Genomic DNA, 115,343 nt, shown 5'->3' on the forward strand with positions numbered 1-115,343 from the left:
TATTTAATATACTTCCGAGTTTTATTTTCACTCATAAGATTATAGCGTATTTTTCTGAAAATTTTAATCATTCAATATTGGCGTCTATAAGTGTTAACGTGTTTTCTAAATAGTTCATTATTTGATCTTCATTTATAGTTACAAAAGATTGATTCATATAATAATCAAAAAACATATTGTCTACTTCCATTTTGTTTAGAAATTCAATATAATTTGATTTTGGTACCTGTATCGGTTTAATTAATATATCTCGTTTATAATCTTCTCGATCCATTGATGCATCTGCATTTCTAATTGGAATGTATTTGTTAATTATTGAGGGAACATTGTTAATCCAATATTCTCTGCGTATAATTACATCCTCTGCATAATCGCCTAGTTCTCCGGTCCATTGATTTAAAGCATAGCGTAGCTTTGAGTCTCTAATTAATTGTAGATTCCCAGATGAAATAACATCATTCATTACGCCAAGTCTAGCATCAAAAGTTGCAAAATTGAATATTTGTCCAATCAGGCTATCAATAGTTTTTGTTTCAAAATCTTGACTGGTATCAAAATTTAAGAGTGTCACAATAGCATTAATGCAACTCAAGTTTATGTTATGGTCAAATTCAAGTTCATTTATGTTTTGCTGAAATTCTTCCTTTAAACTCAAAAGTATTTGTTGTTCTTTTTCCAGTTCTTTTTTATGTTGGTTCCAATTGTTTATTTGAAGGGCAATTAAAATACCAATAACCACAAGTACAACTTCGCCTATAGCGTATTTAAAGTATTTAGATGTTTTGTTTTCCATAAGAAGGGATTTGCGAATATGCCTAAAGAATTTAATCATTGAGTGTTGTTTCTGTAGTTTCAATTAATTTAATTAGGCGATCATTTAATATGTTTAGCGCTTCAATTGCTCGCTCATTTCTACGATAATCTATTTTTAAAATGTTTCGTGCTGTTGGAGATTGTAATAGAATAATTAGATTTTTTTTAGAGTCTTCTTTTTTTTGCCTAGACTCCAATTCATTATTGTAAGTAAATTCATAAGAATTCTGATTGTACCTCCAATAATTATCCTCTTGATCCACAGCGCGATTATGAGTTTCTGATGATTCAATAAAATCTGGAATGATATAATTATAGTAGATTTTTAAATCTTCAATCAAAGATTCGTACTCACCATAATTTGTAATCCCAGAACTCTCTAATTTTTTAAATGCGGAACTATTAAATGGTACTTTAGAGTAAAACGTTTCTAAATTTTTTTCTAAACTATCTATAGTTAATGTGCTGTAGTCTTTTAATGCCAAGAATGATTTAGTGGTTTGTATGCGTTTTTTTGTAAAATCTAGTTCGATATGTATGGTTGTGGTATCATTTTTTAAATCTTTAATAATCTCGGTTATATAGTCTCTTAATTTGCTGTTATTTATTCGGTTCTGGTTCCAATTATTAATCTGCAGTGCAATCAGAATACCAATTACAACGAGTATTATTTCACCAATAGCGTATTTAAAATATTTGTTTGTTTGGCTATTCATGATAAGGTTTTGGCGAATTTTACGAAAGAATTTAATCATTCAGCATATTATTAATACAGAATGTTGTCCAATATTCTGTCTAGATTGCGTTCCATCATTTTAAAGTCACAATCGCTGAAGAAGATTTCATATATTTCTCTCCGAAGTTGAGCCAATTCCATGTTTGTGAATTCGTGAAGATGAATATTGTCATCAATTTTTTCGATACGTTCATCCTCATCATCATTTTTAAATTCCGTGTAAATACGCTCAAAGGTAACTTTGTCAACTTTAGACTTAATTAAATTTAATTCTTCTTCAGTTTCCATAGAATCTGCATTGGCACAGCATAGTAAAATGTAAATTTGTAATTCAATTTTACTTAATTTGTTGGTTTTTGAATTCATTTGTAATTATTTATTTTGGTTGCTTATATTAAAATTTGATTATGACCTAAAATGTACCAGTTATCAAGCTTCTATTTGGGTATAGTATCTCCAAGTAAAGTACAATAGAAATCCTGCAGTAATAAGCCCTAAAACTTTATTGACGGTTAAAATAGTCTTTCGAGAAGCTTTATAAACTAGAAAAATAGATATTAGTAAGGCGAAAAATGCACTTATTACACCATATCCAAATACAATGGCACCACCTGCTAATCCTTGACCTTTTGCTGCATCTGTAATACCAGCATAAAACATTCCCAAGAAAAAGAATGTAATACTTGCCAAAAGGTATAACAGGAAACTGTAGGGTCTGATAAAACGTTTCATGTACTTTTTTAATTAAGCAAAGAAAGTTCACTAAGTAGTTTTGGTTGGTGCTTTTAAAGTTAAACAATTTTTAATTCTGTTGTAGTCAATTTATTTAATATTATTTTTGCAGTATGAAGAAAGCACTTACAGAACAAGAATTACATAATCTAGCTATGAATCACGTAGGAAAAGAGTTAGAAAAGCGCGGGTTTGAGTTTGTTGCAATAAACAGTAAACTGAAAAAGCATCCGCAATTTGTTTGTATTGATAAAAACAATCAGTATTTTTTTGTTTTAGTAAGAGCTGTTTTGTTACCTGAAAATCCAAACAATTATGATGTGATTTGGATGGAGACTTTTAAAAAGCATGCTCGTGAAAAAGATGCTAAAGTGCTTTACGCAGGAGTTGGATTGGGTAATCCACAAGGTGAGGATTTACCAATTTATTTAAATGAAAATTACTTAATTGAATACAATGGTATTCAGGTTATTGAAACACATCTGAACTAGAGCAAATTATTTTAATATAATAAACTCACAACGTCTGTTGATGGCATGCTCATCTTCTGTGCAATTATCACTACAGTTTACTAACGGTTGACTTTCACCAAATCCTTTTGATAGTAGCCTTTTGGAATCAATACCATTTGAAACTAAATATTCTAGAGTAGCACGAGCTCTATTGTTTGAAAGTTTTAAGTTATAAGCTTCGCTGCTTCTTGAATCTGTATGAGCGCCTAATTGAATTTCCATTCGCGGGTATTTTTTTAGTAAGTCAACTAGAACATCTAAAGTTTTGGCTGCTTGCGGTTTAATATCCCATTTGTCTAAATCAAAATAGATATTTTCCAGTTCAATGTAAATATAACCATCAACTTTTGTGACTACAATTTCTTCAGCATCGTCATATGATTCAATTTCCAATTCAATATTAAGTTCAATTTTCCCTTCATCAGAAGTGTTAAATGCTTCTGTGGTAGGGATGTAAAAATCTCGGTATCCTTCAATCTTATATTTTTTATTGGGTTCAGTTTCAAAAACATACTTTCCATCTTCACCAACATAAGTTTCACCTGCTATACTACCATCTTCATTCAAGAGCGTGATTTTAGTTCCAGGCAAAATGGCTTTGGTGTTTTTATCTCTAACCTCACCTTCAACTAAATAAGTTCTTTTGTTTTCCTCACGCTGAAAGGCGTAAATTTTATCAATTCCATCTCTGTTTGAAGAGAAATACCCTTTTTCAAATGAGCCTTTAAGAACAAAACTAAAATCGTCCATACCTGAATTTATGGTGCTTCCTAAATTCATGGGTGTAGAGTGACCTTCTTCTTTTAAATGAGTCATATAGATATCCAAGCCACCAAGGCCTTGATGTCCATTAGAAGCAAAATATAATACATTGTCTTTTGAAACGAATGGGAATTGCTCTCTATGCTTTGTGTTTATTGTTTCACCTAAATTTACTGGTTCTCCATAGGAATCACCATTAACGTCTACATAAAAGATGTCAAATGAGCCAAAAGAGCCAGGCATATCGCTCGCAAAGTAAAGCCTATTGTTTTTTTCATCGAGAAAAGGGTGTTGCGTAGAGTAGGAGTCATCTGTAAACGGTAAGACTTCAATATTAGTCCAAATATCATCAACTAATTCGGCACGATAAATTTTGACTACAGCATATTTTGATTCACCAATTTTAACTTGCTTATTATGTGTTCTTGAGAAATACATGGTCTTTCCATCGGTTGTAAATGTAGCATTGCTTTCATGGGTGTCAGTATTTATTTCTTCTGAAAAAGGAATAACATTGTCAAAACTTATATCATTTGATACAGAGGCTTTATATAAATCTAGGTAAGGTTTCTCATTCCATTTATAGCTTGGACTTTTAGAGTTTCTCAAAGATGCAAAAACAACCTCATTTCCTAAATATGAAACACCAAAATCACCAGCTGATGATCCTGAATTAACAGATTTAATGGTATAATCATAAGGGACGGTTCGGGAAAGCTTTTCAATAAACGCTTTGGTATTAACCTCATAATTCAGATATTCCGACAAAATTTTGTCTGCCTCTTCATATTGATTTAAGCCTTTTAGAGTATGGGCATATCTAAAATAAATTTCCTTGTTAAGGCTGTCTTTGTAGGAGTTAAATAATTCGTTATAAGCTACTTTGGCTTCTTTTAATTGAAAATTATAATAATAAGAGTCGCCTAAATTGCTTAAAACTTCTTGGTTTGGTTCTAATTCTTGGTATAGAGAAGCGGCTTCTACAAAGGCCTTATTTTCAAAAAGTCTATTGGCTTGTTTGAGTTTTTTTGCTTGACCAAAATGAGATTGGGCTATACATAAAAGAATAATAATGATGATACCTCTTTTCATAAGTCTAAAAGAATCTTGGTGATTTATCATAACCGTTACCTAGTTTTCCAATATCAAATAATATGATGATTTCATGTGAACCTGAATTGAATCTTCCTAAATTTGATAGCGTGTAATCATAAGCGTATCCAATACGTAATGGCTCAATAATTCTAAAATTTGCTAAAGCACTTACAGAATCATCAAACCTGTAGCCTACACCAAACTCTAATTTATTATTAATTAGAACATTTGTTGTTAAATCTAATGAGATAGGTGCTCCTGAAACAGCTTTTGTCATAAAGGCAGGTTTTAATTTTAGATTAGAATTTAAATCAAAGACGTAGCCACCTGTTAGAAAAAAATGCATCTCTTCTGTTCCAGAAGTAACTACACCATTGTTATTATCTAAATGTTCAGATTTTAATAAATTTGGAACCGAAAATCCAACATAATAGTTTTCAGCGAAATAGAAAGCACCTACGCCTATATTTGGAAATGTTTTATTTAAGTTATTTGCAAAAGCTTGATCAGGTAATGGATCTGAATAAACAAATCCATTAAAATTGGTGCTAAAAAAGGTCGCACCAGCTTTTACACCGAATGATAATTTTGAATTTTCATTTATAGGGATGGCATAGGCAAAATCAGCAAAAACATTAGTTTCCTTAACAACATCACCAATTTGGTCATGTACTATAGAAATCCCGCCTTCCATTCGTTTTCCTAAAACGCCGTGAGCAAAAAAAGTTCCTGTAGTAGGACCTCCAACAGAACCAACCCACTGGGCTCTATAAAGAACTCCTAGATTTATCAAATCAGGATTGTCTGTTGCATAACCTGGGTTTATAACACTCATGTTATACATGTACTGCGTGTATTGAGAATCTTGTTGAGAATAAGATTGTGTACCCCAAAAAAAGATAAGTAATGTAGTATATTTTATAAAGTATTTTGTTTTCATATTTTCTTAAGCTATCGGCTTAAATAAACCCTGCCTTGTATTGGTTTTCTGTTTCCATCGTTAAACTTTAGAATATAGAAATAAACACCCACTGGTAATTCAGAATTGCCTAATGTTATACCTTTTTCAGAATTCCCATTCCAGTTTGGAGTGTCAATATTTCCTTTGTATAAAATATTCCCATAGCGATTATAGACTTCTAAAGTAAAATTTGGATATAAGTCTCTTAAGTTTACGATATTAAAATCATCGTTAATATTATCTCCATTTGGAGAAAAACCATCTGGAATAATAATATCATTAGGGCAATCATCAAGCTGAACTGTAACCTCTAATCTTGGAATGCTTTCACAGCCTTCGGCAGTAAGTGTAGAAGCATAATATGTTTCTCCATCTTCTAATAATGTAGTATCTGAATAAATGGTACCTCCATTTGGGTCATCATACCATGTAATGGGAGCATTACCAACTATACTTGCTGTTAAATCAGAAATTGTTGGTTCGTCTTGTTCGCAAAAAATGTTTCCTTCTTCAATAATTTCAGGAGTTACATTGTCAAACACTATGAAATCTGCGGATGTAATTAATGTTACATCGGCACTACACATGGAATTCATTGGGATTAGTGAAATGATAGCTATAGTTGTGGTACCAATATTGGTCAAAAAACTATCAGGAATACTAAAATCTGAATTACCACCTGTGAAAGTAACAGTTACTGAATTCTGAAAATTATTAGCATTGGTTAAACTATAAACAATTGTATAGTCTCCATCTGGCAATGAAGTTGCTCCAATTATTTCAACTAAATTAGGAAGTCCCAAACATATATTACCTACTTGGAGCTCAAGTCCAGTTACATCTGGGTTGGTTTCAATTGTAACAGTAATTTCAGATAAGTCACGTTGATTACATTGATTTGGACCCACAGAATAGCTGTAAACACCTGGCGTATCTAGATTGGGATCAAAAAAACCTGTGCCAGAGGCTAGAGGAGGACTCCAGATACCTCCAGTGTCTGGATTACCAGTTATAAAATCGAATAAATTTTGGATACCATCCTCTGAACATATTACAACTGAAACATCATTACCAGCATTAGGTTCAGGAACTACTGCTACAGTTACAGTAGCCGAAGCATCCGGACAAGGAGCTGTTCCGGTTACGGTATAAGTATAAGTTCCAGGTGCATCCACATTAGGATCAAAAAGGCCAGTTCCAGAAGCTAGGGTAGGACTCCAAGTTCCACCTGTATCAGGCGAACCACCAAGGACATCAAAAAGATCTTGAGTAGCATCATTGTTACAGATATCAATAGAGCCACTTGTACCAGCATTAGGTTCAGGAACTACTGCTACAGTTACAGTAGCCGAAGCATCTGGACAAGGAGCTGTTCCGGTTACGGTATAAGTATAAGTTCCAGGTGCATCCACATTAGGATCAAAAAGGCCAGTTCCAGAATCTAAGGCAGGACTCCAAGTTCCACCTGTATCAGGCGAACCACCAAGGACATCAAAAAGATCTTGAGTAGCATCATTATTACAGATATCAATAGAGCCACTTGTACCAGCATTAGGTTCAGGTGAGATAGTTATGGTAACTGTTGAACTTGTTGGTGAACAACTATTTCCAGGATCAATAGTGTAAGTAAACGTATAGGGACTACCTGACACAGTCATAGAGGTTATATCTAAAGTTCCAGTACTACCATTTGTAGTTGGTAATGGACCGCTCCATGAGCCATTTGTATCTGGTGTTCCTGACAGTTCGTCAAATAAATCAATTGAAATGATAGTTGAAATTTCCGATTCGCAAATATCTAGTGACCCGCTAGTTCCAGGGTCTGCTGGGTCATCAATAATCACTGTTACCTCAAATCTATCATTACTCTCACAAGGCGGATCAACCGAGGTGGCAAAGTAGTTTTCTCCATCAATGAGCAACGTTGAAGGATCTAAAGGGATTACTGAAGTGTTTGTGGCATACCAGCTATCTGCATTTGTTGCTGTTAAATCGCCAACCGTTGGTGGTGTTTCTGAACAAAAAATTTGAACTGGGTTTCCGGTTGGGACAGGAACGACGCCTATAACGACTAAAACGGATAGTCTAGAGGTTCTGCAGCCTGTATCAGGGTTTTCCTGATCAGCATAATAAATAGTGTTGTCGTTTAAAACCGTGGAAGACAAAAGCGGTATTCCACCCGAAGCAACATTATACCATTGAACATTATTTCCAATAGCTGTTAAATCAGCAATGGTAGCATCATTTGGGTCATCAACACATACTCCCTGAAAATTTAACCCAAAAGGTGCTCCATAAATAGTAACATCAACGCGTTCTCTCACACCACAACTTCCAGAATTGTCATCGGCATAGTAATCTTCTCCGTCAAGTAGCCCAATTGTACTAGAAATTGGCGTTGTTGAACTTGGTGTATCATACCACTGAATACCATTTCCACTATCGGTTGCAATCAAATCTGCAATTGTAGGGTCGTCTAAATCACAAAATGATTGATTAGTATTAGAGATAGTTGGACATTGCGCCGCAATATTAGCTGGAATAATTAGAACTATCAGCATAAAGAATGTTGATAGGTATATATAAAAGTCTTTATTTTTTGCTGTCATAAAGAGTAATGTTCTCAATAATGTTTAATCAGTTTGTATTGTAATGTTATCGTTGTTAAATTCTGTAATTGAAATAATATTATTGACGTATCTGCCAGAAGCATCCTTGGTATAATCAAATTTTAAACATAAATAGGTTGTTATAATACTATCTAAATTATTATTATATCCGCTTTTTTGAGCTATTCTTAAAAGCGTGTCAAAAGTTATATCAAAACCATATAGCACATGTTTAGTTGGTGCAATTCCATAAGCTGAATAGTAGCTTTCATTGAATTGGGTTATTTTCCTGTCTTCGGAAATACAACTGATACTAGGGTAAAGCAATTTTAAAATTTTAAACCTCTTGGATGAAATATCATCTTCATTTGGAATTAATTCAGAATCTAAAACAGCTAATTGAATATTAAAGCTGGACAACTCTCTCAATAATGTGTTGGTAGTATTTAAAAACACGCCATTACGATCGCTATCAATAATGACAAAATTCTTCACTGAACTGTCTAAAAGAGACGTGAGTTCTCTAGTTGAAAAGTTACCATTTCTTTTTGTTTCAATAATTGAAATTTCCGGATTATTGTTTACAACAAATTGCCTAGTATTTTCTCTTTCATAATCACTAATCATGATGATGTTTCCATTTTGACTTTTAAGATAGTCTAGCATTTTCAATTGTTGCTGTTCGAGTGCTGGATAGGCTTCAATAATATTAGAAAGGTTTTTATTATTTGATGAATTATAAGCACTTACAATTGGGATGTCATTGTTTTTAGCTTGTGAGGCTATCCAATCGATGTTATTTGAATAAGATGGTGAAATAATGACTTGGTAGTTATCCAAAGAGCTATTCTTTAATTTTATATTTGATGGTGTAATACTTGTTTCTGTATCGATTTTGATAATATCAGATTTGATTAGTAAACCTAATTTTCTCAAAGAGTCCATAGCCATTTTTGCACCACTATAAAATTCTAAATTACGCTTAACGATATCATCAGACGTGTTCTTGAAACCTGCTGATGTGTTTTTGTGTTCATTGAATTCATCATCATTAAAAGGCATTATGAAAAGGACTTCTTTATATGATGTTTTGTCAATAGTTTCAATCAGACTTATGTATTCTTGTTTGTCAACATTAGTTTCTGAAATAGCGGTTGGAGGGTCATTATCAAGTTTAGGCATTTTAATAACAGTGCCTACTTGCACTGATTTTTCTAATTGTGGATTTAGTTTCAAAAAATCCGTAGTACTCATATTCGCTTTTTTAGATAAACCGTAAAGTGTTTCTTTAGGTCTTATGGTATAATTTTCAAATTGATTAGTATTATTATTCACTTCAGGCTCATCCTCAAATGGCGTGCCTTTATCTTCTGTTCGAGCTTCATCTGTAACTTCATTTGTTATTTTAGCAACATCAATTACGTCTTCGGTTTCTGCTTTATTTGGATAGGTTTCTTCACTATATTCAGTCAAATTATCGTTTGAAGGAATGGAAATGGTTGTGCCATATTTTAAAATCCCCATTTGTGGATTAGCAGACTGAATTGCTTGAATGGTCACAGCATATTTTTTAGAAAGGCCATATAGGGTTTCCCCTTTTTGAACAAAATGAGAGCGGTAAATTATATTTTTATTCGCTTGTGCTTGTTGTGAATAGGATTCTGATGTGCGTATAGATAAATAATGGCCTGCTTGTAAACCATTTTTAATATGTGGATTTTGCTGCTCCAAATTGGCTATGGTAACACCATATTTTTTTGATAGACCATATTTGGTTTCACCCCTTAAAACATGATGTGTAATTGTTTGGGTTTGTATAACTGCGCTATCTTGGTTATTGTTTCTGCTGTTATCACTATTGGAAGGAATGATCAAAACATCGCCAACGTATATAACATCTTTAGCATTGGGATTTAACTTAAGAATTTCTTGAGGAGAAACGTTATATACTCTTGATAATTGATAAACGGTTTCTCCCTTCTTTACCTGATGGTTTTTAGTTGGTAGTTGTGCATTCCCAAACTGGAAACAAAAAATAAAAGCCAATAAAAAAGAATAAATAATCCTCATATATGTTCTGTTCTTTGGCATATTGGTTGATTAATAGATAAAATTAGTAAAAAAAGCTTCTCGATATTAGGAATCATAGGTTGTTGTCAACATTTTATTAACAATTTTAACCCTCACTTTTCTTAAACTTTTGTAGTAGTTTTGTTGTTTGAATAATTATTTAAAAAATGAAAAGTTTTAGGCTTGAAGTCTCCGGATTTGCTACCATTGTCATGTTGCTCTTACTATCTTGTAAGCAGGACACTAGGCAACAGTTTAAAAACACGAAACTATCTGGAGCTGTTTTTGGCACATCGTACTCTATAATTTATGATTCAGATAGTGATTACACCAAACAGTTTGACAGTTTATTTCAGGTTGTTAACCAGTCCTTATCTACATATATTCCGAGTTCAGATATTTCTAAACTCAATAGAAATGAAATGGTTATAGTTGATGAACATTTTATTACTGTATTTCAAGCTTCTAAAGATATTTACAATCAAACGCAAGGTGTTTTCGATCCAACTATTGGCGCAGTAGTTAACGCTTGGGATTTCGGTCCAGAAGGGAAAATAAATAATATAGATAGTTTAAAAATTGATAGTTTAATGCTCGGTGTTGGTCTCAATAAAGTTCGTCTAGAAAATAATCGTGTAATAAAACCAGCAATTACCTTTTTAGACTTTAATGCCATTGCAAAAGGTTATGGCGTAGGTGTTATTGCCAACTTTTTAGAAGAAAAAGGGATACATAATTATTTGGTTGAAATAGGAGGCGAGATTCATGCAGGTGGTAAAAATGCTGAAAAGCAAAAACCATGGAAAGTAGGTGTGGAGATGCCACTTTTTGACGGATCGCAATCTATTTTAAAAACCATAAGCATCACAGATGAAGCAATGGCAACATCTGGAACATACAGGAAATTTAAAGTTGACGAAAACGGCAATCGTTATTCACATATTATTGATACTAAAACGGGTTACCCAAGTAAGACGAATCTATTAAGTATATCTGTTTTAGCCGAAAATTGTATGATTGCAGATGCTTATGCAACTGCTTTCAAATCCATGGGAGTTAATGCTGTAAAAGACTTTTTAAAAACACATCCTGAATTAAAAGCATTTTTAATTTTTGAAAATGAAGAAGGTGAGCTGGAAACGCTTGCCCTAAATGGATTTCCAGAATCCTAAAAAGTGACTTTTTAAAATAATGGTGTCATAATTTATGATGCTATTAATCAAAAGGTGAAAAGCTGGGCTAGACGAAAGTTTAGTTCAGCTTTTTTACTTTCTAACAAACGGAATAATTTCACCTTTGGCTAAACAATAGCGGTCAATGTCTTCAGTAGGTAAATTGTTTGTATAATCTATTTCATCTACCTGAAAACCAATGCTACGAAGTTTGTCAAAATAATCACGACCATAAATACGCACATGGTCATATTGTCCAAATATTTTAGCACGTTCCTTTTTGTCGGTGATGCTATTATCTTCAAATGTTTTTTCGCGATTTAAATCTTGTGGAATTTGGAAAATGCCCCAACCATCAGGCTTCATAACTCTGAACAATTCTTGCATCGCTTTGGTGTCATCTGGAATATGCTCTAAAACATGGTTGCATAAAATCACATCAAAACTCTTATCATTAAAAGGAAGATTACAAATATCGGCTTTTACATCGGCTAATGGTGAATTAAGGTCTGTTGTTGTATAATCTAAATTCTTGAGATTTCTAAAGCGTTTATAAAAAGCCTGTTCAGGTGCAAAGTGAAGCACCTTCAGATTCTTTGTAAAGAAGTTTGTTTCGTTTTTAAGATATAACCATAACAATCTATGACGTTCTAAACTTAATGTGGAAGGCGAAAGCACATTATTACGTTGATTACCATAACCATATGGCAAAAAGGTTTTAAAACTTTTACCGTCAATAGGGTCAGTATAAGTATTTCCTTTTAAAAAAAAAGCCAAAACAGGTCGTACCACATAACTCAATCGAATTAAAATGGGTCTTGGAATGGTATTTAAAATGGTTTTAAAAAGCTTTTTCATTTAGAATTAAAGCACTAATGCGTTCTGACGGAATTCATTCTCCTCATCACTTTCAATCCCTAAAGCCTCATAGATATAGGCAAAAGTAGAAAGTAGTTCCGGTTTTCCGTCAACAATAGCTACATCATGTTCAAAATGTGCAGATGGTTTATTGTCTAAAGTTGTGATAGTCCAACCATCTCTATGTTGTTTTATGCGATGGGTTCCCATATTTATCATGGGTTCAATAGCAACCACCATACCTTCAATGAACTTTTTACCACGACCACGTTTACCATAATTAGGCATTTCAGGGTCTTCATGCATTTTGCGTCCAATACCATGACCAACCAACTCACGAACCACTCCATAGCCATGAGCTTCGCAATACTTTTGAATAGCAAAGCCAACATCACCCACACGATTACCTAGTTTAAATTCGCGAATACCCACGTATAATGATTCTTTGGTGACATCCAATAATTTTTGTGTTTCAGGATCAATTTCACCTACTGAAAACGTGTAGGCATGATCACCATAAAAACCATTTTTTATAGCACCACAATCTATTGAAATAATATCACCTTCCTTTAATGGTTCATTGGTAGGAAAACCATGAACCACTTGCGAGTTAGGACTCATGCAGAGTGTGTTAGGAAAATTATATAATCCCAAAAAACCTGGAATGGCATCTTGCTCTCTTATATATTCTTCGGCCATTTTATCTAGCTGTAATGTTGAAATGCCAGGTTTCACTTCTTTAGCAAGCATGCCCAATGTTTTAGATACCACCAAAGCACTTGTGCGCATCAATTCAATCTCTTCTCTAGTTTTTACAATAATCATGATAAAAAAAATATGGGCAAAGATACTCAAAATTAACAAGGTATTTAAAGAACCAAAAACATGACTTTTGACAGCTTTTGGTTCTTTCTTTTTTGTGACCTTTGTAACCTAAAAAAAAAATATCATGTATCAATCTGTTAGTGCTGAAGAAGCTGTGAAAATTATTAAATCAAATGATAAAGTCTATTTGCAGGCAGCTGCTGCGGCTCCTCAAGTTTTAATACGAGCTCTAACGGCTCGACATGAAGAATTGCGTAATGTTGAAATTTGCCAACTTCATACGGAAGGCGATGCACCTTATGCTAATCCTGAATTACGTGATAGTTTTCATGTAAACTCATTTTTTATTGGTAGAAATGTGAGGCATACATTAAAAGCAGGAAATGGTTCATACACACCTGTATTTTTAAGTGAGTTGCCGTTATTATTTAAACGCAATATTATAGATTTACAAGTAGCCTTAATACATGTTTCTATTCCAGATCATCATGGTTATTGCTCATTAGGTGTATCTGTAGAGGCTACTTTGGCTGCAATTGATAATGCCGATTATGTTATTGCTCAAGTTAATAAGCAAATGCCTAGAACTCATGGTGCAGGTATCATTCATGTGTCAGAAATTAATGCCTTTGTAGAGTGTGATGAACCACTACCTGTTCACAATATGGGCGAACCTTCTGAAATTGAAAATAAAATAGGTGCCCACGTTGCAGGATTGATAGAAGACAGAAGTACTTTGCAAATGGGAATTGGTAACATCCCTAATGCAGTCTTATCAAAGTTGACCAATCACAAAGATATGGGATTACATACCGAAATGTTCTCTGATGGTGTGATAGACCTGATTTTGAGTGATGTTATTAACGGAAATTATAAGGAAATAAATCGTGGACGAGCGCTAACAACTTTTTTAATGGGTTCTAAACGATTGTACGATTATGTTGATGACAACCCGTTTATAGAGATGCGAGCATCTAATTATACAAATGATGTGTCTATTATAAAGCAAAACCCTAGAATGGTCGCAATAAATTCGGCTATAGAAGTAGACGTAACGGGTCAGGTATGCGCAGACTCCATAGGAGCTAATATGTATTCTGGTGTTGGTGGTCAAATGGACTTTATAAGAGGTGCTTCGTTGAGTGAAGGCGGTAAGGCTATTATTGCACTGCCATCAACTACAAAAAAGGGAATTAGTAGAATTGTAGCCACACTAAAACCTGGAGCTGGCGTTGTTACTACAAGATCACATGTGCATTATGTTGTTACGGAGTATGGAATTGCCAATTTATATGGTAAAACTATAAAGGAGCGTGTTAAAGCTTTAGTCAACATTGCGCATCCCGATCATCAGGAAGTTGTTGATAAATCTTATTTCGAATTAACTAAAGGATAAGAGATTATTTAAAGAATGAAAACAATCCTTTCTTTTTAGGGATTTTCAAAGGTTGGTATTTCGGGTTAGTAAGCATTTGATAAACTTCACCCCAACCAATAAAACCTCCTATATTTCTGTCGTCAATAAATAAGTCTGCATGAATTTTACGACTCTTGCTATAGTCAAACTGTTCTTCAGGAAAACTTCTATTGACCGCATAAAATTCGATGCCATTTTCTTTACAAAAAGTAACAGCTTCGTCAAGTCTCAAACCGCTTCGGTAAGTCCATAAAATTAAACGGTGCCCATCTTTTTGCAAACGCTCAAGCGTTTCAAAAGCAAAAAGCATAGGCTTACCAATTTTAGGATAAGCATCCTCAACAATAGTTCCATCAAAATCTACTGCTATAATCAGTTTGTTGTTAAAATTCATATTTTCAAGATTCAATGCAAATTACAAAGAAATATTAAACCAAACTTTCTTGTGTCATACTCGATGGTTTCTCAATGCCCATCAGTTTCAAAATTGTTGGAGCTATGTCTCCTAAAATTCCATCCTTTATGTGTTTTAATTCTTTATCAATTAAAATTATGGGTACAGGATTGGTTGTGTGAGCTGTGTTTGGTGAGCCATCTGGATTGATCATGGTTTCACAATTACCGTGATCAGCTATTAAAAGCGTTGTGTAATTGTTTTTCAGGGCAGTGCTTATGACGTCTTCCACACAGCTATCAACAGCTTCGCAAGCTTTTATGGCAGCATCCATGACACCTGTATGTCCAACCATGTCGCCATTTGCGAAATTCAAACAAACAAAATCAACATCGCCTTTTTCAAGCTCGGGAACTAAAGCATCCTTTAATTCATAGGCACTCATCTCTGGTTTTAGATCGTAAGTTGCAACTTTTGGTGAATTTCTCAAAATACGTGTTTCGCCCTCAAAAGGTAATTCCCGTCCACCTGAAAAGAAAAACGTAACGTGTGGATATTTTTCTGTTTCGGCAATACGAATCTGTTTTTTATGATGTTTAGCTAAAACCTCACCTAAAGTATCTTGTAAGTTGTCTTTTTTGAAAACGACATTAACGTTTTTATAGGACTCATCATAATTAGTCATCGTTACGTAATATAGATTTAGCTTATGCATGTTTTGCTCATGAAAATCTTTTTGTGATAGTGCCTCAGTGAGTTCTCTACCGCGATCAGTCCTAAAATTGAAAAAGATAACTACATCACCATCTTTTATGATTGCAGTGGGAAGGGAATTGTCTTTTGTACAAATAATAGGTTTTAGGAATTCATCTGTAATATGTTCATCATAACTACTTTGAATCGCTTTTAATGGATTTGTCGTTCTATCACCATTACCATTGACCATTGCATTATAGGCTAATTTAATTCGTTCCCATCTGTTATCTCTGTCCATAGCATAATACCTACCAGTAATTGTTGCTAATTCTGTGGGCCTGTCTTTAATGTGTTCAAGTAGCTCTGTAATAAAACCATATCCGGATTTAGGATCTACATCACGCCCATCAGTGAATGCATGAATAAATGATTCTTTCACACCATATTCATTGGCTGCGTCTATTAATCCTAGAAGATGATTAATATGCGAATGAACACCACCATCACTAACCAAACCGAGAAAATGAATAGGCTTGTTATTGCTTTTAGCATATTTAAAGGCATCAATAAGAACAGTTTCATTTTGAAGTGTTTTGTTTTCTACTGCTAAATTTATCTTTACCAGATCTTGATAGACTATGCGACCAGCTCCCAAATTCATGTGCCCAACTTCGCTATTTCCCATTTGGCCTTCAGGTAAGCCCACATGCAAGCCATCTGTTCTTAAACTAGCATTGGGATACATTTCATAAAGCGAATCAATAAATGGTGTTTTGGCATTTTCAATGGCAGATACTTTAGGGTCAGGGGATTTCCCCCAACCATCTAAAATCATCAAAATGACTTTTTTATTCATGTTTTTGGCTTTAAAAACCAAAGATATAGGTTTCTAATTTTTTATTAAAGATTGACAGTTAAAAACTATGAATAAATAGGGATGTGATAAAATATTGTGTGAAGTTGATTGATTTAATATGAAATTAACAGATTTGCACTCATATAGTTAAATAAATGTTATTTATAATTTTTATGTGTAACAGTTTCAATTTTATATCGTCTCTTTAGTATATCAAAAAATTATTTCATTAATCAAAAATCATTCATCATGAAAAAAACAATCGTATTATCAGCAATGGCATTATGCTTTTCAGCAACAGCCATTCATGCAGAAACAAATTTAGAAACAGCTCAAAATAGTATCGCTATTGTTGAGACTAGTCCTTTTCACATGTCAATTGTGAAAGGTGACACCGAAACTGTTCAGAAACTAATTGATTTAGGTGCTGATGTTAACAAAAAATGGAACGGATTAACGCCAGCAATGTATGCGGCTAAATTCAACCGTGCAGAAATTTTAGAGGTGTTAATTGCCAACGGTGCAAATTTAAAATCAAAATGTGATAAAGGACATACAGCTGCTGAATATGCTGAAATGTCTAACGCAGCAGATGCGCAATCCGTTATCAAAGCAGAATTGAAGAAAAAGAAGTAATGTGAATTACTTTTTTATGGTTGGTTAGTAAGGAAAAGTGCTGCATTTGCAGCACTTTTTTTATTGGTTTTTATATTTTTCAATAGACTTTTGAATTTTCTCAATTCGGTTTTCAGGGTCAGGGTGTGTGCTTTGAAATTCAGGAACACGGTTAGGACCAGCCGCCTGTTTTAAAATTTCCATAACCCCTATCATTTCTTCAGGGTTATAACCGGCTTTAATCATAAACTTTACTCCTAAATCATCACTTTCTAATTCATCATCTCTGCCATTTGAGAGTAGAGTAGTTTGACCAATTCCATTTACAAACTCGCCCATATCGGCACCTACAGAAGCTCCCATGGTTACTGTTTTCCAAAAATTAGCTTCGCTAATTCTCTCGTTGGAATGCTTACCTAAAACATGTCCTATTTCATGTCCAAGCACTCCTGCTAGCTGGTCTTCATTTTCCAATTTAGAAAATAAGGCATAGGTTATAAAAACCTGTCCACCAGGTAGAGCAAAAGCGTTAATAGTTTTATCATCAGCTAATAAATGAAAATCATATTTATAGGGTGTTTGTTGGGCGACACTATTATTTACCAGCTTGTTGCCAACTTGATCCACAAAAGCTTGATAATTGTTATTGGGATGCAAACCACCATGCTGTTGTGCCATTTGTGGTGCACTTTGTAGGCCAATAGCTATTTCCTGTTCAGGAGATAATGTTATGGTTTGGGTTCTTCCAGTATAAGGGTTTTCTTCTTGTTGACTACATTTTCTTAAATAAGCAAAAGCAACTATAGCAATTCCTAGAAATATTCTGATTTTAAAATTTCTACTTCTCATAGGATTCAATTTAAAACTTCAATTTACAAAAGTTTCATGCAACATTTAAATAATTTTTTTGGTCATAACGTAATGTACGCCAACATTTGCGATTTCAAAAGGTTCACCTGTTTTCTTATAGCCATTTTTTTCGTAGAAGTTGACAGCAATCTTTCTAGCATTAAACCATATACGATGACATTTGTTTGATAGTAGTTTTTCGGCTTCATCTAAAATGATTTTACCATGACCCTTATTTTGGAATCTTTGTAATATAGCCATGCCACGTAATTGATATTGCACCTTTTCTGAAAAACATGGATTAGATTTTTTTAAAAAGGTTGCAACTCCAATCAATTTTTCTTTAGAGTATAAACCTAAATGTATAGTAGTTGCATCTTCATCACCTTCAAACTCACATTCAGAAAGAGGTCTCCCTTCACGTAAAACAGGATGTCTTACAGGATAAGTTTCTTGCCCCGAAATAGTCTTTAAGCTTAACTCAAGTTGTTTCATTGTTTTACTTTAATTTACTTATACTGGTTTCAGGTTCTAGTTCATAAGGTGCTTTACCATATTCAAAAACACGAGTAAGCTCTTTCCCTTTTAGTATAACCTCGTTACCATTCACCTCAATCCAATTCCCTTCTCTTAAGCCAATCACAGGCTGCGTATTAAAATTGTGAAACTCTTTAATTCGTGTTTCACGAGTTTCACCCATATGTTTGTTATTTGGATTGGGATCTAAATAATGAGGATTTATGTTAAAAGGAACAACTGATAAAGCCTTGAAGCTTGGTGGATAAACAATGGGCATATCATTAGTAGTGTTTATAGTCAGTCCGCAAATATTACTCCCAGCACTTGTGCCTAAATAAGGTGTGCCATTTTCAATGACGTTTCTCAAAGGATCAATTAAATTATTTTTGTAGAGTTGATTGAGTAAAACAAACGTGTTGCCACCTCCAGTAAAAATAGCTTCAGCTTTCTTAATGGCTTCAGCAGGTGAATCATATTCATGCAATCCTATGACTGATTTATTGATTTTTTGAAATACTTGTCTAGCCTTTTCAGTATAATCATTATGTGAAATTCCGCTTGGTCTGGCATAAGGTATAAATGTAATGGTTTTACAGTCTTTAAAAAAACAGGCTAAATGTTCTAAAATATATTCCAAATATCCAGAACCATGAATAGTCGAGGTGCTGGCAATAATTAATTTTTTCATGAATAAACTTTTTCGTAAATTTAAGTAATCATTGGTTTTAACAAAAGTTTATGTTGCTTTTGGAACATTATTAAGAATTGATGTCTTTACTTTAACCTAACAAACTAATCACCTTGAAAAACAAACTCTTTTTTACCGTTTTATTCTTTTCACTCTCAACTGTTTCATTTGCTCAAGAAGTAGAACGGGTTGAGGTTAATGGCAAAATTATAGCCAAAAATGATGTTGAAGGCGTAACAATTTATAATGCATCCGCTAATAAAGGCACAGTAGCTGATGAAAATGGTGATTTTAAATTAGAAGTAGCGTTAAACGATGTTGTTGAGGTTTCAGCATTACAATATGTTTCGGTTGAAGTTAGTGTAACGCAAGATGTTGTGGATTCAAGAATTCTTCGCTTATTTTTGGTTGAAGAACTTAATAGGTTAAGTGAAGTAATTCTGTTGCCATCGCTTTTAACAGGAGAAATACATGTTGATATTGATAACGCAGATTCTCAAAGATATATTGAAATGCATTTTGGTGATTTGAGTGATATGGAATTTGGAGAAGACCAATATTCTGAAGTTCGTAATATTATTACTAGTGAGGGTAAATACTATAATGGCGTTGACTTTGCTCGCATATTTGGGCTTAACAAGTTGTTCAAGCGAAAAGATAAGACACCCACACACAAAGAAATGGATTCTAAATATACTGATGTACTGGCAGCAAAATACTCACAGGCATTCATCAGTGGTAATTTTAATATTCCTAATGACCGCGTTACTGAATTTATAGCTTACGTTAATTCAAAGGATTTTGATCAGAACCTTCTTCAAGATGGAAACGAAATGAAGCTTATAGAATATTTAAATACGCAAAGTAAGCAGTTTCTAAAGTCTAATAATGGGAAAGAATAACCTTCTATTTATTGGATTGTTTTTGTTTGTATGCTTTTATAGTTATACTCAAAATATCGAATTATTAGGAAGAGTTCAAAGTGACTCTGATGTAGAAAATATTCATGTAATTAATAAAAGAGCTCAACGTTTTACCACTACCAACAGTTATGGTGAATTCAGGATTTCAGTTTCTATAAATGATACCTTGATTTTTAGTTCAGTACAGCATAAGTTACTTACTATTTTAATTGATAAGGAGATTTTTGATGATAAAACTTTAGTCGTTTATTTAGAAGAGCAAATTAATGCTTTAGATCAGGTAGTAGTTGGTAAAGTGCTTACAGGCGATATTCTTTCTGATGTAGGAAATGTTGAAGGAGAGCCAATGACATCAAAAAAAGCTGGAATACCAAGCTATCAAGGTAAGCCCAAAACTCAAAGTGAAAGAAGGTTAAACGAAGCAACAACTGGAGGTGGGATTGTGCCATTAAATCCTATTATTAATGCCATAACTGGTAGGACAAAGGAACTGAAAAGGCGTATTTTACTTGAAGAGAAGGAAACCTTAATGTATAGCATAAAAGCACGCTTGTCAGATGATTTATTTACACTTGAACCTTTGGAAGAAGACTATATTATGGAATACTTTTATTTTGTGTCAGAATCCGAAGATTTTTTGGAACGCTGTAAGAACAAAAGCGATATTCTAATACTTGAGTATTTATTGCAGAAAATCAGAGTTTACAAAGGAAATAAATTTCAAAGTAGAGATTAATAGTTGTTTGGAATGCTTTTTGGAATAAGTATAAATATTACTTTTACACAAAATTATGTTTTATGAATTTTTTAAAGAAGTTGTTTATTGTTCTGGTTATTCCGTTGTTCGCGTTTACTGCTGTTCATAAGTATTATGTGAGCGTTACACAGATTGAGTATGTAAAAGAAAAAGCATCAGTCCAAATAATTTCTAGGATATTTATTGATGATTTTGAAAAACTGCTGCGCGAACGTTACAATCCGGATATCACCTTGTCAAAAGATGGAGAGTCAGCTGAAGTTGATTTTTATGTGGAAAAATATTTAGGAGAAAAAATCAAAATTAAAATAAATGGCAAGGATACAGATGTAGTTTTTATTGGCAAGGAATATGAAGCTGATATTATGTACTGTTATTTGGAGATTGAAAATGTGAAGAGCATATCATCTTTTGAAATTACCAATCAAGTTTTATTTGATTTATATGGTGAACAACAAAATATAGTTCGCACAGAGATTAACAACAAAAACAAAAGTTTTATACTTATAAGAGAAAATGATAAAGGTTTGTTAAACTTTTAAGTTTGTATTAATATACCTCAAAAAATCGTTAATTTTCGCTTCAATTTTTTTGTAATTAAATCAACTCATGAAAACATTTAAGTATCTTATCTTATCTGCTTTGTTTATTTCAGTTGGAGCATTTGCCCAAGAAGACGAACAAAAGCCAGAGCGTAAACCAGGTCATACAAACAACAACAAATTTAAACAGTTGTATGATGAATTTTCAACACCAAATATGTTTAGAACAGCATCAGGAGCTCCTGGTCCAGCTTATTATCAGCAACAGGCGGATTATAAAATGGATTTAGAGTTGAACGATGATATTGCCAGAATTACGGGTTATGAAACTATTACATATCACAATAATTCACCAGATGAATTAAAGTATTTATGGGTTCAGTTAGATCAAAACATGCGTGCTCCAGATTCACAAACACCATTAATTCAGAGTGATGGTGTAGCACCAGCTCAAAGAGCTGGGACTTTCGTTAATTCTTATATGAAAGAAAAATTAGAGCGTGGTTTTAATATAGAAGAGGTGACGGATGTGAATGGTAAAGCACTGCCGCATATGATTAACCGTACTATGATGAGAATTGATATGCCAAAGTCATTAAAAACAGGCGAGAAATTTTCGTTTAACATTAGATGGTGGTATAATATTAATGATCATGTTAATGAAGGTGGGCGTTCAGGATATGAGTATTTTGAAGAAAACGATAATAGAATTTATGTGATTTCTCAATTTTATCCAAGAATGGCTGTTTATAATGATGTTGAGGGTTGGCAAAATTCACAGTTTTGGGGACGTGACGAGTTCGCATTGCCATTCGGGAATTTTGAAGTAAATATTACAGTACCGGCTGATCATATTTTAGATGGTACTGGAAGACTTATGAATAGAAAAGAGGTCTTTTCAAAAGAGATGATGAATCGTTATGAGCTTGCCAAAAAAACATATGATAAGCCAGTAATGATTGTTACACAGGCTGAAGCAGAAAAAACTGAAAAAACAAAATCAAAAGATAAAAAAACATGGAAGCTTTATGCTGAAAATGTTCGTGATTTTGGTTTTGCAACTTCAAGAAAATTTATTTGGGATATGATGGCCGTTAAGATTGGAGGCAAAGATGTTATGGCAGTTTCCATGTACTCCAAAGAAGGAAATCCTTTGTGGGAACAATGGTCAACATATGCAGTTGCAGCAACTTTAAAGTCCTATTCACGTATGACATTTGATTATCCATACCACAAAGCCATCTCTGTACATGCACCAATGGGAATGGAATATCCAATGATTTGTTACAACTTTGGTCGTCCAGATAAGGATGGTAATTATAGTGATAGAACCAAATTTGGAATGATCAGTGTTATTATTCACGAAGTTGGTCATAACTTTTTCCCTATGATTGTTAATAGTGATGAACGTCAATGGACGTGGATGGATGAAGGTTTAAATACATTTGTGCAATATGTCGCTGAACAGGATTTTGGTGAATGGCATCCAGATGCGTTATCGGAAGGTCAAGATAAGTATCCATCACGTCGTGGTCCTGCAGCCAATATTGTTCCTTATATGGGTGGTGATCAGGATTTCATCGCACCAATAATGACTAAAGGACTCAACACCTATCAATTTGGTAACAACGCCTACGGTAAGCCAGGTACGGCTTTAAATATTTTACGCGAAACAGTAATGGGACGTGAATTGTTTGATTACGCGTTTAAAGAGTATGCAAATCGTTGGATGTTTAAGCACCCAACACCTGAAGATTTCTTTAGAACTATGGAAGATGCTTCTGCATTTGATTTAGATTGGTTCTGGAGAGGTTGGTTCTATACTACAGATTATGTTGATATGGGAGTGAAAGAAGTGAAAAAATTCTATGTTTCTAGTGAGCCTAATGAGTATGTGAAAAACATTGTTAAAGAACGTGGTATGAAGTTAAGTGATTTGCCACCGTTGGTTTACATGGTTGAAGAGGGTAGTGATGAATATAAAGAAAGTATGAAAAATGGTACTCTTTTAGAAAACTCACCAACGCTTAATGAATATGTAATGGATAACTTTACTGAAGAGGAACGTAAAAATATCAAACAGCCAAAATATTTTTACAATGTTACTTTTGAAAAGCCAGGAGGATTAGTAATGCCGATTATTGTTGAATATACTTATGCTGATGGAACATCCAAAACAGAAAAGTATCCAGCGCAAATATGGCGTTTAAATGATAAAGAAGTTAGTAAAGCTGTTGCATCTGATAAAGAGATCGTTAAAATCACTTTAGATCCAAATCTAGAAACAGCCGATATTGATACTTCTAACAACTCTTGGCCAAAAGAGGTTAAGCAAAGCCAGTTTGACCAATTTAAAAATGAGGTAAAAAATTAAAAAAAATAATTTTATATAAGCCGACTTATTTAAGTCGGCTTTTTTTATTCATATCAAACAACTCACTATATTTGTAGCGTGATACAACAAGCAACTTTTTTATTTATAGGTACTACCGAAATTGTATTTATACTATTTATAGTAATCATGCTATTTGGTGCTGATAAGATTCCTGACATAGCCAAAGGTTTAGGGAAAGGTATGCGTATGCTTCGCGATGCGTCGAATGATATAAAGACTGAAATCACCAAAAGTGCCGAGAAAAACGGTATTGATACTAGTGTGACCAAAGATGTCCAAGATGAGCTGAACAAAGTAAAAGACGACTTGGAAGATTTTACAGGGTCAGTGAGAAGAAAGCTTTAAAATATTAATCTTTACGGTGTATTTCAACTGATTTTTCTGCTTAAGAAATTCTGTTAACGAAAAAAAATTCATTTTCATCCTGTTTTTTGAATAGATTGGAGTATTTCTTAAATATTGCAATACCCAAATAAACCATAACAGAGATGAAAAGTAACCTACTAATCAGCTTTTTATTTGTTATTTCGCTTTCATTCTCACAAAGTGATCGAGAAGTAATTAATTTTATTGATAGTTTAAATACACAAGCAATAAAGCATTATAATAATAATGAAATCATGCTTGCTTTTAATAGTTTTAATGATGCCATTAAACTATCAGACTCCATAAGTGATAACTACGGTAATGCTGTTGCAAACTTTAATTTAGGAAATATTTATGCTTATATGCATGAGTATGTTGATTCTAAAGCATGTTATGAAAGAATGCTGGCTTCTTCGCTAAAAATAGATGATAATTATTTGATAGCAAATTCTTATAAAAGTTTAGCAAAATTATCTGAAATACAACATCCAAATGAAGTTATTCCTAATTTAGAAAAAGCATTAGAATATGCTCAAAAAACTGATGTTAGGGATCTGGACAACATTGACAAACAAAAAAGTGTTTTGTTTGATATTAGAATGTATTTAAGTTCAATCTACTTAAATAAGAATAATTATGATTCTGCATTAATTTATCTATTACGAGCAGAAAACAATTTAAATGACTTGTCATATAACGCCTATAACAGTGCTTTTTTTAATTATTCATATGGACTTTATTTTATTCAAAAAGAGTTATATAACAAGGCTAATGATAAGTTTATTCAAGCCATAGAACACCTTCAGGGAAATACTCATGATCTAAACAGCAACCTGCTTTTTAGTAAAATTTATAAAGATTTATCTTTGTCGTATGCACAACTTGAAGATACTGATATGGCCTATTATGCATTAAAAGAACATAATAGCTTTAGAGATGAATTTATTAATGAAGAAAAGGTAAGACAGGAAAATATATCAAAATCTAAATTTTATTTAGCAGAATATAAACAAATAGCAGAGAGCGCAAATAATGAGCGGTTGATTCAGGAGCAAATCACTCAAAAAGTAAAAAACATCAATATCATTATTATAATAACAAGTATCGTATTAGTTATTTCTTTAATAATGATTTACAGAAATTACAGGTCAAAACGTAAATTAAGTCAGATTCTTGAAGCACAAAATAAACAGTTAGAAATAGCAAAAGATCAAGCTGAAAAATCATCCCAGCTTAAAACTAAATTTATTTCGAATGTTACACATGAATTAAGAACACCTCTTTACGGTGTTGTTGGTCTAACGTCATTACTATTAAAGCGTAATGATTTAAGTGAACGTGATGGTAAATTCTTAAAATCTCTTAAGTATTCTGGCGATTATCTTTTGAATTTAATTAATGATATTTTACAAATTGGTAAAATTGAATCTCAAAAAATGGAATTGAAACCAACTTCTGTTAATATCAGAGAGTTAGTAGATAATATTATAGATTCGTTTGAATATAAATTACAAGAGACAAACAACAAAATTAAAGTTGAAATAGATGGCAAAGTCCCAACATTTTTGAAGTGTGATGGTGTTAGACTTTCTCAAGTACTTATCAATTTAGTGGGAAACAGTGTTAAATTCACCGAAAATGACATAACTTTTGTAGAAATTAAAGTTCTGAATATAAAGCCAGAAAATGTGTGCCTTCACTTTTCAGTGAAAGACAATGGACCTGGTATTCCAAAAGAAAAACAAGACAGTATTTTTGAGAACTTTTTACAGTTAGATGAGAATAATAATATCAATTATAAGGGTACTGGATTAGGTTTGTCGATAACTAAAAATTTGGTTGAACTATTTGGAAGTACAATTAAATTGGAAAGTGAAGTTGGTCAGGGTTCAACTTTTAGTTTTGATGTTACTTTTGAAATTGACAATGAAGCTATGCTGAAAGCCAATAGCAATAAACCAAAAACGCTTACATTAAATAATAATTATAAGATTTTAGTAGCAGAGGATAATAAAATAAACCAAATAGTTACCAAAAACATACTTGAAAAAGGAAACTTTCATTGTGATATTGCAAAGAATGGATTAGAAGCTGTTAAAGCTATGGAAATTGGTAGTTATGATTTAATATTGATGGATATTAATATGCCATTAATGGATGGTAATGAAGCTACAAAAGCTATTAGGCAAACCAATAATCAAATTCCAATAATAGCCTTAACAGCAGCTGATATAGAAGAAGTTAAGAAAGATTACAAGGCTATTGGTTATAATGATATCATTACAAAACCATTTGACAATTCTCATTTTTATCAAACCATTCTAGCTAACATTCACAAGAGTAAAAATGAGTTGAGTGAAAATCCAGTTTTAGTAAAAGTCTCCTAAAAAAATTATTTCTTTCTACTGATGGTCAAACCATCACGAATGGGTAATATAACAGTTTCAACTCTTGAGTCCTGTTTTAAGAGTTTGTTGTATTCAATTAATGCAGGAGTAGAGGTGTCTTCCTTTTTGAATTTAGTGTCTAAAACTTTACCACTCCATAAAACGTTATCAGACAGAATGATTCCTCCTGGCACAAGTTTGTCAATAATTAGCTCAAAATAATTAGCATAATTTTCTTTGTCAGCATCAATAAAAACAATATCAAAATCTTCGTTTATAAGAGGAATAATCTCAATGGCATCTCCCACATATTGATGAATTTGCTTACCATAAGCTGATTTATCAAAGTATTGACGCTGAAAGTCTTGTAATTCTTCGTTAATGTCTATCGTGTGAAGCATACCTTCCTTATGTAGCCCTTCTGCCAAACATAAAGCTGAATAACCTGTATAAGTACCAACTTCTAAAATGCATTTAGGGTTAATTAATTTAGAAATCATACTCAATATTCTGCCTTGGTAATGCCCACTCAACATGCGTGGCTGTAAAATCTTTTGATAGGTTTCACGTGTTAATTGTTGCAATAATTCGGGCTCATTTTCAGAATGGTTTACGATGTAAGTATCTAGGTCTTCGGAAAGGAATTGCATGTTATGTAGTTTGTTTTGTTATTTTTTTTTGATAAACAAGACAATTGAAACTTGTCAGGTCGAGCGCAGTCGAGACCTATTTTATTCATTTGGACTGTAATTTGAATGGGTAGCATTTCTGCATTCCGATAAAATTTGTAACATGTTAAAATCACCATTGGCTAAAGCAAATTTTTTCTTCGCGCTCCAATTTTTTATCTTTTTTTCAAAATAGATTGCCTGTTCAATATTATTAAATTCTTGTTGAAATATTAATTTGAGAGGTCTTCTTTTGTAAGTAAAACAATTTTTATTTAATCCTTGTTGATGTTCGTCTAGTCTTCTTGCAATATTATTTGTAACTCCAGTGTAAGTGAAATTGTCTGAACATTTTAATATGTAAACATGATATGATTTCATTTAAAAAACCTCTCGACTGCGCTCGAGGAGACAACTCTTTGTATTTAACCTAATATTCGATTTACTAATTTTTCTTTTGCTGTTTTATCTTCGCCACAAAGCCATTGTATTACATTATCTTCCCACATGGCATCACGCTCATCTTCATTTATAATATTTCGTTCAATAGCTAAATCTAAAATTTTCCCTGGATAAGAAGACTGCTTGGCACTTTCCATTTCACCTAATGGATAAGGGTCATCCAACCCTACCAATACTTGTTTTGATGTTTGATTTTTAATCAATAATTCCAAACCACCAGTATCATGTACGAGTGTGTCAAAGAAGATGTTTTTATGTCCTACGGCCTTTCTTGGGTGACTTTTGCCCTCAAACAAATCAGGACGACCATCAAAGCCTTGAATGCGTCTTCCTAAATTAATTTGCGCTAACTGACCACCATGAGCAAAGCATGTTCGCATATTAGGATATTTATCCTGATAACCATTAAGGGTTAAAAAGTGATAGGCATCTGCGCATTGCGCTAACATCCAGATCAGATGAAAACGCCAAGATGTATTTTCAAGTTTAATAAACTTTTCTCCATCATATGGATGAATCTCTACTGCCAAATTATATTTGTTGGCTAATTCAAAAATTGGTTCGTTTTCTTCATCAAAAATACAACGCCAGGTTCCAATGGTGTCCATATAATGGGTGGGAAGACATAATAATTGTAGCCCTAACTCTTCAACACAACGCTCAATTTCCCAACAGGCACCTCTTACAAAGCCAGGGTGTACTACAAAACCACAGGTAAATTTACTTGGGTTTTCGTGTTGAATTTTGGCATTAAAATCATTTTGAAAACGTAAGGCTTGTTTCATTTCCTCCACACGCAAACCATTACCATATAGTTGCGAGAGGTTTAGAACAACAGCATGGTCAATATTAAAACGCTGCATCCAAGCCAGTTTTTCGTTTAGGAAAAAGCTGGAATCCGTAATAGGTCTATTCCAATCTTTTTGAAGCATAAATTTCCGATCCTTATCAACCCAAAAAATCCCCTTGTCTTTCATGAATTGTGGGATTTCCTCTGGATAGGGCAGAAGATGTGAATGACCGTTTATTCTTAATTTGCGTTTTTCCATTTTTACTTCCAACAAAAGTGGGAATCATTTAATTTATATTCAATCTTAAACTAATAGCTAATCTTCAATTTTTACTTTTTTAGGAGGCTGCATCACGTTGCCGCAATTTGGGCAGGTACGTTTCATATCATCACCATAATACGCATCAAATATTTTAGGCATGTCGGTTTCAATATTATCTAAAGTAAAATCTTCTTCGTATAATTTTGTCGTACAATTTTCACAAAACCACAATAAAGCATCTTGAACACCCTCTTCTCTGGGATATTCTATAACTAAACCCACTGTGTTTGCTCCACGTTGTGGCGAATGAGGCACTTTTGGTGGTAGTAGAAAAATCTCACCTTCTCGAATGTGAATGTCTTTTGGTGTTCCTTCATCAATAACTTTTAAGACAATGTCCCCTTCTACTTGATAGAAAAATTCAGGTGTTTCGTTATAGTGATAGTCTTTTCGGCTATTAGGACCTCCAACAACCATGACAATAAAATCACCATCCTTCCAAACAACTTTATTGCCTACAGGTGGTTTTAACAGATGTCTGTTTTCTTCTATCCAGGCTTTAAAATTTATAGGTGGAAATAATTTACTCATGATGCTATGCTTTTTTCATTAATCTATGACCTAAAGTTACAAAGTTTGCAATCAATTTTGGTTATATTGACTGGTGTTTATTTTTTTATTCTTTCCAAATTTGATATCCAGAATGCTGTAAGCGCCATTGGAATAATCTACGGTTATATATATCTGATATCTCGGTTTCAGCTTGTTGCCACTTACTTTATAGATATTGCGTTCATACCAAAATATTTCTCGGTCATCTTTTACTTCAATGTGCTCATTGGAATCCACTTTAGCTCGGGAATATTCTTTTGAAAGATAAGAAGATTCAATTTTCAAATAAACCTTATCCACTAATGTCGTTTCTGTAAGAAAAGGATAAATATTTTCTGATTCATCAAACTGAATCCAATCTGCAATTTGTTTAATTGTTGAAATTTGGTCAACAGGCGCATTGGAATAGTTTTTAATTGCAAATTGTGCATTTGCAGTGATGGAAAGTAAAAAGAATATTATTGAAATCTTTGTTTTCATCACTGTTTATAAACTTTTTGTGCGCCCACCATCTACAGGAAGATTAATGCCATTAATATAACTAGCACATTCACTAGCAAGAAAAGTAATGGCATAAGCCAACTCTTCTGGTTTCGCAAATCGTTTTGCAGGTACTGCTTGCTTCATGATATTTGCCGCTTCATCTTCAGAATTGCCAGTTTTAGCCGATTTGTTTTTAATAATTTCAGTAAGTCGTTCGGTTCCTGTGGCACCAGGTAACACATTGTTTACCGTAATACCAAATTGACCTAATTCATTGGCCAGAGTTTTACTCCAATTAGCTACTGCACCTCGAATGGTGTTGCTTACACCTAGTCCATCGAGCGGTTGCTTGACAGATGTTGAAATAACATTTATAATTCTACCATACCCTTCACTTTTCATAAAAGGAACAATAGATTGAGCTAGAACATGATTACATTTTAAATGCTGGGTAAAGGCACTTTCAAATTCAGAAATATCAGCAGAAAAAACGGGTCCACCTTTAGGGCCTCCAGTATTATTGACTAAAATATGAAAGCCGTGATTTTTTGAAATATAAGACAAAACTTTTTGTTTTAATTCAATTGGGTTAGAAAAATCAGCCACGATGTAGTCATGTGCTCGTTGTTGGGGTAACTCTGATAAAGTTGCTTTTAGCTTATCTTCGTTTCTTGCTATTAGAGTCACTTGAACACCTTCTTGTGCCAATGCTATCGCTGTTGCTTTGCCAATTCCAGCTGTACTCCCACAAACAAGAGCGTATTTATTGTTTAAGTTTAAGTTCATTTTATTTTTTAATATTTTATACAAACATTTTTCGGTTCTGTAAAAAAGCGTAAAGCTTCAAACCCGCCCTCACGACCAATACCAGAAGCTTTTACCCCTCCAAAAGGTGTTCTTAAATCGCGCATCATCCATGTGTTTACCCAAACTATTCCTGCTTGCAATTGGTTACTCATGCGCATAGTACGTTTTAAATTGTTTGTCCACAGCGTAGCCGACAAACCATATTTTACTTTGTTAGCCATTTTCAAGACTTCATCTTCAGTATTAAATGGCATAATGGTAACTACAGGACCAAAAATTTCTTCTTGATTGACGCGGCATTCATCATTTGGAACTTCTATAACTGTTGGTTCTAGATAATAACCGTTTTCATGGCCTTCGACAATTACTTTATTGCCACCACACAGAATTTTGCCGTTTTCACTTTTTGCAATGTTAATATAATCCATCACTTTTTCTAAATGTGGTTGAGATACTAATGCACCTATATTAGTTGATTCTTCTGATGGATGACCAACTTTTAAATTCTTAATTTTATTTACAAAATCGGTTTTAAATTTTTCGTAGATGGATTGCTCAACAAAAATACGACTACCGCATAGGCATATTTGACCTTGATTAGCAAATGATGAGCGGACTGTGGTATCTAACATATCATCATAATCACAATCTGCAAAAATTATATTTGGGTTTTTACCACCTAATTCCAAGGACAATTTTTTAAACATTGGTGCTGCTACTTTTGCTATATGAGCTCCTGTTGCTGTGCCTCCAGTAAACGAAATGGCTTTAATATCTGGATGCTCAATAATCGCTTGACCTGTTAAGGTTCCTAATCCGTGAACTATATTTAGAACACCTTTAGGTAATCCAGCTTCGTTGCAAATTTCTCCTAACAAATAGGCTGTCATCGGTGTTACTTCACTAGGTTTAGCTACAACACAATTTCCAGCTGCCAAAGCAGGTGCAATTTTCCAGGTAAAGAGATAGAGTGGAAGATTCCAAGGTGAGATACAACCCACAACACCAATAGGTTGACGTAAGGTGTAATTAATAGCTTGTTGTCCCGTGCTTTCATGACTTTCGCTAGAAAATTGTGTAATAGCATTTCCGAAGAATCTGAAATTACTAGCTGCTCTTGGAATATCTACAGCTTTTGCCAAACTAACAGGTTTGCCATTATCTTTACTTTCAGCTTCTGCAAAGCGTTGTAAATTGCCTTCTAGTAACTCCGATATTTTTATAAGAATGCGACTGCGTTCTTCCAATGTGGTTTGTGACCAGCTAGGGAAAGCCGATTTAGCTGCTGTATAAGCGTTTTCAACATCTTCTGATGATGAGTTTGGAATTTGCCCATAAACCTCACCATTAGATGGGTTGTAGTTATCTATCCAATTATCTTGTATCGGATTATAAAATGTTCCGTTTATATAGTTTTGTATGTTCATGTCATTCACAAATGAAGAACCAAGAAAATAGAGTCAAGACTAATTGTCTTGTCACTTGGCTCTTGTGTCTTTAATCTTTTTTTCTATAAGCCATCACTTTTATCTCCACAACCAAATCAGGATGCGGTAATTGGTGAACGGCAACAGTAGTACGTGTTGGACCATTTTCTTTTTCAAAAAACTCGGCATAGGCTTTATTATAACCTGCAAAATCGTTCATATTTACTAAAAAGGAGGTCACATCAACAACATCTTTTAAAGAGGCTCCAACAGTTTGTAAGTTTTTATCAATGTTTTTTAAAACTTCTCGAGTTTGCACTTCAGCATTCAAGCGTTTGGTTCCCATTTCGTCTATTATATCAACACCAGCAATCGTATTATCCGATCGACGTGAACTGGTACCTGAAACGAATATGAAATCGCCTACTACTTTTACGTGTGGATAGGCTCCTCTTGGTGTTACTTTTGTTCCTTCGCTCATAATTATGATTTTAAACCGGCAATTCTATTGTCCTCCAGTATGTTTTCGGTTTTGGTTTTTACTTTTTCTATAATTGTTTTTAAAACTGCTTTATCTGTCAGGTCGAGTGCAGTCGAGACCTCACCATCAGCCAGCATATTTAATATGGCTTTGTCTTGAGCACGACCTCTCAACATAGCTTCACGATATCCTATATCTTCATTAAAAGTCACCAACGAATATTTTGATGAATACTCATCTGGAAACGTTTTCTCAAAAGCCATTTCCAAAGTGCGTTTTTCTCTGAAATTAGGATGGTTAACATGACCTTTCATTTCGTAGAAATTGTCAATTGCCAAATCGGCAATAGCATCGGTATCTTTTTTGCGATTCTTCTCGTAAACCTTAAAAATGGTTTCCCAATCATCAAATCCTTGATCAAGAACCTTGTCAAATTCTACAACATCTTCAAACGACGCATTCATGCCTTGTCCATAAAAAGGCACGATGGCATGTGCTGCATCTCCCATTAATAAGGTGTTGCCTTTGTAATGCCATGGTGAACACTTTACAGTACCTAATGGTGCTGTTGGGTTTTCGAAATAATCATCAACTAGGTTTGGCATTAAATTCAGCGCGTCCTTGAAATATTTAGTAAAGAATTCTAATACACGATCTTTTGTGGTTAGGTTATTGAAATTGTACTCACCTTCGTCAAAGCTTAAAAACAGAGTAACCGTAAAACTGCCATCTAAATTTGGTAGAGCTATGAGCATAAAGGCTTCGCGACCCCAAATGTGTAAGGCATTTTTATAGGTTTTAAAACTGCCGTTTTCACCCGGAAGAATACTTAATTCTTTATAACCATGTGTCAGGTAATCTTGCGAAAAACTAAACAGGAATTTACGTTCTAAATAATAGCTTTTTCGTAATGCCGAACCTGCGCCATCTGTTCCAATAATAATATCGGCATCTTCAATAAACTCTGTTTTGGTATCGTAATCTTTGAATGTGGCAGTGGTTTTTACAAAATCAACTGCTTTACATTTTTTATTAAAGTGAATTTTTACATTGTCGTGTTTTTCAGCTTCATCCAGTAGTAATGCATTTAATCCGCCTCGAGAAATGGAATTGATATACTCATGGTCACGACCACTATAAGGTGCTAAAGTGGTGTTGCCTTCAATATCATGAAGCATTCTACCGTTCATAGGAATACAAAGTGGCATAACTTTATTTTTAATGCCAACTAAATTCATAGCCTTTATTCCACGATCTGAAAATGCTAAATTAATGGATCGTCCTGCTGAAATATCAACTTTACGCAAATCTGGACGCATTTCGTAAACCGTTACATTGTAACCACGTTGACCCATACGCAGAGCAAGGAGTGAACCACAAAGGCCAGCTCCTATTATTAATACGTTTTGTTTATTACTCATTCAAAATATGCTTTAATTTTTCAACCATTTGATAGACATCCTCAAATGAATTATATAATGGAACTGGTGCACAACGAATAACATCAGGTTCACGCCAATCACTTATCACACTAGCTTCTGTTAATTTATTATGCAAGCTTTTATCAGCATTCTTGACTTGAATTGATAGCTGACAACCACGTTCTTCAGGATTTTCCGGAGTGATAATTCGTATAGTGTCCTCACCTAATTGTTTCAATAAAAATTCAAAATAAGCGGTTAGTTTTCTAGATTTTTCATTCAATTTATCAATGCCTACTTCATTAAAAATATCTAATGATGCACGAATAGCCGCTAAAGATAAAATTGGCGGATTGCTTAATTGCCAGCCTTCAGCTCCTGGTAATTGGTCAAATTCATGACGCATATTAAATCGAGTTTGCTTGTTATGACTCCACCAACCTGTAAATCGGTTTAAATCTTTGTTATGAGCATGACGTTCATGAACAAAAGCACCAGCTAAACTTCCTGGGCCAGAATTTAAATATTTATACGTGCACCAAACGGCAAAATCGGCTCCTGATTCGTGTAAATTGAGTTCTACATTTCCTGCACCATGTGCACAATCAAACCCAACCATGCAACCGTAATTATGACCTAATTTGGTTATGCGTTTTAAATCAAAATATTGTCCTGTGTAATAATTTACACCTCCAATCATGATTAGAGCCACTTCGTTACCGTGAGCTTTCATAATGGCTTCTAAATCTTCATAACGAACCAATTCTTCACCTTCGCGAGCTTTCCAAAGAATTAAACCGTCTTTATCATCAAAACCATGATGGCGTAACTGTGATTCAACAGCATATTTATCTGAAGGGAAGGCATCAGCCTCAATAATAATTTTATAGCGTTCTGTAGTGGGTTTATAAAACGATACCATCATGAAATGCAAGTTAGCAGTAAGCGTATTCATGGTAACCACTTCAATCGGTTTGGCACCGACTACTTTTGCCATGCTTTCTGTTAGAAATTCATGATAGGGTAACCATGGATTTTTGGCTTCAGTATGACCTTCAACACCGAGATTAGCCCAATCTTCAAGTTCCTGATTAATATAAGATTTAGTAGTTTTTGGTTGTAAGCCTAAAGAATTTCCGCAGAGATAAATAAGTTCGTTTCCATCTTCATCTTTTGGAATATGAAACTGTTTTCTGTACTTTGATAAAGTATCTAATTGATCTTGTTGTTTAGCGTATTCAAGACCTAATTTATAAGTGGACAATGTGCGTGATTTTTCGGTTTCCAACAAAAATAAGAATTATAAGTTTAGAAATGAAGATGGGATAGCGAGATAATTTAAAGCTAGCTTTTTTGTATCTTTAAGAAAAGTAAACACAATGGGAAAAACAAAAGAATATAGTAATGGTGAAACCACCATTGTTTGGGAGCCAGAAAAATGTATTCACTCTGGAATATGTGTAAAAGGCTTACCAAACGTTTTTCAGCCTAAAGATAAACCGTGGATTAAAGTTGAGGCAGCAACAACTGATGAGCTGGTGAAACAGGTAAAGCAATGTCCATCTGGTGCTTTAAGTTATTACATGAATGATGATGCCGATAAAAGTTCGGAATCATTGGAAACTAAAGTTGAAGTACTTGAAGATGGTCCACTTTTGGTTTATGGCACGTTGAAGGTAACCCATAAAAACGGTGATCAGGAAACCAAAAATAAGACAACGGCTTTCTGCAGGTGTGGTGCTTCACACAATAAACCGTATTGTGATGGCACTCACGTAAAAAATGAATTTAAAGGTTAAAAAACAGGCTTCAATTAAAAAAATGGAAGCCTGTTTCTGAATATATATAGACGCTTACTGCGGGATATTTATTTTTATATACGGATGAAAAATAATTTTGGATTATTTCTTATTCAATTTTTACATCAGTAAAATATAATTCCCAATTGTCTGACGTTTTTTTATAACTCATTGGAATAACGATACCATTTAATTCCTTATTGTCCTCCCAAGTTGTCATCATGGTAGGTTCTTGAGCATTAGCCTTTCTGTAAATCCATTCCTCAATCACAAAATCATCATTAAAATAAAAATCATAAGCATCTCCAGGTGTGTAGCCGCCTTCGCTCGAATAGGTTAGGGTAATTTTATTCAATTCTTTATTAGCTAATGGAGAATTTTCTTTTGAAGGTTCTGAAATAGTTGTACCAGAATCCCAAACCAAATTAAAAGGTGTTAACAACCAGTATTTGTCATTTATAAAAGCTTTGTCTGCATTAATAAATGTACTGTCTATTTTGCTTCTGTTATAGCGCAGCGTATCGTTTTTTGATTTTAAAACAACATCATTTGTTTTTGGGTACCATTCCCATGAACGTTCAAAATGACTGCTATCACGATCTACATTAAAAGTAAATTTAACAGTTTCAATAGTATCCCAATTCTCAATACCGTAACGATTTGCAATTTTTTCGGCAATGGTAAGCTCCATCACATTGCTTGTTTCAGGTTCTTTTTTATCGGATTTACAAGCCAGAATACTTATACTGATTGCAATAAGTGTCATTATTTTTTTCATACTAGGTTTTCTAATTTTGTGCGAAGTTATACTATTTTAGTATCAAATTCTAGTTTATTATGAATACCGAAAACAACTATTTCGAAATTAATAAAGCTACATGGAATGAGAAAGTAAAGATACATTCTAAAAGCCAGATGTATGATTTACAAGCGTTTAAAAATGGCAATAATTCTTTGATGCCTTATGAGTTGAACGCTCTTGGTGATATTAATGGGAAGTCATTATTACACTTGCAATGTCATTTTGGGCAGGATACCTTGAGTTGGAGTCGGTTGGGAGCACAATGTGTAGGTGTAGATTTAAGCGACGAAGGTATAAAACTAGCTCAAACCCTTAATAACGAATTACAATTAGATGCCGAATTTGTGTGTTGTAATGTTTTGGATACTTCTAAACATATAAACGAATCATTTGATATAGTGTTTACCAGTTATGGTGTGATTGGTTGGTTGCCCGATTTAAAACCTTGGGGACAAATGATAGCCGAACGCTTAAAGCCAGGTGGCACATTTTATATGGTAGAATTTCACCCCATAGTTTGGATGTTTGATTATTTAAAAGGGAAACCGGTTATGAAATATGGTTACATGCAAGATGAAGCTATTTATGAAGAATATGAAGGTACATACGCTGACACCAACTCTAAAATGGTAAGTAAAGAATACGGTTGGAATCATGGATTAGGCGAAGTTATTAATGCTTTAACAGAAGCAGGTTTGCAGATTGATTATTTAAATGAGTACGATGAAAGCCCGTATGATGTATTGCCTGATTTGGTTAAAACCGATTCTGGTATGTTTATCACTCAAGATAAATTGTATCCCTTAATTTTTGAGGTGAAGGCTAGGAAGATTTAGGAGGTTTCGCTAACGGTTTTGTATATGAAAAGTAGCGGATTTTACTCACGGACTTTTCGGTTTGGTACTGACCTTAAATTTATAAAATTTATTTTCGATTAGGCGCTTAAACCGCTATTTTTTATATACGTTGTTGTACGCTGGCTTTTTTCCATTTTCTATTATTCTACATTGTTCAAAGTCCATTTCGGGATAAGCTTCATTTGCCCAATCACTTAACAACTTTAAAACGGGTAAAAGTCCAACTGCTTTTTCGGTTAATGAATATTCAACTCTTGGCGGAATTTCAGCAAAAGACTGTCTTAAAAGTAAACCATCGTTTTCTAATTCTTTCAGCTGATTAGTCAGCACCTTTTTTGATATCGTAGGTATTAGAGTATTCAGCATCCCAAATCGTATAGAACCATTTGATAGTAAATACAAAATAATCGGTTTCCATTTATTGCCAATGATGTTCATCGTATGCACAAGGGTACATGCATTTGGGTTGTCTATATATTTTCTTGCCATTAGTTACTTTTTGGTTACCACTATTTGTTCAAATTCAAACACTATAGTTTCATTTTTAAACTATTATTAGTTTCTTTGCGATACAAATGTAATTAAAAATTTAAAATGAAAAATATTTTTATAATAAATGGGCATCAAAAATATCCGTTTTCAGAAGGAAAGTTAAACGCAAGTTTAACTAAAAAAGCAGAAACCTACTTTAAGAGCAACGGTTACAATATCAAGAAAACTACAATGAAAGACAATTATAATGTCAATGAAGAAATTGAAAAATTTAAATGGGCAGATGTTGTCTTTTTTCAAACTCCTTTAAACTGGATGGGTGTTAGTTGGTCATTTAAAAAATATATAGATGAAGTATTTTCGATGGGTATGATGGGCGAAATGTCTAATGGTGATGGAAGAAGTAAAGAAGCACCGAAGAAGAATTACGGATTAGGTGGAAAGTTAAACGGAAAGTATATGATGTCAGTAACGGCTAATGCACCAAAAGAAGCTTTTAATAATCCAGAGGAAACTTTTTTTAATGGTATGAGTGAAGATGACTTACTAAAACCTATGCATCTTAATTTTAAATGGTTTGGTTTTGAACCATTACCAACTTTTGTGGCATATGATGTAATGAAAAACCCTGAAATAGAGAATGATTTTAATCGTTTTGAAAATCATTTAAAAGCAAACTTTTAAAGTATTAATTATGAATAGACCAACACCAAAACATACAGCACCAGATTTACAATTCCCATTATTAGATGGAAATCAATGGAATTTAGCAGACCAAAAACCAGGCAACTTTACTTTGGTTGTTTTTTATCGAGGATTGCATTGTCCTTTATGTAAAAAGTACTTACAACAATTACAAGAATTGTTACCCGAATTTGAGCAAAGAGGCGTTAATGTTGTAGCTGTAAGTATGGATACCGAAAAGAGAGCTAGACTTTCTCGTCAAAAGTGGGAATTGTCTAATCTTACTTTGGGCTATGGTTTATCTGAAAAATCAGCCAGAGATTGGGCTTTGTATTTAAGTGCAGGTGTAAAAGAGGGTGAACCAAGTGAGTTTAGTGAACCAGGATTATTTTTAATTGACAATAGTAACCAAGTTTATTATTCAGCTATAAACAGTAATCCTTGGGGAAGACCATATTTACCATCTTTTGTAAAAGCGGTAGATTACATTATTACAGCTCATTATCCAGCTCGTGGAGAAATGTTATAATTTTGTATATGTTAAAATATAGTTTCTGTTGAAGAAAACATTCAAATATTTAGTTCAAAATAGGCATGCCACATGGTTGGAGCTTTTTTTTGATTTGGTTTTTGTGTCCAGTATAGGTATTGTTACGCATCAACTTGCACATACTCATCATAATCATATAGATCCTAAACAAATTTGGATGTTTCCTCTTCAATTCCTATCTATTTGGTGGATTTGGACGCTGCACACCTTATTTGCTAATCGTTTTGACACAGATAGTAGGTACCATAGAATTTCAAGTTTGGCTATCATGTTTTTAATGATAACAATGACTGCCTTTTTAGGTAGTGATTTATTTGAAAACTATGGGTTGTTTATTGGCTTTTATGCAGTTATTCAAATCATTATAGCAGGCCTGTATATTAATTCTACTAAAGCACTTAATGAGTCAAAAGAGTATGCTAGTAAATGCGGTATAATTATAATTATTGGAACAATTATTATTGGTGCTTCATTTCTCTTCCCTGATCCTTACAGAGAAATTACTTTAGTTTTAGGAATCTTTTTTGAAATGATAGCTTTTATTCTTGTAAGCAAAAACAAGAATGTGCCTCCAGTACATAAAGAGCATTTAGTTGAAAGAATTGGTCTTCTTTCCATTATACTTTTAGGTGAATCTATTATTAGTTTAACAACAGCCTTAAGAGATATTAATTGGGATGCATTGAGTGTCATTGCTGCCGTAACTGGATTTATAATGATAGGATTAATCTGGTGGATTTATTATGATAGCTTTCATGTAATGGAAAGATTAATAGCAATGAAGAATGGTTTTACTCTTATTTATTCTCACTTCTTTCTTGCTATGGGATTTGTGATATTAGCTAATGTCATCAGACATGCTATTTTGAATGATTTAAACCAAAACGATTTTAGGGTACTGGCAATAGTAGGAATGTGTTTCTTTTATGTAGGAAAACAAACCATATATTTTAAATTTTTACCACCTTTTAGAAAACCTATAGTTATCAATACACTTATTTGTGTTTTTATAACAGTGGGTTCAACGTTTCTTCCAAAAATTGAATATGCACTTATAGGTATAACAATTGGAATGTTATACTACACAATAGGGAATTTTAAGTTTACATTGACAAAGGACGTGTCGAGGTTTTTGGATTAATAAAGATTTGAAACAGTCTTTCAGCTTGCGTACAACGATAAGGCATGAAATCGTTTTAATGGTTTATATCTGCTGTAAACGAATTCCACTTTTTTAATTTAAAAAATCAAATTACAAGTTTGTCTTTACAGCATTTCGACAAGCTCAATGTGACAGCCATGAATGATAATTAAAATAGATTCCTGTTTCCACAGGAATTGATTTAATGATTCTCCTTCAATACCTCTGGCATTTTTCGTTTAAAACGATTTAAACGCGGAATAGAAACATTCTGAACGTAAGGATTATCTCGATTATAACGTTCGTAGTCTTGGTGATAATCCTCTGCTACCCAGAATTTTTGAAACGGATACACTTCTGCAGCAACAGGTTTATCTAATTGTTTTTGGAGAGCGGCTTTCTTTTTTAAAATAATATCTTTTTGCTCTTGGTTTTGATAAAAAATTATGGAGCGATATTGTGAGCCCCTATCTGGACCTTGACCATTAACCTGTGTTGGGTTTTGTGATGCGAAATAAACATCCACCAATGTTGAGAAACTCACCACATTGGGGTCGTAAATTACTTCTACGGCTTCAGCATGTCCAGTGCGTCCTGTATTGCTGGCCTCGTAGGTTGGATTCTTTGTGTGTCCGCCAGCATATCCTGAAATGGCTTCATTAACACCTATTACACTTTCATAAACAGCTTCAACACACCAAAAACAACCACTGGCAAAATAGGCTTTGGCTTTGCCATTTTGCAGAGGAACTTCAATGGGTTCTGCATTAATTACAGCTAGTTGTTCTGGGTTTGTTTGAGCCGTGTTACTACAACTCCAAAAAAGTGCTAATAAAAAGAATGGAAGTATTGATTTCATAAATAAGTTTTTCTTTTAATAGACGAAATAAAGCAGAAAACCTTAATCAAGCAACCGTGAAAGTTTTATTAAATAAAAAACCCCAGACCGAAAAGTCTGGGGTTTTAAGTATTCGTGTGAATGGATTATAGTTTAGCAAACATTTTTTCCATTTTTGTTTTTTCTTCTTCAGCTAAAGCCGCATCTACCAAAATACGGCCACTATGCTCGTCAGTAATTATTTTTTTACGTGAAGCAATTTCCATTTGAACTTGTGGTGGAATTGTAAAGAATGATCCACCAGAAGCACCTCTTTCAATTGGCACAACAGCTAATCCATTTTTTACATTGTTTCTTATGCGAGAATACGCAGCAACTAAACGCTCTTCAATAGAGTTTTTGTAGTCGTCTGATTTCTTAATTAAAGCTTCTTCCTCTTTTTCAGTTTCGGCTAAAATGGCATCTAACTCACTTTTCTTATGCTTAAGATGTGTTTGGCGCTCTTTTAAACGGTCTTTAGTTTCGGCAATAACCTCTTTCTTTTGCTCAATTTGAGCTTTATATTCTTTGATGTTTTTTTCAGCTAATTGAATTTCCAATTCCTGATATTCAATCTCTTTTGAAATAGAGTTAAACTCACGGTTATTACGAACATTTTTTTGTTGCTCGTTATATTTTTTGATTAAGGCTTTAGCCTCTTCAATAAGATTCTTTTTAGAGCTAATATCGTTATTGATGACCTCTAAACTTGCTTCCAGTTTTTCAAATCTGGTGTTTAATCCAGCAACTTCATCTTCTAAATCACGAACTTCTAAAGGAAGTTCTCCACGAACGTTTCTAATTTCATCGATACGAGAATCGATAAGTTGTAAATCGTATAATGCTCTTAAGCGCTCTTCTACAGTTACTTCTTTCTTTTTTGCCATACTTTAAAAATACTTAACAGGATTGGTATTGGTCTTTGATAAAACGACTGCAAAATTAGTAATTTTTTTTGTAAGATACGTCACTAAAAAGTTTTTTGTGAACTGCTCACTTTCATAATGACCAATATCGGCCAATACGATGTTATTTTCAGCTTGAAAAAAGTCGTGATATTTTAAGTCAGATGTCACAAATATGTCAGCACCAGCACGTTTAGCGGCAGAAATAGCAAAACTGCCTGACCCTCCCAAGACAGCAACTTTACTGATGGGTTTTTCCAATAATTTGGTATGTCTGACGCTTTCGGTATTCATTTTAGCTTTCAACAAGCGCAAAAAATCATTTTCTGATAGCGGTTTTTCTAACTCACCAATCATACCTATACCAATATTTTGATTGGTATTTTCGAGTGTTACAACCTCATAAGCGACTTCTTCATAAGAGTGATTTTCAAATAGGGCCTTTAAAACTTTGGACTCGGCATGTTTTGCAAATGTTACTGAAATTTGCGATTCAGGTTCTTGATGCTGTTCCAGTTTCTTGCCTTTTGTAGGATTGGAATCTTCGTTGCCCTTGTAGGTGCCAGTTCCTTCAACATTGAAACTACACTCGCTGTAGTTGCCAATATTTCCAGCTCCAGCATTAAAAAGTACTTGACGCAATGCTTCAGCTTCTGAAATGGGTGCATAGGTCGTCAACTTCTTAATGGTTTGCAATTGCGGAATTAAGGTTTTACGATTATTTAAACCCAATTGTTCACAAATGATATTATTTACACCTAATTTGGCATTGTCCAGAGCGGTGTGAATGGCATAAATACTTATGTTGTTTTGAATGGCTTTTAAAACAGTTCGTTCAACATATGTTTTTCCAGTCAGTTTTTTCAAACCTTTGAAAATTATAGGGTGAAAACTAACAATTAAGTTGCAGTTGTTTTCTATAGCTTCATCAACAACAGTTTCTAAAGTGTCTAGAGTTACCAATATACCTGTTAGTTTTGCTTGTGAATTACCAACCAAAAGTCCTGTATTATCAAAATCTTCGGCATAAGCTTGTGGAGCCAATGTTTCCAAATGATTAATTACATCTTGTATAATCATAAATAGTGTATTTCAAACAAAGATAAAATTTTTACAAGCATGAATCTCATATTTTATAATTGATGAAAAAGGTGTTGTAAAAAAATAATCTTTACTTTGTTTTAAATTATGTGTTATTGTCACAACAATGAGATTTTTAAGAACCTTACTATTTCCTGTTGTTCCCATTTACTTTATGGTTACCTGGTTGCGGAATAAATTATATGACTTGGGTTTGAAAAAATCAAAAGCCTATAGTTTCCCTGTTATATGTGTTGGTAATTTAAGTACAGGAGGCACTGGTAAAACACCCATGGTTGAATATTTGATACGCTTGCTTAAAGAAGATTTTACGCTAGCGACGTTAAGTAGGGGTTATGGTAGAGCAACCAAGGGTTTTTTAATGGCTACTGAAAATACCACAGCTCAAACATTGGGTGATGAGCCTTATCAATTTTATCATAAGTTTAAAGAAGATGTAGTGGTTGCTGTTGATGAGCAACGACAGCATGGGATATCTCAATTACGAGAATTGCAAAATAAGCCAGATTTAATCATATTGGATGATGCTTTTCAGCACAGAAAAGTGAAAGCAGGCATTAATATTTTATTGACCAGTTATCATAATTTATATACAAATGATATTGTTTTGCCAACTGGTAATTTACGAGAGCCAAGAAAAGGGGCTAAGCGTGCTGATATTATTGTAGTTACTAAATGCCCTTTAGGTGTTTCGGAACATGATAAAGAACGAATCACCAAAGCAATTAATCCTGAAGAATATCAAATGGTTTTTTTTAGTACCATAGACTATTCAGAAGCGGTTTTTAGTGATTCTGAAACCTTAATGATAAATAGTTTAAAACCATTTACATTGGTTACAGGAATTGCAAATCCAAAGCCTTTGCTTGAACATTTAGATAGAAATGGGTCAGAGTATGAGCATCTAAATTATAAAGACCATCATAATTTTTCAAGTGCTGATATTAAAGTGCTAGAACAAAAAGATGTTATTGTAACCACAGAGAAAGATTATATGCGGTTGAAAACATATAATACTTTAAAAGATAAGTTGTTTTATCTACCTATTACAACTCGAATAGAAGATTCGGACGTATTTGATAGTAAAGTAATCGAGTTAGTAAAGGGTTGTCATTAATCAATTAAGCCGATTCCGTTTTGCCTCCAATAAGTGCTTCGTATAATTTTTTCTCGAAATCTTCTTGCTTGAATGGTTTTGAAATAATATCAGTAAATCCGGCTTCGTCAAACTCATGCATTTTGTCTTCAAGGGTGACAGCAGTAAGTGCAAAAATTGTTATATTCTTATCAAATCCACGAATAAGTTTAGTAGCTTCGAGTCCGCTAATACCTGGCATATGAATGTCCATTAATATCACATCATAAGTGGTTTCTTTAGCTTTGCTAACAGCATCTTCACCATTATCAACAACCTCACAATTAAGCTTCATTTTATTCAAAATCTTTTTAGTAATCATTTGATTGATTTTGTTGTCTTCAACGACTAATATTTTAATGTTGCTTAATTCCAATTCGTCAATATTATTAAAATATTCAACTTTTTTAGGCTTGGCTACTGCTTCAGCATATTTAACTGGTATCTCAAAAGTAAAAGTTGAGCCTTTGCCTAGTTCACTCTTTAAATATATTTTACCTTTTAGTATTTCAATAAGTCCTTTAACAATGGATAAACCTAAACCAGTACCACCATATTTTCGGTTAATTTGAATGGAACCTTGGGCGAAGCTTTCAAAAAGCATTTCTTGTTTTTCCTTACTGATACCTATACCATTATCTTCAATTTCAAAACGTACCACATAATCATTACCGTCCTGCTTTAACTTATAAGCTCTAACCCAGATATCGCCATCTTTTGTAAATTTAATAGAATTACCTATTAAATTTATTAATATTTGCGATATTTTAAGCTGGTCTGCATTAAAAGTTTCAGGTAAGTCACTATCATACTCAAAATGCATTTGGATGTTGTTGTCCAATGCTGAATTGTTTAAGGCGGCAATAACATTGGTTATTTTTTTCTTCAGGTTGAAGTTTTCAGGTTCAATATCAACTTTATTGGCTTCTATTTTATTTATCTGTAAAATATCATTGATGAAGGTTAATAAATATTCTCCAGAAAATTTTAATGATTTTAAATGCTGAAGTTGATTGGGTTTGGGATCTTCATCCAATAGCATATTTGTCAAGCCTGTAACTGCGTAAAGTGGTGTGCGCAACTCGTGAGTTACAGTTGAAAGGAAATTGGCTTTTGTTTTAGACGCTAATTCAGCTTTTTCTTTTGCAATTATAAGCTCGCCATTTTTTTTATGGAGCATATTGTTGGTCTTGAGCCTAATATTGTTGTTCTTATATAAAGAAAGTGTCAATAGGGACAGAATAGTAATTAAAGCAATACTTAAAATAGTTGTCAGTTTACTCAAGCTATTGGCTTCTTTTTGTTCTTCTAAATCGGCAGCTTGCTGTTTTTGAAATTCCGTTTGGTTATTAAGCAATACCTGAATGCGCTTTTCAGGAGATAAACTTTCTCGCTTCAACTCTAGCAGTGAATCCGAAAGTGTCATGTGCAGTTTTAGGAAAGCATTTGATTCCTTATAATTGCCAATTATTTGATTGATGTCAGATAATACCAGAAAACCGTTAGATAGAACTGTATTAAACCCATATTCTTTGGCTATTTTTAAGCCATCATTTGCTGTTTGTAAACCAACATCTGTTTGACCCAGTTTTACCAATGCATAACCATTGTAAATCATGGCACTACTTTTAATTTTGTTAAGTTCGTAGCGTGTTGCCAGTGATATGGATTTTTCTAATTGTTTTTTTGCATTATTAAAATCCTCTAACTTGATTAGTGTTTTTCCTTCGTAGAGTAGTACTTCGGACACAAAATCATTGAGTCCTTCTTGTTCAAATAAAGATTTTGAAGAGATGAAATAATCTAAAGCTTGGCGGTAATCTTTTTTACTGCTGTAAACATTACCCAAAACCTTGTAAGTTTCGGCTAAATTCACATCGTCTTTGGCTAATCTTTGAATCTCATTAGCTTTAAAAAGGCTTACTAAAGCATCATCAGGCTCTTCAATAATATATTGAAGCTTGCCCATTTTAGAGTAAATAATACCTATACTTTTTTTACTACTAATCTGTTCGGCGAGAACAAGCGCATCTTCAAGCTTTTTTTGAGCCTCAAAATAATCGCTGTTTTCAATGTCTTTTTGTGCCTGATCAATCTTATAATCAATACTAATTTGTATAGTCTCAGGATCCTCACTTATTTCATTTTGTGATGAAATACTGATGCTAAACAAGCATATAATAGCACATATATATTTTGTAATCTGGGACATTTTATTATTACTATATATCGACAAATATAAATATTTATTCGATAAAAGTCACTTTTTTATCGATAAATTGCAAATTAAATCAATAATTCTTTGAGAATAGGCAGTTTCATTATCATACCATCCAATGATTTTTACCATGTTTCCGATAACAGAAGTCATTTGAGAATCAAATATACAAGAATGGGTATTTCCAACAATATCAATGGAAACGATTGGATCTTCGGTGTAGGCAAGAATATTTTTTAAATAGCCTTCAGAAGCTGATTTAAAGGCTTTGTTGATATTTTCAATCGATGTTTCTTCTTTAACGTTAAAAGTAATATCGGTTAGAGAACCATTGGCTACAGGAACACGAATACCGCATCCGCCAATAACATCAGATAGTTCTGGGAATATTTTTGTTAGTGCTTTGGCTGCACCTGTTGTAGTTGGAACAATAGATTGACCGGCTGCCCTTGCACGCCTTAAGTCTTTGTGTGGTTGATCGTGCAGACTTTGATCGGTTGTGTAGGAGTGAACTGTAGTAATGTAGGCTTGCTTAACACCACATAATTTATTTACAACATCAATCATTGGCGCAGCGTTGTTGGTAGTACAGGAGGCATTTGAAATAATTTTTTCAGTACCATCTAAACTATCATCATTTATTCCAAGTACAATCGTTTTTATGTCATCTTCTAACGGTGGAACGCTTAAAATAACCTGTTTGGCTCCATTGGTTAAATGCTTATTGAGGGCTTTAGAAGTTTTATATTTCCCGGTAGCTTCTATAACGATATCAACTTTATTGGATTTCCAATCAATATCTTTTGGATGTTTGTGATTTGACAGCGGAATTTTTCGGCTATTGACAATAATATGATTTTCGTCGTAAGATAGGTTTTGATTGAAAATACCGTGAATACTGTCATATTTTAATAAATGACTTAAGGTTTTACTGTCAGCCAAGTCATTAATGGCAACAACCTTAAGTTCTGTATGGTCTTGTAAAAGTCGAAATACTCTACGGCCAATACGCCCAAAACCATTTATTCCAATGCGAATCATTAATTAATATGTTTTTGAGCTTTGTAGGAAGATCTCACTAGTGCGCTGCTTTCTACATGTCTGAAACCCAAGTCTAGACCAATTTCCTTGTATTCTTCAAATTGGTCTGGCATGATAAACCGTTTTACGGGTAAATGTTTTTTACTAGGTTGCAAATATTGCCCAATGGTGACAACATCAACATCATTTGCTTTTAAGTCGTGAAGGGTTTCAATGACTTCTTCTCTGGTTTCTCCTAAACCGAGCATGATACCAGATTTGGTTCGTCTTTGTCCTTGTTCTTTTAAATATTTTAAAACACCTAAACTTCTATCGTATTTTGCTTGAATACGCACTTCACGTGTTAACCTACGAACGGTTTCAATATTATGTGATACAACTTCTGGAGCAACTTCAATAATTCTATCAATATGTCTCTCTATACCCTGAAAATCTGGTATTAAAGTTTCTAAAGTGGTTTCAGGATTCATCCGTCTGACTGCTTTTACAGTTTCAGCCCACATAATGCTACCCATATCTTTTAGGTCATCACGATCCACACTGGTTAAAACAGCATGTTTTATTTTCATGATTTTTATGGAGCGGGCTACTTTTTCTGGTTCATCCCAATCAACTGTTTCAGGTCTTCCAGTTTTTACACCACAAAAACCACATGATCTGGTACAAATATTTCCCAAAATCATAAAAGTAGCTGTGCCTTCTCCCCAACATTCACCCATGTTTGGACAACTACCCGATGTGCAGATGGTATTAAGATTGTATTTATCTACCAACCCTCTTAATTCGGTGTATTTCTTACCAGTTGGTAATTTTACACGTAACCATTTTGGTTTGGGTTCACGGCCAGGTAATATATTTGATTTTGTTTCAGTCTTCATATACTATTAATTGCGCGGCAAAGATACAAAACTAATATCTTAAATGTTGTTTTTGAGTATTAAGACCTTTGTGTTTAAGAAGTCTTAATCTGACTTTTTTTGAATGATTTCAGCCAATAATTTTTTGGCACGTAGCAGCTTGACCTTTATATTATTCATAGGTTCATCAAGCTGATGAGAGATTTCCTTATAGCTTAATTCCTGAAAGTATCTTAAATTAATAACTTCCTGGTAATGCGGTTTTAATTTTTTTATATCACGAAGTAATTTTGCCAGATTCTGATCTGTAATGAGTTTGTCCTCGGGTGAAGGTGATTCGTCTAAAACATCATAATACTCCTCATCATGGGTATTTGTAATACTTTGAGAAATGGAGTTTTTTTCTTTTCTGACTAAATCAATGTGTATGTTTTTGGAAATGGTAATAAGCCAAGTTTTAAATTTATAGTCACTATTGTAAGTTTCTATCTTATCAAAGGCTTTAGAAAAAGCCTGAATTGTGATGTCCTCTGCATCATTTTCATTTTGGGTGCGTTTCAATTGAAAACCGTAAACATCATCCCAAAAGGTGTCTAGTAAAAAATTAAAAGCCTTTTGATTGTTCTGTTTGGCTTTTAGGATTGCTTCTTTTATTTCCAATGTCTAGGTTTTGAGATAAGGTTTGATATAAATATAGTCAATTGAAAAGCAACCAAAAAGAAATCGAAGAAAGGAAGGAAAAAGATGATGTCCTTTTCATCCAATTTTTTCGATGCTCCAAAAAAAACAACGTATTGAATTAAGATACGTAGTAAGAAAAGTGTTAAGACAATTTCCCATTTAAACAGTAAAATCAACAGTAGAATACTCAATAGCCAAAACCCTAATTGCGATAAGTAATAAAAAGCAAGGATAAATTTGTGATTGGTTTTATAATGATTTGCTGTAGTGATATGTCTCTTTTTTTGGTTTATCCAGTCTTTAAAAGATGTTTTTGGTGTTGATATAGTGAAACTATCAGGTGAAAGACTGATGGCAGTATTTTCTGAATTAGCGATTTGATTTATAAAAAGGTCGTCATCTCCAGATTTTATATGCATATGAGACATAAAACCACTCGCTTCAAAAAAAGTATTTTTTGTATAAGCTAAATTTCTACCAACACCCATATATGGGATTCCTATTTTTGCCCAAGAAAAATATTGCATTGCAGTGAGCATTGTCTCGAACCTTATAAGTTTATTTAATAAGGAATTTTTAATTTTAGTATAAGCACCATAACCTAAAACAATATTTTTGCCAGATTGGAATTGTGAACTCATTTCTCGAATCCAATTGTTCGATCTAGGTTTACAGTCAGCATCAATAAATAATAAGTAGGGATGTTTTGAAGCTTTAATCCCTAGTGTTAATGCATATTTTTTATTTGCCCAAAAAGCCTCGTTATTTTTAACGTTTACAATTTTTATGTTTTTATACTTATTGGCAAAATCTTCCATAACAAGTAGGCTATCATCATGGGAAGCATCATTAATTAAAACCACTTCAAAGTTGGCGTAGTTTTGTTCCAATATGGATGGTAGGAAATTTTTTAGGTTTTCTTCCTCATTTTTTGCACAAACAATGACAGAAATAGATAATTCTTTTATTGGAGTGCTTAAAGCTTTATGAAAACTAATTTTGGTAAAAACAATTAAGAAATATAATATTTGAAAGCATACTAATACAATAAATACATAGAAAAGTAAGCTTAAAACCATAAGCGTATAAACTAGGAATGTTGCGGTTCGTTACAGCTATCAAATTGATCGGGTGTTTTTCCGCAAAAGCCACAAGCCTCACCTTCTTTATTTAGCATAGGGTTTTGGCTGGCACATGTTCCGGCAAATTCTCCATTTTTTTTTGCCCATAGCTTAATAGCAATTCCTGCTATAGCAATCCCAAGCAAAACTAATGTTATTAGAAGAAGTTTCATTATTTATGATTTTTTGCAAAGATAATATATAAAAAAAAACAAGCCTTGCTTTTCAATGAAAAACAAGGCTTGTTTTACGATATTATAAAATTACTTTATTTTATTGAGTGGAATTTCAGCTACTGCATTTTCAAGAGTTGCACTAGAGTTACCACCTTTAGGCTCAATAGTTATGCTTAAAGCCAGTGCATCTTCAGCATAAGGAATTTCCCTTAATTGCCTGTCTGTTTCACTTAAAATACCCAAACTAACCATTTTATCTTCAACTTCAGCCCAGATTTGATAACATTGCTCTTCTGGCAATTGTGGTAAAGAAACAACATCAATCATTGAGGTTTTTTCTTTTGGGTTAATGTAGGCAACAGTTTTTAAGTTTTTAGCTCTGTGGTTACCATTTATGATATACTTTTCGGTTTCAGGATTATTGAGTTGTTTAAACTGCTTCATAATCTCATCCAAACGTTTGTTATTTTTTGAAATATCATCTCGTAAATCAAAAATCTCGTCAACAACTACTTGATTTTCGTGTGATAATTTTTGATTCATGTTGTAAAACTTGTAGGCAGTACCTGCAAATATTAATGCCGCAATACTAGCTGCAATACTATATTTATACCATTTTTTTCTTGAACTGGTAATTGCAATTACTGGTTTTTTATCAAGTTCTTCCAAAATATTGTTTAAAATGCCTTTTGGAGCTTCAATAGCATTACTTTTTGCAACAATTTCTAGATTGTCTTGCAAGTCATTGTAAGCTTTTTGTATTTCGGGATACTTCGAAATGTAAGATTCTACCAATACAGTTTCAGACGTATTGGTTTCACCTAGTAGATATTTTTCTAAAAGGTCAGAATTTAATATTGTAGTTATTTTATCATTCATGACTGTTTTAATTCTGGGTCGTAAATCTTTTTAAGTTCACGAAGCCCAATTTTTAATCTCGATTTTATAGTGCCCAACGGTATTTCTAGTTCATCACTGGCTTCTTGCTGGGTCATGCCCTCAAAAAAGAGAGCATTGATAACAATCTGATATTTTTCATCCAAGGTGTTTAAATGCTTTTTTATGTCAAGCACATCTTGGTTTAAACTATCCGCTGTTAATTTATATACGTTTGAACTTTCTATTTGGATTTCTTTACTTGACTTATTATTGTATGATCGAACTTTATCAATTGCCGTGTTATAAGCAATCCGGTAAAGCCAAGTAAATAGTTTAGCTTTTGAGGCATCATAAGATTTTGCTTTTTTCCATACTTTAATAAAGGTTTCTTGCAAAGCATCCTGTGCCAAATCTTCATCAGTTAAAACCTTGGAAATAACACCATAAAGTGAATCGGCATAGTTTTCATACAGTAATGAAATAGCCCTTTTGTCACTTTTTTCTAGTAAGCTAACTATCTGTTTTTCAATTAGTGTGCTCAAGTATATATAAGGTATAGGTTAGTTTAATTGTTTAATAACGCCAAAGTTATTAATTTCTTATTATTTAAATAATATTAACTTCAGCTTCAATTTCAATACCAAAAATACGTAAAATGGTATTTTGAATTAATTTTGAGAGATTTAAAATGTCATCACCATTGGCACCTCCATAATTTACTAAAACAAGAGCTTGTTTTTTATGAACACCATAATTGTCAAATCGCTTTCCTTTAAAACCAGCTTTTTCAATTAGCCAACCAGCTGGCACTTTTATTTCATTTTCTGAAACAATGTAACTTGGAATATCTTCAAATTTTTCAGCTAATTTTTGAAATGCCAATTTATCAATTACAGGATTTTTAAAAAAACTACCGCTGTTACCAATCTCTTTTGGATCAGGTAGTTTGCTTTTTCTGATAGTTACAACGGCTTTTGAAATATCCTGAATATTGGGATTTGTTATTTCCATATGGTCCAATTCGTTTTGAATTGTACCATATGATGTGTGCAATACATGTGCTCTTTTTGTGAGTTTAAAAGTGACACTGCAAATAATATAGGATCCTTTTAGTTCTTGTTTAAATATTGAATTTCTGTAATCAAAATGACATTCCGATTTAGTAAAAGTTTTTATTTCTCTTGAATATACGTTGAGTGCTTCGCAGGAAACAAAGTGGTCTTTGAGTTCAACACCATAGGCACCAATATTTTGTATTGGTGCAGTTCCTACATTACCTGGAATGAGCGATAGATTTTCTAAACCACCAAAATCATGCTCAAGGCACCAACAAACAAAATCGTGCCAATTCTCGCCAGCTTTTACATTGATTATTACGTGATCTTCATCGTCAGAGACAATAGATATCCCTTTGAGATTAACGTGAACGACCAGCGTATTAATGTCTTGTGTAAGCAACATATTGCTGCCACCACCTAGAATAAATATATCTGAATTCTCTTCAAGTTTTAAAACCTCCAATAATTCATTGATACTCGTTACAGATATAAAATGCTTGGCTTTTACATCTATGCCAAATGTGTTATAAGATTTTAAAGATATGTCGTGTTGTATTTTCACTAATCCTTATAAACTTTTAGAGCTTCTTTTAAAATATTAACGGCTTTAATTAAACTATCTTTTTGCAATACATAAGCTATACGAATTTGATTTAGTCCTACATTAGGAGATGAATAGAAGCCTGCAGCTGGAGCAACCATAACCGTTTCACCATCAACATCAAAACTTTCTAAAAGCCATTGCGCAAAATTATCTGAATTTTTTACTGGTAATTCAACAATACAATAAAAAGCACCTTTAGGTTTGGCAACTTTGACACCTTCAATTTTTTCCAATTCAGAAATTAATATATTTCTTCTTTCAACATATTCTGAAATGACATTATCAAAATAGCTTTGAGGTGTTTGCAATGCTGCTTCACTAGCAATTTGTGCCAATGTTGGCGGACTTAATCGTGCTTGGGCAAATTTCAACGCGGTAGAAATTACAGTCTTATTTTTGGAAACCAAACAACCAATTCTAGCACCACACATACTATAACGTTTTGATACAGAGTCAATCATGATAGCATGTTCATCCAAACCTTCCTCTTGCATAATAGAGTAGTGGATTACGCCATCATAAGCAAATTCTCTGTAAACTTCATCAGCAATTAAAAATAAGTCATGCTTTTTTACAATTTGCGCTAATTTTTTGATTTCTTCTTTTGAATATAAATATCCTGTTGGGTTTCCTGGATTACAGATTAAAATAGCCTTTGTTTTTGGTGTGATAAGTTTTTCAAACTCTTCAATAGGAGGTAAAGCAAAATTATCTTCAATTTTTGATATAACAGGCACGATGTTAACGCCTGAGGCAGTTGAAAAACCATTGTAATTGGCATAGAATGGTTCAGGTATAATAATTTCATCATCTGTGTCCATAACACTGCCAAAGGCAAATAGAAGCGCTTCACTACCTCCTGTAGTAACTATTATATCTTCCTTGTTAACCTGAATTTGATGCTTACTGTAATAATCAGCAATTTTTTGACGATACTCATCTGAACCTTCAGATCTCGTGTAAGCTAAAATATCAAGAGAGTTTATTTTAACAGCATCCAAAGCTACTTCTGGAGTTTTAATATCTGGTTGTCCAATATTTAAATGGTAAACAGTTTTTCCTTGTTTATATGCCATTTCAGCATAAGGTACTAACTTTCTGATTGGAGATTGCGGCATGGATTCTCCTTTTCTTGATATTCTAGGCATGTCTTTTAATTTGGCGGTAAAGTTCTTAAAAATAATCTTAATTTAATTGTTAAAACAGCCCTATTTGGCAATTGTATCAAATTTATTTCGTATTTTAAATAATCGTTAGCTTCTAAAAGAATGAACCGTTGGGTATCTATATTGTTTTTTTTATTAATGACTACAGGTCATTTTACCTATTCTCAAGGTAACAGTTTTGCTTTACCGAGCAATATGGATTCTGATAAAATACCGTTTCAACTAATCAATAATTTAATTATTATTCCTGTTGAAGTCAATAATGTTGAACTATCTTTTATACTTGATAGCGGTGTTAATAAGCCTATTTTATTTAATATTCTTGATGGTTTTGATATTATTGATGAGCAGACTAAAGAAACTATTTATTTAAAAGGATTAGGAGAAGGTGAGGTTGTTGAAGCTGTAAAGTCTAAAAACAATATCTTTAAAATTGGTGATGCTGTAAAGTTCAATCAAACTATTTATGCCGTTTATAATACAGGTTTGGATTATGCACCTAAATTGGGTATGCCCATTCACGGAATAATAGGATACGACTTGTTCAAGGATTTTGTTGTTGAAGTTAATTATGCCAAGAAACATTTAAAAATCATCAAGCATGCTGAATATAAAGAAAGGCTTTGCAATAAATGTGAAAAACATTCTTTGCGATTTTTTAACAATAAACCTTATTTAAAAGCTGAAGTTACTCTTGAAGATAAGAATATTCCAATAAATGTATTGATTGATACTGGCGCAAGTGACGCCTTATGGCTATTTGAGGATGAGTCTAAAGACATTGTTTCTACCGATAATTACTTTGAAGATTTTTTGGGTTATGGATTGAGCGGAAGTCTTTATGGTAAACGATCAAAAGTTGAAAGTTTGTCTATAGGCGCATTTCAATTCAATGAATCATTGGTTGCTTTTCCAGAAGGTTCATCGATTGAGACTTTAAGACGAATAAAGGATAGAAATGGAACAGTAGGGGCTGAAATACTAAAACGATTCAACATTACCTTTAATTACAAAGAAGAAAGTGTTATTTTGAAGAAAAACAACTTTTTTAAGAAGGAATTTAAGTATAACAAAAGTGGAATAGATATTGAACATCGTGGTTTTAGAGTAGTTAAAGATTATTACTATACTCTCAACGAAGGAAGACTTTTGTTTAGTACCAATAATATGTCAGAGCCACTTACCGATAAGCCTTCATCTAGAAACTATAGATTGGACGTAAAGCCTGCTTTTGAAGTAGTGAAGCTACGTGATAATAGTCCTGCAAAATTAGCGGGTGTAGAATTAGGCGATATTATATTGGAGGTTAATGGTAAAGATGTAAAAGATTCTACATTACAAGAGGTCATAGAGAGTTTTAGTGGAAAAAATGGAAAGCGAATAACGTTGTTGCTCGATAGGCAAGGCAAAATATTTGAATATAAATTTCAGCTTAAAGATATGCTCAAATAAAAAACCCTTGACAATTCAAGGGTTTTTTATTTTATATTAGGAGCTAGAATTATTTGCTCATCACGCTCTTATCTTTTTTCTCAAGAACACTCGTTTTGCTTGGGTCAATTACTTCACCCTTAATCTTTAGAGCTATCGTTGGTGTATCTGCATTGGACATTACCGTAATAGTTTTTCTAATTGGCATAACACGATTCGTGTCATATTTCACTTGAATTTCACCTGTTTCACCTGGTGCAATTGGGCCATCTGGTTTTTTAGGTACTGTACAACCACAGCTAGATTTCACATTAGAAATAATTAGTGGTGCATTCCCAGTATTTGTAAATTCAAAAACTCTTACGCCATCAGCTCCTTTTTCAATGGTACCGTAATCAATAGTAGTGTCCTTAAATTCAATCTTTGCAACTTTTTCTTGCGCATTTACTGAAAAACCTATTAATCCGATAAACAATATGGTAATTAAATGTTTCATAATATATTAATTTAATTCAGTGGTAAACATAGTCACTTTTTATACATTCTACAAAATTTTTAGACGTAATGCACACCCATAAATATATTTTACTTAAACAAATGTACATATAACATTCATATAATTTTATATAAAAAAGAAATATAAGTACTTTTGCCTGTTGTATTTCAAAAACTATTCCAAAGTATGCAAATTCCATCAAAATATGATGCCAATCAAGTAGAAGGTAAGTGGTATGATTACTGGATGAAACATAATTATTTTCATTCAAAACCTGATAACAGAGAACCTTACACAATTGTTATTCCGCCTCCTAATGTCACAGGAGTCTTGCATATGGGACATATGTTGAATAATACTATTCAAGATGTTTTAATTCGTCGTGCACGCCTACAAGGCAAAAATGCTTGTTGGGTACCTGGTACAGATCATGCATCTATTGCTACAGAAGCTAAAGTAGTTGCTAAATTAAAAGAGCAAGGAATTGATAAAAACGACTTATCACGTGAAGAGTTTTTAAAACATGCTTGGGATTGGACACATGAATATGGAGGAGTTATTTTAGAACAACTTAAAAAACTAGGTTGTTCGTGTGATTGGGATAGAACCAAATTTACAATGGATGACGATATGTCAGAAGCAGTCATTCAGGTTTTTGTTGACTTATACAATAAAGGTATGATTTATCGTGGTTATCGTATGGTAAATTGGGATCCTGAAGCCAAAACAACACTTTCTGACGAAGAAGTTGAATATATTGAGAAGCAAGGAAAACTTTACTACATAAATTATCAAGTTGAAGGCAGTGATAAAACCTTAACAATTGCTACAACAAGACCTGAAACCATTTTAGGTGATACCGCAATATGTATTAATCCAAATGATGAACGCCATGCCAATTTAAAAGGAAAAAGAGCGATTGTGCCCATTAATGGTCGAATTATTCCAATTATTGAAGATGAATATGTAGATGTTGAATTCGGAACAGGATGCTTAAAAGTGACTCCAGCACATGATGAAAACGATAAAGTTCTTGGCGATAAGCACAATTTAGAAGTCATAGACATCTTTAATGAAGATGCAACACTAAATAGTTATGGCTTGCATTACGAAGGAAATGATCGATTTGTTGTGCGTAAGGAAATTGTTAAAGAGTTAGAGGAAAAAGGTCATATTCTTAAAATAGAAGATTATAACAACAGAGTAGGTATTTCAGAACGTACCAAGGCCATTATTGAACCTAGACTATCGGATCAATGGTTCTTAAAAATGGAAGAATTGGTGAAACCTGCAATCGAAGCTGTTTTGGGAGATAAACCTGATATTAAGTTGTATCCTAAAAAATTTGAAAATACCTATAGACATTGGTTGGAAAATATTCGTGATTGGAATATTTCTCGTCAGTTGCGATGGGGACAACAAATACCTGCGTTTTACTATGGCGATGGTAAGGAGGACTTTGTTGTGGCTAAGACTATTGAAGAAGCTTTAGTTTTAGCCAAAGAACAAACTAATAACCCAGAATTAGAAACTAACGACTTACATCAAGATTTAGACGTTGTTGATACATGGTTTTCTGCTTGGTTATGGCCTATGAATGTTTTTGATGGCATCCGAAACCCTGAAAATGAAGAAATAAAATACTACTATCCAACAAACGATTTAGTAACTGGTCCAGATATCTTATTCTTTTGGGTTGCTCGAATGATTATAGCTGGATATGAGTATAAAGGTGAAAAACCTTTTGAAAATGTTTATTTAACAGGATTGGTTCGTGATAAGCAACGTCGTAAAATGAGTAAGTCTCTAGGGAATTCTCCTGATGCCTTAAAACTTATTGAAGATTACGGTGCAGATGGTGTCCGTGTTGGATTGTTATTAAGCTCTGCAGCGGGAAATGACCTTATGTTCGATGAAGCACTTTGTAATCAAGGAAAAGGTTTTGCAAATAAAATTTGGAATGCATTCCGTTTAGTGAAAGGTTGGGAGGTAAGTGAAAACATAAAACAGCCTGAATCCAGTAAAGTAGCTTTAGAATGGTTTGAAGCTAAATTTCAAGAGACTTTAGCAGAAATTGAGGACCATTATAGTAAATATCGGCTGTCAGATGCTTTAATGGCAACTTACAAATTAATTTGGGATGATTTTGCTTCCTGGTTACTGGAAATTGTTAAGCCAGCATACCAACAACCAATTGATGCTAAAACACTAGATGGTGTTATTTCAAGTTTTGAAAATATCTTAAAAATATTGCATCCGTTTATGCCATTTTTGACAGAAGAAATTTGGCAATATATGGAAGAAAGACAACCAGAAGAAGCGCTTATTGTTGCTAAATGGCCAGAGAAAAAAACTGTAAATAAGGAGTTGATTTCTGGATTTAATTTCGCCCAAGAAGTCGTTTCTGGAATTAGGAATATGAGAAAGGAAAAGAATATTTCATTTAAGGATAGTATCGATTTTTCTATTATAAATAATGAAAATGTATCTGCTATTTTTGATGAGGTTATTAAAAAACTTGGTAATATAGATGCTTTTCAATATGTTTCCGAAGCTGTTGATGGCGCCCTAACATTCAGGGTGAAATCTAATGAGTATTTTATTCCTATCTCTGGAGCTATAAATCTTGAAGAAGAAATCAAAAAGCTTACAGAAGAGTTAAATTATACAGAAGGATTCCTGAAATCAGTTCAGAAAAAATTATCAAATGAACGTTTTGTTTCTGGGGCACCAGAGCAAGTTGTGGCAAGTGAAAAGAAAAAAGAAGCCGATGCTTTAGCTAAAATTGAAACTTTAAAAGCAAGTTTAGCGAGTTTAAAATAACTAAATTAAAGTATCAACACCTTTAATAAAGATTTAAAGGTGTTGATTTCTTTCTAGCCGTTTGGAGGGATTATTCGTTTATAATACCCTGCAGGATGATTGGCATGTGCAGAACAATAATGACAACCGGTTGTATTTCCAGTACAACGAGCTCCACACTTTGAAATAAATAACTCTTGTCCGCCTCGAATCATTCTTTGTTCAGTTTTAGTTAAAGCATGACCTAGATTTTTTAAATTTTTCATGATAAAATAGTTTTTAATTTTCCTTGACCGTTTAAAGACACTCAAGGTCTGTGTCTGTTCCTCTCAAAGGAATATATTGTTATTTAAAAACATCTTTTAATTGGTAAAAGAAGCGCTCTATTAGTCTGAGATTTTCAGTTATAATTTCTGCTTTTCCAATCATTTCTTGTTTAAATGATAGCTCCTTATTGTAGGATGTAATAAGTTTGTTAGGAAGTTTGATGTCTATTAAATAATATCCTTCAGGGTCAGGAATAGGAGAAATGTAATCAATGTTGCCTGAAATAGTTCCATATTCAGTTTCTGGATAGTTTTCAATACTAATATTTACTTTTTGACCAATTTTTAGCTTACCAGAATTTTTTATTGGAGTTTTTAGTTTAGCAATGTAAGCAGAGTTTTCTTTAGGTATTATGGTGAAAACTTGATCGCCAGCATTAACATTTTGATTTGCATTCCAAAAATGCAGATAAAAAACTTTACCATCAATTTCAGATTTCAATGTGTAATTTCGTTCCCATTCAGTAATGGCGTTCTTTAATTGGTTAAATGATTGTATAACCTTTTTTAGTAGCTTTATGTCTTCTCTAGTCCTTGATATTTCAGTTCCTTTATAATTCTTTTTTGCATTGCTAATGGCTTCTCTTATTTGTGATACTGAAGATTCGAGACTTTTATAGCCTCTTTGAACTTGAGCAAATTCAATTTGACTTTTCTCATAATCATATTGCGATATAATCCCTTTGTTTAGAAGGTTTTTATTTCTTTCTAAATTCTTTAAAGCTAGATTCAATTCAGATTCATTGATTTTCAATTGGTGTCTAGAGTTAGATAGCCTGGTATTTAATTCTGTTATCGTGTTTCTATTAGTGATGGATTCATTTGTAAACGGTTGCAGTTTTGTGTTTATGGTGTAAAGCGTATAGTCGTTTTCAAAAGTGGCAAATTCGTCATCTACATCACCTAGAAAAAGAACAGGTAAACTATCAATAGGGAAGTAAAACGAATCATTTTTTATCTTAACAGTATCAATGATATTTTTAAGAAAAATTATATCATTATAGTTTGCTGAATTTTCCAAAATAGCTAAGTAGGAATCAGCTTCAACATCAGCACTATTATTTACTAAAATAGTATCTATTTTTCCGCTGTTTTTTGCAAACTCCTTTTGAGGTGGGATTATTGTAGTAATTACCGCTTCGGAATTTATAATATCTGGATAACTAATAAACCATGACAGCGATAGGAATAATAAAATTAAAATTAAAAACAGGGCGTTTCCATATCGTATCATCCAATGTGGAACAAAAGACAGAATGTCTTGTACTTGTTCACTTCTCAATTCTATATTTTCAAGTTCTTTGGGCATTATTTTCCTAATTCTAGTTGGTTTTTTACAAGATTAAAGTAATTGCCTTTTTTCTTTACTAATGCATCATGATTGCCAACTTCAACAATTTCACCATTTTCTAATACTACTATTTGGTGAGCATTTTTAACAGTGCTTAAGCGGTGTGCAATAACTACCACTGTTTTATTTTCAAAAAAATTGTTCAAATTCTCCATTATTACTTTCTCATTATTGGCGTCTAATGCGCTAGTTGCTTCATCAAAAAAAAGGAATTTGGGATTTTTGTATACTGCTCTAGCTATTAGAAGACGTTGTTTTTGACCTGTGCTTAAGCCAATACCTTCCATACCTATTTTTGTATTGTAACTTAAAGGAAGAGATTCTATATATTCTCTTATGTTAGCAATATCTATTGCATTGGCTAACTTTTTTTTATCAATATGACTTTCTCCAACAGCAATATTATTTGCAATAGTATCATTGAAAATATAACCTTCTTGCATAACCACACCATAGTTATCTCTCCAAGCTTTTTGAGAAATGTTTTTTAATGAGTTTTTATTTAACATTATTTCACCAGATATTGGGTTGTAAAAACGCAATAAGAGTTTCATTAAGGTTGTTTTGCCACTACCACTTGTGCCTACTACAGCTGTAGTTTTATCGTTTGGTATGTGGAGTGATAAGTTTTTTAACACTTCTGTGTCACTACCAACATATCTAAATGAAATATTATCAATAGTGATATCTGCATTTGTTGGTATCTCTTTAATTTTTTCATACTCATCTTCTTCGTTATCCATGTTGTGAATTTCTGCCAATCTATCTAACGATATTTTAGCATCTTGCAATTCTCTAATGAAATTAATTAGTTGCTGTACCGGAGCATTTAATTGGCCAACGATATAGGAGATTGCAAGCATCATTCCTAAAGTTATACTACCATCTATAACCAGTTTTGCAGACAATACAGTTATGAGAATGTTTTTTAACTCATTAATAAATGAAGAGCCTACACTTTGCGCTTGCTCTAGTCCCAAACTTTTGATAGAAACTTTAAATAAACGTGCTTGAGTATGTTCCCAAGCCCATCGCTTTTGTTTTTCAGCATTGTGCAATTTTATATCCTGCATACCATTGATGAGCTCAATAACCTTGCTTTGTTCTTGACTTATAGCTGAAAATCTTTTGTAATCTAGTGTGGCTCTCTTTTTAAGGAAAATTTTTATCCATAAAAAATATAGGAAACTGCCAATGACAAATACCGAGAAGATTTGGAGGCTGTAATAAGCAAGCACAAAACTGAACACTATGAAGTTTATCATTGAGAACAACACGCTTAAAGAAGACGTAGTTATAATTTTTTCTATTCGCTTATGATCATTGATGCGCTGTAAAACATCTCCTGTCATTTTTACATCAAAATAGGAGATAGGTAATTTCATAAGTTTGATAAAAAAATCTGAAACGAGAGAAATGTTAATTCTAGTGCTTATGTGTAATAATATCCAACTTCTAATGACTTCAATAGCTGTTCTTCCAAGGAATAAAGCTATTTGGGCAAATAGGATTAAGTAAATAAAGTTGAGGTCCTGATTTTTTATACCAACATCTACAATGCTTTGGGTTAAAAAAGGAACAACCAATTGTAGTAAGCTGCCTGCCAATAAACCAATGCTTAATTGGATTATAAAGGATTTGTATTTGAATAGGTATTTTAAGATATATTGGAAGTCGAACTTGGAGTTTTTATCTTCTTCAAATTCATCTTCATAAAATTTAGGTGTTGGGTCTAGAAGTAGAGCAATGCCTTCTTGGGTGTTTTCTGTGGCATTATTTCCAATCCAAAACTTTAAAAATTCTTCTTTCTTATAGCTTATTAATCCAAATGCTGGGTCTGAAATATAATAGCTATCTTTTTTTATTTTGTATAAAACAACATAGTGCTCTTTATTCCAATGTAAAATACAAGGTAAAGGTGCTTTTTCGAGTTCTTTTAAGGTCATTTTTACACCCAACGACCTAAAACCCAAAGTTTCACTAGCATCACTTAAGTTAAGTAGATTACTTCCTTCACGGGTAGTCTCACTAATTTTTCGGATTTGGGTAATAGATAGTGTCTTGCCATAATGCTTGGCAATAATTTTCAGACATGTAGGGCCACAGTCTTTTGATTCTGTTTGTGAAAAATAAGGAAATTTAGGCATCTAGTTAATTTTTAATAAGCTAGAAGATTAATCTTCTAGCTTATATAGCTGTCAGTTACTAACAGATTGTAGTGCAATATCCTCCAACGCAACACTGGTTGGGAGTACAAGGAGACCAAATAGTACATTTTTTAAGACCTCCATTAATAGTTTTTTGTTCAGCTTTAGTTAAAGCTTGCCCTAAATTTTTTAAATTTTTCATAATTAAAAATATTTATAAATTAAAATTGCTGTGATCGTTTTAAGACACTCACAGTTTGTGTCTATTCCTCGCGAGAGAATGTTTTAAAGCCACAGCCTTAATGTAAAGGTTATGGCTTTTTATTCAGAATATTGCTCGATAGTTGTATTTAAAGAATTAGATTCAATACAACTCTCCGCTAGATCTTCAATAAAATAAATTAAGTCTTCCTTATTGTATTCTGACGGGAATGACTTTCCATTCAGTAAAATTTCTGGAGTAAAGTTTATGTTATGGGTTTTACACCAATTATTTTCAGTCTGTAGTATATTTAGATAAGGTTCTATGTTTGTGCAAGTCCTATATTTAGCCAACCACTTATCAGGTGATAAGTCATTATAAATGTCATGCATGGCTTTCAAACAGTCAATTTCTCCGTTTTGATGGTATATTTCTAATAAACGAGAAGTGATTTTTACAACGTCACTAGTTTCTTTAGAGGCATCAATGTTAAATCTAACGGTAATTAATACATCCTCATGAAATTGTTCTAATATCGATTCAATAAGATTATGTACTGCTTTACAGTGACCGCAAAAGGGGTTAGTAATAATGGTTATGTTTAGCAGAGCTGACTTATTGCCAAATGTAATTTCATGAGTTTTTGGAATACTGTATTCAAGAGCTGTCTTGTTGTATAAAAGAGATTTGAATAAATTGAAATTTCGTTTGAACTTTGTGGATTCAATTTTGAGTTTGTTGTATTCGGTTTCAATTGCTAGCTTATTGGATATATATAGCCATAAGCCTGTAGTAAGGGTAAAAGAAAAACCAATCAGTAAGATTGCTAACAATGAAAATTCAAAACTCAATTGAGGATTTAATGCAGATACTGTTACTCCTGCTATTAATACACTTACTATTCCTAAACATAATGTGCACCAACTTTTTGCTATAAATTTTTGATAATAGAGAGAGTAAATCACGGCTGGAATTGCCAATAAACTCAAAATAAACAGAAGGCTTGTTTCTATTTTTGTTATACTAATTAAAAGCCACGAAAAACTAATTGCTGCAAAGTATATTAAGGAAATGTCTGTTAATTTTATTTTATCAAATATTTTAGACCCCTCTGATCTCAAGACGTTATCGCAGTTAGTAGAATTACTTTCTTTTGAGCATATGGCGTCAACAATTTTAGATGATATTCCCACATCATGTTGAACAATTAAAACACTTAACCATAAACCTAATAATGATAAAGCAAAGTGAATAGATTCGTAAACAGCAGGACTGAAAAAAGTAAAAAGAACTATTGATAAAAGTATGACTGCGCAAATTGTAATTTTATTTGCAATATTGTTTTTTGTTTTATTGTAATTTTTACGCTCTGCGTTTTCAATCGCAACGATGACTCCAGTAAATTGTTTTATGAAATCATTTAGGTTTAACGTTAGTTTTTCCTTATTGTTCATAGTCAAATGAAATTGAGAATTTGTCTTCTCTACAATAGAGAAAAAAGTTCCTTTTTGAGTTTCTACTTGGGCTAAAAAACTAGAAGGCAATTGTCCGATTGTCTCTTCATCTGCCGAAATCTTTAAAGCGATATTTTCTATCTTAAAATGGTTTAAGACTCCAGTTATTGCATGAAGACTAGGATACGAAGGATGACTCTTTATTTGGAAATCAAGCTCTTTATAATCAATTTCAACTTGATGCCTCTTTAGCAAGGTTTGTACAAGAAAACTTAAGGTGTCTTTCAAAGTATTAGAGTTAATGTTATACTCTATTGTTCGTTTACTTCAAAATTGTTACCCGTTCTTTTTGATTTTTTTTATAACGAAAATTAATAAAATCATTAAGGCTATAGTTAAGTAAATGTAAATCATATTGTTATTGGAATTGTATAAAGGCGAATTTTCACCAATAATAATTAATGATGCCCAATAATATGGTGATGCTTCACTATGACTATGATTTTTCAGATAATTTATTTTTGCAAGACGCAAAGATTGACTTTTAGACTTTCCATTTTGAAGAAATTTATAAAATTCAACTGTAATCTCTTGGTTTGATTTATCATTTACATTCCATAGTGAAGAAATTATACTATTTGTTCCAGAGTAAAAAAAGCCTCTTGCTAAACTATAGACCCCTTCACCAATATTTGATTTTCCAATATTACTTTTACAAGTATTAATTACGACCAGTTCTGCTTGATTTGAAGAAGTATATAGTTCGTTTAAAAGTAATTTTTTGTCATGAAAAGCAATCCAAGGAGAAATAGAATCATTAGAATTAGCATGGGTTGCTAAATGAATAATTTTGTAACTATTGAAGTTGTTAATGAACATGCTTTTAGAAGCTTTCTTCCCGTTTAAACTTTCACCATTTAAGCTTTTTGCTATTTGATTGACTTCGTCCTTGCTGTATGATAAAACAGGCAAACTGTCATAACTAAAAGTGTATGGGGCAAACCCAATGAAATTATGCTTTGCATTTCGCTCCAATTTTGAATTCTCAATTAAAAAAGATAATGAATAGTTGTATATAACCTCGTTCTGATAGATTAAGTAATCATCTGATTTTGGGTTAGTCACTAGTGATTCAAAAGGTATGAATTGTAGGTCATTGTCTGGAATAATAATTAAACGATTATTTAGTTTTATTAATTCCCTTAAAAAATTATTTGGAAATAGATTACGATATAATTCGTGAGATATGTTTTTGAATTTTTTCAGTTCCTTTGAGGTTTCGAATGGTTTTGAAACTAATTTTCTGTATTCAAATACAAGAGAATCAAAATGCTTTAGGTTTTTAATTTCAAATACTAGTGATGTGTCTTTTGTTATAGCAACCCCATACAGGGCGTCATACTGATTTTCTGTTTTATCCCATATATAAGATATACAAGTTGTATTAATGTCTATATGCTTTTTTATAACATTAAGATTGTAGATTGGTACGTTTATTTTTGTATTATAATTAGGATATTTATTTTTCAATGAGTTTTCAAAAAAATCTAAATCTTTCTGCTTTTCAAAGAGTAAGTTCTTTAAACTATCGTTATTATTCTTACTTAATAAATGTTTTAAGTAATACGTTTCTTTTTTTAATGATTTTTCATGCTTTAGATCTGATTCTGAAATACCAAATTCAGATTTCTTTTCATTTTTTAGTATGCTATTAAGAAGCAACATTGCTTTGTTTTTTTCACTAAAATAGAGTGCTTTTTCTGAATCATTAAGTAGATGAGATATGTGAGTGCCTAATAAATAAAAAGAAGAAGCTTGTTTTTTCCAAAAAAGTTTAGAGTCCTCGTTGGTTAAATCCAGAAGGATTTCATCCAAAACATAGTCGGCTAAATCAATTGTTTTCAGAGCATTTTGGAGGTGTAAATTATTTTTACTCTTTTGATGAAGTTTTATCCAAGCATAATATTTTTCAAATAGTATAAAAGCTATATCACCTTTTTTAGAGGCTTGTTTTATCGTTTCTGTTTCTGGTAAGCTATTTAAATTTTTTAGTTTAGTATGTGTTACAGATTCTAGTGCTTTATTATGATAGTAAAGTGCTTTTAAAGGGTCGTTTTTGAGATAGTAAGAAATGCCTATATTTCTATATATAGTGTAATTGAACTTATCACCATAACGTAGGGATTCTAGCAGGTATTGAAGGGATAGATTTATATTATCTGAACTTGATTTAGAGCCTTCAGATAAATAAAGTGAACCAATATTGGAGAGCGATAAATAGATTAAATTTGAAGAATTTGCTTTTTTTGCAATTGACAGAGCCTTATGATGATAATTTAATGATTCTTCTTTTAGATTTATACGTTTATAGTAATTTCCAAGGTTATTATTAATAACATGTTTTAAACTATCAGAAATTTTAATTTCTGTAGACAAATAAATTGCTTTTTCAAGCCATTCAATACAAGTTAAATACTTATCATAAGTATTTAGTTTTTTTGTTGTTTTAGCAATGTCAATGTAATTTTCTAGTAATTTATGTTTGTTTTTTTTATTTATGTAAATCGCTTTTTCGTAATAGATTATTGCTTTATGGTAATCATGTAGCTTGTCATAATGTTTGGCTAAAGAGTCATAAATATCTGGGTTTTCAACTAGGTTTTGCGAATTTGACGTAATACTATTTTGGTTTGGGTTTTTAATATTTTTAAGGCTGTCTATTGTTTTTTGTGAATAAGCAAAAGACAGCCAAAAAAATAAAATCAAGAAAGCACTAAAATGCTTATGTGATTTAAAATTGGTAAGCTGAATCATTAATGATAGTACTGGAATAGTTTGAGTCAATGAGACCGCAAGTTTCACCAGATACACAACAATCATCAAATAGCCAACTTTCATCTTGTCCATTTTCATTTAAAATTATTAATATATCAAAATCATCTCGAATATCTTCTTTTATGATTTCAGTAACTGTAGGTGAATATGTAATATCTACGACAGATGGTAAAACTTGTTCTTGAATGTAAGCACTATTTTGAGAAATTAAGTTGTCTACTAAACTCTGGTCATCGTCAAAAAACATCCAAACTTGTGTTAAAGGGTTATTTGTGTTAAAAGATGTACTTGCATAAGCTGTAATACCATTAAAATTGTTAGATGTTGTTGTTCGTTCATTTAGGGTAGTTGTATTATAGTAAGTTATTCTGTAATAAACAATATCCCCTTGGCCAGCTAAATTAGAAGATTTCCTATACTGATTTTGACTCTCAATTTGAGTATTCAAATCATTAAGTATATTTTCTTCTTTAATCTTTAATTCAGTATCGCTTTTTGATTCAATAGAGCTGTCCTCAATTGAACAACCACTGGAGATAATAATCATTAATATTAACACTAATTTAATTTTTTTTGTTTTCATGATATAAGTTTTAAATTCATAATCTCGTTCAATTATATATATATTTGTTACCCACCTTTGTTTAAAAAAATTAATAGATTAAATGAAAAACTCTAATTATTTTTTAAATGCATTGTATAACAATGACGAGAAAATTATTCTCGAAATTTATGAAAATAATTTTCGGAAAGTTTTAAAATTTGTTATTAATAATAGTGGAATTCAAAAAGATGCTGAAGATGTTTTTCAAAAAGCACTTATTCAAATAATTACTAGAGTTAAGGTCAAACAGTTTGAAATTAAATCATCTTTTGACGCTTATTTGTTTGTGGCATGTAAAAATTTATGGAGAAGAGAATTAAATAGACGAAAAAAAATGGTAACATATCAAGTTTCTTCTGAACCTATTAATGAGTTTAAAGATGCAGCTTTAAGTATTTTGGAACAAGAGAGATGGGAATTCTTTCAGGAGAAACTAGAATTAATATCTAAAAATTGTAAAGAAATACTAAAATATTACTTTAATAAAACACCTTACAAAAGTATTGCAGAAAAGCTAGGTTATAACAATGACTTGGTTGTTAGACAGCGAGTTTTTAAATGTAAGAATAAATTAATTGAAATGATTAAAAATGATGTGAGATTTAATCAGCTAGTAGAATTATGAGTCTTTCTGATGATTTAAAGAAAAAAGCAGATGATTATGTTTTTGGCAGCATGTCCAAACAATTAAGATCTGAATTTAAAAAAAGAATCGATTCTGATTCAGAATTGGCAGCTTATATTAAAGTGAACGAAGAAATGAAGAGCCAATATAATGATGAAGATTGGTTTTTTATCGATAGAAAGCATAGTGATATTGATAACCTTGAAAGTTTTTTAAAGAATTCTAAAATTCAAGAGCTAAAAAAAACTATTCAAACAATTAATCACAAACACTTCGAGAATAAATCAAAATCAAAAAAAAAGAATAGGTATTACTATCTTTTGGCAGCTTGTTTAGTTTCATTATTAGGTTATTTCGTTTTTAATACCTCACAATCAACTTTGGATGTTTATACTGAATATAGTGATTGGAGTACTTTGCCTTCTTTAACTTCTAGAGGAGAATCTAATAGAGATTTACTTCATTCTGCTGAAGTTGCATTTTTGGAGCAAGACTATGAAAAGACAAAAAAAATGTTAGAAAAATATTCTGACTTAAATTCTATAATTGACCCTAATGCATCACTATATCTTGGAATCTCTTATTTAGAAACCAATGATTTTGATAGTGCTATAGGTACTTTTGATAAACTAATTCAGAGTAATTCATTGGATAGTTCTAAAGGGTTTTGGTATAAGGCATTAGTTTATTTAAAAGCAGGAGATAAGAAAGGTGCTAAAAATATTTTAAAATTGATTGTGAAATCTCCTTCTAACTATAACTATGAAAAAGCTAGGGATATTTTGAAAGACATTGATTAATTAATAATGAATAAACGAACTATATATTCAATCGTAGCTATCGTTTTAGTAATTGGTATATATAGTTTCGAGTATTTTCTAGATAAAAACGAAAAAGATACTATTGTAGAGCAAGGCAAATTGCCAAAGAATCCTACAATTACATTTTTTCTACCAACAAGTACTACAGGTCAAATAGTGCATCATAAAGGGTATTCGTTGAGTTATAGCGAACCTCATGAACAAGCAGAGTGGGTCGCTTATGAATTAAAAAAAGAACACCTTTCCAATTCGAATTTTAAGAGACCTTATTTTGAAATAGATAAAGCAGTAAAAACGGGTGCAGCTAGTTGGCGAAACTACAAGAATTCAGGTTTTGATAGAGGTCATTTGTGTCCTGCAGGCGACAGAAAATATAGTAAACAAGCTCATGATGAAACGTTTTTAACTAGTAATATTAGCCCTCAAAAACATGAATTCAATTCAGGGGTTTGGAATACTTTAGAACAAAAAGTACGCTATTGGGCTAATCGATATGATGGTGTTTTTGTGGTTACAGGTGGTGTTTTAAAAGGAAATTTGAAAACAATTGGTAATGAAGATGTATCTGTGCCCAATCAGTTTTATAAAGTTGTACTGGATTATAATTCAGGCAATCCAAAGGTGTTAGCCTTTATAATGCCGCATAAAAATTCAGATAAGCCCTTATATGAATTTGTAGTTTCGGTTGATGAGGTTGAAGCGCTTACAGGAATTGATTTTTTTCCAGAAATGGATGATGAAATAGAAAACATAGTTGAATCTACAATAAATTATAAGAATTGGGTTTTCTAGTCTAATAAAAACAAATTTTTCAAAATGTTAGCTAGCTTACATTTTGACAATGTTTTCAAGTTTAATTTAGCTTTTCAATAATAAAAATCTACAAAAAATGAAAAGTAAATTACAAAACCGAAACCCCAAATTTCATGTAATCTTAACCTCATTATTAACATTTGTATTTGCTATTTTTATAAGTCAATCTAATGTTTTAGCTCAAAATCAGAATAGTAGAGTAGATGGTGGTGTTATTTCGACAAATGACAATACTTCAATTTGTATTGATTCTGAAGCAGATCCCATTAATGTTACTGTTGAAGGTGATTCAGGTCGCTTGAGACAATGGATTATTACCGATGATAATAATAACATTTTGGCGTTGCCTGACGCACCACCTTTTGATTTAAATGGTGCTGGTCCAGGAGTTTGTAGAATATGGCATTTAGCGTACAATGGAATTCCACCATTTAGGAGAATAAGCAATTTAGATGATTTAAGAGGACGTTTTGATTTATCAAATTATATTGAAGTCACACGAACCATGTTACCTGAAGGCGGCGAATTAGCTATAGCTGGAAGTGGCGATACAGAAATTGAAATCTGTGCAGGTGACGGAGAGAGTGATGCTTTTGATGTGACATTGGATGGTGCCATGGGAGATAATTCATTATGGGTTATTACGGATGCTAACTTGAATATATTAGGAACACCACCAAGTCCACCATTTGATTTAGAAGGCGCAGGCGAAGGTGTTTGCTTAATCTGGCATTTAAGCTATGCAGATAGTGTTGATTTAACTGGGGTTACAAATGCGGCAGATCTTATGGGATGTTATGATTTATCTAACCCAATTACGGTAACCAGAAATGGCGTTAATGGTGGCGAATTAGCCATAGCGGGAAGTGGTGATACGGAAATTGAAATCTGTGCAGGCGATGGAGAGAGTGATGCTTTTGATGTGACGTTGGAAGACGCCATGGGAGATAATTCATTATGGGTTATTACGGATGCTAATTTGAATATATTAGGAACACCACCAAGTCCGCCATTTGATTTAGAAGGCGCAGGCGAAGGTGTTTGCTTGATTTGGCATTTAAGTTATTCAGATAGTGTTGATTTAACAGGTGTCACTAATGCCGCAGATTTAATGGGATGTTATGATTTATCCAATCCAATTACGGTAACAAGAAATGGCGTTAATGGTGGTGAATTAGCCATAGCTGGAAGTGGCGATACAGAAATTGAAATCTGTGCTGGCGACGGAGAGAGTGATGCTTTTGATGTGACGTTGGAAGACGCCATGGGAGAAAATTCACTATGGGTAATTACGGATGCAAACTTGAATATATTAGGAACACCACCAAGTCCGCCATTTGATTTAGAAGGCGCTGGTGAAGGTGTTTGCTTAATCTGGCATTTAAGTTATTCAGATAGCGTTGATTTAACAGGTGTCACTAATGCCGCAGATTTAATGGGATGTTATGATTTATCCAATCCAATTACGGTAACAAGAAATGGCGTTAATGGTGGTGAATTAGCCATAGCTGGAAGTGGCGATACGGAAATTGAAATCTGTGCAGGCGATGGAGAGAGTGATGCTTTTGATGTGACTTTGGATGGTGCCATGGGAGATAATTCATTATGGGTAATTACGGATGCTAACTTGAATATATTAGGAACACCACCAAGTCCACCATTTGATTTAGAAGGCGCAGGCGAAGGTGTTTGCTTAATCTGGCATTTAAGTTATTCAGATAGCGTTGATTTAACAGGTGTCACTAATGCCGCAGATTTAATGGGATGTTATGATTTATCCAATCCAATTACGGTAACAAGAAATGGCGTTAATGGTGGTGAATTAGCCATAGCTGGAAGTGGTGAAACAGAAATAGATATTATAGCAGGTGATGGACAAAGCGATGCTTTTGATGTGACGTTGGATGGTGCCATGGGAGATAACGCGTTGTGGGTAATAACAGATACCGATTTAAATATCCTAGGAACACCGCCAAGTCCACCATTTGATTTAGAAGGCGCAGGTGAAGGTGTTTGCTTGATTTGGCATTTAAGTTATGCAGATAGCGTTGATTTAACTGGAATAACAAATGCAGGTGACCTTATGGGTTGTTACGCATTGTCTAATCCAATAACAGTAACTCGAACTGAAGCTTTAAATAGATTTAATCTATTCCCAAATCCTGCAACAACAAATACAACCTTACAATTACCTGAAACGGGTTTAAACACCTATGATATTTTAGTTTATGATTTATACAACACAGAAGTCATTAAAAAAAGAATTAAAACAAGTGTTACAAAAACCACTGTTGAATTGAACCTAAATAGTTTGAATGTTGGCCCATATATTGTTGTAATTGTTAATCAATCAACCGGCGAAAGAACTGTGAAAAAGCTATTGAAAAAGAATTAAATACTTTTTATCATTGTAGCTTAAAAGAGTGGTGTTTACATCACTCTTTTTTTTATGCCTTGCCATCTTGTTTTACGAATAAATTGCCCTTGTTCTTCAGTAACCAGAAATGATTGATTTTCTTTTTTTGCTTTTAAATAGCCTTGCATATAGTCTTTAAAAAGTATAAAACTCCGTTTTTTAAAGGCTAATTTCAACGCTGAAATTAGCGTAATAATAAAACCATATCGTAATTTATACATGGCTTCTCCCTGAAGGTGCTTGGCTGATTTATTATAACTTTTCCCTGTTGGTTTTAAGTGTTTTACATGAAGCGAGTCATCTGTCAATATTTTCCAATTGTAAAATTTCGCTAATAATTCATCAACCGTGTCCCAGCCCATTGAGGGTTTTAATTTGCCTATTTGTAAAAAGCAATCTTTTCTATACGCTTTTAAAGCACCGCGAATGTGGTCTTTACGAGTAAGATTTTCAAGAATCCAATTGTCGTTTTTTTCTATGTAACAAAAACCAGAGGCCATACCCAATCGAGAATCACGCTTAAAATGTGTGGCTAAAACCTTTAAATAATTTTTTGGAAAAATAAGGTCAGCATCAAACTTACATATTACGTCATAGTTCTCATCCAAAGTTTCAAATCCTTTATAAAATGCAGTTACTATTTTCGTGCCAGGTAAGTGTTGGTCAGTCGATTCAATATCAAGAAGTGATATCCAATCATATTTATCAACATAAGATTGAATTATTTCAGCAGTTTTGTCTTTAGAGTGATCATTTACTACAACCAGTTTTTTTGGAAGTAAGGTTTGATTTACCAAAGACTCTAATGTTGAACCTATATAGGCTTCTTCATTATGGGCTGGTATGACGATATAGAAATTCAAAATTTTAAATTCTTTCTGCGTAGACTATATAATATCTAGGTGTAAACCATCTCAAAATTGGCCTAATTCCAATTTTTTTAGTTGGATTGGTCCATTTGTCTCTTGCTATAATTTTCCAGCCTGCTTTTTCCAATAACCAATCAAACTGCCAATCTTCAAATTCATGATAATGTCTATCTCGCATATCTGTTTTGCTCCTATATGCCGTGGAAAACCACAATCGCAAAGGCACGCTAGCAACTAATTTATCCGATTTAATAGCTTGTAAAACGGTAAAAGGAGAAAGAAGATGTTCAAATATTTCAAAAGCCGTAACAACATCAGCATTAGAATTTTCAATGGTAGCTTTGTCTAAATCTAAATCTTCACCAAAGGTATTTTCAACTGAATATCCCATTTTCTTCATAATATCAGAAAATGGATTTGAAACCCCTAAATCTAAAATTTTAGAATCTTTAGATATATGTTTTTGCAAAAATTCAGCGGTGTGCTTAAAACGTTTATTAGGGAATGTTTTTTCGTACATGTTTATTTTCCGCAAAAGCGGTAAACTTATTATTTATTGCTGATATACAACGGCATTAATATTCATGCCTGCGCCAACACTAGCAAATATAATAATATCTCCTTTACTAATTTTTTGATTTTCTAGTTTGCCATTCAAAATCATATCGTACAATGTGGGAACTGTGGCTACGCTTGAGTTGCCTAACATGTTTATGGTCATGGGCATAATGCCATCTGGCATTTCCATGTCATATAATTCATAAAAACGTTTTACGATGGCTTCATCCATTTTTTCATTAGCTTGATGAATGAGTATTTTTTTGACATCTTTTATGTCAATTCCACTATTATCCAAACAGGTTTTTAAAGCCTTTGGCACATTGGTAATGGCAAATTCATAAATTTTACGACCATACATTTTAATGTAACGTCTTTGGTCAGTAATTTCGGGATGATTCGTTTCACCAAAATAAATGAAATGGGCTTCATCATAAGTGAATGTAGCTGTTTCATGGGCAATGATACCACACACTTCTTCTGTTCGCTCAACAATAACAGCACCAGCACCATCACTATAAATCATAGAATCGCGATCGTGTTTGTCAACAACTCGCGATAAGGTTTCGGTGCCAATCACCAGACAACGCTTCGCAATACCCGAAGCAATAAAAGCTTTTGCCTGAATAACACCTTCTAGCCATCCAGGGCAACCAAAAAGTATATCGTACCCAACACACTTGGGATTTCTAATCTTTAATAAATGCTTTATTCTTGAGGCAATACTAGGAACGGTATCGCTTTGTTGACTTTCATGCTTTACATCACCATAATTATGGGCAACAATGATATAGTCAATAGTTTCTTTATCAATATTAGCATTTTCAATGGCTTTTTCTGCTGCAAAAAAACCAATGTCAGAATTTAAGAGATCATCCTTTATGTAACGTCTTTCTTGAATGCCAGTTATGGCTTTAAATTTTTCAACAATGACTTCATTTGTACTGTTAATTGAGGAGCCATCTGCATTCAAAAATTCATGATTATAAAAATTTTCGTTTTTTTCAACGGTACTGGGAATATAGCTTCCAGTTCCTGTGATTTTTATGGCCATAATTAATGCTATTAATAATCCTTATTACGAAACTAGTCATAAAATTATGAAGTTAAGCATGATTTTGTATTTATGCATTTATTTTTGTTGTTTTAATAAAAAAGACTGTTTTAATTTAAATATTATTCAACAAAAAAGCCTTCAAAATTTGAAGGCTTGAAGATAGTTCTTTCTAGATTTTTAGGCTTCCATGTACTCTTCAATTGGAGCACAAGTACATATTAGGTTTCTATCACCATAGGCATCATCTACACGCCTTACAGTTGGCCAAAACTTATTTTCTTTTACATACTCTAATGGGAAAGCGGCTTGTTCTCTGGTGTAAGGCATTAACCATTCATCAGCCGTTATCATATCTAAAGTATGTGGAGCATTCCTTAATATATTATTATCATCATCTTTTGATGTTGCGTCAATTTCCTTTTTAATGGCAATCATGGCATCACAAAAACGATCCATTTCGGCTTTACTTTCGCTTTCAGTAGGTTCAATCATGAGTGTTCCTGCTACAGGGAATGATACCGTTGGAGCATGAAACCCATAATCCATCAAACGTTTTGCAATATCAGTAACTTCAATACCATTGGCTTTAAACGCTCTACAGTCCACAATCATTTCGTGGGCTGCTCTGCCGCGTTCTCCAGAGTACAAGGTATCAAACTGTCCTTCTAAACGTTTTTTAATATAGTTGGCGTTTAAAATAGCAATTTTTGTAGATTGAGCTAAACCTTTAACTCCCAGCATCTTAATGTAAGCGTAAGAAATTAGGCATACTAAAGAGGAACCAAAAGGCGCTGCAGAAATTGCAGAAATTGCTTGATCTCCTCCAGTTTTAATTATTGGATTACTCGGTAAAAAAGGAGCTAACTGTTTTGCAACACAAATTGGTCCAACACCTGGTCCACCACCACCATGGGGAATAGCAAAGGTTTTATGTAAATTTAAATGACATACATCAGCACCAATATTTCCTGGATTAGTTAAGCCAACTTGGGCATTCATGTTGGCACCATCCATATAAACCTGACCACCATTATCATGTATAATTTGTGTAATTTCTTTTATAGCAGATTCGTATACGCCGTGCGTTGATGGATATGTCACCATCAAGCATGATAAATTATCTTTGTGTAATTCTGCTTTCTCTCTTAAATCTTCAACATCAATATTTCCTTTGTCAGTAGATTTGGTAACAACTACTTTCATTCCAGCCATTACAGCACTCGCAGGATTGGTGCCATGAGCCGAAGAAGGAATCAAACAAATATTTCTATGATGGTCTCCTCGTGATTCATGATATGCTTTTATAACCATTAATCCAGCAAACTCACCTTGCGCACCAGAATTAGGTTGCAAAGAAGTCGCAGCAAAGCCTGTGATTTCAGTTAGTTGCTCTTCTAATTCTTTTAGAATTATTTGGTAGCCTTGTGCTTGCTCAACGGGTACAAAAGGATGTATTGTTCCCCAGTTTGGAGAACTTAATGGCAACATTTCTGCAGCAGCATTCAATTTCATGGTACACGAACCCAACGAAATCATCGAATGGTTTAAAGACAAATCCTTACGCTCCAATTTCTTGATGTATCGCATTAATTCCGTTTCCGAATGATGCGAATTAAAAACGTCAAGTGTTAAGAAATCAGATTTACGTTGTAATGCGCCAGCAATATTGTTTTTATTAGTTAGTGACTGAATTTGATTAACGTCTTTTTGAGCAGCTTTGGCAAAAACAGCAACTATTGCGTTGGCGTCTATCAAGTTAGTAGTTTCGTTAATAGCGATGACTACAGAGCCCGAATCTGGATAGTAAAAGTTTATACCGTTTTCCTCCGCAATGGTTTTGATCTTAATTGCATCTGCTTTAAAATGTAATGTGTCGAAATAGGACGTATTCAGTTGCTCGAAACCCAATTGCTTAAGAGAATCAGAAATTGAAGTAGCCGTATTATGAACTCTATTGGCTATAAACTCTAAACCTTTTGATCCATGATAAACAGCATACATACCTGCCATAACGGCCAATAATACTTGCGCAGTACAAATATTTGAAGTTGCTCTGTCTCGTTTTATATGCTGTTCTCTCGTTTGTAATGCCATGCGTAAGGCACGATTACCATTCATATCTTTTGTAACACCAATAATACGACCTGGGATATCTCGTTTATAAGCTTCTTTGGTTGCAAAGTAGGCAGCATGTGGTCCACCATAACCCATAGGTATTCCAAAACGTTGTGTAGTACCAACAACAACATCTGCACCAAATTTTCCAGGTGCTTCAAGCATGACTAAACTTAAAATATCAGCTGCAACGGCAACTTTTATATTATTTTCATTTGCTTTTGTAATGAATGATTTTATATCAGTTATCTGACCGTGTTTTCCAGGATATTGAAGAATCGCTCCAAAATATTCTGTAGAAAAGTCAAAATCATTTTCACTGCCAACAACCAATTCAATTCCGATAGGGTTTGAACGTGTTTCTAAAAGTGATAATGTTTGTGGGAGTATGTTTTCAGAAACAAAAAATCTGTTTACACCAGCTTTCTTTTGGTCTCTATCACGAACAGCGAATAATAAACTCATGGCTTCAGCAGCCGCTGTACTTTCATCTAATAATGATGCATTTGCCAATTCCATACCAGTTAAATCGGTAATCATGGTTTGGAAATTCAATAAAGCTTCTAAACGACCTTGAGCAATTTCAGCTTGATAAGGTGTGTAAGCTGTGTACCAACCTGGGTTTTCAAGAATGTTTCGCTGAATAACTGCAGGTAAAATAGTCGGGTGATACCCTAAACCAATATAAGTTTTATAAGTTTTGTTTAGCTTAGATAATTCATGAATATGCGTAAGGTATTCTTGCTCACTCATGGCAGAATCTAAATTAAGCTCATTTTTCAAGCGAATATCATCTGGAATGGTTTCGTAAATGAGTTGCTCTAATGAGTCTATACCAATTGTTTTTAACATTTGGTCTTGGTCCTTTTCTCTAGGTCCTATATGACGTTGTGCAAAAGCAGTTGTATTCATTAAAATGTTGTGTTGAATTTAAGGCGCAAAATTACGGAATAATTCACGTTATTATGTTAATGAAAATGAAAGTTTTTAACCAATTAAATGGTTTATTAACACTTTCCGTATTTTTGTGTTATGGGACTCTTTAAGAACGTTTTTGATTTTTATCTTAATAGCAGTATTCATGTGGCACTATCTGTTTATGCATTGACATGGATTACCTTGATGACATTTCAAATTAATTACGATGAAAACATCTTATATTTTAATTTTTTTGCCACAATTACGGGTTATAATTTTGTGAAGTTTTTTGGTCTCGCCAAGTTTCATCACAGAAGTTTAGCCAACTGGCTAAAAGTAATACAAGTTTTTTCACTTATTTGTTTTGTAGCACTTTGCTATTATGCGTTGAGATTAGAAACCAAAACTCTTTTATGGATTGGTGGATTTGCAGCCGTAACTTTTTTGTATGCTATTCCATTTTTACCAAGACATATTTTTGTAGATCAACAGCAAAATTTAAGAAGTGTTAGTGGTTTGAAAATTTATGTTATTGCATTAGTTTGGTCTGGTGTTACTGTGTTTTTACCACTAATGAATAATGACTTTACTATTAATTTTGACGTTGTAATAACAGCGGTTCAGCGGTTTTTGTTTGTTATTGTCTTGATGTTGCCTTTTGAAATTAGAGATATGAGATATGATAGTATCAAACTGGCTACAATTCCTCAAAAAATAGGTATTAAGAAAACAAAAATCATGGGAGCTATATTTTTGTTAGCATTTTTTTCTATAGAATATTTAAAAGATGAATTAAATTTTGAAAGTACAATAATACTCTTTGTAATAAGCTTATTGACTTTTTTGTTTGTCTTCTTTTCAAAGGAGAATCAAGGAAAATACTATAGTGCCTTTTGGGTAGAAGGGATACCTATATTTTGGCTAATTATATTAAAGTTGTTTAGTTAGCTCTTTTTCGAATTCATTTTTTAATACCTCACGTTCATTATTCTGAAGACAATCTATTCTTGATTTTTGAATTACTGTAGTTAATTGTTTGTTCTTCTTAACGTAAGCGCGCGTAAATCTGCACCATGTGTATCTAATATTTAATTCAATTTTTTCCCAAAGTGAAGCTTCGTGGTATTGTGCTTTATCACAAATATGTTTTGCCTGCTCACAAGAAATAAATAAAAACCCCTTTTTCATGCTCTAATTAAACCAGTTTTTTTCCATACACTCGGCCATTGCTGTCCGAGCTCTATGAATTATTACCCACAAGTTAGACGCAGTGATGTTTAATTCATTACAAATTGTTTCTGTTTCTAACCCTTGAATGGTTTTCATTTTAAAAACTTGGGCTTGTTTGTTTGGTAATTTGTCCAAACAAGCATAAATAGCATCACCCAATTCATCATTAACCAGTGTGTCTTCTGCAGTTTTATCAAACGGATCTGCTACACGCTCTTCAAGCCAGCTACCTTCCTCTTCATCACTATTATAGTCCATTCGAACTTCGGCTTTTCCTTTTTTGGAATTAATTTTCCGATAATAATCGATAATTTTTCTTTTTAAAATGGAAATAAGCCATGTGCGCTCACTAGCTTCACCTTTAAAGTTTTTCATAGACTTTAAACTGGCTACAAACGTATCTTGAACCAAGTCTTTAGCCATTTCCCTATCATTTACACGCGAAATGGTGTAATTGAACAGGTAATCGGAATAGCGGTCAATCCATTTTTCAGGTTCAATTGTGTGCTTTGACATTCTTGTTTGCTAGCAATTTTTATCAAAAATAAGCTAAAAATTCTATTTCTCAATCAACCCAGCACGTTTTAATAAGGCTTCTGGGCGTGGCTCTTTTCCTCTAAATTGTTTATACAACGTCATAGGGTCATCTGTACCACCTTGCGAAAGGATATTGTTTTTAAATTTATCGGCAACGTCACGACTGAAAATACCAGATTCTTTAAAAAACTCAAATGCGTCCGCATCCAAGACTTCAGCCCATTTGTAACTATAATATCCAGCACTATAACCACCTTGAAAAATATGTGAAAACGACGTACTCATGCAGTTTTGGGCAACATCAGGATACAAACGTGTGTTTTTAAAAGTTTCTAGTTCATGATTTTTCACATCTTTGATGTTAGAGGGGTCATCACCATGCCAACTCATATCCAATAAACCAAAACTCAACTGTCGTAGTGTTTGCATGCCTTCATGAAAAGTAGCAGAAGCTTTTATTTTTTCAATTAGCTCCATTGGAATAAGGTCACCAGTTTCGTAGTGTGTCGCAAAAAGTTCTAATGCTTCTTTTTCATAACACCAATTTTCTAAAACTTGACTTGGTAATTCAACAAAATCCCAAAATACGCTAGTCCCAGATAGGCTAGGATACTTTGTGTTTGCTAGCATGCCGTGTAAAGCGTGGCCAAATTCATGGAACAATGTTGTTACTTCATTAAAAGTAAGTAATGAAGGTTTTGTTTTAGTAGGCTTTGTGAAATTACAAACTATGGAAATATGTGGTCTACTGTTTTTACCATTTTTAACAAATTGCGGTTTGTAAACCGTCATCCAAGCACCATTTCTTTTGCCTGGCCTAGGGAAAAAGTCAGCATAGAAAATTGAAACCAAATCGCCAGTTTCGTTGGTAACTTTATAGGTCAAAACATCTTTATGGTATTTATCAATTGTCGAGACCTCTTCAAACTTTAGACCGTATAATTTTTCAGCAATAGTAAAAACACCACTAATAACGCTTTCAAGTTTAAAATAAGGTTTTAGCTTTTCGTCATCGAGATCAAATAGCTTTTGTTTAAGTTTTTCAGAATAATAAGCACCATCCCATTTTTGTAATTGGTCAATATTATCTAGTTCTTTTGCAAATTTTTCCAAGTCCTTAAATTCACTTTCGGCAGCTGGTTTAGCTTTTTCCAGAAGGTCATTAAGGAATGTTTCAACAGTTTGAGGATTTTTTGCCATGCGCTCTTCCAAAACAAAATGAGCATGGGTTTTATAGCTTAATAAGTTGGCGCGCTCATGTCTTAATTTTGCAATTTGTAAAACGTTATCTTGATTATCATGTTTGTTATTTTGAAAGGCTTTTGCTCCAAATGCTATTGCTAGTTTTTTACGCAGTTCACGATTATCTGCATAGGTCATAAATGGTATATAACTAGGGTAGTCTAATGTAATAATCCAGCCTTCTTTGTCTTTGCTTTCAGCCATTTGCGCTGCAGCTTCTTTAGCGCCTTCCGGTAATCCTGAAAGATCGTCTTCGTTTGTAAGGTGAAGTTCATAGTTGTTTGTTTCGGCTAATATATTTTCTCCAAATGTTAACTTCAGCTTACTCAATTGCTTATCAATGTCACGAAGTTGTTGCTTTTTGCTTTCAGATAAATTAGCACCATTTCTTGAAAAGCTTTTATACTTTTTATCTAATAGCGTTTGTTGTTCTTTAGTAAGATTTAGTTCGTCTTTTTGGTCATAAACAGCTTTTACGCGTTTGAATAAATCGGCATTTAACGTAATGTCATTACTAAATTCAGATAATAACGGTGAAACCTCTTGCGCTATTTTTTGAATCTCATCATTTGTTTCGGCTGAATTTAAATTGAAAAAAATACTTGAAATTCTATCTAATTGTTCACCAGCAAAATCTAGAGCTTCAAGCGTGTTTTCAAAAGTAGGTTCATCTGGATTTGAAGTGATGGTTTTAATTTCTGCTTTAGCATCTTCAATCCCTTTTTTAAAAGCAGGAAGAAAATGCTCATTCTTTATTTTTGAAAATGGAGCTGTATTAAATTGAGTATCAAAGGGTTTATTCAGGATGTTCATATATTGTTTTCATTCAATTGAAAATCAACGTGTTATTTTTCTTACTAAATAATTGATTTTCTGTTTATTAACTTAATTTTAAGACCTTTTGGTCTTGCGAATATGATATTTAATATTACTTTTGTGGCAGATTTTTCATGAGAGTTTATAACTCTTTAAAAATTTATTGATTAATAGCGTTAAAAACCTCGGCAATTGCCGAGGTTTTTTTGTTATAAATCTTTTGAAGATTCTATGACTTTAGCCTTTAAACCTTCCTTATATTCAATGATTTTATTCAAGACAGCCTGATCAGAACTTCCAATTATTTGAGCGGCTAAAATACCTGCATTTTTAGCGCCATTAAGAGCAACAGTTGCCACTGGGACGCCTCCAGGCATTTGTAAAATTGATAATACAGAATCCCAACCATCAATGGAATTGCTACTTTTTACGGGAACACCAATTACTGGGAGCGGAGACAACGAAGCAATCATTCCAGGCAAATGTGCTGCACCACCAGCTCCAGCGATAATGACTGAAAAACCTCTTGTGTGTGCATGTTTACCATAATCGAATAATTTTTCAGGTGTTCTATGTGCCGAAACAATATCGACTTCTACTTCAATATTCAATTCTTTTAAGATGTTTATAGCGTCTTGCATAATAGGCAAATCGCTTTTACTTCCCATAATAACTCCAACTTTACTCATAATTATTCGCTTATAACTTTAATAGTATTTTTAACATGTTCGGCAATTTGTCTAGCTTCATCAATATTTTCATGCACTATCGTAACATGTCCCATTTTTCTGAATGGTCGTGTTTGTTTTTTGCCATAAATATGCGGTGTAACACCATTCATTTTCATAATGGCTTCAATGTTTTCATATTTTACATTACCAGTATATCCTTCAGCACCAACTAAATTAACCATGATACCACCAACTTTACTGTTGGTTTTTCCTAACGGTAAATTAAGGATGGCTCTAATATGCTGTTCAAATTGTGAGGTGTAACTAGCCTCAATAGATTGATGGCCAGAATTATGTGGTCTTGGAGCTACTTCGTTAACTAGAATATCATTGTTTTGTGTTTGGAACATTTCAACAGCTAGTAATCCAACATGATTAAAAGCTTCAGAAACTTGTAAAGCTACTTGTTGTGCTTTTTCAGCAACAGGCTTCTCAATTCGCGCTGGACAAATAACATACTCTACTTGATTAGCCTCTGGATGAAACTCCATTTCTACAACTGGGTACGTTTTTACATCACCATCTACATTTCTAGCTACAATTACAGATAACTCATTTTTAAAAGGAATCATGTCTTCAGCAATACATTCCACATTTGGTAGATTGTCCAAATCTTTTAGAGAGCGCACCACTTTAACGCCATTACCATCGTATCCAAATTGAGCACTCTTCCATACAAAAGGAAACTCTAAACCACCATTGCTAACTGCATCTTCAATTTCTGACGTATATGCAAAACGCGTGAATTCTGCAGTTGGAATGTCATGATCACGGTAAAATAATTTTTGCGTCGCTTTATTTTGAATGGTGCGTAGTGTTTTAGAACTCGGATAAACTTTTATGCCCTGCTTTTCAAGAGTTTCAAGTGCATCTGTATTGACGTTTTCAATTTCAAAAGTTAAGATGTCAACATCTTTTCCAAACGTAACAACGGTGTCATAATCCATTAAATCACCAACATGAAAATCATTTGAAGCTATCTTACAAGGAGCCTCTGGACTTGGATCCAAAACTTTGGTAAAAATATCGAACTTACGGGTTTCGGTAAGCATCATTTTTCCTAGTTGACCGCCACCTAGAATGCCAAGCTTAAATTCAGAAGAGAAAAAATTCATTATCTTGATTTTGCACAAAAGTACAAATCAAAATCCTCTGAAAAAACTAAATGCCAAACAATCTAAATGAGAATTCGTAAAACGTTAATCAAATGATTATCTTTGCGTTTCTAAAATAATTAGTAAGTGATTAAACTCCACGATTTATACTTCAAGCCTTTTATCTCTGAACAGGACATTCAAGATGCTGTTTCTAGAATGGTTAACACCATTGCAAATGATTTGGCTGATAAAGTTCCAGTGTTTATTGGAATTTTGAATGGGTCGTTTATGTTTGTGAGTGACTTTGTAAAGAAATATCCAAAGCCATGTGAGGTTACATTTATAAAGTTAGCATCTTACGAAGGCGTTAAATCAAGTGAAGATATTCAACGCTTAATTGGATTAACCCAAGATTTAACTGGTAGAACAGTTGTTATTTTAGAAGACATCATTGATTCTGGTAATACTTTGAATGAAGTGCATCGTATTTTTAAAAATGAAAATGTTAAGCAATTGCTTATTGCAACATTGTTTTACAAACCGGAAGCATACAAGAAAGACTTTAAATTACATTATGTAGGTATTGAAATTCCTAATAAGTTTATAGTTGGTTACGGACTTGACTATGATGGTTTGGGTAGGGATTTGCCTGAAATATATCAACAAAAAACAACACAGCACATGACAAATATCGTACTATTTGGCCCTCCAGGAGCTGGAAAAGGAACGCAAGCCAATTTTTTAAAAGAGAAGTATAATTTGGTACACATTTCAACAGGAGATGTGTTTCGATTTAACATAAAGAATGAAACGGCTTTAGGAATGTTGGCAAAATCGTTTATGGATAAAGGCGAATTAGTTCCTGATCAAGTAACTATTGATATGTTAAATGCTGAAGTAGAAAAAAATGCGGATGCCAAAGGTTTTATTTTTGATGGATTCCCAAGAACCAATGCTCAAGCAGAAGCTTTAGATAAACTCATGGATAGCAAGGATTCGCAAATTAATGCCATGATTGCTCTTGAGGTTGATGATGAAATTTTGGTTGAACGCCTTTTAGAACGTGGAAAGAGTAGTGGTCGTGCCGATGATGCTGATGAATCCATTATAAGAAACCGAATTACAGAATACTATAAAAAAACAGCCATTTTGAAGGACTATTATGCTGAACAAAATAAATATTTTGGTGTAGATGGTGTTGGCAGTATTGAAGATATTACTGAACGTTTGAGTGACGTAATTGATAAATTATAGTTGTCATTCCTGCGAAGGCAGGAATCTCATAAACCTTTTTTAAGAATTAATTCAAAAAAATCCCTCGTTCGAGGGAAGTTAAACATGACTGAAGGAAACTTTGTTGATTATGTAAAGCTTTATGTAGCCTCCGGAAATGGAGGCAAAGGTTCAGCGCATTTACATCGTGAAAAATATATTGAAAAAGGCGGTCCTGATGGAGGTGATGGTGGTCGTGGAGGTCATGTAATTATAAGAGGTAACGAGAATCTTTGGACACTTTACACTTATAAATTTAAACGTCATTTTAAAGCTGGTCATGGTGAGCATGGTAGTAAACAACGTAGCACTGGTGCTGATGGAGAAGATGTTTATATGGACGTGCCGTTAGGAACTGTTGTTCGCGATAAGGAAACCAATGACATTTTATTTGAAATCACAGATCATGGTGAGGAAAAAATTATTGCAGAAGGCGGTATGGGAGGTCGTGGTAACTGGCATTTTAAAAGTTCTACTAATCAAACTCCACGCTATGCCCAACCAGGAATTCCAGGGCAAGAATGTGAAATAATCCTAGAGTTAAAAGTGTTAGCAGACGTTGGACTTGTTGGTTTTCCAAATGCTGGGAAATCAACATTATTATCAGTTATCACTTCGGCTAAACCAAAAATAGCAGATTATGAATTTACAACCCTTAAGCCTAATTTAGGTATTGTTGAATATCGGGATCATCAAACATTTGTAATGGCGGATATTCCTGGAATTATTGAAGGCGCTGCTGAAGGACGTGGTTTAGGACATTATTTTTTGAGACATATTGAACGTAATTCGGTCTTATTGTTTTTGGTTCCAGCAGATGCCGATGATATTAAAAAGCAATACGACATACTTTTAGATGAATTGAAACGCTATAATCCTGAAATGCTTGATAAGGAACGATTAATAGCTATTTCAAAAAGTGATATGCTCGATGAAGAATTGAAGGCTGAATTGAAGGAAGAACTGGATAACAATTTACCAATAGATTATTTATTTATATCTTCCGTTGCTCAAAAAGGTCTTCAGGAATTAAAAGATAAACTGTGGGCCATGTTACAATTATAAACTATTTTCAGTGTGAGGCAGTATATTAAAAATATTGTTGAGTTCAACGATAATAGAGCCAGTAAAGTATTTGCTATTTTCATTCAATGTTTGATTTTATTATCAATCATTACGTTTTCAATTGAAACTATTCCCAATTTAATGCCCGAAACCAAAACCGTTTTATATGGTATTGAAGTATTTTGTGTTGTAGTTTTCACTATTGAGTATCTGTTAAGAATTTATGTAGCAGATAGTAAACCGAAGTTTATATTTAGTTTTTTTGGAATAATAGACTTTCTGGCCATTCTACCATTTTATTTATCCTTTGGTGTTGATCTACGCTCATTAAGGGCCTTACGGTTTTTGAGGCTTTTCAGAATATTGAAGCTCGTTAGATATAATCGTGCCATGATTCAGTTTACAACAGCCATAAAATCGGCAAAAGAGGAGATATTATTATTTCTATTTATTACGCTTATTTTAATTTATTTCTCCTCGGTTGGCATTTATTATTTTGAAAACGAAGCGCAACCAGAACACTTTTCATCAATTTTTGATAGTCTTTGGTGGGCTATTGTAACCCTTACTACTGTTGGCTATGGTGATGTGTATCCAATAACTGTGGGCGGAAAAGTCTTTACGTTTTTTATTCTACTCATAGGATTGGGAATTGTTGCTATACCAACTGGAATTATTTCTTCGGCACTAACTAAATCGGTTGATAAGAAAGACGCTTAATTTTTATTATCTTTAAAAGAAAAATGAAAAGATTTTTCACACTCATTTTCTGCATAGTTCTTTTTTCATGTGGTGTTACAGTAAACTATGATTATGAAAAAGGCACTGATTTTAGTCAGTATAAAACGTATCATTATTTTGATGACATGAAAACAGGATTAAGTGAACTAGATTCCAAACGTTTTTTTGGCGTTTTAGACAATGCCTTGTCAGCCAAAGGGTTTACATTATCTGAAACACCTGATTTCATAATTGATATTAAAAGTGAAACCTATCAATCTGCTCAAAGTTCAACAGTTGGTTTTGGAGTTGGTACTGGAGGTGGAGGTGTATCAGTTGGTATGCCAGTTGGTGAAGGCAATATGAGCAGACAAATTATTTTTGATTTTGTTGATGGTAAAACCCAACAACTTATTTGGCAAGCCATCAGTTCTGAACCCAATTTACCTGAAAATACACCTGATGCACGAGAAGCTCAATTTAGAGCTGTTGTAATGAAAGTTTTGGACGGATTTCCTCCCAAAAAATAGTATTATAAATATTGAATCGCATTAACAAATTTGTTTCTGCTGTACTTAAATAATTTAATTCAAAACAATAATAAAATGAAAACACTTGTAAAAATTTTACTCACACTTTTAATTTCTGTTTCAGTAAAAGCTCAAAATACTGTTGGTCCTTTGGACGGTTATGCACCTCAAGTTGGAACTCTAGTGTCTATGCTTAATGACATGAAAAATCGTGTGGAGCGTACTGTAGGTAATTTGTCAGTAGAAGAATTGGATTATTTGATGGATGACAAATCGAATAGAATAGGTTCTCTAATTATGCACTTGGCAGCTACTGAAAAATTTTATCAAGTTTATACCTTTGAAGGTCGGGAATTCAATAAAGAAGAGGAAGAACAATGGGGAACAGCCATGAGTTTAGGTGATGAAGCGCGTGACAAATATCAAGGCCATGATGTTCAATATTATTTAGATGCTTACACCAAAGTTCGAGAAAAAACTATGGAACTAATGAAACAAAAAGACGATGCTTGGTTGGCTGAATTGAATGCTGCAGGAAATATGAATTACCATTGGGCTTGGTACCACGTTATGGAACATCAATCTAGTCATTTGGGACAAATTTTATTACTCAAAAAACGATTACCAAATAAATAGATAATGAATTTAAAAAATAAAGTAGCATTAGTAACAGGAGGAAGTAAGGGTATTGGATTTGGTGTCGCTCAAAGTATGCTTAACCAAGGTATACATGTTGCTATTACAAGTAGAAGTGGTTCGGCTGCAAGTGAAGCTGCAAGCTTATTAAACGCAAAAAAGAATACTGATGCAAAAGCGATTGGTTTGCAGGCAGATGTTCGCAATTTAGAAAGTCAAAAAGGTGCAGTGAACCAAGTTTTAGAAAGTTTTGGATCTTTAGATGTTGTGGTTGCCAATGCTGGCATAGGGCATTTTGCTAGCATTGAAGACTTAACTAGTGAACAATGGCAAGAAACCATAGACACCAATTTAACAGGTGCTTTTTATACTATAAAAGCGAGTGTAGATGCTCTAAAAGCTTCTAAAGGTTATTATATCACTATTTCAAGTTTGGCAGGAACAAACTTCTTTGCAAATGGGTCTGCTTACAATGCGAGTAAGTTCGGAGTTACCGGATTTACGCAAGCAGTAATGCTAGATTTAAGGAAATACGGTATTAAAGTGAGTACCATTATGCCTGGTTCTGTGTCTACACATTTTAATGGTAATGAGCCAAGCGATAGTGATGCTTGGAAAATACAGAGTGAAGATATTGGCGAATTGGTTGTTGATTTATTAAAAATGCATCCACGAACACTACCAAGTAAAATTGAAGTGCGTCCAACAACACCGACAAGTAAATAAAAAAAGGCTTCAAATTTTGAAGCCTTTTTTTTAATTGATAACCGATATTCTAACACCTTCACTATGGCTGCTAAATTCTGGAGCATACATACTTTGAATGGTCGTAATGCCATTACTCATATTTCCAGCATTATTTGCGCGTAAGTCATATTCAAATACGTAAACACCTTTTGGTAAATAGTCAAAGAAGAAATTAGTGCTGGCATCTTTGGTGCTTTCATAGTAACCCAATCCATCTTGCCATTTGTATTGAGAAAGTACATTAACCGGTTCTAAACTTGAAGCTCGCATATCTTTCATATGAATAAATTCCATATCACGATCACTACGTAATTCAATGCGTACACGTACCAAATCACCTATTTTTAAATCAGTGTCATTGGTGATTTCAGTGATTTCTTCACCTGTATCAGTGTTGATTTTTTTAAACAGTTTTTTCTTCAGTTTCAAAGGTGTTTCGGCTGAAGTAATATTGTCCAAATCTTCAAAGTACTGCCAATACAATCCGCCCCAAGCAATTCCATTGCCTTTTTTGGTTAAGGTCACCTCTGCCATTTTAGGCTGGATTTCTTGAGTATTCCATGACGTTTTGTAATAGCCTGTTCCAGCTTCTACTTTAACATTTTCCAATTTAGACGGTTCAAGTTTTTCACCACCAACCAATACATCAACGGCTTCCGTAACACTTAACCAATCACTACCTTGTAGCAACAAGGCATAAACGGCTTCGGTAGTGGCCTTGGTTGTTTCCCATTTATTAGTTTGTTTATTTTTTAATAACCAAATTTTAAGGTTGTCAATAGTCTTAACATCGTTTTCTATTTCAGAAAAGGCTTCAATCAGTAAGGCTTGGGTTTCAATGGGTGCTTGATACCAATACCATGAAGCGGTATTCTCTTTCCAGTACATACCCAATTCCTCATTGGTAATACTATTTTCTTTAAGTGATTTTAATATTTTACTGGCCGTTGCATTATCACTCATCCTGTGAGTAATCAATGCCATTAGACCTTTGGAATATAGTGAACGACTTAACCAATACTTTTGAATTTGCGATAAGTAGTAAGCCGAAACCTCTTGAACCTTTTTAGATTGCTTAACCTCTGGAAAAAAGCTTCGCATGTATAAATAATGCAATTGCGTATGGCTTAAATGATCTTTACTTAAATCAACGTCCTTATTGTATTTGGTAAGGTCTTTATATTCTTCAATAAATTCTGAATCGAGATAGTGTATGGCTTTAGTTATCATAGATTCTTCACTATCATTCTGAATGACATTTAAGTGCTTTAAGTGACCAAAACCAGTGATGATATGCTGTGTGATAAATCGGTTTGGTTGGCCACCATGAAACCAAGGCCAAGCGCCATTGCTCATTTGGTTTTGTTCCAGTTTTCTTAAGGCATTTTGTAATTCGTTGTTCATTTTGTTGAGGTCAAACAACAAAGCAATGCGCTTTTTTTGTTCGGTTTCACTTTGGGCATCACGCAGCCAAGGTGTTTCTTGAATAAGGATGTTTTTTAAGTCTTCGTTCTTTTCTAAATTAGACAATAGCGCATCGGTATTTCGCCACTGGTTAAATACCTCTTGAATACGCGGATTGCTGTTGGCAATATGACTTGCCAATGCATTGGCATAATAACGACTAAAAGTTTGCTCATTACAGTCATAAGGATACTCCATAAGGTAAGGCAACGCCTGAACAGCATACCAAGCCGGATTAGATGTCATTTCCAACGTCAGTTTATGGTGCTTGAGTGTTGTTGAGGTATTTGTTTTTAGTTTATCTAATGTAAATGTTCGCGTTTCGTTACTCTTTATCCACATGGGTAAGGTTTCAGTAACCAGCATTCTATTAGACAATACAGGTAAAGCATTTTGTTCACCATCACTAAAGTCACCAGCTTTAGCAACCACTTTATATTGCACAGCATTTACCGTATCTGGAATAGATAGGTTCCATGACACTTCAGTGTTACCGGCTTTTTCAACTGAAAAGTTCTCGATTACTTTTGAACTGATAAGTTCATTTGTAATTTCTTCTCCTGAAACAGCATTAAATAATTGCAGCTGTGCTTGACCAGAAAGATCTCTATCCGAAAGGTTTGCAATTTTGGTACTGATAACAATTTTGTCATCATGACGTAAAAATCGTGGTGTGTTTGGAAGGACCATTAATTCCTTTTGGGTAACGGTTTCTAAACTAGTTACCGCACTTTCCAAAGTTTTAGTATGCGCCAGTAATTGCAATTTCCATTGGGTTAAGGCTTCTGGCGTGGTAAAGCTAAAACTCACGTTGCCTTCTGCATCGGTTTTTAATTGGGGAAAGAAAAAGGCTGTTTCTTGTAGGTTTTTGCGGATGACGATGTCATCAAAACTTGTTTTTGGTACATCTGCTATTAGCATATTACTTGAGCCAGTAACTATTGAATCACTTGGTACAATTTTAATTTTATTGGCTGTAAAATAATATTCTGGATTTTCTAAATCATCAGCAGTTGTAAAACGACCTTGATGTTCAAAACTAACACTGTCTTTTTCAGTTTGATAACCAATTTCAACACTTTCTCGTTTTATTCCTAAAGCAGTAATGACGACTTCATCTAAATCAGGGTCTGGTTCTAATTGAAAGCTTAAAAAATTTGTTTTTGATATTTTGAAATTGGAAGTCAAGTAACCAACAAAACTTAAAACTAATATATCATCTTTATCTGCTTTAATGGAAAAATAACCATCAAAGTTTGTTTGAGTACCTTCAGTATTACCTTTGATTATTACATTGACTCCAGGAAGAGGTAGTCCATTCTCATCACTTACAAAGCCTGCGAAATAGCCATCTTTAATTTTAGACTTATCAAATTTTTCAATTTTTTCTTTAATGTTATGTTGTTGTAGGTACCTTTGTTTCTCCCAATATTGAGGTCCAGCCCAATTGTTTGAGAAGTCAAACCCAAACCAGTTTAATTGGTCGTAGGCTTGGTGAGGATAACTAATTAATAATCTAAAGTTTTGTACTTTAAAGTTCCTAGTTCCAAAACTATAGCCTGCATTTCTACTATTACTACTGTTATATTGTTGGTTGTATATAGGATTAAAGCTCCAATCATGCAATTTAAACTGGTCTAAAGACGCATCATACATACTCGCCAAAAGTTCGGCGGAAACTTGCTCGCCTTTAGTACCTTTTATTTTAAAACTCCAGGTTTCATCTTGTCCTGGTTGTAATTTATCTCTGAATGTGGTGGTTTCAATCTCTAAATCGGTTTTTGGGTAAGGCACATTAATGTATTCCATACCTGATTGAAAACCATTGGCAAATGCAAAGCTGTAATGCACAGCAAAACCGCCTAAATCGTCCTTGGTAACTGGAATTTCAATGGTCTTTTTGCTGTTGTTAAGCTCAAACACATAAGTGTTTATGGTTTCATTGTCTTTTTCTACATCTAGCGTTACGGTTACATTTTGTGCTACAGAACCTATAGTAAGCAATACCGTTTCATTAGCCTGATAACTTGGTTTATTGGTGGTGATACTGAATAGTTGCTTGTCAGCAAGGGTTTTATCTTGGTCGCTATATAGCGATGTTTTGGCTTCAGCTTTTACATGTTGTCCAAAAGCATCTTGACTTTCCAAAATAATCACATATTGACCAGATTGCCATTTTTTGATGTTGCCTAACGCTATGGTTTTAGCTGTTTCCGTATCAAAACGTTTCTCAAAAACCAGTTTACCTTTTTCCCAATTATTTGGGTTGTGTTCGTCTTGATAGGCATCATGCGGAAATTTAGATTTAAATTCAGCTTCCGGAAGCATAGGGTAGTCTGGTGCTTGCCAAGGTCTTGTTCGCAACACATAGTCAGGTGCTTTTAACTTATAAATTTTGATGGTTCCTTTGGCAGGCACAATTTCACCGTTCAGATTTTGGGTCATGATTTCCAGTTTGTGTTCCCTACTGGTTTTATCCAAAAGATTATCAACCGAAATGGATGCCGTCATAGCATGATAACCCACATTTACAATGGATGTGGCACTTCGGGTTTCGCCATTAATATCAGTGACATCAGCAGTGACTTCATAATTGAAAATAGGTTGTGAGTCTTTGTCAACACTCAAATCAGGAATCGCTTTAAAGATTATCTCAAATTCCCCTTTGTCATTGGTTATGGTTTCGCCATGCGTGATTTCCTGTGGTTCACTACCAAAAGCTGGACGATACCAATAATACCAGCTGGGATAACGCACTTTACGTTGAACACGATACACCACTTTAGCATTGGTAATATTACTGCCAGCATAGGCTTGGGCATTTCCATTTACTGTAACGGAATCATTAATTTTAAAGGTTTCGGTAATAGGTTTTAAGGAGGTCTCGAACTTGGGACGTTTATATTCTTCAACTGAAATAATGGTTTGGGCATTGGACAATGTATGAATTTTACCTAACAGCTTTATCCTAAATTGTCCTGTTAAACCACTACTTGGTAGAATGAATTCGCCAGAAACCGAACCAAAAGCATTGGTTTGTAAATCTAAACGACTGACCTCCTGATTGTTCACATCATATAATATCACATAGGTGTTTTCATTTGCTAAAACTTCCGATTTACCGTTATCAGTTTTGATAGCTATTCCTTTAAAATAAACCGTTTGCCCAGGTCTGTATATACTTCTGTCTGTAAATAAAAACCCCTTGTAACTAACAGGGTCAGGTTTGTGTTTTTGGTAATTGTTTATGTAAAAATCACCAAAATAAGCCTTGTCATTAGGCGTTTTTGCTTCAATTTTTACCTGCGTCCAGCGCTCGCCTGATTTCTCAATTTCTATGGTTCCTTTTGTATTGCTGGTTAAGGTCTTATGTTTAGTGCCTCCGTTGTAATTTTTTTTATAAGAAATACTCACAGTGACATCCTCAATAGGATTACCATTATTTCGGTCAATGAATTGATAGCTTTGTTTGTGGTTTTCAGTTTTATCAACCAAAGCCATATTAGTCACCTGAATGGTTTGTGCCGCAAAAATATCACTATTGTGAACTTTAGCAACAATGAGGTAACGTCCGTTCGCCAATAGCGGAACAAGTACTTCTGTGCTGTGTTGCTGATAGTCTTTGACATCGCGCAAATTGGCATCCCATGATTGGGTTAGATTTAACGTTCTAAAAAACTGAATTTGATCTTCTGTTCGGTAGGTTTTGTTAAAGATTTCAAACTGTTTATTGGTGAGCTTATAAGCTTTGAAATCTAAAGCATTAATGTTTTTATAGCGAACCAACAGACGAGACTCCTGTTGTATAGGTATGTAGTTTTCTATTTGTAATTGCAAGCTAGGTTGCAGAATCCGTTGTTTGAGTGCCACGCATTTTTCAGCACCAATACTTTTTGGAAATGCCGAAATTACCGATTGACAAAGGTCAAACGATTCCTTTATTTTCCATTGATGGGTTTCGTCGGTTTTAGGTTGATATTGACTACCTTGTTGATACCATAATTGGGCAATTTCAAAGCTGTACAAACCTGATACAGGTTGCGAACCGTAAAAATTACGTGATGCTTTAAGGGTTTGTAATAACACGTCTTCCTTATTACTAAACGTAGCATGTTGTATTACAAATTGCAGTCGATTGATATCCACATCAGCTAATGCTTCTGGTGATGCGTCTTTTAAATGAAATTGAATAAGATCTTGATAGATTTTTAAAGCGTGTAATTGTAAAGAAGTAGAATCTTTTGAAGACAACTTCAATCGTGAAAAAGCTGATGCATCGCTCAAATAATCAGGATCGTTTATTTCAAATTTATATGCAGGTTTAGTGATACTATTTTCATCGGTTTTATAAAATTCTAAAGCGTTATGAGCGAGTAAATCATATAAGGTTGGACGAAATAGTTTTGAATTTTTTTGTTCGTTAATTATAACGGCATAATCTTCAAGCTTGGTTTGTTGTAGGATGAGTCCGTTTTGTAATGAATTTTGATAATGTAGTTGGATTTCAGCAAAAAGCGTTTCTAAATCCCAGGTTCTAAAATCGGTTTTATCTACTTTTTCAGAAGTATTGGTTCGATTATAGAATTTCCATCTATTCTGTTGAAAATATTGCCAATACATGGTTGCCAGCATGTTTTCCAAAACGTTTCTTGTAGGTGCTTGACTGTTTTTTATTTCGGCTTTAAAGTCATTTATAATGGTTAACTGCGCATCTTCTTCCAAGATTAAGGCATACTTGCTTTTAAATAGTAATGCTTTGATGTATTGTGGTTCGTTTTGTTCCTCTTTGGCTAACTCAGATATTTGCTGTACTATTTCAAGAGCCGATTTGGGCAAGCCTTCGGATTCTAATTGATCAACATTATTCCAAAGTTTGTCATAATCAGAATTTTGGGCATGTAATATATTAATAGCCAATACTATCATTATAAAAAAAGTAAGCTGTTTCATAGTTATTGTTTTGTACAAGGGTACATTCAAAAGTTGTTCCAAAAAAACACCAATGCGGTATTGTTGGTTTTTGATGAGTGAAGTTAGTTATTTTTAGAGTGAATGAGAAAGGTTATCTTTGTAAAATCGACACTTATGTTATGAAAAAGTTTTGTTTGCTTTTATTAATTCCTTTTGCATTGCATTCACAAAATGTAGTTCAGGAAACAGAATTTCTATTGGATAAAAAAAAGTATGAACAAGCTGAAGTTGTTATTGAAAATTACGTTTTAGATAATCCAAATGATCCAAAAAGTATTGAGTTGTTAGGTGATGCTTATGCCTATCAAGAAAAATGGGACAAAGCTGTTGAGCAATATAAAAAACTGGTAGATTTAAATCCGCGTGTAGCTGAATATCAATACAAATATGGAGGTGCAATGGGTATGAAGGCACTGGAAGTCAATAAAGTGACAGCCTTGTTTATGATTGATGATGTTGAAGAGGCTTTTTTGAAAGCCATAGCATTGGATAAAAATCATATTAATGCACGTTGGGCTTTGGTTGAATATTACGTCCAATTACCAGGAATTATTGGAGGAAGTGTTTCTAAATCGTTGCAGTATGCCAATGAGTTAGAATCTATTTCAAAAGTTGATGGCTATTTGGCTAAAGGTTATATTTATGAATATGATGATGAGCCAGAACTGGCTGAAAAATATTATAAAATGGCCATTAAAACAGGTGGCTCACTAAATTGTTATGAAAAGTTAACAGCTTTTTATGAAAAACAACAACGACCTGATTATGCTATTCAAAATATAGAAGTATCCCAAAAAAAACATAATCGAAACGCTTTACATTATCAAATTGGTAAAGTAGCTGCAGAATATAACATACAATTGGAAAAAGGAGAAGCGTGTTTACAAATTTATCTGGAAAATTATTCCCCTGAAGACGGTGTGCCCAAAGCTTGGGCCCATTACCGTTTAGCACAAATATATAGGATTCAAAATAAAAAGGACTTGGCACTTAATCACATTGAACGGGCTATTAGGGAGCTTCCAAAAGTTAAAGTTTTTGGCGAAGAGAAAAGCCAAATTTTAAAACTGTAATTAGCAGAAAAACTTCGTGCTACCCACTTCTCACTTCCAACAGCAATTCTTATATTTGAATTCTACAAAATCATTCTATGAACGTACATTTTATAGCTATTGGAGGTGCTGCCATGCACAATTTAGCCATAGCACTGCATAACAAAGGATATCAAGTTACAGGAAGTGACGATACTATTTTTGATCCCTCTAAATCTAGATTGGAAGCCAAAGGATTATTACCCAAACAATTTGGATGGTACCCAGAAAAAATTAATGATAAGCTAGACGCTATTGTTTTGGGTATGCATGCTAAAGCCGATAATCCGGAGTTGTTGAAGGCTCAAGAGTTAGGTTTGAAAATTTATAGCTATCCTGAATTTTTGTACGAGCAATCAAAAGACAAAACCCGTGTGGTTATAGGTGGTAGCCATGGAAAAACGACAATAACTTCCATGATTTTACACGTCATGCACTATCATGATCGTGATGTGGATTATATGGTAGGTGCCCAATTAGAAGGCTTTGATGTGATGGTGAAACTTACTGAACAGAATGATTTTATTGTTCTGGAAGGCGATGAGTATTTAAGCTCACCTATTGATAGACGACCAAAATTTCATTTGTATAAACCCAATATTGCGTTGTTAAGTGGAATTGCCTGGGATCATATCAATGTGTTTCCAACTTATGAGAATTATGTAGAGCAGTTTAGCATTTTTGTGGATAGTATTGTTAAAGGGGGAAGTATTACTTACAATGCTGAAGATAAGGAAGTAGCACGAGTAGTAAAAGCTTCTGAAAATACCATTAGAAAGTTACCATATCACACACCAGAATACACCGTTGAAAATGGCGAAACATTATTAGAAACTCCTGAAGGACCTATACCCATTGAAGTTTTTGGTGAGCATAATCTAAACAATTTGGCTGGTGCTAAATGGATTTGCCAGCACATGGGTATTGACGAGGATGACTTTTATGAGGCTATAGCTACATTTAGAGGAGCTAGCAAACGTTTGGAAAAAATAGCTGAAGGTAAAACCAGTATTGCTTATAAAGACTTTGCACATTCGCCGAGTAAGGTAGCCGCAACAACCAAAGCCCTAAAAGAACAATACCCAGATAGAACCTTGGTAGCCTGCTTGGAATTGCATACTTACAGTAGTTTGAATGCCGAGTTTTTAAAAGAATATAAAGGCGCATTAGATGCAGCAGATGTGGCTGTGGTATTTTATTCGCCACATGCTGTAGAAATTAAAAAACTGGAGGAAGTCACCCACGAGCAAATTGCCACAGCTTTTGAACGTGACGACCTGATTATTTATACCAATCCAGACGATTTTAAAAACTATTTATTCTCGCAAGATTTTAAAAATAAAGCTCTGCTGCTTATGAGTTCCGGTAATTATGGTGGCTTGGATTTTGATGAGGTAAAAAAATTGTTTTAATATATTTACTAAAACCTTTAATATGAAGAATATCTTATTCATTTTCCTTGTTATACTATTTTCATGTAGTTCAAGTGATGACAAAATTGGAAACAGAATTCCTGAAGCTTCAAGTTTTTACGGATTAAAAATTGGAAATTCTTGGGTTTATAAAACAGATAGATTTAGTTTTTCTGACAATCAATATTATGATTCAGGAATTATTGATTCAGTTTCAGTAATTGGAATAGAGAACATTTTTGATAATGATTACTTTGTAATAGAAACTATTACATCAGGTAACAGTATAGGTAGTGCCTATGGAAACTTAAATGGGGTAAAGTATGAATATTTAAGAGAATCGGAAGGAGCTTTATTGAATGAAAATAATGAAGTAATTTTTGACAATGATGACTTTACAGAAAAAATAATAAATCAAGGAAATTGGGGTGCTTTATACGAAAGACTTGTGGAGGAGATGGCCAATGTTACAGTTCAAGCTGGGGAATTTGTTTGTTATGATAGACATCGTTATGGTAGAACACCAGATGGACATTTAATGCCTTCATTGGATCATGAATATTATGCGGAGGGTATTGGTTTAATTTATGATTCGACCTCATGGTTAGTAGAAGAGAATCCATTTGTAATTAAAAAATTAGACTCGTATTCAGTTCGATAAAATCAAAACACTTTATCCAAAAACGCCTTAATACTATCTTGATTCCTTTTTATCAGTTCTGCTTTAGCATTTTGGGTATCAGCCGTTTTCTTGTCTTGTGAGAGTTTAAATTTACCTTCCCAGTCCGTAATAGTAATTTCAAACATTTTAATATAATCTAAATTAGCTTCCATCCTTGGGTTATTGGCATCCAAAACATATTTGTGGTCTGGTGCTTCTAAAAACTCGGTCATAGTAATTAAAGATTGCTTTAATGCTTCTTTACTTTCAATAGCCTTTACTGTGCCTTTTAAATGTACCTTTATGTAATTCCAAGTAGGTAATTGGGAGGTGGTATAAACAGATGGTGATATATAACATTGTGGTCCGGAGAAAATGATGGTAACTATATTGTTGCCTTTAAGTAATGGCGTCTGCGGATTGTAAATATCAATATGCCCAATTAATTTACCATCACATTCGCGATAAATCAAAGGTAAATGTGTTATTAAGGGTTCATTGTTGTTTACAGAAATAACTGTTGCAAGCGGATAGGTTTTAATCACTTCAATGAGATGCTCTTGATTATTATCCTGATGATGAGGTGGCGGATATTTCATTAGGCTCCAAATTGTTTTAAATGATGGTCTAAATGTTTGTACTGCATTTGTCCCCATTGCTCTTGCGTGAATTCTCCAAACATGGGATGAGGTGGCCATTCGGTTTGTTCTTTTTTAGCATGAAATTTTTCAATTTCCTCTAATAAATCTGTTCTTCCTTTATTGAAATTTTTGTCACTTGATACCACAAATTCCTTTGTTGTAGGTAAGTTTTGTTTCCAAGGTTTATCATTGTATAATGACGATTTAAACATTGAAAACAAGATACGTTTAAACACATTTGGTTTTTCCAAAGCCAATTCACCTAAGGCAACTTGTAGTGGGAATTTACAATGCGCCAGCATTTGAGAGACATTCATTTTACCCCATTTTGGGTTTTGGGTTTCTTGAAGTAATTCTATTCTGGTTCTTATTTCGGAAACAGCATCATCAGAAAATAACGATTTCATTTTTTAATTTATAAGGTTAAGTAATCTAAAAATTGCTTCTGAAAGTTACAATATTTATATTTACTAAATGGCTGAAAAACCCACATCATTTTCAATAAAAAACTGGTCTCAAGATGACCAGCCTCGTGAGAAACTTCGGGATAAAGGAAAAGCGGCTTTAAGTGATGCTGAACTAGTAGCTATATTAATTGGCTCTGGAAATCGTAACGAAAGTGCTGTTGATTTATGCAAACGTATTTTGGGTAGCGTAAACAACAACCTCAATGAGTTGGGAAAACTGTCATTAAAACAACTTATGGATTTTAAGGGTATTGGTGAGGCAAAGGCTATTACTATTGCTGCGGCTATGGAGTTGGGTAGAAGACGTAGAGGTGAGGAGGCCCTTCATAAAATGAAGATTACTTCCAGTATTTCAGTATTTGAACTTATGCAACCCGTTTTAGGTGAATTACCACATGAAGAATTTTGGATTATTTACTTAAATAATTCTAATAAAGTAATTCAAAAACAACAATTGAGTAAAGGTGGTATTACGGGAACTTTAGTAGATGTTAGGCTCGTTTTAAAAATGGCTTTAGAGTTAGGGGCAACTGGAATTATATTAGCACATAATCACCCGTCAGGGACTTTAAAACCTAGTGAGGCTGATAAACAAATAACTCAAAAATTGAAGTATGCTGGAGAAAGTTTAGATATTAAAGTTTTGGACCATCTTATCATAACTGAAAAAGCGTACTTTAGCTTTGCCGATGAAAATATGCTTTAAATGATTTTAGTTTATACCCACAAAATCTCACCTAGATTAAAATACGCTTTTAAGCATATATTTACCCGAATTTTAGGCATTCCTGTTTCATTTACTACAGTTATTGAAGATTTTATTGCACATGATAGCCTTAAAATGTCTTACACCAAACAGACATTGAGCAATGAAATTTTTGTTAGAAACCATGAACTTATTTATGAGCAAGGACTATCTGATGTTGATGTTCAAGTTTATGATTGGGATCATACAAAATGCTTTTTTTTAACTAATGAGAAAAGCTCGATTCCTTTTGATATTTTTTCCGCAACATTTTATCTTTTAAGTCGGTATGAAGAATACCTGCCACATGTAAAAGATGAATATGGTAGGTTTACTGCTGAAGAAAGCTTAGCATTCAAAAATAATTTTCTAAAACAACCTGTCATTGATATTTGGGCTTATAAAATTAAAGAGGTTTTTGAAGAACGTTTTCCAAACTTTATTTTCCCTGACAAAAAGTATAGTATAAAACCTATAATTGATGTACCCTCACCTTATTTTTATAAGCACAAGGGTGTGCTAAGAACTTTGGGAGGAACCGTTAAAGATTTTTTTTCGTTTAAATTTAGAAGCTTGTATAACAGGTACATGGTGCTTTTTGGTTTAAAGCATGATCCTGATGATACGTTTAGATATATTTTAAACAGACAGAAAACCTCAAGGTTTAAATTTATTTTTTTCTTTTTAATTGGTGATTATTCAACGTTTGATAAGGGTGTAAATGCCCAAAAAAAACAGTATGTTTCCTTGATAAAACATGTAGCTGATTATTGCAGTGTAGGTCTTAAAGCTTCTTTTTTTGCTTTGGATGATATTCAGGTTTTGAAAAAAGAAAAAAATAGAATGGAAGGTATTCTAAATACTAATTTATCAGCTTCTAGGCAATCATTTTCTAAATTGAACCTACCTAAATCCTACAGAAATCTTGTAGATTTAGAAATCATGGAAGACTATACAATGGGTTATGTCAATCATGTTGGGTTTAGGGCAGGAACTTGTACACCGTTTTTCTTTTATGATCTGGATTTTGAAATACAAACACCTTTAAAAATCAATGCTTATCATGTTTTGGATTATACCCTTTTGAAGCATAATTCACAGTTAGATAAAAAAGAAACCATTGGCCGAATTATTAATGAAATAAAGGCCGTTGATGGGCAATTTATTCCTGTTTTTCACAATTATACTTTTAGTGATATTGAACGTTGGAAGGGATTTAAAGAATTGTTTAATTTTATTTTGGAATCAATTGATGAAGATTAAAGGGATTACAGATGTTTTTTTTGATTTAGATCATACACTATGGGATTTTGATAAAAATTCAGCACTAACATTTGAAAAAATTTTTAAAAAGCATGAAGTACATGTTAGTTTAAATGATTTTTTACATGTGTATGAACCCATAAACCTTAATTATTGGAAATTGTATAGAGAAGAACGCATAGATAAAGCATCATTACGATATGGAAGGCTTAAAAATACTTTTGATGAAATTTCTGTACCAATAACTGATGAACTTATCAATCTGCTTTCGGTTGATTATATAACGCATTTATCTGACAACAATCACCTATTTGAAGGGACGTTTGAAATTTTAGACTATTTAAAGTCTAAATACAACTTACACATTATAACAAATGGTTTTCATGAAGTGCAACATAATAAATTAAGAAATTCAAACATTGAAAACTATTTTAAAACCGTAACAAATTCAGAAATGGTTGGCGTTAAAAAACCAAATCCTAAAATTTTTAAACATGCTTTGACATTAGCACAAGTTAAACCAGAAAATAGTATCATGATTGGTGACAATTGGGAAGCAGATATTCTAGGTGCTATTAATTTAGGAATTGATGCCATTTGTTTCAACGTACATGGCACAGAGCTTGATAATGATATTAAACAGATTTCAAATTTGTTAGAATTAAAAACATATTTGTGATTCTAAACGTATCTTTGTAATAATTTAAATTGTAATCATGTTAAAAAGAAGTATTCTAATATTATCACTTGTTTTATTGAGTGTAACGGTATTTGGTCAAGATATAAATAACTACAAGTATGTTATTGTTCCAAAGACTTTTGATTTTTTAAAGGAGCCTGATCAATATCAACTTAATTCTTTAGCAAAATTTTTATTTGAAAAGTATGGTTTTGTGGCAATTTTTGATAACGAACCGTTGCCAAATGATTTAGTAAATAATGGTTGTTTAGCATTAGAAGCTAATGTGGTTAAGAAATCAGCGATTTTTATAACCAAATTACAAGTTGAATTAATTGATTGTAGAAAGCAAAAAGTTTTTATATCAAGTATTGGTGATTCACGAGAAAAGAAACTAAAAATAGCATATAATTTAGCACTAAGAGAAGCTTTTGAGTCATTTAAATCGTTGAACTATAAATACAAACCAGCCAAGAATAATGATAAATTGGCTGAAGTACCAAAAACAGTCGTTCCTACAACTTCAGTTAGCAATAAGACAGAACAAAATATTCCGGCAGTAAAAGGTGATTCCCAGCTACTGTATGCACAACCAATAGACAATGGCTATCAATTAGTAGATAGTACGCCTAAAGTAGTTTATACATTGATTTTTTCTGGTAAGAAAGATTTTTATATGGTAAAAGGTAAGCAAGCAACAGTTTATAAATTGGATGGTAATTGGGTTATCGCTGAAACGGTTGGAGAAGAATTACAGGTTCAAACATTGAATATTAAGTTTTAGTAACCATATTTTTCCTTCCAACGTTTTTTTAAAAACTCACGTTGTGCCTGTTCACGTGAATTGTTCCCAGGATTGTAAAGTTTTGTGTTTTTAATTTCCTCTGGAAGAAATTCCAATTCAGCAAAATTTCCCTCATAGTTATGAGCATATTTGTAGTTATCACCATAACCTAATTCTTTCATTAATTTTGTAGGTGCATTTCTTATTTCCATTGGTACGCTTAAGTCACCTGTCTCCTTAACTAATTGTTGCGCTTGGTTTATAGCTTGATAGGCTGCATTGCTTTTGGGAGAACAAGCCAAATATGTAGCACATTGACTTAAAATAATTCGAGATTCAGGATTCCCTATGGTTGAGACTGCCTGAAACGTATTATTGGCAATGACCAAAGCCGTTGGATTAGCGTTACCAATATCTTCGCTTGCTAATATTAATAAACGTCTTGCAATAAACTTAACATCTTCTCCACCTTCAATCATTCGGGCTAAATAGTAAACAGCAGCATTAGGATCACTTCCTCTTATTGATTTAATTAGAGCTGAAATAATATCGTAATGTTGTTCACCAGTTTTGTCATACCTAACGGTATTGTTTTGTACGTGCTTTAAAACTAGCTCATTTGTAATTGTGATTTTGTTACTAGTTTCAGAATTCACAACGAGTTCAAAAATATTCAACAATTTTCTAGCGTCACCACCAGAAAGCCTTAATAAAACATCTGTTTCTTTGAGTTTTATGTTTTTTTGGGATATGAGTTCATCTTTTTCAATTGCACGCTTTAAAAGGCTTTCTAAATCATTTTTATTAAAGGCGTTTAAAATATATACTTGGCAGCGAGATAATAAAGCTGAAATAACTTCAAAACTTGGATTTTCCGTCGTAGCACCAATTAGTGTCACCCAACCTTTCTCTACAGCTTGTAAAAGCGAGTCTTGTTGTGACTTACTAAAGCGATGTATTTCATCAATAAACAGAATGGGATTTTTGGTAGTAAAAAGTCCACCAGATTTTTTGGCCTTTTCTATAACTTCGCGTACGTCTTTTACACCAGAATTTATAGCACTCAATGTATAAAATGGTCTTTCAGAATGATTAGCAATAATATTAGCCAAAGTCGTTTTCCCAATTCCTGGAGGACCCCAAAATATCATTGAAGGAATGACACCTTGTTGAATATGTTTAGTGAGACTTCCGTCAGGACCTACTAAATGACTTTGACTAATGTAATCATCAAGTGTTTGAGGTCTTAATCGTTCGGCTAATGGTGTATTCATGAAGTAAAATTACATTAATTAAAATTAAAAAAGGTATGCCATTATTCAAAATAGGAATTGTTTTATCACATGCTTATCTGATATTATGTCAGCCAATTAATTTTTGGACAGTAATTTGCTATCTTGAAAATAATTATGGACAATCAAGATCATTTTAAATTCTCAAACGGAGTTATTGTTTACCCGCTACTATTTGTACTCTTGCTATGGGCTATATTTTGGTTTGAAATTAGATTCGGTTATGATTTTACAAACTTTGGCGTATATCCACAGCGATTTAGTGGTTTAAGAGGAATAATTTTTAGTCCGTTTATTCATTCAGGTATTGAACATTTATATCACAATTCTATTCCATTATTTGTGCTATCTGCTGCATTGTTCTATTTCTATAAATCAATTGCATGGCGAGTTTTAGTTTTTGGAATTTTGCTTTCTGGTTTATTAACCTGGATTATTGGTCGCCCAGCTTATCACATTGGTGCCAGTGGATTGATTTATGTGCTGGTAAGTTTTCTTTTTTTTAAAGGTATTATAGCAAAACATTACAGATTAATTGCGCTATCATTACTAGTGGTCTTTCTATATGGAAGCATGGTTTGGTATGTCATGCCTATTAAGGAAGGTATGTCTTGGGAAGGCCATCTTTCTGGTATGATAGTAGGGATTGTATTTGCATTGTATTTTAGAAAGAATTTGCCACAGCCCAAAAAATATTATTGGGAGCAGGAAGATTATAAAGAAGAGGAAGACGAATTTCTAAAACACTTTGATGAGAATGGGAATTTCATTGAAAATACTACTTTGGATGAAGAATCAGAAGAGCCCGTTACCAAGATAAATTATATATTCAAAAAAAATACTGATTAAATACGTTGTCTAACCACTTCGTATAAAAAGGCACCACATGCAACAGAAACATTAAGTGATTCTATTTCTCCAAGAATGGGTAACTTGGCTTTATGGTCTGCAAGTTTTAAAACAGAAGGATTGATACCTCTACCTTCAGAACCCATTATTATAGCGCAAGGTTCAGTAAAATCTATATCATACAAAGTATTGTTGGTCTTTTCAGTAGCGGCTACAACTTTTATACCAGAAGCTTGAAGATGAAACATAGCATCTTTTATGTGATCAACTCTACAAATAGGCATCTTAAAAACAGCTCCAGCACTGGTTTTTATAGTGTCTCCATTAATAGGAGCATTTCCTTTTTTTTGAATAATAATACCATCAACTCCAGTACATTCTGCTGTACGAATTATAGCACCAAAATTGCGAACGTCACTCAATTGGTCAAGTAACAAAAAAAGCGGTGTTTTGCCAGATTCTATAACATTTAATACTAAATCTTCAATATCAAAATAGGAGATAGGTGAAATTTGAGCCACAACTCCTTGATGGTTTTTATTAGTTAATCGATTTAATTTTTCTACTGGTACGTGAGATTGATTTATACTTTTTTGTTTTAATAAAGATTCTAATTCCTGTGAAATATCTCCCTTAAGACCTTTTTGAATAAAAACTTTTTCAATGGTTTCACCTGAATTTATAGCTTCAATAACAGCCCTTAAACCAAATATTTGTGTGTTTTTTTCCATTTAGTAAAAGTATAAAAAAAAAGCCACCTCAATTGAGGTGGCTTTCTATTATTTAAATGTTTTTTATAATTCAGAAATTGTAAATTCTGTTCCTACTTTAACAACATTGAATAATAAATAAACTGTAGTGCCTTGGTAGTCATCAGTTGTATAAGTTGTATCTCTGTTTGCATAATCAAACGAACCTTCAAATACATCTATTTGACCATTAGGTTGACCAAAACTAAACTTGTAATCAATTTCAGTTACACCATCCTCAACATCATAAGGGTCTACACCAATGAAATAAGTACCATCAGGATCAATTCCCCAAACAAGATTTTTAGTTTCTGGAATATCTCCAGTCGCTGCAGAATCCCATGGTCCGCTTACTTCACTAAAAGCAAACATATCCATGTCATGAGAAGCATTCTCATCCCATTCAAAAGCTACTATTAAATCGTTAGGATCAACAAAACTTTTGATAGTATAAGTGAATTCTGGTAAATCATAGTTAGGACTAATCCAATATCCAGATTCAACACTTATTGGTTGTAATTGAATAGTTACAGTTTGATCCATTTCTGGAATTCCGTCACTAATTACATCAACAGTCATTGATGTTGAAGTTCTATAAGCATTCATAACTGCTGTTACATCTAAATCTAAATCAGCTTCTGTTCCGGTACCACCTACTAATACTGGTACCCATGTAACCGTTTGTCTAACAGACTTATCAAATACAATACTGAATGTAATTGAACTTCCTTCGTCAATGTCTCCTGGAACTACGTCAGGTGTGATTGTAGGAGTAACAAGTTCTTGAGTTCCCCCAATTGGAGTAGGATCAACACTTGATTCTTCTGCATCACAATTTACTAATGTTATAGACAATAGGCCTATAAATAACATATATATATAATGTTTCATGTTTTTATCTTTTTTTTAAAATTAGACTATTGTCTTACATATAATGAATTCCACTCATAAGGACCACCATTAAAGAATACATCTCTGTGTTGCATTTCTAGTGTTCCAGATACAGCGTCCCAAGTACCACTTAAGATATCACCTATACCAAATCCTCCAGCAGTTCCAAAATCTAAATTACCTGTTGGTAAAATTTCACCACATAGTTCAACGATTGTACCTTCGTTTAAAAGTGTTGTATTACTAGTACATTGGTGTAAGAAACCACCATCAGCACTGGCAATAACCCAACCACCTTCTCCATTTGAAGCGATTGTAGTCGTGAATGTTGGATTACAGAAATCATTAGTTACTAAATAAGTACCAGATAAATCTGCAAAACATTGGTAAACAAATGTTAAGGTTATAGAACCAGTTGGTCCACCAGGAACAACCGCATTGGCTCCACTAGCATCAGCAATGTTTAAAATCAATACTGGATTTTCATCTAGAGGTGCCATGATACCATCTGTAATCATAGTGATACCTAAACTACTATTGTAGTTACCACTTCTTGTTAGAGTGGTAGACATGTTGTCCATAATGTAATGTACACCTTCTATTGCTGTAGAACTTGGATCTACACTTACTGTTAAGGATACATCCTGACTTTGGTCCATTATAGTTGGACCAACCAACTGAACTGGAATTGAGAAATTGTATTCTGATCCATCAGTTACGGCGCTTAAAAACTGCCCAGGTTGTGTAAAACTTACTGTGTTAGGACCTTGCGTTACGTCCTCTCTGTTTAGTGGTGCTTCATCATCTACCAAACATGAGGTAAACATTATTGAAGCACAAACTACTGTTAATAATCTTTTAATTTTTTTCATTTTTCATTTTTTTTTAATTAGCCCAAAATATTTTTCCCGTAAAGGCATTCGGTTGTGGGGGAACATTTGCATTATTTGACGTTTGCTCACCAGACGTATAAAATAATCTTACTGGTCTGTCAGCAGTTGTTGCTTGCATTGAAATAGGTAAATTAGTAGGGTAACCTGTTCTACTATAATCAAACCAAGACTGAACCGCATCAACACCAATTAAAGCTAACCATTTTTGAGTAATAATTGCTTCCATTGGATCAGAATTAGCCCAATTTACGTTTTCAAGAGGTTGCGTATAGTAAGCAGCTGCACTACCTGCACCTAAATAATCAAATGCTGCTTGAATACCACTTTCGTAGGCTGCTTGAGCACTACCAGATAAGTAGTTTTTCAATCTTGCTTCAGCAATATTGAAATTACTTTCAGCCAAAGAGAATATAACAGCATCTTGATCGAATCCTTTTAACAAACCAGGTCCAATGTTTGAAACAAATTGTGGCTCCCAGATTACTTCTGGATAATTTAAAACTCCTTGTGGGACACCTAAATGACCACTTGCAGGTTCTTCAAATAAGAAGTTTAAACGAGGGTCACTTTTATCTGATAAATATTGTAATATAAAATCAGTTGCACATGTAGCATTATTAGTGTTAGTAATTACACCACCAGTATCTGCACCAAAAGTATTCCAAAAAGGATTTTGTCTGTTAGCTTCTTGAACATATCCAGGTTGTACTGTTACGTTAGAACTAATAAATCCAATTGCATCCATTCCAGCAAATTGTTCTTGTAAATAACCTTCTCTTCCTGCAACGTCAGACTGTCTAACAAGAGCACGTAATTTGATTGTGTTAGCAAATACTTTCCAGTCTTGCATATTACCTCCAAAAATGAAGTCGTCAGCACCAGGTACTATTGCAGCACCAGTAGCATTATCAATCATATTCATTGCTTCATTTAAAGTAGCAACGATACCTTCATATACTGCTTGAGCATCATCATATTTTGGTGTTGGATTAGCTCCTCTCTGAAGTGCTTCAGAGTAAGGGATATCTCCATATAAATCTACCAAAATTTGAAAGTGAAAACTTTCCATAATTTTTGCAATAGCAATATAATTCACATAATCTGGACCTTCAAAATCCTGTAATTGACGATAATTTTGAAGTGCACCTAAATATGCATCATTCCATATTTGTTGATAAAATGAAGATGATACGTTATAAGCAAATTCATCAGGGTACCAAGCAAAACCATCACTCTGGCTCCAATTATACATAAACATATTACCTAAATGATTAGTACGTCTGTTTCCTTGTATACTATTAGCCGTAATAACTTGTGCAGGCGATAATCTCAAATCAGGTCCTACGTTTTCACCTGTAGGACTATTAGTGTCAGTATTGACATCTAGATAGCTATCACTACATGAACTAATCAGTAGTGCAACTAAAATTAAATTAAAATAAATTAAATATCTTTTCATTTCTTTTTTTTTTAAAATTCTACGTTTAAGTTAAATCCAATAGAACGAGTAGGAGGTGATTGAAAATATCCACCAATACCAATTGCATTACCATTAGGTCCATTACCATTAGCAAATTCAGGATCAGAGAATCTATTTTCTTCAGGTAACCAAGTAATTAAATTTCTACCTATGATACCAACACTCAATTTTTTAACTGGAGTGTTTTCTAATAACTTTGATGATAGTGTATAACTTAATGATAATTCACGTAATTTAACTGCAGTAGCATCTCTTACGTAGTTCTCTTTAATTTCATTATATACATCAGTCCAAAATTGTTGAGAACCACCAGTAATTGGAATATTTGTGTTTTGAACATACACTCCAGGTGATGTTTCAATTACAGAATTTGGCCAAACAAAATCTTGTCTGTTACCTACTGTACTTTCAATAGAACGACCAGTAAATTCCATAGCATCAGAACCCTGAGCATAATAAACATGACCAGTTCTGTAATCAAAAGTACCTGCTAAACGAATTCCTTTATAGTTAAAAGAAGTGTTTAAACCAAGGATATAATCTGGTACAGTAGTACCAAGATTTTTAAGTCTTCCATTAACCTCTAGTGAGTTTAAAGGATTACCAGAACTTGGATCAATCACTACATTACCGTTAGGGTCTCTAACATACGCAGAAGCCTGAATAACTGGGAATTCTTCACCTTCAATAGCATAGACACCAACCTCACCAGTTGACGCTAGATTAATTTCGGAAACTCCGTTCCCTATTTCTTTAACGACAGTTTTATACTTAGTAAAGTTCAAACTTGCATCCCAAGAAAAATCACCAGCTTTAACAATTGTCCCTCCTAAGGTGATTTCAATACCATCACCTTCTAATTTACCAATATTAGTTAATAAACTTGTTGAAGCTGAAGAAGGAGCTGAAGTACTACTTACAATGTTATCAGTTGTGATAGTTTTAAAGTAAGCAGCATCTAAAGTCAATCTGTTATTAAAAAAACCTAAGTTTAAACCAACTTCAGTTGTGTTGATTTTCTCCTTTTTTATAGAAGAATCAATTGCTTGATTTTGAATTTCAAAACCGTTTACAGCACCAAATGGGAAAGCAGCATTTTGACCATATGTTTCAATAATTTGCTCTGGAGCTAAATCATTATATACTGTAGAGTTACTCACAGTAACTTTAGCATAGTTTAAAACGTTACCTTTAATTGAAGGAATAGCATCTGTTAATACAGCAGATAAACCAATTGATGGGTAGAAGTAGCTATTATCATCAACAGGTAAAGTTGATGTGAAATCATAACGACCAGAAGCGTTTAAGAAAAGGAAGTTTTTAAAACCAATTGTTAAATCAGCAAAATATCCATAAGTTCTCTTTTCTGTTTCAGCAGCGCCTACAACAGGAGCACCTGTACCGTTTGATACATCATATAATCCAGGAATACTTAAATTGTTAACCTGAACATTACTTGCTCTAACTTGTTCAGTTACACTTGAAGCACCTAAAATAGCTTTCAAAGAGAAATCGTCATTAATGTCGAAGTTCATGTTAGCTAAAAAGTCAAAAGTATAATCTGTTCTTTGAAATTCATTGTCTATTAAGAAAGAAGTAACGTTAGTAGGTCTTGGAGCTCCATTGATACTATTGTATGCTTGAGCATTTCTCCATTCTTTACCACTTCCATTTAAGATGTTACCACCAACACGACCAGTTAAATCTAACCAATCAAAAACATCCCAAGTTACACTCATGTTAGCAGTAAGACGGTTTGATTTATCAGTATTTCTGTTGTTATCTATAGCCCAGTAAGGGTTTTGGTAATATCCATTGTAATAACCATCAGGCGAAGAATACAAATCATTCTCCCAATCACTATAATTTTCTAAAGGAATATTTGCTCCTTGGTTTAAAACAAACCAATAAAGTGTTCTACTTTGAGAACCAATATTATTTCCAACTACATTTGATTCGTCTCTTAAAAATGTCGAATTCAAAGCAAGTTCAAAATCACCAACTTTTTTAGTTGCATTTGCTCTTAAAGTAGTTCTTTTATATCTGTCTTTTGGTACAATACCTTTAGTGTCTTGATTACCAATAGATAAATACATTGTACTAGTTTCATTACCTCCACTTAAGTAAATTGTATTTTGTGAAGTAATACCAGTATCATAAAAATTTCTAGCATTATCCTTTACTGGAGCATAAGGCAGAGATTGGAACGTTCCATCTTCAAATATAGGACCAACTCTTCTACTTATACCATCAAAACGAGGTCCCCAGTTAGTGTTTTCATATGGGTCATACCCACCAGCAATACCAGGACCATACTCATCTTGTAAATCTGGCATGTATGCCACGTCTTCAAAAGTAACAGTAGAGTTTAAGCCAACAGTTAAAGTTTCACCTAGCTTACCTTTTTTAGTTGTGATAATAAGTGCACCGTTACCTGCTCTAGAACCATACAAGGCAGCAGCAGTGGCACCCTTAAGGACGTTAATGTCTTGAATGTCATTTGGATTCAAATCATCAAAAGCACCTTTAGAAGTAATAGAACCATCTATAACAATTAAGGCTTCGTTGTTACCAGTAATGGAACGCAAACCTCTCAAAATTATTTGAGAACTAGGATTTACACCATTATTTTGAACATTGATTTGAAGACCAGCTACTTTACCTGCTAAACCTGTTGCAGCTCGAGTAGTTTGAGCTTGGTTTAATAACTGCTCATCCACTTCTTCTGTTTGGTAGGTGATTTCACGTTTTTCACGAGCAATACCATATCCAGTAATAACAACTTCTTCAAGAGCTTCACTATCAACTTCCATTGCAAAGCTAATGTTGTTAGCTGTACCAACAGTCATTTCTTTGGTAGTATAGCCTAAAAAGGAATAAGATAATACGTCACCAGTATTAGCAGTAATGGAGTAATTTCCATCAAAATCTGTCTGTGTACCAGTTGTTGTACCTTTTACAATAATATTAACTCCAGGGAGCGGTAATCCGTTTTCATCAGATATCGTTCCTGAAATTGTTTTTTCTTGCGCAAACGTAAGTTGCACAACAAACGCTAGGAATAGCGTTAAAATTCCACTAAACTTTGTTTTCATTTTATATTTTATTTGAATTAGTCTACGCCAAAAATCATAATAAAAAGTTAATTAAACAATAATTAAGGGTTAAAATTTTAATTTTTTTTTAAAATTTTGGCTTTTAACATACCATAATACCTAAAAAATTGCCGATAAGCTTATGTGAATTTGTGAGTTTGAAAACTTAAAACTTTGGTTTTCATTTTTGCCATTCGCATAGTTTAATCGTAATAGGCCTGCTTTTGTTAATAAGCCAAAGCCAATACCAAAACCATACAATTTATCTTTTTGAGATGTGATGTCATTTTCAAAATAAGCCAAATCTATTATGGAATGAATATATACACTGTTGCTTAACAAATAGCGATATTCTGTATTTAGAAGTGAATAAAAGGAAGCGCTTAGGCTGTTTTCTTCAAAACCACGGATAGAATTTATACCACCAAATCGTACCAACTCATTTTCTAGATAGTTTTCAGAAAATAAACTAAAACCTTGGATACGCAGAAAAATACTATTCCTATCGTTAAGATTTAAAATTTTGAAGGCGTCTAATTGAGCTATTACTTGAGAGGTCTTGGTTGATTCTATATCTCGATTACCAAGCCCAAGTTCAAAATCAATTGAAGCGTTTCTACGAAAAAGTCTACTATAGTTTTGTCGAAGTAAAAACTCATACCTTACATTGTAAATGTTGCTTTTGTAATCTTTTACAAATGGATCTGGATTTTCATCATCAAGAAGATTGGTTGATTGCGTGGATTTTATGCCTAAAGAAAATTTGTTTTTTGGATTTAACTGGTAAAATATACGTGCGTTTTGATTGACTGTTGTGAATGATGAATCTTTCTTAAAAATGTTTAATTCTAATTCAGTGCCTAAAGGAGTGGCAAATAAATATGGTAAGGCTATTTTAACATTGAATGTTTTTTGCTCGTTTTCGTCACTCTTGTAAATCAAAGAAAATGATTCGCCAAAGTTTAGATTGTTAATAAGGTCTAGATTGAGGTAGCCATTAAATTCCAGGTTGTTTGTTTCTTCGTTTGTGCCAAACCCTAAAAAACCATCAAAACTATTGCTTTTGTTTTTTTCTACATATATATATAATATGGTAGAGTCTTTACTGAATAAAATTTCTGGTTCTTTAATCTGACTTGCAAATTGTAAGTCTTGCAGCAAATTTGTTTTGCTTTTTATTTTAGTTAGGTTTAATGTGTTTCCTTTTTTTAGCTTTAAATAATGTTTTAGGTATGATTTGGGAAACTTCTCATAACCCTTCACTATTATTTTATCAATCTGTCTTTTTTGATCTGTCTTTTTTAATGTCAAACGGGCTTTTAATTGATTGTCGCCAATTTTCTCAAAATCAGAAAGCTTTATTTCATTAAAAGGAAAACCAGTTTCGGATATTTTCAAGTTAATAAACTCTAATGACGATTCAATGTTTTCAAAAGGCATGGTGAAATACGAGTCGGTAACATCATCAGAGATTAGTTCTATTATTTCTCTTGAAACTAGTTCAGGTTGATAGTCGATTTTTATAAGCGTGTATTTGTTTCCTAGTAAAAGTGATGCTGTAAATAAAGTGTCGTTAGTCCTCGTTAGCGGTTGAGTTTTATATTCAATATATCCCAATGATTGGAGTTTGTGTTTTAAGGTGTCAATTTCTATTTCAATGGATTGAACGTCTTTGTGGAATTTAACATAGCTAACGGAATCTATTACTTTGGTTTCTATGTTGTTTGAGCCATTAATTTTCAATTGTAAATTTTGGCCAATTAATTCGGGAGAAAAACCTGCATATATAATAAGGAGTAAAACAAGTGATTTGTGCACGTTATCATTTTAGGTTTGGAATGTAAAATTAACGTAAAAACTACAGTTTTTGTATCGAAGGTTAAATGAATTTTGTTTTCGGCTTAAAATTAATCTATTAACATTTGAAAAATTGAAATTAATTTCTACCTTTGCAGCCCTCAAATGAGAGGTTAAATAAAATTTATATAGAAATATATGCCAACAATTTCACAATTAGTACGAAAAGGAAGAGCCAAAATAACCAAGAAGAGTAAATCGGCTGCTTTAGATTCGTGTCCACAAAGACGTGGGGTTTGTACGCGTGTTTACACTACTACACCAAAGAAACCTAACTCGGCAATGCGTAAAGTTGCAAGGGTAAGGCTTACTAATGGTAAGGAAGTAAACGCATACATCCCAGGTGAAGGTCACAACCTACAAGAGCACTCGATAGTATTGGTTAGAGGTGGAAGGGTAAAAGATTTGCCAGGAGTTAGATATCACATTGTTCGTGGTGCTTTAGACACAGCAGGTGTTGCAGGTAGAACACAACGTAGATCTAAGTATGGTGCAAAACGCCCTAAAAAGTAATTAAAAACTTTAAGAAGAAGACATGAGAAAAAGACAAGCGAAAAAAAGACCGCTTTTACCAGATCCACGTTTTAACGATCAGTTAGTAACACGTTTTGTTAACATGATGATGTGGGACGGTAAAAAGTCAGTAGCTTTTAAAGTGTTTTACGATGCAATTGATATCGTAGAAGAAAAGAAAACTGATGACGAAAAAACAGCTCTGGAAATTTGGAAAGATGCCCTATCAAATGTGATGCCTCACGTAGAAGTGCGTAGTCGTCGTGTTGGAGGTGCTACATTTCAAATCCCAATGCAAATTCGTCCAGACCGTAAAGTTTCAACGGCTATGAAATGGCTGATTGGTTATTCAAGAAAGAGAAACGAGAAGTCTATGGCGCAGCGTTTAGCTTCAGAAGTTTTAGCAGCGGCTAAAGAAGAAGGAGCAGCAGTTAAGAAACGTGTTGATACACACAAGATGGCTGAAGCAAACAAAGCATTCTCACACTTTAGATTTTAATTTAAGATGGCACAAAGAGATTTAAAATATACAAGAAATATAGGTATTGCTGCACATATCGATGCAGGTAAGACAACAACTACAGAACGAATCCTTTTCTATACAGGCGTTTCTCACAAAATAGGAGAAGTACATGATGGTGCTGCAACTATGGACTGGATGGAGCAAGAGCAGGAAAGAGGTATTACTATTACTTCTGCTGCAACGACTTGTACGTGGCAGTTTCCTTTGGAAAATGCTGAACCGACTCCTGAAACAAAAGGGTATCACTTTAATATTATAGATACTCCTGGTCACGTTGATTTTACGGTTGAAGTAAACCGTTCATTACGTGTATTAGATGGTTTAGTGTTTTTATTTAGTGCAGTTGATGGTGTTGAGCCGCAATCTGAAACTAACTGGAGATTAGCTGATAACTATAAAGTTCCAAGAATTGGTTTTGTTAATAAAATGGACCGTCAAGGATCTAACTTTTTAG

107 protein-coding genes (2 of these 107 only partly in view) are annotated in these 115,343 nt (G+C 33.3%); 40 read left to right on the forward strand and 67 right to left on the reverse strand.

The window, feature by feature from the left end:
* From C1S72_RS10725 to C1S72_RS10745, 5 genes are all read right to left on the reverse strand, one after another.
* Nucleotides 1-35: the beginning of a DUF6090 family protein gene (locus C1S72_RS10725; RefSeq protein ID WP_162919884.1), read on the reverse strand. Its footprint begins 691 nt before the window's first position; 35 of the gene's 726 nt are visible here — the first part of the coding sequence; the start codon lies at nucleotides 33-35; its stop codon lies off the left edge, out of view.
* A 32-nt stretch (nucleotides 36-67) separates the two neighbouring features.
* Nucleotides 68-832, reverse strand: coding sequence for a DUF6090 family protein (locus C1S72_RS10730; protein ID WP_104735588.1), 765 nt, complete (start codon nucleotides 830-832; stop codon nucleotides 68-70).
* A complete protein-coding gene (locus C1S72_RS10735; RefSeq protein ID WP_162919885.1) occupies nucleotides 825-1,529 on the reverse strand; it encodes a DUF6090 family protein in 705 nt (234 codons plus the stop codon). The genes C1S72_RS10730 and C1S72_RS10735 overlap by 8 nt, the downstream gene beginning before the upstream one ends.
* A gap of 50 nt (nucleotides 1,530-1,579) precedes the next feature.
* Complete coding sequence (locus tag C1S72_RS10740; protein ID WP_104735590.1) at nucleotides 1,580-1,915, reverse strand: hypothetical protein; 336 nt, start codon at nucleotides 1,913-1,915, stop codon at nucleotides 1,580-1,582.
* A gap of 63 nt (nucleotides 1,916-1,978) precedes the next feature.
* Nucleotides 1,979-2,281 (reverse strand): hypothetical protein, encoded by a 303-nt coding sequence (locus tag C1S72_RS10745; RefSeq protein ID WP_162919966.1) that lies wholly within the window; start codon nucleotides 2,279-2,281, stop codon nucleotides 1,979-1,981.
* A gap of 113 nt (nucleotides 2,282-2,394) precedes the next feature.
* Between C1S72_RS10745 and C1S72_RS10750 the strand changes: the two genes are divergently transcribed.
* Complete coding sequence (locus C1S72_RS10750) at nucleotides 2,395-2,772, forward strand: Na(+)-translocating NADH-quinone reductase subunit F (RefSeq protein WP_104735592.1); 378 nt, start codon at nucleotides 2,395-2,397, stop codon at nucleotides 2,770-2,772.
* A gap of 6 nt (nucleotides 2,773-2,778) precedes the next feature.
* Here C1S72_RS10750 and C1S72_RS10755 read toward each other — a convergent pair whose 3' ends face one another.
* From C1S72_RS10755 to C1S72_RS10770, 4 genes are read right to left on the reverse strand one after another with little or no spacing between them, the layout of a single operon-like run.
* Complete coding sequence (locus C1S72_RS10755) at nucleotides 2,779-4,677, reverse strand: OmpA family protein (RefSeq protein ID WP_230401618.1); 1,899 nt, start codon at nucleotides 4,675-4,677, stop codon at nucleotides 2,779-2,781.
* Complete coding sequence (locus C1S72_RS10760) at nucleotides 4,652-5,590, reverse strand: PorP/SprF family type IX secretion system membrane protein (protein WP_104735593.1); 939 nt, start codon at nucleotides 5,588-5,590, stop codon at nucleotides 4,652-4,654. Before C1S72_RS10760 ends, C1S72_RS10755 begins: the two co-directional genes overlap by 26 nt.
* A gap of 11 nt (nucleotides 5,591-5,601) precedes the next feature.
* Nucleotides 5,602-8,220, reverse strand: a complete 2,619-nt coding sequence (locus tag C1S72_RS10765) for a gliding motility-associated C-terminal domain-containing protein (RefSeq protein ID WP_104735594.1) — start codon at nucleotides 8,218-8,220, stop codon at nucleotides 5,602-5,604.
* A gap of 24 nt (nucleotides 8,221-8,244) precedes the next feature.
* The gene (locus C1S72_RS10770; RefSeq protein ID WP_104735595.1) at nucleotides 8,245-10,311 is read right to left on the reverse strand and encodes a LysM peptidoglycan-binding domain-containing protein; all 2,067 of its coding nucleotides are present in this window, start codon (nucleotides 10,309-10,311) and stop codon (nucleotides 8,245-8,247) included.
* 146 nt (nucleotides 10,312-10,457) lie between these two features.
* Between C1S72_RS10770 and C1S72_RS10775 the strand changes: the two genes are divergently transcribed.
* Nucleotides 10,458-11,462 carry an FAD:protein FMN transferase gene (locus C1S72_RS10775; RefSeq protein ID WP_230401619.1) on the forward strand — a complete coding sequence of 335 codons (1,005 nt, stop codon included), beginning with the start codon at nucleotides 10,458-10,460 and terminating at the stop codon, nucleotides 11,460-11,462.
* A 93-nt stretch (nucleotides 11,463-11,555) separates the two neighbouring features.
* On the opposite strand, the gene C1S72_RS10780 is transcribed toward C1S72_RS10775, so the two are convergent.
* Nucleotides 11,556-12,320 carry a class I SAM-dependent methyltransferase gene (locus tag C1S72_RS10780; RefSeq protein WP_104735596.1) on the reverse strand — a complete coding sequence of 255 codons (765 nt, stop codon included), beginning with the start codon at nucleotides 12,318-12,320 and terminating at the stop codon, nucleotides 11,556-11,558.
* A 6-nt stretch (nucleotides 12,321-12,326) separates the two neighbouring features.
* The gene (gene map / locus C1S72_RS10785; protein ID WP_104735597.1) at nucleotides 12,327-13,145 is read right to left on the reverse strand and encodes a type I methionyl aminopeptidase; all 819 of its coding nucleotides are present in this window, start codon (nucleotides 13,143-13,145) and stop codon (nucleotides 12,327-12,329) included.
* Between the two features lie 124 nt (nucleotides 13,146-13,269).
* Between map and C1S72_RS10790 the strand changes: the two genes are divergently transcribed.
* Entirely contained in the window at nucleotides 13,270-14,541 is a 1,272-nt protein-coding gene (locus tag C1S72_RS10790) for an acetyl-CoA hydrolase/transferase family protein (RefSeq protein WP_104735598.1), read from the forward strand.
* A 4-nt stretch (nucleotides 14,542-14,545) separates the two neighbouring features.
* On the opposite strand, the gene C1S72_RS10795 is transcribed toward C1S72_RS10790, so the two are convergent.
* Both C1S72_RS10795 and gpmI read right to left on the reverse strand, forming a co-directional pair.
* Nucleotides 14,546-14,956, reverse strand: coding sequence for a BT0820 family HAD-type phosphatase (locus tag C1S72_RS10795; protein ID WP_104735599.1), 411 nt, complete (start codon nucleotides 14,954-14,956; stop codon nucleotides 14,546-14,548).
* Nucleotides 14,957-14,990: 34 nt separating this feature from the next.
* Entirely contained in the window at nucleotides 14,991-16,508 is a 1,518-nt protein-coding gene (gene gpmI / locus C1S72_RS10800; protein WP_104735600.1) for a 2,3-bisphosphoglycerate-independent phosphoglycerate mutase, read from the reverse strand.
* Between the two features lie 249 nt (nucleotides 16,509-16,757).
* Between gpmI and C1S72_RS10805 the strand changes: the two genes are divergently transcribed.
* Complete coding sequence (locus C1S72_RS10805) at nucleotides 16,758-17,144, forward strand: ankyrin repeat domain-containing protein (RefSeq protein WP_104735601.1); 387 nt, start codon at nucleotides 16,758-16,760, stop codon at nucleotides 17,142-17,144.
* A gap of 60 nt (nucleotides 17,145-17,204) precedes the next feature.
* On the opposite strand, the gene C1S72_RS10810 is transcribed toward C1S72_RS10805, so the two are convergent.
* The 3 genes from C1S72_RS10810 to pepE are packed head-to-tail and all read right to left on the reverse strand — an operon-like array spanning nucleotide 17,205 to nucleotide 19,179.
* Nucleotides 17,205-17,972, reverse strand: a complete 768-nt coding sequence (locus C1S72_RS10810; RefSeq protein WP_104735602.1) for a M48 family metalloprotease — start codon at nucleotides 17,970-17,972, stop codon at nucleotides 17,205-17,207.
* A gap of 45 nt (nucleotides 17,973-18,017) precedes the next feature.
* A complete protein-coding gene (locus C1S72_RS10815) occupies nucleotides 18,018-18,467 on the reverse strand; it encodes a GNAT family N-acetyltransferase (RefSeq protein ID WP_104735603.1) in 450 nt (149 codons plus the stop codon).
* Between the two features lie 4 nt (nucleotides 18,468-18,471).
* Nucleotides 18,472-19,179 carry a dipeptidase PepE gene (gene pepE, locus C1S72_RS10820; RefSeq protein ID WP_104735604.1) on the reverse strand — a complete coding sequence of 236 codons (708 nt, stop codon included), beginning with the start codon at nucleotides 19,177-19,179 and terminating at the stop codon, nucleotides 18,472-18,474.
* A 113-nt stretch (nucleotides 19,180-19,292) separates the two neighbouring features.
* On the opposite strand from pepE, the gene C1S72_RS10825 reads away from it, so the two are divergent.
* From C1S72_RS10825 to C1S72_RS10850, 6 genes are all read left to right on the forward strand, one after another.
* Complete coding sequence (locus tag C1S72_RS10825; RefSeq protein ID WP_162919968.1) at nucleotides 19,293-20,081, forward strand: carboxypeptidase-like regulatory domain-containing protein; 789 nt, start codon at nucleotides 19,293-19,295, stop codon at nucleotides 20,079-20,081.
* Nucleotides 20,068-20,838, forward strand: a complete 771-nt coding sequence (locus C1S72_RS10830; protein ID WP_104735606.1) for a peptidase associated/transthyretin-like domain-containing protein — start codon at nucleotides 20,068-20,070, stop codon at nucleotides 20,836-20,838. Before C1S72_RS10825 ends, C1S72_RS10830 begins: the two co-directional genes overlap by 14 nt.
* A 62-nt stretch (nucleotides 20,839-20,900) precedes the next feature.
* Complete coding sequence (locus tag C1S72_RS10835; RefSeq protein ID WP_104735607.1) at nucleotides 20,901-21,401, forward strand: DUF6702 family protein; 501 nt, start codon at nucleotides 20,901-20,903, stop codon at nucleotides 21,399-21,401.
* Between the two features lie 67 nt (nucleotides 21,402-21,468).
* On the forward strand, nucleotides 21,469-23,775 hold the full coding sequence (locus tag C1S72_RS10840) for a M1 family metallopeptidase (RefSeq protein WP_104735608.1): 2,307 nt from the start codon (nucleotides 21,469-21,471) through the stop codon (nucleotides 23,773-23,775).
* Between the two features lie 78 nt (nucleotides 23,776-23,853).
* Entirely contained in the window at nucleotides 23,854-24,141 is a 288-nt protein-coding gene (locus tag C1S72_RS10845; protein ID WP_104735609.1) for a Sec-independent protein translocase subunit TatA/TatB, read from the forward strand.
* A 143-nt stretch (nucleotides 24,142-24,284) separates the two neighbouring features.
* Nucleotides 24,285-26,549: an ATP-binding response regulator gene (locus C1S72_RS10850; RefSeq protein WP_104735610.1), complete on the forward strand. Its 2,265-nt coding sequence runs from the start codon at nucleotides 24,285-24,287 to the stop codon at nucleotides 26,547-26,549.
* Nucleotides 26,550-26,554: 5 nt separating this feature from the next.
* On the opposite strand, the gene C1S72_RS10855 is transcribed toward C1S72_RS10850, so the two are convergent.
* The 10 genes from C1S72_RS10855 to kynU form a co-directional block, all read right to left on the reverse strand.
* A complete protein-coding gene (locus tag C1S72_RS10855; RefSeq protein ID WP_104735611.1) occupies nucleotides 26,555-27,199 on the reverse strand; it encodes an O-methyltransferase in 645 nt (214 codons plus the stop codon).
* Between the two features lie 81 nt (nucleotides 27,200-27,280).
* Complete coding sequence (locus tag C1S72_RS10860; protein WP_104735612.1) at nucleotides 27,281-27,598, reverse strand: GIY-YIG nuclease family protein; 318 nt, start codon at nucleotides 27,596-27,598, stop codon at nucleotides 27,281-27,283.
* A gap of 44 nt (nucleotides 27,599-27,642) precedes the next feature.
* The gene (locus C1S72_RS10865) at nucleotides 27,643-28,728 is read right to left on the reverse strand and encodes an amidohydrolase family protein (RefSeq protein ID WP_104735613.1); all 1,086 of its coding nucleotides are present in this window, start codon (nucleotides 28,726-28,728) and stop codon (nucleotides 27,643-27,645) included.
* Nucleotides 28,729-28,785: 57 nt separating this feature from the next.
* The gene (locus C1S72_RS10870) at nucleotides 28,786-29,322 is read right to left on the reverse strand and encodes a 3-hydroxyanthranilate 3,4-dioxygenase (protein ID WP_104735614.1); all 537 of its coding nucleotides are present in this window, start codon (nucleotides 29,320-29,322) and stop codon (nucleotides 28,786-28,788) included.
* Between the two features lie 51 nt (nucleotides 29,323-29,373).
* On the reverse strand, nucleotides 29,374-29,823 hold the full coding sequence (locus tag C1S72_RS10875; RefSeq protein ID WP_104735615.1) for a hypothetical protein: 450 nt from the start codon (nucleotides 29,821-29,823) through the stop codon (nucleotides 29,374-29,376).
* A gap of 6 nt (nucleotides 29,824-29,829) precedes the next feature.
* Nucleotides 29,830-30,612, reverse strand: a complete 783-nt coding sequence (locus C1S72_RS10880; protein ID WP_104735872.1) for an SDR family oxidoreductase — start codon at nucleotides 30,610-30,612, stop codon at nucleotides 29,830-29,832.
* A gap of 8 nt (nucleotides 30,613-30,620) precedes the next feature.
* Nucleotides 30,621-32,060, reverse strand: a complete 1,440-nt coding sequence (locus C1S72_RS10885; protein WP_104735616.1) for an aldehyde dehydrogenase — start codon at nucleotides 32,058-32,060, stop codon at nucleotides 30,621-30,623.
* A gap of 70 nt (nucleotides 32,061-32,130) precedes the next feature.
* A complete protein-coding gene (locus tag C1S72_RS10890) occupies nucleotides 32,131-32,541 on the reverse strand; it encodes a RidA family protein (RefSeq protein ID WP_104735617.1) in 411 nt (136 codons plus the stop codon).
* A gap of 2 nt (nucleotides 32,542-32,543) precedes the next feature.
* Nucleotides 32,544-33,962 carry an FAD-dependent oxidoreductase gene (locus C1S72_RS10895; RefSeq protein ID WP_104735618.1) on the reverse strand — a complete coding sequence of 473 codons (1,419 nt, stop codon included), beginning with the start codon at nucleotides 33,960-33,962 and terminating at the stop codon, nucleotides 32,544-32,546.
* The gene (gene kynU / locus C1S72_RS10900) at nucleotides 33,955-35,226 is read right to left on the reverse strand and encodes a kynureninase (protein ID WP_104735619.1); all 1,272 of its coding nucleotides are present in this window, start codon (nucleotides 35,224-35,226) and stop codon (nucleotides 33,955-33,957) included. Before kynU ends, C1S72_RS10895 begins: the two co-directional genes overlap by 8 nt.
* A gap of 115 nt (nucleotides 35,227-35,341) precedes the next feature.
* On the opposite strand from kynU, the gene C1S72_RS10905 reads away from it, so the two are divergent.
* Nucleotides 35,342-35,761: a (4Fe-4S)-binding protein gene (locus C1S72_RS10905; RefSeq protein ID WP_104735620.1), complete on the forward strand. Its 420-nt coding sequence runs from the start codon at nucleotides 35,342-35,344 to the stop codon at nucleotides 35,759-35,761.
* 109 nt (nucleotides 35,762-35,870) lie between these two features.
* Here C1S72_RS10905 and C1S72_RS10910 read toward each other — a convergent pair whose 3' ends face one another.
* Nucleotides 35,871-36,539, reverse strand: a complete 669-nt coding sequence (locus tag C1S72_RS10910) for a hypothetical protein (protein WP_104735621.1) — start codon at nucleotides 36,537-36,539, stop codon at nucleotides 35,871-35,873.
* A 59-nt stretch (nucleotides 36,540-36,598) separates the two neighbouring features.
* Here C1S72_RS10910 and C1S72_RS10915 point away from each other — a divergent pair, with 59 nt between their 5' ends.
* Entirely contained in the window at nucleotides 36,599-37,399 is an 801-nt protein-coding gene (locus tag C1S72_RS10915) for a class I SAM-dependent methyltransferase (RefSeq protein ID WP_104735622.1), read from the forward strand.
* Between the two features lie 114 nt (nucleotides 37,400-37,513).
* Here C1S72_RS10915 and C1S72_RS10920 read toward each other — a convergent pair whose 3' ends face one another.
* Nucleotides 37,514-37,909 carry a winged helix-turn-helix transcriptional regulator gene (locus C1S72_RS10920; RefSeq protein WP_104735623.1) on the reverse strand — a complete coding sequence of 132 codons (396 nt, stop codon included), beginning with the start codon at nucleotides 37,907-37,909 and terminating at the stop codon, nucleotides 37,514-37,516.
* Between the two features lie 105 nt (nucleotides 37,910-38,014).
* Between C1S72_RS10920 and C1S72_RS10925 the strand changes: the two genes are divergently transcribed.
* Genes C1S72_RS10925 through C1S72_RS10935 form a run of 3 tightly spaced genes read left to right on the forward strand, consistent with a single transcriptional unit; the run spans nucleotide 38,015 to nucleotide 40,287 of the window.
* Entirely contained in the window at nucleotides 38,015-38,596 is a 582-nt protein-coding gene (locus C1S72_RS10925) for an NAD(P)H-dependent oxidoreductase (RefSeq protein WP_104735624.1), read from the forward strand.
* A gap of 10 nt (nucleotides 38,597-38,606) precedes the next feature.
* Nucleotides 38,607-39,125 (forward strand): peroxiredoxin-like family protein, encoded by a 519-nt coding sequence (locus tag C1S72_RS10930; RefSeq protein ID WP_104735625.1) that lies wholly within the window; start codon nucleotides 38,607-38,609, stop codon nucleotides 39,123-39,125.
* Between the two features lie 28 nt (nucleotides 39,126-39,153).
* On the forward strand, nucleotides 39,154-40,287 hold the full coding sequence (locus C1S72_RS10935; RefSeq protein WP_162919969.1) for a low temperature requirement protein A: 1,134 nt from the start codon (nucleotides 39,154-39,156) through the stop codon (nucleotides 40,285-40,287).
* A gap of 202 nt (nucleotides 40,288-40,489) precedes the next feature.
* Here the strand turns inward: C1S72_RS10935 and msrA are convergent, their stop codons facing one another.
* The 3 genes from msrA to C1S72_RS10950 form a co-directional block, all read right to left on the reverse strand.
* A complete protein-coding gene (msrA, locus tag C1S72_RS10940) occupies nucleotides 40,490-41,146 on the reverse strand; it encodes a peptide-methionine (S)-S-oxide reductase MsrA (RefSeq protein WP_104735627.1) in 657 nt (218 codons plus the stop codon).
* A gap of 125 nt (nucleotides 41,147-41,271) precedes the next feature.
* Nucleotides 41,272-42,051, reverse strand: coding sequence for a zinc ribbon domain-containing protein (locus C1S72_RS10945; RefSeq protein ID WP_104735628.1), 780 nt, complete (start codon nucleotides 42,049-42,051; stop codon nucleotides 41,272-41,274).
* A gap of 3 nt (nucleotides 42,052-42,054) precedes the next feature.
* Nucleotides 42,055-43,149, reverse strand: a complete 1,095-nt coding sequence (locus C1S72_RS10950) for a Nif3-like dinuclear metal center hexameric protein (protein ID WP_104735629.1) — start codon at nucleotides 43,147-43,149, stop codon at nucleotides 42,055-42,057.
* 127 nt (nucleotides 43,150-43,276) lie between these two features.
* Between C1S72_RS10950 and lpxK the strand changes: the two genes are divergently transcribed.
* On the forward strand, nucleotides 43,277-44,287 hold the full coding sequence (gene lpxK / locus C1S72_RS10955) for a tetraacyldisaccharide 4'-kinase (protein WP_104735630.1): 1,011 nt from the start codon (nucleotides 43,277-43,279) through the stop codon (nucleotides 44,285-44,287).
* Between the two features lie 4 nt (nucleotides 44,288-44,291).
* On the opposite strand, the gene C1S72_RS10960 is transcribed toward lpxK, so the two are convergent.
* The 10 genes from C1S72_RS10960 to C1S72_RS11005 form a co-directional block, all read right to left on the reverse strand.
* Nucleotides 44,292-46,517 carry an ATP-binding protein gene (locus tag C1S72_RS10960; protein ID WP_104735631.1) on the reverse strand — a complete coding sequence of 742 codons (2,226 nt, stop codon included), beginning with the start codon at nucleotides 46,515-46,517 and terminating at the stop codon, nucleotides 44,292-44,294.
* A 48-nt stretch (nucleotides 46,518-46,565) separates the two neighbouring features.
* Nucleotides 46,566-47,564, reverse strand: coding sequence for a type I glyceraldehyde-3-phosphate dehydrogenase (gene gap, locus C1S72_RS10965; RefSeq protein WP_104735632.1), 999 nt, complete (start codon nucleotides 47,562-47,564; stop codon nucleotides 46,566-46,568).
* On the reverse strand, nucleotides 47,564-48,442 hold the full coding sequence (gene lipA, locus C1S72_RS10970) for a lipoyl synthase (protein ID WP_104735633.1): 879 nt from the start codon (nucleotides 48,440-48,442) through the stop codon (nucleotides 47,564-47,566). The genes gap and lipA overlap by 1 nt, the downstream gene beginning before the upstream one ends.
* Nucleotides 48,443-48,526: 84 nt before the next feature.
* Nucleotides 48,527-49,081, reverse strand: a complete 555-nt coding sequence (locus C1S72_RS10975; protein WP_104735634.1) for an RNA polymerase sigma factor — start codon at nucleotides 49,079-49,081, stop codon at nucleotides 48,527-48,529.
* Nucleotides 49,072-50,181: a glycosyltransferase gene (locus C1S72_RS10980; protein ID WP_104735635.1), complete on the reverse strand. Its 1,110-nt coding sequence runs from the start codon at nucleotides 50,179-50,181 to the stop codon at nucleotides 49,072-49,074. The genes C1S72_RS10975 and C1S72_RS10980 overlap by 10 nt, the downstream gene beginning before the upstream one ends.
* Before the next feature lie 11 nt (nucleotides 50,182-50,192).
* Nucleotides 50,193-50,396: a membrane or secreted protein gene (locus C1S72_RS10985; RefSeq protein ID WP_104735636.1), complete on the reverse strand. Its 204-nt coding sequence runs from the start codon at nucleotides 50,394-50,396 to the stop codon at nucleotides 50,193-50,195.
* A 90-nt stretch (nucleotides 50,397-50,486) separates the two neighbouring features.
* Nucleotides 50,487-51,278, reverse strand: a complete 792-nt coding sequence (locus tag C1S72_RS10990; protein ID WP_104735637.1) for an anti-sigma factor — start codon at nucleotides 51,276-51,278, stop codon at nucleotides 50,487-50,489.
* Nucleotides 51,275-51,820, reverse strand: coding sequence for an RNA polymerase sigma factor (locus C1S72_RS10995; protein ID WP_104735638.1), 546 nt, complete (start codon nucleotides 51,818-51,820; stop codon nucleotides 51,275-51,277). Before C1S72_RS10995 ends, C1S72_RS10990 begins: the two co-directional genes overlap by 4 nt.
* A 64-nt stretch (nucleotides 51,821-51,884) precedes the next feature.
* Nucleotides 51,885-52,898 (reverse strand): UDP-N-acetylmuramate dehydrogenase, encoded by a 1,014-nt coding sequence (gene murB / locus C1S72_RS11000; RefSeq protein WP_104735639.1) that lies wholly within the window; start codon nucleotides 52,896-52,898, stop codon nucleotides 51,885-51,887.
* Nucleotides 52,898-54,088 carry a pyridoxal phosphate-dependent aminotransferase gene (locus tag C1S72_RS11005; RefSeq protein ID WP_104735640.1) on the reverse strand — a complete coding sequence of 397 codons (1,191 nt, stop codon included), beginning with the start codon at nucleotides 54,086-54,088 and terminating at the stop codon, nucleotides 52,898-52,900. Before C1S72_RS11005 ends, murB begins: the two co-directional genes overlap by 1 nt.
* A 120-nt stretch (nucleotides 54,089-54,208) precedes the next feature.
* Here C1S72_RS11005 and C1S72_RS11010 point away from each other — a divergent pair, with 120 nt between their 5' ends.
* On the forward strand, nucleotides 54,209-55,558 hold the full coding sequence (locus tag C1S72_RS11010; protein ID WP_104735641.1) for a retropepsin-like aspartic protease: 1,350 nt from the start codon (nucleotides 54,209-54,211) through the stop codon (nucleotides 55,556-55,558).
* 49 nt (nucleotides 55,559-55,607) lie between these two features.
* Here C1S72_RS11010 and C1S72_RS11015 read toward each other — a convergent pair whose 3' ends face one another.
* On the reverse strand, nucleotides 55,608-56,033 hold the full coding sequence (locus tag C1S72_RS11015; protein ID WP_104735642.1) for a DUF1573 domain-containing protein: 426 nt from the start codon (nucleotides 56,031-56,033) through the stop codon (nucleotides 55,608-55,610).
* 186 nt (nucleotides 56,034-56,219) lie between these two features.
* Here C1S72_RS11015 and C1S72_RS11020 point away from each other — a divergent pair, with 186 nt between their 5' ends.
* Nucleotides 56,220-58,856 carry a valine--tRNA ligase gene (locus C1S72_RS11020; RefSeq protein WP_104735643.1) on the forward strand — a complete coding sequence of 879 codons (2,637 nt, stop codon included), beginning with the start codon at nucleotides 56,220-56,222 and terminating at the stop codon, nucleotides 58,854-58,856.
* A 53-nt stretch (nucleotides 58,857-58,909) separates the two neighbouring features.
* Here C1S72_RS11020 and C1S72_RS11025 read toward each other — a convergent pair whose 3' ends face one another.
* The 6 genes from C1S72_RS11025 to C1S72_RS14535 all read right to left on the reverse strand — a co-directional run bounded on the left by C1S72_RS11025 (nucleotide 58,910) and on the right by C1S72_RS14535 (nucleotide 67,733).
* Nucleotides 58,910-59,050, reverse strand: a complete 141-nt coding sequence (locus C1S72_RS11025) for a hypothetical protein (protein WP_162919970.1) — start codon at nucleotides 59,048-59,050, stop codon at nucleotides 58,910-58,912.
* A 130-nt stretch (nucleotides 59,051-59,180) separates the two neighbouring features.
* Entirely contained in the window at nucleotides 59,181-60,470 is a 1,290-nt protein-coding gene (locus tag C1S72_RS11030) for an HlyD family efflux transporter periplasmic adaptor subunit (RefSeq protein WP_104735645.1), read from the reverse strand.
* Nucleotides 60,470-62,659, reverse strand: coding sequence for a peptidase domain-containing ABC transporter (locus tag C1S72_RS11035; protein WP_104735646.1), 2,190 nt, complete (start codon nucleotides 62,657-62,659; stop codon nucleotides 60,470-60,472). The genes C1S72_RS11030 and C1S72_RS11035 overlap by 1 nt, the downstream gene beginning before the upstream one ends.
* 321 nt (nucleotides 62,660-62,980) lie before the next feature.
* Nucleotides 62,981-64,603, reverse strand: a complete 1,623-nt coding sequence (locus C1S72_RS11040) for a vitamin K epoxide reductase family protein (RefSeq protein ID WP_104735647.1) — start codon at nucleotides 64,601-64,603, stop codon at nucleotides 62,981-62,983.
* A gap of 48 nt (nucleotides 64,604-64,651) precedes the next feature.
* Entirely contained in the window at nucleotides 64,652-67,222 is a 2,571-nt protein-coding gene (locus C1S72_RS11045) for a CHAT domain-containing protein (protein WP_230401638.1), read from the reverse strand.
* Nucleotides 67,107-67,733: a hypothetical protein gene (locus C1S72_RS14535; protein ID WP_230401620.1), complete on the reverse strand. Its 627-nt coding sequence runs from the start codon at nucleotides 67,731-67,733 to the stop codon at nucleotides 67,107-67,109. Before C1S72_RS14535 ends, C1S72_RS11045 begins: the two co-directional genes overlap by 116 nt.
* Nucleotides 67,734-67,815: 82 nt before the next feature.
* On the opposite strand from C1S72_RS14535, the gene C1S72_RS11050 reads away from it, so the two are divergent.
* From C1S72_RS11050 to C1S72_RS11065, 4 genes are all read left to right on the forward strand, one after another.
* Nucleotides 67,816-68,379: an RNA polymerase sigma factor gene (locus tag C1S72_RS11050; protein WP_104735649.1), complete on the forward strand. Its 564-nt coding sequence runs from the start codon at nucleotides 67,816-67,818 to the stop codon at nucleotides 68,377-68,379.
* Nucleotides 68,376-69,179 carry a tetratricopeptide repeat protein gene (locus tag C1S72_RS11055; protein WP_104735650.1) on the forward strand — a complete coding sequence of 268 codons (804 nt, stop codon included), beginning with the start codon at nucleotides 68,376-68,378 and terminating at the stop codon, nucleotides 69,177-69,179. The genes C1S72_RS11050 and C1S72_RS11055 overlap by 4 nt, the downstream gene beginning before the upstream one ends.
* 6 nt (nucleotides 69,180-69,185) lie before the next feature.
* Nucleotides 69,186-69,992 (forward strand): DNA/RNA non-specific endonuclease, encoded by an 807-nt coding sequence (locus C1S72_RS11060; RefSeq protein WP_104735651.1) that lies wholly within the window; start codon nucleotides 69,186-69,188, stop codon nucleotides 69,990-69,992.
* A 97-nt stretch (nucleotides 69,993-70,089) separates the two neighbouring features.
* Nucleotides 70,090-72,408, forward strand: coding sequence for a T9SS type A sorting domain-containing protein (locus tag C1S72_RS11065; protein WP_104735652.1), 2,319 nt, complete (start codon nucleotides 70,090-70,092; stop codon nucleotides 72,406-72,408).
* Between the two features lie 35 nt (nucleotides 72,409-72,443).
* Here C1S72_RS11065 and C1S72_RS11070 read toward each other — a convergent pair whose 3' ends face one another.
* The 4 genes from C1S72_RS11070 to gcvP all read right to left on the reverse strand — a co-directional run bounded on the left by C1S72_RS11070 (nucleotide 72,444) and on the right by gcvP (nucleotide 77,940).
* Complete coding sequence (locus C1S72_RS11070) at nucleotides 72,444-73,292, reverse strand: glycosyltransferase family 2 protein (protein WP_104735653.1); 849 nt, start codon at nucleotides 73,290-73,292, stop codon at nucleotides 72,444-72,446.
* A gap of 4 nt (nucleotides 73,293-73,296) precedes the next feature.
* Nucleotides 73,297-73,818: a methyltransferase domain-containing protein gene (locus C1S72_RS11075; RefSeq protein ID WP_104735654.1), complete on the reverse strand. Its 522-nt coding sequence runs from the start codon at nucleotides 73,816-73,818 to the stop codon at nucleotides 73,297-73,299.
* A gap of 33 nt (nucleotides 73,819-73,851) precedes the next feature.
* Entirely contained in the window at nucleotides 73,852-74,910 is a 1,059-nt protein-coding gene (locus C1S72_RS11080) for a 3-oxoacyl-ACP synthase III family protein (RefSeq protein ID WP_104735655.1), read from the reverse strand.
* A 180-nt stretch (nucleotides 74,911-75,090) separates the two neighbouring features.
* The gene (gene gcvP / locus C1S72_RS11085) at nucleotides 75,091-77,940 is read right to left on the reverse strand and encodes an aminomethyl-transferring glycine dehydrogenase (protein ID WP_104735656.1); all 2,850 of its coding nucleotides are present in this window, start codon (nucleotides 77,938-77,940) and stop codon (nucleotides 75,091-75,093) included.
* 120 nt (nucleotides 77,941-78,060) lie between these two features.
* Here gcvP and C1S72_RS11090 point away from each other — a divergent pair, with 120 nt between their 5' ends.
* A complete protein-coding gene (locus tag C1S72_RS11090; RefSeq protein ID WP_104735657.1) occupies nucleotides 78,061-78,894 on the forward strand; it encodes a UbiA prenyltransferase family protein in 834 nt (277 codons plus the stop codon).
* Here C1S72_RS11090 and C1S72_RS11095 read toward each other — a convergent pair.
* The 5 genes from C1S72_RS11095 to C1S72_RS11115 form a co-directional block, all read right to left on the reverse strand.
* Nucleotides 78,877-79,134, reverse strand: a complete 258-nt coding sequence (locus C1S72_RS11095) for a hypothetical protein (protein WP_104735658.1) — start codon at nucleotides 79,132-79,134, stop codon at nucleotides 78,877-78,879. The two genes, C1S72_RS11090 and C1S72_RS11095, sit on opposite strands and share 18 nt — an antisense overlap.
* A 3-nt stretch (nucleotides 79,135-79,137) precedes the next feature.
* Nucleotides 79,138-79,692, reverse strand: a complete 555-nt coding sequence (locus C1S72_RS11100; RefSeq protein WP_104735659.1) for a sigma-70 family RNA polymerase sigma factor — start codon at nucleotides 79,690-79,692, stop codon at nucleotides 79,138-79,140.
* Nucleotides 79,693-79,734: 42 nt separating this feature from the next.
* Entirely contained in the window at nucleotides 79,735-81,768 is a 2,034-nt protein-coding gene (locus C1S72_RS11105) for a M3 family metallopeptidase (RefSeq protein WP_104735660.1), read from the reverse strand.
* 212 nt (nucleotides 81,769-81,980) lie between these two features.
* Nucleotides 81,981-82,460, reverse strand: coding sequence for a 5-(carboxyamino)imidazole ribonucleotide mutase (gene purE / locus C1S72_RS11110; protein ID WP_104735661.1), 480 nt, complete (start codon nucleotides 82,458-82,460; stop codon nucleotides 81,981-81,983).
* 2 nt (nucleotides 82,461-82,462) lie between these two features.
* Nucleotides 82,463-83,617, reverse strand: a complete 1,155-nt coding sequence (locus tag C1S72_RS11115) for a 5-(carboxyamino)imidazole ribonucleotide synthase (RefSeq protein ID WP_104735662.1) — start codon at nucleotides 83,615-83,617, stop codon at nucleotides 82,463-82,465.
* Nucleotides 83,618-83,743: 126 nt separating this feature from the next.
* On the opposite strand from C1S72_RS11115, the gene C1S72_RS11120 reads away from it, so the two are divergent.
* From C1S72_RS11120 to C1S72_RS11145, 6 genes are all read left to right on the forward strand, one after another.
* Nucleotides 83,744-84,853, forward strand: a complete 1,110-nt coding sequence (locus C1S72_RS11120; RefSeq protein WP_104735663.1) for an adenylate kinase — start codon at nucleotides 83,744-83,746, stop codon at nucleotides 84,851-84,853.
* 84 nt (nucleotides 84,854-84,937) lie between these two features.
* A complete protein-coding gene (gene obgE, locus C1S72_RS11125) occupies nucleotides 84,938-85,936 on the forward strand; it encodes a GTPase ObgE (protein WP_104735664.1) in 999 nt (332 codons plus the stop codon).
* A gap of 12 nt (nucleotides 85,937-85,948) precedes the next feature.
* The gene (locus tag C1S72_RS11130; protein WP_104735665.1) at nucleotides 85,949-86,656 is read left to right on the forward strand and encodes an ion transporter; all 708 of its coding nucleotides are present in this window, start codon (nucleotides 85,949-85,951) and stop codon (nucleotides 86,654-86,656) included.
* 23 nt (nucleotides 86,657-86,679) lie between these two features.
* Entirely contained in the window at nucleotides 86,680-87,186 is a 507-nt protein-coding gene (locus C1S72_RS11135) for a DUF4136 domain-containing protein (RefSeq protein ID WP_104735666.1), read from the forward strand.
* Nucleotides 87,187-87,261: 75 nt separating this feature from the next.
* A complete protein-coding gene (locus C1S72_RS11140) occupies nucleotides 87,262-87,822 on the forward strand; it encodes a DinB family protein (RefSeq protein WP_104735667.1) in 561 nt (186 codons plus the stop codon).
* 3 nt (nucleotides 87,823-87,825) lie between these two features.
* Nucleotides 87,826-88,548, forward strand: coding sequence for an SDR family oxidoreductase (locus tag C1S72_RS11145; protein WP_104735668.1), 723 nt, complete (start codon nucleotides 87,826-87,828; stop codon nucleotides 88,546-88,548).
* Nucleotides 88,549-88,578: 30 nt separating this feature from the next.
* Here C1S72_RS11145 and C1S72_RS11150 read toward each other — a convergent pair whose 3' ends face one another.
* Nucleotides 88,579-94,983: an alpha-2-macroglobulin family protein gene (locus tag C1S72_RS11150; protein WP_230401621.1), complete on the reverse strand. Its 6,405-nt coding sequence runs from the start codon at nucleotides 94,981-94,983 to the stop codon at nucleotides 88,579-88,581.
* Nucleotides 94,984-95,123: 140 nt separating this feature from the next.
* On the opposite strand from C1S72_RS11150, the gene C1S72_RS11155 reads away from it, so the two are divergent.
* The 3 genes from C1S72_RS11155 to C1S72_RS11165 all read left to right on the forward strand — a co-directional run bounded on the left by C1S72_RS11155 (nucleotide 95,124) and on the right by C1S72_RS11165 (nucleotide 98,168).
* Nucleotides 95,124-96,077, forward strand: a complete 954-nt coding sequence (locus C1S72_RS11155; RefSeq protein ID WP_104735669.1) for a tetratricopeptide repeat protein — start codon at nucleotides 95,124-95,126, stop codon at nucleotides 96,075-96,077.
* 77 nt (nucleotides 96,078-96,154) lie between these two features.
* Nucleotides 96,155-97,507, forward strand: coding sequence for a UDP-N-acetylmuramate--L-alanine ligase (locus C1S72_RS11160; protein WP_104735670.1), 1,353 nt, complete (start codon nucleotides 96,155-96,157; stop codon nucleotides 97,505-97,507).
* Between the two features lie 22 nt (nucleotides 97,508-97,529).
* On the forward strand, nucleotides 97,530-98,168 hold the full coding sequence (locus C1S72_RS11165) for a hypothetical protein (RefSeq protein WP_104735671.1): 639 nt from the start codon (nucleotides 97,530-97,532) through the stop codon (nucleotides 98,166-98,168).
* A 2-nt stretch (nucleotides 98,169-98,170) separates the two neighbouring features.
* Here the strand turns inward: C1S72_RS11165 and C1S72_RS11170 are convergent, their stop codons facing one another.
* Both C1S72_RS11170 and C1S72_RS11175 read right to left on the reverse strand, forming a co-directional pair.
* Nucleotides 98,171-98,767 carry an FMN-binding negative transcriptional regulator gene (locus tag C1S72_RS11170; protein ID WP_104735672.1) on the reverse strand — a complete coding sequence of 199 codons (597 nt, stop codon included), beginning with the start codon at nucleotides 98,765-98,767 and terminating at the stop codon, nucleotides 98,171-98,173.
* Nucleotides 98,767-99,216: a DUF1569 domain-containing protein gene (locus tag C1S72_RS11175; protein WP_104735673.1), complete on the reverse strand. Its 450-nt coding sequence runs from the start codon at nucleotides 99,214-99,216 to the stop codon at nucleotides 98,767-98,769. Before C1S72_RS11175 ends, C1S72_RS11170 begins: the two co-directional genes overlap by 1 nt.
* Nucleotides 99,217-99,283: 67 nt before the next feature.
* On the opposite strand from C1S72_RS11175, the gene radC reads away from it, so the two are divergent.
* From radC to C1S72_RS11195, 4 genes are read left to right on the forward strand one after another with little or no spacing between them, the layout of a single operon-like run.
* A complete protein-coding gene (radC, locus tag C1S72_RS11180; protein WP_104735674.1) occupies nucleotides 99,284-99,982 on the forward strand; it encodes a RadC family protein in 699 nt (232 codons plus the stop codon).
* On the forward strand, nucleotides 99,983-101,284 hold the full coding sequence (locus C1S72_RS11185) for a polysaccharide deacetylase family protein (RefSeq protein ID WP_104735675.1): 1,302 nt from the start codon (nucleotides 99,983-99,985) through the stop codon (nucleotides 101,282-101,284).
* Nucleotides 101,274-101,963: a YjjG family noncanonical pyrimidine nucleotidase gene (locus C1S72_RS11190; RefSeq protein ID WP_104735676.1), complete on the forward strand. Its 690-nt coding sequence runs from the start codon at nucleotides 101,274-101,276 to the stop codon at nucleotides 101,961-101,963. Before C1S72_RS11185 ends, C1S72_RS11190 begins: the two co-directional genes overlap by 11 nt.
* A 37-nt stretch (nucleotides 101,964-102,000) precedes the next feature.
* Nucleotides 102,001-102,747, forward strand: coding sequence for a hypothetical protein (locus tag C1S72_RS11195; protein WP_104735677.1), 747 nt, complete (start codon nucleotides 102,001-102,003; stop codon nucleotides 102,745-102,747).
* On the opposite strand, the gene C1S72_RS11200 is transcribed toward C1S72_RS11195, so the two are convergent.
* Entirely contained in the window at nucleotides 102,744-104,021 is a 1,278-nt protein-coding gene (locus C1S72_RS11200) for a replication-associated recombination protein A (protein WP_104735678.1), read from the reverse strand. The genes C1S72_RS11195 and C1S72_RS11200 overlap by 4 nt on opposite strands.
* A 135-nt stretch (nucleotides 104,022-104,156) precedes the next feature.
* Here C1S72_RS11200 and C1S72_RS11205 point away from each other — a divergent pair, with 135 nt between their 5' ends.
* Complete coding sequence (locus tag C1S72_RS11205; protein ID WP_104735679.1) at nucleotides 104,157-104,888, forward strand: rhomboid family intramembrane serine protease; 732 nt, start codon at nucleotides 104,157-104,159, stop codon at nucleotides 104,886-104,888.
* Here the strand turns inward: C1S72_RS11205 and rlmB are convergent.
* The 6 genes from rlmB to C1S72_RS11235 all read right to left on the reverse strand — a co-directional run bounded on the left by rlmB (nucleotide 104,885) and on the right by C1S72_RS11235 (nucleotide 113,814).
* Nucleotides 104,885-105,619, reverse strand: a complete 735-nt coding sequence (gene rlmB, locus C1S72_RS11210; RefSeq protein ID WP_104735680.1) for a 23S rRNA (guanosine(2251)-2'-O)-methyltransferase RlmB — start codon at nucleotides 105,617-105,619, stop codon at nucleotides 104,885-104,887. The genes C1S72_RS11205 and rlmB overlap by 4 nt on opposite strands.
* Before the next feature lie 63 nt (nucleotides 105,620-105,682).
* Nucleotides 105,683-106,528 carry a hypothetical protein gene (locus C1S72_RS11215; protein WP_162919971.1) on the reverse strand — a complete coding sequence of 282 codons (846 nt, stop codon included), beginning with the start codon at nucleotides 106,526-106,528 and terminating at the stop codon, nucleotides 105,683-105,685.
* Nucleotides 106,529-106,554: 26 nt separating this feature from the next.
* Complete coding sequence (locus tag C1S72_RS11220; protein ID WP_104735682.1) at nucleotides 106,555-107,400, reverse strand: hypothetical protein; 846 nt, start codon at nucleotides 107,398-107,400, stop codon at nucleotides 106,555-106,557.
* A gap of 13 nt (nucleotides 107,401-107,413) precedes the next feature.
* Nucleotides 107,414-108,880, reverse strand: a complete 1,467-nt coding sequence (locus tag C1S72_RS11225) for a SusD/RagB family nutrient-binding outer membrane lipoprotein (RefSeq protein ID WP_104735683.1) — start codon at nucleotides 108,878-108,880, stop codon at nucleotides 107,414-107,416.
* Between the two features lie 11 nt (nucleotides 108,881-108,891).
* Nucleotides 108,892-111,996, reverse strand: coding sequence for a SusC/RagA family TonB-linked outer membrane protein (locus C1S72_RS11230; RefSeq protein WP_104735684.1), 3,105 nt, complete (start codon nucleotides 111,994-111,996; stop codon nucleotides 108,892-108,894).
* A 120-nt stretch (nucleotides 111,997-112,116) separates the two neighbouring features.
* Nucleotides 112,117-113,814 carry a POTRA domain-containing protein gene (locus C1S72_RS11235; RefSeq protein ID WP_230401622.1) on the reverse strand — a complete coding sequence of 566 codons (1,698 nt, stop codon included), beginning with the start codon at nucleotides 113,812-113,814 and terminating at the stop codon, nucleotides 112,117-112,119.
* Between the two features lie 177 nt (nucleotides 113,815-113,991).
* Here C1S72_RS11235 and rpsL point away from each other — a divergent pair, with 177 nt between their 5' ends.
* The 3 genes in view from rpsL to fusA are tightly spaced (at most 22 nt apart) and all read left to right on the forward strand, a layout consistent with a single transcriptional unit that may run on beyond the window.
* The gene (rpsL, locus tag C1S72_RS11240; protein ID WP_006795815.1) at nucleotides 113,992-114,366 is read left to right on the forward strand and encodes a 30S ribosomal protein S12; all 375 of its coding nucleotides are present in this window, start codon (nucleotides 113,992-113,994) and stop codon (nucleotides 114,364-114,366) included.
* 22 nt (nucleotides 114,367-114,388) lie between these two features.
* A complete protein-coding gene (rpsG, locus tag C1S72_RS11245) occupies nucleotides 114,389-114,865 on the forward strand; it encodes a 30S ribosomal protein S7 (RefSeq protein WP_104735685.1) in 477 nt (158 codons plus the stop codon).
* Between the two features lie 6 nt (nucleotides 114,866-114,871).
* Nucleotides 114,872-115,343, forward strand: partial view of an elongation factor G gene (fusA, locus tag C1S72_RS11250; RefSeq protein WP_104735686.1) — the 5' portion only. Its footprint extends 1,658 nt past the window's final position; the window shows 472 of its 2,130 coding nt (coding positions 1-472); its start codon is at nucleotides 114,872-114,874; the stop codon falls past the right edge of the window.

Origin of the sequence: Hanstruepera ponticola, assembly GCF_002940745.1 — a bacterium.
GTDB classification, from domain to species: domain Bacteria; phylum Bacteroidota; class Bacteroidia; order Flavobacteriales; family Flavobacteriaceae; genus Hanstruepera; species Hanstruepera ponticola.

Bases quoted from the DNA above. Each gene is read 5' to 3' on its own strand.
- C1S72_RS10730 (WP_104735588.1), bottom strand. From the start codon at position 832: ATGATTAAATTCTTTAGGCATATTCGCAAATCCCTTCTTATGGAAAAC.
- C1S72_RS10735 (WP_162919885.1), bottom strand. From the start codon at position 1,529: ATGAATAGCCAAACAAACAAATATTTTAAATACGCTATTGGTGAAATA.
- C1S72_RS10740 (WP_104735590.1), bottom strand. From the start codon at position 1,915: ATGAATTCAAAAACCAACAAATTAAGTAAAATTGAATTACAAATTTAC.
- C1S72_RS10745 (WP_162919966.1), bottom strand. From the start codon at position 2,281: ATGAAACGTTTTATCAGACCCTACAGTTTCCTGTTATACCTTTTGGCA.
- C1S72_RS10750 (WP_104735592.1), top strand. From the start codon at position 2,395: ATGAAGAAAGCACTTACAGAACAAGAATTACATAATCTAGCTATGAAT.
- C1S72_RS10755 (WP_230401618.1), bottom strand. From the start codon at position 4,677: ATGATAAATCACCAAGATTCTTTTAGACTTATGAAAAGAGGTATCATC.
- C1S72_RS10760 (WP_104735593.1), bottom strand. From the start codon at position 5,590: ATGAAAACAAAATACTTTATAAAATATACTACATTACTTATCTTTTTT.
- C1S72_RS10765 (WP_104735594.1), bottom strand. From the start codon at position 8,220: ATGACAGCAAAAAATAAAGACTTTTATATATACCTATCAACATTCTTT.
- C1S72_RS10770 (WP_104735595.1), bottom strand. From the start codon at position 10,311: ATGCCAAAGAACAGAACATATATGAGGATTATTTATTCTTTTTTATTG.
- C1S72_RS10775 (WP_230401619.1), top strand. From the start codon at position 10,458: ATGAAAAGTTTTAGGCTTGAAGTCTCCGGATTTGCTACCATTGTCATG.
- C1S72_RS10780 (WP_104735596.1), bottom strand. From the start codon at position 12,320: ATGAAAAAGCTTTTTAAAACCATTTTAAATACCATTCCAAGACCCATT.
- map (WP_104735597.1), bottom strand. From the start codon at position 13,145: ATGATTATTGTAAAAACTAGAGAAGAGATTGAATTGATGCGCACAAGT.
- C1S72_RS10790 (WP_104735598.1), top strand. From the start codon at position 13,270: ATGTATCAATCTGTTAGTGCTGAAGAAGCTGTGAAAATTATTAAATCA.
- C1S72_RS10795 (WP_104735599.1), bottom strand. From the start codon at position 14,956: ATGAATTTTAACAACAAACTGATTATAGCAGTAGATTTTGATGGAACT.
- gpmI (WP_104735600.1), bottom strand. From the start codon at position 16,508: ATGAATAAAAAAGTCATTTTGATGATTTTAGATGGTTGGGGGAAATCC.
- C1S72_RS10805 (WP_104735601.1), top strand. From the start codon at position 16,758: ATGAAAAAAACAATCGTATTATCAGCAATGGCATTATGCTTTTCAGCA.
- C1S72_RS10810 (WP_104735602.1), bottom strand. From the start codon at position 17,972: ATGAGAAGTAGAAATTTTAAAATCAGAATATTTCTAGGAATTGCTATA.
- C1S72_RS10815 (WP_104735603.1), bottom strand. From the start codon at position 18,467: ATGAAACAACTTGAGTTAAGCTTAAAGACTATTTCGGGGCAAGAAACT.
- pepE (WP_104735604.1), bottom strand. From the start codon at position 19,179: ATGAAAAAATTAATTATTGCCAGCACCTCGACTATTCATGGTTCTGGA.
- C1S72_RS10830 (WP_104735606.1), top strand. From the start codon at position 20,068: ATGGGAAAGAATAACCTTCTATTTATTGGATTGTTTTTGTTTGTATGC.
- C1S72_RS10835 (WP_104735607.1), top strand. From the start codon at position 20,901: ATGAATTTTTTAAAGAAGTTGTTTATTGTTCTGGTTATTCCGTTGTTC.
- C1S72_RS10840 (WP_104735608.1), top strand. From the start codon at position 21,469: ATGAAAACATTTAAGTATCTTATCTTATCTGCTTTGTTTATTTCAGTT.
- C1S72_RS10850 (WP_104735610.1), top strand. From the start codon at position 24,285: ATGAAAAGTAACCTACTAATCAGCTTTTTATTTGTTATTTCGCTTTCA.
- C1S72_RS10855 (WP_104735611.1), bottom strand. From the start codon at position 27,199: ATGCAATTCCTTTCCGAAGACCTAGATACTTACATCGTAAACCATTCT.
- C1S72_RS10860 (WP_104735612.1), bottom strand. From the start codon at position 27,598: ATGAAATCATATCATGTTTACATATTAAAATGTTCAGACAATTTCACT.
- C1S72_RS10865 (WP_104735613.1), bottom strand. From the start codon at position 28,728: ATGGAAAAACGCAAATTAAGAATAAACGGTCATTCACATCTTCTGCCC.
- C1S72_RS10870 (WP_104735614.1), bottom strand. From the start codon at position 29,322: ATGAGTAAATTATTTCCACCTATAAATTTTAAAGCCTGGATAGAAGAA.
- C1S72_RS10875 (WP_104735615.1), bottom strand. From the start codon at position 29,823: ATGAAAACAAAGATTTCAATAATATTCTTTTTACTTTCCATCACTGCA.
- C1S72_RS10880 (WP_104735872.1), bottom strand. From the start codon at position 30,612: ATGAACTTAAACTTAAACAATAAATACGCTCTTGTTTGTGGGAGTACA.
- C1S72_RS10885 (WP_104735616.1), bottom strand. From the start codon at position 32,060: ATGAACATACAAAACTATATAAACGGAACATTTTATAATCCGATACAA.
- C1S72_RS10890 (WP_104735617.1), bottom strand. From the start codon at position 32,541: ATGAGCGAAGGAACAAAAGTAACACCAAGAGGAGCCTATCCACACGTA.
- C1S72_RS10895 (WP_104735618.1), bottom strand. From the start codon at position 33,962: ATGAGTAATAAACAAAACGTATTAATAATAGGAGCTGGCCTTTGTGGT.
- C1S72_RS10905 (WP_104735620.1), top strand. From the start codon at position 35,342: ATGGGAAAAACAAAAGAATATAGTAATGGTGAAACCACCATTGTTTGG.
- C1S72_RS10910 (WP_104735621.1), bottom strand. From the start codon at position 36,539: ATGAAAAAAATAATGACACTTATTGCAATCAGTATAAGTATTCTGGCT.
- C1S72_RS10915 (WP_104735622.1), top strand. From the start codon at position 36,599: ATGAATACCGAAAACAACTATTTCGAAATTAATAAAGCTACATGGAAT.
- C1S72_RS10920 (WP_104735623.1), bottom strand. From the start codon at position 37,909: ATGGCAAGAAAATATATAGACAACCCAAATGCATGTACCCTTGTGCAT.
- C1S72_RS10925 (WP_104735624.1), top strand. From the start codon at position 38,015: ATGAAAAATATTTTTATAATAAATGGGCATCAAAAATATCCGTTTTCA.
- C1S72_RS10930 (WP_104735625.1), top strand. From the start codon at position 38,607: ATGAATAGACCAACACCAAAACATACAGCACCAGATTTACAATTCCCA.
- msrA (WP_104735627.1), bottom strand. From the start codon at position 41,146: ATGAAATCAATACTTCCATTCTTTTTATTAGCACTTTTTTGGAGTTGT.
- C1S72_RS10945 (WP_104735628.1), bottom strand. From the start codon at position 42,051: ATGGCAAAAAAGAAAGAAGTAACTGTAGAAGAGCGCTTAAGAGCATTA.
- C1S72_RS10950 (WP_104735629.1), bottom strand. From the start codon at position 43,149: ATGATTATACAAGATGTAATTAATCATTTGGAAACATTGGCTCCACAA.
- lpxK (WP_104735630.1), top strand. From the start codon at position 43,277: ATGAGATTTTTAAGAACCTTACTATTTCCTGTTGTTCCCATTTACTTT.
- C1S72_RS10960 (WP_104735631.1), bottom strand. From the start codon at position 46,517: ATGTCCCAGATTACAAAATATATATGTGCTATTATATGCTTGTTTAGC.
- gap (WP_104735632.1), bottom strand. From the start codon at position 47,564: ATGATTCGCATTGGAATAAATGGTTTTGGGCGTATTGGCCGTAGAGTA.
- lipA (WP_104735633.1), bottom strand. From the start codon at position 48,442: ATGAAGACTGAAACAAAATCAAATATATTACCTGGCCGTGAACCCAAA.
- C1S72_RS10980 (WP_104735635.1), bottom strand. From the start codon at position 50,181: ATGGTTTTAAGCTTACTTTTCTATGTATTTATTGTATTAGTATGCTTT.
- C1S72_RS10985 (WP_104735636.1), bottom strand. From the start codon at position 50,396: ATGAAACTTCTTCTAATAACATTAGTTTTGCTTGGGATTGCTATAGCA.
- C1S72_RS10990 (WP_104735637.1), bottom strand. From the start codon at position 51,278: ATGAATGATAAAATAACTACAATATTAAATTCTGACCTTTTAGAAAAA.
- C1S72_RS11005 (WP_104735640.1), bottom strand. From the start codon at position 54,088: ATGCCTAGAATATCAAGAAAAGGAGAATCCATGCCGCAATCTCCAATC.
- C1S72_RS11010 (WP_104735641.1), top strand. From the start codon at position 54,209: ATGAACCGTTGGGTATCTATATTGTTTTTTTTATTAATGACTACAGGT.
- C1S72_RS11015 (WP_104735642.1), bottom strand. From the start codon at position 56,033: ATGAAACATTTAATTACCATATTGTTTATCGGATTAATAGGTTTTTCA.
- C1S72_RS11020 (WP_104735643.1), top strand. From the start codon at position 56,220: ATGCAAATTCCATCAAAATATGATGCCAATCAAGTAGAAGGTAAGTGG.
- C1S72_RS11025 (WP_162919970.1), bottom strand. From the start codon at position 59,050: ATGATTCGAGGCGGACAAGAGTTATTTATTTCAAAGTGTGGAGCTCGT.
- C1S72_RS11030 (WP_104735645.1), bottom strand. From the start codon at position 60,470: ATGCCCAAAGAACTTGAAAATATAGAATTGAGAAGTGAACAAGTACAA.
- C1S72_RS11035 (WP_104735646.1), bottom strand. From the start codon at position 62,659: ATGCCTAAATTTCCTTATTTTTCACAAACAGAATCAAAAGACTGTGGC.
- C1S72_RS11045 (WP_230401638.1), bottom strand. From the start codon at position 67,222: ATGGACAAGATGAAAGTTGGCTATTTGATGATTGTTGTGTATCTGGTG.
- C1S72_RS14535 (WP_230401620.1), bottom strand. From the start codon at position 67,733: ATGAAAACAAAAAAAATTAAATTAGTGTTAATATTAATGATTATTATC.
- C1S72_RS11050 (WP_104735649.1), top strand. From the start codon at position 67,816: ATGAAAAACTCTAATTATTTTTTAAATGCATTGTATAACAATGACGAG.
- C1S72_RS11055 (WP_104735650.1), top strand. From the start codon at position 68,376: ATGAGTCTTTCTGATGATTTAAAGAAAAAAGCAGATGATTATGTTTTT.
- C1S72_RS11060 (WP_104735651.1), top strand. From the start codon at position 69,186: ATGAATAAACGAACTATATATTCAATCGTAGCTATCGTTTTAGTAATT.
- C1S72_RS11065 (WP_104735652.1), top strand. From the start codon at position 70,090: ATGAAAAGTAAATTACAAAACCGAAACCCCAAATTTCATGTAATCTTA.
- C1S72_RS11075 (WP_104735654.1), bottom strand. From the start codon at position 73,818: ATGTACGAAAAAACATTCCCTAATAAACGTTTTAAGCACACCGCTGAA.
- C1S72_RS11080 (WP_104735655.1), bottom strand. From the start codon at position 74,910: ATGGCCATAAAAATCACAGGAACTGGAAGCTATATTCCCAGTACCGTT.
- gcvP (WP_104735656.1), bottom strand. From the start codon at position 77,940: ATGAATACAACTGCTTTTGCACAACGTCATATAGGACCTAGAGAAAAG.
- C1S72_RS11090 (WP_104735657.1), top strand. From the start codon at position 78,061: ATGGGACTCTTTAAGAACGTTTTTGATTTTTATCTTAATAGCAGTATT.
- C1S72_RS11095 (WP_104735658.1), bottom strand. From the start codon at position 79,134: ATGAAAAAGGGGTTTTTATTTATTTCTTGTGAGCAGGCAAAACATATT.
- C1S72_RS11100 (WP_104735659.1), bottom strand. From the start codon at position 79,692: ATGTCAAAGCACACAATTGAACCTGAAAAATGGATTGACCGCTATTCC.
- C1S72_RS11105 (WP_104735660.1), bottom strand. From the start codon at position 81,768: ATGAACATCCTGAATAAACCCTTTGATACTCAATTTAATACAGCTCCA.
- purE (WP_104735661.1), bottom strand. From the start codon at position 82,460: ATGAGTAAAGTTGGAGTTATTATGGGAAGTAAAAGCGATTTGCCTATT.
- C1S72_RS11115 (WP_104735662.1), bottom strand. From the start codon at position 83,617: ATGAATTTTTTCTCTTCTGAATTTAAGCTTGGCATTCTAGGTGGCGGT.
- obgE (WP_104735664.1), top strand. From the start codon at position 84,938: ATGACTGAAGGAAACTTTGTTGATTATGTAAAGCTTTATGTAGCCTCC.
- C1S72_RS11135 (WP_104735666.1), top strand. From the start codon at position 86,680: ATGAAAAGATTTTTCACACTCATTTTCTGCATAGTTCTTTTTTCATGT.
- C1S72_RS11140 (WP_104735667.1), top strand. From the start codon at position 87,262: ATGAAAACACTTGTAAAAATTTTACTCACACTTTTAATTTCTGTTTCA.
- C1S72_RS11145 (WP_104735668.1), top strand. From the start codon at position 87,826: ATGAATTTAAAAAATAAAGTAGCATTAGTAACAGGAGGAAGTAAGGGT.
- C1S72_RS11150 (WP_230401621.1), bottom strand. From the start codon at position 94,983: ATGAAACAGCTTACTTTTTTTATAATGATAGTATTGGCTATTAATATA.
- C1S72_RS11155 (WP_104735669.1), top strand. From the start codon at position 95,124: ATGAAAAAGTTTTGTTTGCTTTTATTAATTCCTTTTGCATTGCATTCA.
- C1S72_RS11160 (WP_104735670.1), top strand. From the start codon at position 96,155: ATGAACGTACATTTTATAGCTATTGGAGGTGCTGCCATGCACAATTTA.
- C1S72_RS11165 (WP_104735671.1), top strand. From the start codon at position 97,530: ATGAAGAATATCTTATTCATTTTCCTTGTTATACTATTTTCATGTAGT.
- C1S72_RS11170 (WP_104735672.1), bottom strand. From the start codon at position 98,767: ATGAAATATCCGCCACCTCATCATCAGGATAATAATCAAGAGCATCTC.
- C1S72_RS11175 (WP_104735673.1), bottom strand. From the start codon at position 99,216: ATGAAATCGTTATTTTCTGATGATGCTGTTTCCGAAATAAGAACCAGA.
- radC (WP_104735674.1), top strand. From the start codon at position 99,284: ATGGCTGAAAAACCCACATCATTTTCAATAAAAAACTGGTCTCAAGAT.
- C1S72_RS11185 (WP_104735675.1), top strand. From the start codon at position 99,983: ATGATTTTAGTTTATACCCACAAAATCTCACCTAGATTAAAATACGCT.
- C1S72_RS11190 (WP_104735676.1), top strand. From the start codon at position 101,274: ATGAAGATTAAAGGGATTACAGATGTTTTTTTTGATTTAGATCATACA.
- C1S72_RS11195 (WP_104735677.1), top strand. From the start codon at position 102,001: ATGTTAAAAAGAAGTATTCTAATATTATCACTTGTTTTATTGAGTGTA.
- C1S72_RS11200 (WP_104735678.1), bottom strand. From the start codon at position 104,021: ATGAATACACCATTAGCCGAACGATTAAGACCTCAAACACTTGATGAT.
- C1S72_RS11205 (WP_104735679.1), top strand. From the start codon at position 104,157: ATGGACAATCAAGATCATTTTAAATTCTCAAACGGAGTTATTGTTTAC.
- rlmB (WP_104735680.1), bottom strand. From the start codon at position 105,619: ATGGAAAAAAACACACAAATATTTGGTTTAAGGGCTGTTATTGAAGCT.
- C1S72_RS11215 (WP_162919971.1), bottom strand. From the start codon at position 106,528: ATGAAACATTATATATATATGTTATTTATAGGCCTATTGTCTATAACA.
- C1S72_RS11220 (WP_104735682.1), bottom strand. From the start codon at position 107,400: ATGAAAAAAATTAAAAGATTATTAACAGTAGTTTGTGCTTCAATAATG.
- C1S72_RS11225 (WP_104735683.1), bottom strand. From the start codon at position 108,880: ATGAAAAGATATTTAATTTATTTTAATTTAATTTTAGTTGCACTACTG.
- C1S72_RS11230 (WP_104735684.1), bottom strand. From the start codon at position 111,996: ATGAAAACAAAGTTTAGTGGAATTTTAACGCTATTCCTAGCGTTTGTT.
- rpsL (WP_006795815.1), top strand. From the start codon at position 113,992: ATGCCAACAATTTCACAATTAGTACGAAAAGGAAGAGCCAAAATAACC.
- rpsG (WP_104735685.1), top strand. From the start codon at position 114,389: ATGAGAAAAAGACAAGCGAAAAAAAGACCGCTTTTACCAGATCCACGT.